The organism is Niabella pedocola, from assembly GCF_021044425.1.
Taxonomy (GTDB): domain Bacteria; phylum Bacteroidota; class Bacteroidia; order Chitinophagales; family Chitinophagaceae; genus Niabella; species Niabella pedocola.
Genome location: NZ_JAJNEC010000004.1, coordinates 576716 through 692058 on the forward strand (window position 1 = coordinate 576716; position 115343 = coordinate 692058).

Below are 115343 nucleotides of genomic sequence, written 5' to 3' on the forward strand. Positions count from 1 at the left end.
CGCCTTTGCGGCGTTTATAGTAGGCATCTGCCTTTTGCTGGCGTCCAGCAATGATTGTTGCAAGCTTTTGATACAGTGCCTGCATCCGCGCATCCTTATGCCCCGCCAGCTTCATGATGCCATCTCCGCCCTCATAGTACGCCATCGCTCCGTTATCAAGAACGTCCTTTTTTTGAAACCCGTCGATATATGCGGTTAACCGTCTTTCAAAAGCAGGACGCTCTACACGCATATCAAATTCCAGCTCCATCCCCATGCCATGCTGTTTTGCAAAATCACAGGCTTCGTCAATACGGCTGTCTGGTACTTTTTCATTAAAGAAATGATTGGGCTGTTGATACGCCGCATCAAAACCCGCCGTCTTCCAGTTGCCATGTCCTTCTGCTTTCCAGTAAGGAATCCAGTAAAATTTCATTTGTTGAGAACGGATGTATCCGGCAATACGGGGCAGTAACGTTTTGCCACCGGTACTCTGCTCTGCTACCCAGTAAAAGCCGGCAAGTTCCAGCTGATCCAGTCCTGCTTTGCGCCAGCGGTTCAGCGCATCATCGATATACCATTTACAGGCCTGGAAGCGGCTTTCCTCGTTATCAAAACTCAGCATTTCCCCGTTCAACATTCCCCAATCCTTTTGATTATGGACCGGCTCCGGCAGTGTGAGCACGACCTTGCGTTTACGAACCGGTTTTATGCCTTTTTTTACCAGGCCGGAAAGCACATCATTGAGTGCATGAATAGCCTTTCCCTGTTCAAAATTCCGGTCCAGCAGCCAGGACCATTCCTCCTTGCCTCCATGTTCTTTTTCATAGCCGATGGAATAGTCTTTTCCCTTCCCGTTCTTAAACTCAATAAAGAGAAACCCGTCAAACAAGAAATCGGTCTTCCTCCCCTGCCGGCGGTACACGTAAGGTGCTATCTGTTCCGCAGACCAGTCCGGCCGATGTACCCCACCCTGGTAAATCAGGGCCAGGTCTGTTATGTAATCCGTTTGCGGAGAAGCCAGAGGCAGGTAGTGCTGCGCCTGCATCACGGATGGCAGTATGGCTATTCCCAGCGCGATTCCAATTTTCTTTATACAGTTAATGTTCATTGCTTATTATTTATAGTTGATTTTGCCGCCCCCCGGCGCCAACGGGCGCTTATCCGTACTATACTGCGCCTGATCCGGAGGAAGCCACTTTTTCAATACACCAGGATAACGGAGCAGGCCAATGGTACCGGCAACCGGCGTTTCTATGTCCCGGCTTTTTGCGGTTTATAAACAGCCGGGCATGCCTTTTATTAACCGGTTCTTATCGCAAGCCCAACCTGATCCGGTGGCACACCACCGTTATTTCAAATAAAAAAATAAATATAGTCTCCATTCATTTATAAAAAAAATTATAAATATGGAGCAGATCTATTGTCACTGAAACCGCTATGATGATTCGTAATGAAAGCAGCACGAGAGCGGGTTACACCCTGTCAGCGCATCCGCCTGCGCCGCATGTATCCCGGTATAATAGCTACTGCATTTTACCTTATAATAACGAAAAGTTTTTAAAATTTTTTATTAATTAATCATATTTGCAGCACGATAACGGGCTTTTATAACGGGGCACAAAACATCCATATGAACCGACATATCCTTTTGATCAGTATTACCGTTGCCCTTGGAGGGCTGCTTTTTGGCTTTGACACGGCTGTGATCTCCGGCACACTTACCGACCTGGAACGGGTCTTTCACCTGGATGAAACCACGCTCGGATGGGTGGTTAGTGCTGCCCTGGTGGGTTGTGTGATCGGCGCACTCTTTGTAGGGAACCTGGCCGACCGGTTTGGCAGAAAGCCGCTGCTGCTCCTCTCCGCTCTTTTATTCCTGATCTGTGCCATCGGTTCGGGCCGGTCCCAAAGCGCCCAAATGCTGGTATTCTTCCGGATCATCGGAGGTGTTGCCGTGGGTATAGCGTCGGTGATCTGTCCTATTTATATTTCAGAGATTGCTCCAGCCAAAGAAAGGGGGCGGCTTACGATGATGCAACAGATCACGATTGTGATGGGTATCCTGCTGGCCTTCGCCTCCAACTGGATCATCGCCAACACCCGTATCGCCGGCGATTGGTTTCATACGGCCGCAGACAATCACTGGCGGCTGATGTTTGAAGCACAGATCATTCCTGCCATTATTTTCTTTATCGGCCTCCTGCCGGTACCCGAAAGCCCCCGCTGGTTGCTCACCCGCAATAACGAAACAAAGGCGATCCGTACCCTCCGGTTATTTTACCGTGCGGAAGAAATCAACGCCGTATTACAACATGTTAAAAACCATATCAGCGGCTCTGGTGCTCAAAAAACAAACTGGAAGGAAGTTGTTGCGCCCCAAAACCGGAAGCGCCTGCTGATCGGGATCACGTTTGCGGGCATTGCCCAGCTTACCGGCATCAATATTATCTTTTACTATGCGCCTAAAATATTTGAACAAACGCAAACCGGAAGCAGCATCCTGTTTCAAACAGTGCTTACCGGCATCATCAACCTGCTATTTACCCTGCTGGCGCTTTTGTTTATCGATAAACTGGGGCGAAAAAAACTCATGCTTTTCGGATCATTGGCAATGGCCGTTTCGATGGCAGTGCTAAGTATCCTCTTTTACAGGAATACCCTCAACAATTATTTTGTGTTGGTGCTTATTCTACTGTATATCGCTTTTTTTGCCGTATCCTGGGGAGCCACTATCTGGGTATATATTGCCGAAATCTTTCCGAACAGCATCCGCGGTACCGCCAGCTCTATTGCTACTTTTGCCAACTGGGGCATGAACTTCCTGGTTTCACTTACCTTTCCCATACTGTTAGCCCGGCTCGGCGGTGCGGGTACGTTTGGACTGTATGCCCTATTTAATTTCATTTCATTCCTATTTGTTTATAAATTTATATTTGAAACAAAGGGCGTTTCACTCGAAGAAATTGAATCCATCCAGGTGTGATCCGATGCTTTTGCGATCCACCGCGTATACTGCAGAAATGTTGAAACGGTGGCTCCGGTGCAGCAGTTAAGAGACAGTGGGGCCTATCGTTCCGGCGTTTATAAATTGCAATTCGCCGGAGCCGAATAAACGATCACGGCGCGTTTTAAAACGCAGGTATAAAATGAAACAGAAACAACCCATGGCGAAGAAGAAAAAGGAATACGATTTTTTTTCTGATGAACGATCCACCGGAGTGGCTTACAAAAACAAGTCGCGGAAAAGAAAGATCATCAATTACCTGGATAAAAATGGGGAAACCATCATCGCTGAGCTGGCGCAGGCCATTAACATCAGCACTCCAAAAACCACCAGTCTTATCAATGAACTGATTGACGAAGGATTGATCAGTGACTATGGCAAGGTAGATTCAACCGGCGGACGGCCGGCCAGTACATATGGTCTTGTTGCAGACTCCTGCTTCTTTATCGGTATCGACGTAAAACAATACTACGTAAACATTGGCCTGCTCGATTTTCAAAAGAACCTCCGGAAAGCAAATATGAAAACCCCATTCCTGCTTGAAAACAACGAGGCATCGCTGAACAGCCTGATCAAACTGGTCAGGGATTTTATAAAAACCGCAAACATCGATAAGCATAAGATCCTGTCGCTTTGTGTAAACCTGGGTGGCCGCATCAATACCAATAGCGGCGTTAGTTACAGCTATTTTCATTTTAATGACCAGCCACTGAGTGCCGTGCTTGAAAAACAACTGGGCATTAAAAGTTTTATTGAGAACGACTCCCGTGCCATGGCCTACGGCGAGTTTCATAAGGGTATTGTAAACAATGAAAAGAACGTGTTATTCATGAACCTCGATTACGGGCTTGGATTGGGCATTATGATCGAAGGTCAGGTATATTACGGAAAATCCGGTTTTAGCGGGGAGATCGGCCATATCCCATTCTTTAATAACGAAATCATGTGCCATTGCGGCAAAAAAGGATGCCTTGAAACAGAAGCCTCGGGCATTGCATTATTGCGACTGTTTAAAGAAAAAATGGTCGAGGGAATCAGATCCAGTATCAGCTCTCAAAAAGATATCCGGTTAAACGATATCATCGACGCTGCCAAAAACGAAGACATGCTGTCTATTGACCTGCTGGCGGCCATCGGGGAAAAAATTGGCAGAGGAATCGCTGTGCTCATCAATATCCTGAACGTTGAAATGGTAATCCTAGGCGGCCCCCTGGCTTCCACCGGCGATTATATTTATCTTCCCGTTAAAGCGGCCCTGAATAAATACTCGTTAAATCTTGTAAGCCAGGATACCCAACTGGTGTTATCCGAACTGGAAGAAAAAGCGGGCCTGGTTGGTGGCTGCCTTATCGCCCGGAACAAGCTGTTGTTATAAAGTACGAGGTTATTTAAAATAACTCATGTGGAATCTAATTGTAACGGTATGCTGCCGTTGCGGCTCCCGGGGCTTTCGCAGCGCAAAATCTACTTTATATGATGCGAACCAGAATACAGGCAGCCATTCTAAACAGGAACCACGTATGTGGCGCCTTGACGGTGACAATGGCCGGACCTGGTCTACCCCAAAACATAAAACGTCATACCTGAACATCCGCCCCGAAGCTTATTAAACCGGTTGTTTCCTGCTTTCTTTTTCTGCGGATTCCATGATCTCCCGGATGCGGATCTGTGCACCATTTTTTTGCTTGCTGATCTCTGCGGCTTCCATAAAAGCGATAGCCCCGATCGTTTGTTCTTTGGCCACTGGAGATCGGCCGGTTTTAAAAAAATCGATAATCGCAGACACCAGTGGCGCATAACCGGTAAAATCGCCAAGTGTTGCACGCTGCCCTCCCGCCCCATATACATAGCCGCCAAAGCTCCAGGAATTATTGCGCAACCCTCTCAGGGTTCCGATCCGCTGATCATCCCAAATGCCCACCACCATATCCGACAGGGGGGTGTAGGTGCGCGCAACCGTTCTGCAATCTGCACCCAGTAAGGTATATAACATTTCCACGCCGTGTACGCCATACCAGAAAAGATCCGGATGCGTAGGTTCAACCGGTGTTGGTGAAAACACATCTGCAGCGATCACCTTTCCGATCTTTCCCTGAACGATTTCCTGCACGGAAGGTATATAACGAAGCGTTGATGAAGAGAACACCGGAACCTTGTATTTTTCCGCAGCCCGGTAAATGGAAAGCGTATCCTTCAAAGAGGCGGCAATCGGTTTGTCGATAAACATGGGCTTTCCGGCCCTGAAAACAGGCAGTGCCTGCTCCAGGTGCAGGCGCCCGTCATTGGTCTCCAGCATAACCAGGTCAACCAACGGTATTAATTCACTGATCGAATTTACGATCGCTACTCCCTGGGCTTTTATCGCTTCCGTATTCCGCGGGATCATGTCGATGCTGGAGCGGATGTCTTTACTGCCTCTCGGGGTGGCCGCTACGATCTTAAATCCGCCCAGCGCTGCCGGTGCATCGGGGGCATTTAATAACCGGGCAAATGCCGGGCCGTGCTCGGTATCCAGCCCTATTACACCAATTCTTTTTCCTGCAGGGGTATCCCCGTGTATCGGTTGCAACGTTAATGTACGGGCCTTTAAACCCAGCGCCATCCCGGCTCCGGCCAATGTAGCATTTTTTATAAAAGTGCGCCGGCTGCCTGTATGATCCATATCGATGTTTTTATTTAAAAAAAATGTATCGTTGCTGCACATGCTGCTGCTAAGCAAACGATTTATCGCCAGGCTTAAACGGTATATCCCCTTCGAATTTACCGGGCACGGGCACATACCGCAATGCTTTTGTAACACCTACTTCTGAAGTAAAATAACCGGTAATGATCAGTCCCTTTATTGTTGCATAATAATGTTTGGGCGGATCTTCCGGCTTAGCGGGCTTATAGGTTCCGATCTGGGCGTCGAGGAATAACATAACGGATCGCTTTTCCTCATCAGTAAGCGCATCAAAACGTTGCCCCGTTTTCTGGCGAACCGCTTCCCGGAACCGGTTCATCCCTTCTAAAAAGAAAACCTGATCCTGTTTACGAAAACAATCGGTTACAATGGTCTGAATATAATCGCCTACCCGAGCGGCCGCTGCTCCGGGCACGCCGGGCGTTGCGGGCAGCAGGGCCTCTCCAACCTGGTCCAGCAGCTTTATGTCTTCCCTGTTTAAAATACCGGTGCCCTGTTCCGGTTTATTGCAGCCGGTGAGTACTCCTGAAAATTCCACGGCAGTGCCTCCTGCCAGCAAACTCAATAACGAAATAGCTTTTCTTCTGCGCATCTTATCGATGATATTAAAGGTTCCCTTTTTTTAGTTCCGCTACCGCATGATCGACAGCCCGCGCGGTAATCGCCATAAACGTTAACGACGGGTTCTGCGTACTGGTAGATACCATGCAGGCGCCATCGGTAACCAGTACATTCGGACAATGATGCAACTGGTTCCATTTATTCAGTAAAGAGGTTGCAGGATCCTTGCCCATCCGCACGCCACCAACTTCATGAATATCCAGGCCGGGAGCCTGTTTTGTATCCGTTGCCGCAATGTTCTTTGCTCCGGCAGTTTCCAGCATTTCCGCTCCTGTATCTAAAAAATCCTTCAGCAGGCGCTCGTCATTTTCATCATACCCCACGGAAGTGATCAGTTGTGGTATACCCCAGGGATCGACCTGATCCTTGCTAAGGCGTACGTGATTGGTTTCTTTAGGTATGGTTTCCCCCTGCATCATCATAAATACGTTCCATCCCCCGGGATCTGCTATGGCCGTTTTAAACGCCGCTCCGGCCTGATCACCGCCAACTGCATGCCCCCACCCGCTTCGTGCGGCACTGAAGAACACCATATAGCCACGCTGAAAATCGGTCTCCTGCCGGTGCACGTTCCGGAAATTCGGCATCATCACCGCGCAGGGTCTTTTGCCGGAATAATAACGGTCTTCCATGCCTTCCAGGGAAGCATACAGATGTCCCCTGTAATTATGAAAGGCAATGTATTTTCCCAGCAGGCCATTATCGTTGCCCAGGCCATTCGGGAACCTTCTTGAAGTAGAGTTTAAAAGGATCAGGTTCGTGCTTAGTGTAGATGCATTGACAAAAATAATTTTCGCAAAATACTCCGTTATCTTTTTTGTGTGCGCATCAATAACGCGAACGCCGGTTGCTTTTCCTTTTGCATCGTCATAAATGATGGAATGCACGATGGAATCTGGCTTCAATGTAAGATTTCCTGTTTTTGCAGCCCATGGAAGCGTGGAAGCATTGGAGCTGAAATAACCACCGAAGGGGCATCCCCGTTGACAGAGATGTCTTGCCTGACATTGCATCCGTCCCTGATCTTTATGTACCTGTTGGGGTGCCGTAAGATGTGCACAGCGGCCAATGATCACATTCCGGTCGCGGTGACGGGCTTCGATCTTCACACGCATCGATTGCTCCGCCCGGTTCATTTCCCAGGGAGGCAGAAACTCCCCGTCCGGAAGCGTATCCAGACCATCCCTGTTGCCGCTGATGCCGGCGAACAATTCCACATGACTGTACCAGGGTGCCAGTTCTTCATAGGTAAAGGGCCATTCGACCGCAAAACCGTCCCTTGCGGGGCCTTCAAAATCATACCGGCTCCATCGCTGCGTTTGCCGTGCCCACATCAGCGACTTACCGCCCACCTGGTCTGGCCGGATCCAGTCAAAAGGCTTTTCCTGGATATACGGCTGATCCTTGTCTTTCAGAAAAAAATGGGCCGCGGTTTCATCATACGCATAGCATCGCGCGGCAATCGGGTTCTCTTCCAGTACTTTCAGCGGGAGCCTTCCCCTGTGTGGAAATTCCCAGGGTGCCTTCATCGCCGTTGGATAATCCTTTATATGTTTTACATCTTTTCCCCGGTCCAGTACCAGGGTCTTTAATCCTTTATCACAAAGTTCTTTTGCGGCCCATCCGCCGCTGATTCCCGAGCCTACAACAATGGTATCAAAAACATGTTCCGGATTCTGCTCATTCATTACAATCGTTTTAACAGTATCATCTGCAGCAACCTGCATCGCGGGTATGCATACCTATTTTTAAACCCGCTCTAAGTTAATCATCATTTTAAAAACACAGCGGTTACCCATTCATTCACCTGCCTGTTGCTGATTTTCTTAAGCGTTTCCTATATCGATACCATCCTCCTTTACGAAAACAACCTTTCCATTTCCGCCCTTCAAGATCAGTAACCCTTCGCCGATACAGCTTCCGTATCCAACCCGTTCCGGGTATTCCGGATTCTTAAAATGACTCCTGGTATAGTTGTGTATTCTCTAAAACCAGTTCGGGCATCTTTCAGAACCAGTGAGCTGGTACCCTTTGGCAGCCATACCAGCGTTTCCATATGCACCCAGCGTAACCGTTGCAGACAAATTTAGCAATATTTTTACTTTCGAATAATTGCTTTTAAAAATAAATTAATAAGTAGAACCGATTCATTTTCTCTGGCGCATGGATATCCAAACTATGCGGTGGCCCGTGCTTTATTGTAACGGCTCCGGTAATCTGCAGGCGAAAGACCGGTTATTTTGCGGAATACATCGCGAAAGGTTTTATCATCGGTATAGCCTACATCCATCATCACTTCGAATATGGTTTTACGGCCGCGTTCCAGCTCTTTTTTGGCGGCTTCGATCTTTACCCGTTGCAGGTAGGCCACGGGGGTATTACCGGTTGCTTTTATAAAACGCCGGTCAAAATTGCGCCGGCTGATCGCCAGCTGCACCGCCAGTTTCTCAAAAGAGATCCGGCTATCCAGGTGTTCCTCGATATAGGTTTGCGCATGCTGGATCAATTCATCGTCGTGCTCCTTTTGTGCCTGGAAGATCGTAAACGGAGATTGAGTGGTCCGCTCTACTTCGATCTGAAAAACCTTTGAGCAACGGATAGCAACGGAACGGTCGAACAGGTTTTCTACAAGGTACAGGATCAGGTTCAGGAACGAATATGCACCGCCGTTGGTATAGATCCCGTTTTCATGGGTAATGATCTTACCGGTGGCTATTTGCACGCCCGGGAACATCCGTTCAAATTCCGCTACCTTATTCCAATGAATGGAACAGGCACGGTTTTGCAAAAGCCCCGTAGCTGCCAGAAGAAACGCGCCGGAGCACATGCTGGCCACTTCTGCCCCGCATTTGTATTGCAGCCGGATCCAGTCGAGGAGCTCCTGGTTTTGCCGTACGGCTTCCTCGTATTCGCCCAGTACGGCTGGGATCAGGACCAGGTCGGTTTGACGGATCTGCCGGATATCCACCGGCCGTATCGCCAGGTACCCGTTATGCGATCGAACCTCTGAAGCAAAGCCGGCAATTTCAATATTCACCAAGGATGGGTGCCCCGCCTGTTTCCAGTATTCGTTTGCCTGACGCAGGATATCATACGCCCCGCCGATGGTATTTACATTGACCCTGCAATCCGGCACTACGATGGTTATATGTTTCATGCTGCTATTTTTATATGTTGGGCGCTACCGCAATACGTTGTGGAACGAGCTGCAGCTGCAATGCACTTCATAAAATTACTGTTACAAAGGTATTAAACCTGCCCTGTCCAAATATCCCCGTATTAAAGTCCATTTCACACACTGAAAATACATCATTAAGCCAATAGCTTTGTACCGGATAGATGCCGGAAACAACAGCAAGTAAAAATTGAAGACAATATTACCCTCCTTAAATAATACAATTCCAATATGAATAACCGTAATTTCTCCGTTTCCATTATAACGGACCAAACACCCGAAGCCGTGTTTAACGCAGTAAACGATGTACGCGGATGGTGGACAGAAAACCTTGAAGGAAAAACCTTTCAAAAAGATGATGTCTTTGAAGTGCGCTTTGGCGATGTACATTATTCACGGCAGCAGTTAACAGAAGTGATCCCTGATACAAAAGTAGTATGGCTGGTTACGGATAGCCGGCTCAATTTCCTGCAGAACCAGTCGGAATGGAATGATACGCAGATCTCCTTTGAAATTTCAGAAGAAAAAGGCCATACCCAGCTTCGCTTTACACATGAGGGCCTGCAGCCGGATGTGGAATGTTATGGTGCCTGCTCAAACGCATGGTCAGACTTTATTCTGAACAGCCTGCGTAACCGGATCGATACCGGTAAAGGAAATCCTGCTCCAAAAGACGCCGTTTAGCAGCCCGGGTACGGTTCGCTAAACGAAGGTTGTACCGGCATCAACCCGCGGCCCGGGCATAAAAGAATTTGGGTTGATAGCTGCTGTTGTAGATGAACAGTACCGAGCCATCTCTGATCGTTTCGATAATTGGACGGCTGAGTTCCACCGGCACAGCGGGGCATCCAAAGCTCCGGCCCAGGTATCCCAGCTCATTGATGCTCGACTGGCTTACATAAGGCGCGCCATGCAGTACGATGGCCCGCTGCAGGGCCCTGTCATTCAGGCCCGGCTCCAGCCCTTTTAGTTTTAATGAATACCCGTTTCCGCCAAAATAAGGTGCATCCGTAAGATAAAATCCCAGGCTGCTTTTATTTGAAGACATGGTATTGCTGAACGAGGTGGCTACCAGGGTGCCGGACTTCCGCCCATGTGCCGCCCAGGTATTAAAGAGCAGCTTATAATTTTTAACGTCGAGAATATACATCCGTTTATTTACGCTGGGCTGATCAAAATCAACGATCGTAATCACCGAATCATTCAGCACTTTTCCTTCTTCCTTTAACTCTTCCAGACCTTCCAGCGCATAGGTAAACGCCTGCTCCGAAAGTCCTTTCAGATCCAGGTGCAGGCTGTCATAAACCAGTTGATGTCTGTTGGCTTTCCAACCAAAAGACATGCGGTACATGGGTACCGAACTGATCTTTTCTGAAACCGGAGCCACAGCAGGTGCGTGCCATGAAATATTTGTCACAGCAACAATTAAAACCACCAGCGCTATTAATTTTTTTGCAATAAAAATCCTCATCATTAAAAAATACTTTTTTTTAATTCCTCAAAAATTCAGATGCAAGGTTTAAAATAGTTCTAATGCGTCATATGGCGACGAAGCATTCAGAGCCGATCATTATCGGGTGTTTCGGGGGAAGCAGTCAACTTTGTTGCACACTACTTTTTCCACAAAACCAGTGCAAAGTTAGGGCAGAAAAATGGGTTTTCTGTTACGAAAAACCTAAATGAAATATTTTATATACTTAAATTTATATATATCTGTTACTCAATACCTAAAACTTCTTTTGCCAGGCGGATCATCCGGGGTTCACCGGTGTGTTTGCCTTTTTCATCGGAAAGTTTTACAGTGGATACCCATCTTTTACCGTCGAACTGAACAGCTGTTAGTTTCATTACAATATTCATGGGTTTTAATCCCACATCATTGGTGAGGTTGGTACCGATACCGAAAGATATACCGATCTTCCCCTTGGTTGCATGCGTGATCTCCGCCACTCTTTCGGTGTTCAGGCCGTCGGAAAAAATGATGAATTTATAGGCCGGGTTGATCCCCAGGCTCCGGTAATGCGCGATCACCTTTTCTGCATAGGCAATGGGGTCCCCGCTATCATGCCGCACCCCGTCGAACAACTTGGCGAACTTTTTGTCGAACTGCTCAAAAAAGACATCGTTGGTATAGGTATCAGACAGGGCCACTCCCAGGTCGCCGCGGTACACATCCGTCCAGTGTTCCAGGCTTAATGCATTGGCCATGGTAAACCCGTATTTGGCTGCATGAAACATAAACCATTCATGCGCATGCGTTCCGATCGGTTTTGTTTTTGAGCGCATCGCCAGGTGCACATTGCTGGTACCTACAAAATTTTTACCGCCATGTTGGGTGAGGGTGTCTACCACCAGCTGCTGCACACTGAAGGAATGCCGGCGCCGTGTGCCAAATTCTGCAACGGGCACATCCAGTTCTTTGTAAATACTCGTCTTCTCGATCGTATTGCGCACCACCTGTCCGTCGTCCTCACGTTGTTGCCCCGTGCGTTCATAATACAATTCGCTGATCAAAAAAAGCAGGGGTACTTCCCAGAGAATGGTCCGGAACCAATGCCCCTCCACTGAAACCTCCAGCTGCTCGCCTTCCTGAACAATATGCACTTCCGAAGGATCGTACCGGTACCCGGCCAGCAGGTCGAGGTAAGCCGCATTCAGGTAGGGGCAATTGAGCGCAAGGTACCGGTGCTCTTCCCTCGTGAGCTGCAGGGATGCCATTGAAGCCACCTGTGCTTTTAACGCTTCTCCAAAGCCTTCGGGAAATGCATGGGCACCTCGGTTGATAAACGTATACCGGGCCTTTACGTCCGGAAACAGCTGCATCACGGCGCATTGCATGGTAAACTTGTAAAAATCATTATCGAGGATCGACGGGGAAGGAAAAAGCGTTTCAGTGTTCATTTTTCAAACGTACATAAAATTTTGTTTAGTTGTCGGTTTTCAGCGATCAGCTATCAGCGATCAGGCATCCGTAATCCAGAAATATCCCTGTGTGGTTGCGCCGTATATGCTTTTTACCGTTCTTTGCAACATGGCAATACAAGTAGGCATCATCATGGGCAGCGATAGCGATTTACCGGTAATGGAGCCGGCTGCTGCAGTTTTAAAAGCAATAGGTATCGACTATGAAGTAACCGTAGTATCTGCACACCGCACGCCTCTGCGTATGATTACATATGCGCAAACGGCAAAAGAGCGTGGATTAAAAGTGATTATTGCCGGTGCCGGCGGAGCAGCGCACCTCCCGGGGATGGTAGCCTCCATCACGGCGCTTCCGGTAATCGGTGTGCCGGTTAAATCGAGCAATTCGATTGACGGATGGGATTCTGTATTGAGTATTTTACAAATGCCGAACGGTGTGCCGGTTGCTACTGTGGCCCTCAACGCCGCTAAAAATGCGGGCATCCTTGCCGCGCAGATCATTGGTGCTTCCGACGATGCCATTTATGAAAAGATGGCGGCTTATAAGCAGGAAATGGAAACCGAAGTACTGCAGAAAGTGGAGCGGCTAAAGGGATCGGGACAGCCGAATGCATTTGATTCCTGAGGCTTCTGCTATAAGCATTCAGCCATCAGCATTCAAAATTCAGTTATCAATAGTACGCTATCTGCGATTTGGAATGCGCTATAACTCCTCCAGTACCACAAACTGCTGCTCTAGGCCCAGCGCATGCTGATACAGCAGATCGATCAATGCAGGACCATGTTGTGCATAAAATGGAATAAAGTTTTCAATACGTTCCTGCAGATTGTTTAGCGGAAACAGTTGCGCTTTTAATTTTGTTACCTGGTTCATCGCATCCTGGTGATTTCTTTTCTCGGCGCGGAGTATTTTCTTTCCGAGTTCACCGATCCGCCGGGTGGTATTTGTTTCCAACGCAGCAATATGCTGCAACAGGGTACCGTCTATGAGGGCTGCCTGCTCCTTCAGCTCAGCATAAAGCTGGCGGATCGTATCCAGGGAGGTTTCGACGCTTAGATTTTGTTCAGAATGTGCCCGTACCCAGTCGTTCTTAAGATCATGAAGCGGCTGAAAAAGCTGTACGGGTTTATACCCCAGTTTTTGAACCAGCGCCGTCTGCCTGCGGTTGATCAGCAGCAACGAGTTCCGTAATACCAGTAATGGATAGGGTACTTTATAGTGTTCAAATATTTTCTTTAACTGGATCCAGTAAGCCAGCTCTCCCCCTCCGCCTATAAATAAAAGGTTGGGCAGGATCATTTCCTGGAATACCGGGCGAAGGATCACATTGGGACTAAACCGCTCGGGATGTTCATCTACCTCTTTTATGATCTCCGCCGCGGAAAAAGAATGGGGTGTGTCTACCACGCTCCATCGATCCCCGGAACGTTCGATCCGGTGACGTCCCTGGTCGGTCAGGTAGAACAGGTTGATCTCCCGGCTATGGGCCTGAACCTTGTAGCCGGCCGCCGTTAACTGCGCGGCGGTTGCTGCTACCATTGCCGCCGAGCGGCCATTTTGCAATTCATCTTTGAACAATCCTGCTGCTATGGACTTTAATTCCGCATTGTCGGGTATCACCACGATCAACCCATACCGGGCGAACAAAAAATGCACAAATGCAAATGTTGCTTCCTGGATGGAACATCCGGGTTTATAGCAAGCGCGCAGTGCCGCGGCTATTTCATTGCCGTAGGGCCATACGCCAGTTTGTGCCTCGATCCGGTCCAGCAACTGGAGCAACGCTTTATCCACTTTCATTCTTCCTACGGCGCCGGTTTGGTCCGTGTTCCACTCCATCTTTTGTCCATCTATAAAAAGATGCCCCAGCTCATCCAGGTCGGCATCCTCGCTTCCCATATAATATACCGGTACAAAATCATATTCGGGGTATGACTTTTTGCTTTGTTCTGCAAGCCGGATCGCATGCAGGATCTTATAAATAAAATAAAAGGGGCCGGTAAAAATATTGGGCTGATGTGCGGTAACCGTAGTAAATGTGGTTTCTTTTTCCAACAGTGCAAGGTTCGCGGTCACCTCATCCGAAGCCGGAACCGAGCTGTATTGCTGTCGTAATGCACGCACCAGCAGTGCCCGGTTAGTGGTTACCGCTTTTCGCCGTTCTATGGCGTTGCCGATGGCCGACACCGAAGGAAATTCTCCATAAAACGGCTTCAGTTGGGCATCTTCATTCAAATAATCTGAAACCAGTTTACTAAAGAAACCGGTTTCCGCGTAAGAAAGATGTTGGGTCTTACAGTCCATACATTGATATTGCAATCCAAAATGAAAATACAATAACATTTTTAAAGTGAAATAGTTTTATTTTTAGCGAATGATCATCTTAATACAATGCACGGACCAGGTAGGCCTGGTGGCTGCTATTTCGAAAGTAATGGCGGATGCGGATCTCAATATCATCTCCATGCGGGAATATGTGAATGTGGAGGCAAACCGTTTTTACCTTCGCCTGGAAATAATGGCCGACATTATTAACGCCGCGCATGTGGAAGCCGCATTGTTAAACGTATTGCCTCCCGGCTGCTCGATCTTTATCCAACCGGCCGTTAAAAAAAAGGTAGCCGTGCTGGTTACAAAAGAGTACCATTGTTTGGGCGACATCCTGCTGCGGAATTATTTCAACACTCTCGGCGCATCTGTGGAGTGTGTGATCGGCAATCATGAAACGCTGCGATCGCTTACCGATAAGTTCGACATTCCTTTTCATTATGTAGATCACCTGGACCGTACGAAGGCGGCTTTTGAGGAAGCGGTGTCGGCCGTATTGGGCAACTACCGGTTCGACTATATTATCCTTGCAAAATTTATGCGCATCCTTTCCCCGGGGTTTGTGGCGGCTTATCCGCACCGGATCATTAATATTCATCACTCATTCCTGCCGGCCTTTGTTGGCGCCAGCCCATACCGGCAGGCGCATGAGCGAGGCGTAAAACTGATCGGCGCAACCGCTCATTTTGTGACGGATGTACTGGATGAAGGGCCCATTATCGCCCAACAGATCATTCCTGTGAACCATGCCCATTCCGTAACGGATATGGTAACGCTGGGCAAGGAAATTGAGGAATCGGTTCTGGCAAAGGCCCTGCAGCTGGTATTGCAGGACCGGGTGATTGTGGACGGAAATAAAACAGTGGTGTTTGAGAACTAATGGATGTGCTTCACGGCCGTTTATTGCTCACGGTTCAACGGTCTTCTCAGGATTTCATTTGCGCACCGATTTCACAGATGTACACAGATTTTTTAGATACGGTATTTAATAATCGCTGTCTGTACGAATCGATATGATCCGTGAGAACACCCGCTGCCGTCTTAACGGTTCTGCCGGTTTTCGCAGGCTATACCTTAAAAAAAAATCCCGCTTTAAAAGCGGGATCCATCTTATTAAAGAGGGCAACTTTATCAAACGCCTTTCTTCCGGGTGATCATCCCGTAGATCCACAATAAAAGCACTGCTCCTAAAATGGCAAAGGCAAATCCCTTGAATGACCAGTTCCCGTTGATCGAAATGCCCAGCACCTGTGTGCCGATCCATCCGCCCAAAAAGGCTCCCGCGATACCAATAATGATGGTTACGATCCAACCGCCGGGGTCCTTACCGGGGTGTAGGGCTTTAGCAATAGCACCTGCTATCAATCCAAAAATGATCCAAGATAAAATACCCATAATTTTTTTGTTTTAACAAGGTGAAATAAAGTTTTCGTCCTTTAAAGTTAATACAAAAAAACATGCCAAAAAAACAATTTACCGTTAACGAAGGACATCGTTATCAACCGGTTATTCACCAATAACCCGGCTAATTTTCCCGGTCTGCATCATTAAATCGACCAGTGCAATGGCTGTAACAGCCTCCACAATTACTGGCGCACGAAGCGCTACACAAAGATCGTGGCGCCCCTTTACGGAAAAATCTTCCATCTGTCCGGTTTCCCAATTCAGGCTATGCTGGGGCTTGGGTGTGGAAGCAGTAGGTTTTATAGCGATGCGAAATACCAGTTCATTACCATTGGTGATGCCGCCTACAATGCCACCGGCATGATTGGTAGTGGTTTTGCCTTCGTTATTTTCAATGGGATCATTGTGTTGCGAACCAAACATTTTTGCAGCCGCAAAACCGGCACCGAACTCTACTCCTTTCACCGCCGGAATCGTAAACAGGAGCTGCGCCAGAACGGACTCCACCGAATTAAAGTAAGGCTCGCCCAAACCGACCGGAAGTCCATTTACACGGCATTCGATCAGCCCGCCTACGGAATCCTTTGCTTCAATAGCCTTCTGCAATCCTCTTTCCGGATCCGGGTCTCCGCCAATTTCCGTGATCCGGGCTACAATGGAAATATCCCGGAGCAATTTTTTAGCGATCACCCCTGCGGCAACCAGTCCTGTGGTCAGCCGCGCACTGAAATGTCCGCCCCCCCGGTAATCTTCAAATCCGCCAAACTTTTTATGCGCTACAAAATCCGCGTGCCCCGGACGGGGAAAGCTTCTCAGTTTTTCATAGTCCCCACTACGGGTGTTTTTATTTTCAAAATAGATCATTACCGGGAAGCCCGTGGTTTTCCCGTTAAATACGCCGCTTTTGAAAATCGGGATATCATCTTCTTTCCGCGGCGTAGCACCCTTTTGGTTTCCTCCCTTCCGGCGTTCCATATCCGGAAGAAAATCCTCCACCGGAACATCGAGTCCGGCCGGTATGCCATCTATTACTACGCCTACACATTCTCCATGTGATTCTCCGAAGATCTGTATCCTGAATAATTGTCCGAATGCGTTCATTGTTATGAGATTTGAGATTCGAGTTTTGAGACTTGAGATTCGAGTTTTGAGCGCACTACTGTTAGCTACTAACAATTAACAGTGCGCCATTTTTCTTCTGCTGCGCTCTATTGGCTATTCACCATTGCCTATGTACCACCGCTTATTCTCCCGAATAAATTTCGTTTAACGCATTTCTATATTCAAGTCCTCCTGTAACCGTTGCTCCCAGGGCTTTTAGGTGATCATAGAAATCCGGATAGGATTTGTTGATGGCTTCTGCATCTTCAATGGTTACCGCACTATCTGCTTTTAAAGCAGCAGTAGCACAGGCCATCGCGATGCGGTGATCATGCCGGGAATGCACCAAGGCGCCTTTCAAAGGACCTCCGTGTACGTGCATAAGGTCGCCATCCAGGTCTACACGGATCCCCATTTTTCCAAATTCTTCCTGCAGCGTTATGCCTCTGTCGCTTTCCTTATGTGCCAACCGGCTTACCCCTTTAATAACGGATACGCCCTTACAATTGGCAGCCAGTGCCACCAGGGGAGGAAACAGGTCCGGACAATCGGTGGCATCAAATTCAAAGGCGGTCATGGGTGCTGCATGCAATGTAATGCCCTTTGCATCCATGGCAATGCCCGCATTGGCCGCCATCAATGCTTCTATGATTTTTTTATCGGCTTGCGTGCTGGTTTGTTGCAAACCCTGAACCCGGATATCACCCGCAATGGCGCCAGCTACCAGCAAAAAGGCGCCACCGCTCCAATCGCCTTCAACGGTGTAGTTGATTTGGGATTCGAGGTTTGAGATTTGAGATTCAGGTTGGGCCGCAGCGAACGTAAACGTTTCATAGTTGTCGTTTTCAGGCACCTGCAAACCAAATTGTTTCATTACGTTCAGTGTAAGATCGATATAGGGCCGGCTCTTCAGGTCGTTTACCCGGATGGTTACCGGTTCTGCAAGCGGGGCTGCAGCAAAGGCCATCAGCAATCCCGTAAGGAACTGCGAACTCAGTGAGCCGTCGATGGTAATGGCCCGGGGCCGTAAAGGTCCGTTCACTTTCAGCGGCAATTTCCCGTTATTGGAGGCAATGGTTACGCCCAGCTGCGGCAATATCTCATCAAAAAAATCCATCGGACGGGTTACCAGGCTCCCTTCCCCATTAATCACCACTTCATTATTACACAACGCTACAATGGGGGTAAACATCCGGATACTTAAACCGCTTTCACCACAGTTCACAGCGTTTTCCTTAGATACAATATGAGCAGGATCATTCAAAAACCGGCTTTCAATGGCGATGGTTTCCTTATCGATCTCTGTAATCTCCGCCCCCAATGCTTTTATAATGCCCATGGCGGCCATATCATCATTGCTATGACCGGGATTTTTTATGATCACTTTCTGTGTAGACAGCAAGGCTGCTGCACAGGCCCGTTGCATAGAGCTCTTGGAAGCTGCGGCATAAATGTTGCCGGATAATGTTGAAGGATGTATGGTTATATTCATTCCGATTTGGGTTTGAGATTTGGATTCGAGATACCAGATGTCAGATTTCAGACTCCAGATATCAGATTTGAGATTTCAGATTTCAGATTTGAGATCCGGGAATTGAGCGTTGGGTCATCGATTTCAGCGTTCAGCTGTCAGCTCTCAGCCTTTAGCTCTCAGCCTTTAGCTTTCAGCATTTAGCGTTCAGGGTTTATAATTTATTGATTATTTTTTCCAGTTGTTGCATGCGGATGGGTGTTACCACGCCTTTTCCGATCTTGTCCAGCAATACGAAGTTCATTTCCTTTTGCTCGCGCTTTTTATCCATCTTGAGGCCGTTAAACACTTTTTGTTTATCAAAGGAGGCATACGTTGGCAACTGGTATTGTTCCAGCAATGCCACCACATCGGCCGTCTGCGAAAAGCCTCTTAGCTGTTCTGAAATATGGCAGGCATAAGTAGTGCCGATCGCAACGGCCTGCCCGTGCATCAGCTCATATTCTTTTTCCAGGGCATGCCCGATGGTATGGCCCAGGTTCAGTAAACGGCGATCGCCTTTTTCAAACTCATCTTTCTGCACCACTTTTGTTTTGATGAGGGCATTACGCTGGATCAGGCTGCTGAGTTTCTTCTTATCTTTTTGATATCCGGCGAGGGATTCCTGCTGCAGCTGCTTAAACATAGCAGCATCCTTGATACAGGCATGTTTAATGATTTCCGCAAAGCCGTTTTCCCATTCATTTTGGGGAAGCGACTGTAAAAATGCCACGTCGTGCAAAATAAAAGAAGGCTGCCGGATGATTCCTACCAGGTTCTTGTAGCGGTCTACATCAATACCGTTCTTTCCGCCAATGGAAGCATCCACCAGCGCCAGTATAGACGTTGGCACAAAGCCAAAACGGATCCCGCGCATGTAAATAGAAGCAATGTAACCGGTCAGATCCGTAATCACACCGCCGCCCACGCCTACCAGCACCGTCTTCCGGTCCGCTTCCATTTTTATCAGCGTATCGATCACCTCATCTACGGTGGCCTGTACCTTATATTCTTCGCCCGGCTTCAGCACGATTACATTCAATCCTTTGAAAACAGCCGGATGCGCTTTAAAAATATGTTCATCCGTGATCACTACAAGGAATTTCTTATCAGCGATCTTCGTTACCTGTTTAAAGGAACTGTCGAAATAAAAATGCGTGGAGACGTTTGAAAATTTTATGCTTTTTTCCATTCCAGATGATGAATAATGAATAGTGAATGGTGAATAGTTCATAGATCATAGTTGAAGGAATGCATCACACTATAATCTATGAACTATATTTTATGATCAATGAACTATTGGGCGTCCATGATATTCTTCTGATGATTGATGCTTTCCAGGTGCACGGCATCCAGGTACTTCATGATGAAGTCTTTGCTCAATCCCAGTTTTTCACCTTTTGCCATCATTTTATCCAGGATCTCCTGCCATCGGTTGGTTTGCAGGATGGTAAGGTTATTTTCTTTTTTATACTGGCCGATCTGATCAGCGATCTTCATGCGCTGGGAAAGGATCTGCAGCATTTCATCATCCAGGTGATTGATCTGCTGACGCAGTTTCTCCAATCCGCCCTGTAAAGCTGAGTTATCGTTATTTTCCTTTCTCCACACAATGGCTTCCAGCATTTCTTTCAGACGCTCCGGTGTTACCTGTTGTTTGGCATCGCTCCAGGCATTATCCGGATCGATATGTGATTCGATCATCACACCATCGTAATCGAGGTCGATGGCTTTCTGCGCCACATCAAACAGACCGTCGCGGTTACCACAGATATGAGAAGGATCATTAATGATCAGCAGTTCGGGGAAACGTAATTTCATTTCGATGGCCAGGTGCCACATCGGGGCGTTGCGGTATTGTGTATTTCCGTAAGAGGAAAATCCGCGATGGATCAGCCCGATATCTTTGATACCCGCGCGGGAAATACGCTCCACGCCGCCGCTCCACAATTCCAGATCCGGGTTAATTGGATTTTTAACCAGTACCGGTACGTCAACACCTCTTAACGCATCGGCTATTTCCTGTACGCTGAACGGGTTTACCGTAGTGCGCGCACCTACCCACAAGATGTCTACATCAAATGTAAGCGCATCTTCAACCTGCTTTGCGGTGGCTACTTCCACTGCTGTTGGGAGGCCGGTGGCTTTTTTTGCGGCCTGCAACCAGGGCAACCCTTTTGCACCAATGCCTTCAAACATACCGGGTTTGGTTCTGGGTTTCCAGATGCCTGCACGCAGTGCATCTACTTTACCGGTAGCAGCAAGGCGTTGAGCGGTAGCTACTACCTGTTCTTCTGTTTCAGCGCTGCAGGGCCCGCTGATGATGATCGGGCGCTTGGCCCATACCTGTTTTGTTTTTTCTTTATCCGTCATTTCAAGAGTTTTCATTTTGCCTGTGAATTTTTAGAGTTTTTATTTTTATATGCGTTATTTAATGATGCGCCGGATCTTATTGGCATCTGCGATCAGTGCCTGTAAGCGGCCGGGATCATTGCCCTGTATGGATTCTTTAAACCGGGTGAGCTGATCGATATGCTCGGTTAATACGTCGATAATATTGTCCTTGTTCTGCATAAAAATGGGCACCCACATATCCGGGTTACTTTTAGCAAGCCGTACCGTGCTTTCAAAACCCGCCGACGCGATCTCAAAAATGGCACTTTCCACTTTTTCCTTTTCCAGTACCGTGTTGGCCAGCGCAAAGGATGTAATATGACTGATATGACTTACATAAGCCACATGCAGATCATGCGCCCTTGCTTCCATTTCTACCACCCGCATGCCGATCTTGGCATACATTTTCTTCACCCAGTCCAGGGCATCTGCGTCGGATTCATCCGGGTTGCAAATGATCACGGCTTTTCCTTCAAAGGCCCCGCGTACGGCCGATTTCGGACCGCTGTATTCGGTTCCCCACATGGGGTGCGTTGCTACAAAGCGTCCCCGTTTCGGATGCTCTTTCAACACATCAATGACCGAAGCCTTGGTAGAGCCCATGTCCATCACGATCTGGTCGGTTACCTTATCCATGATCTGTGGCAGCAAATGTACCATTTTGTTTACCGGTATGGCCAGTACAATCACCTCTGCTTCCGCGATGGCCTCTTCCAGTTCCTGGATCTCATCGACCAGTTCGTATTCCAACGCCTGCTCCGCGTGTTCGCTGCTCGATTCCACACCAATCAGTTTGGAGGAGAGTTTTTTCTCATGTAACTGCAGGGCGATCGATCCCCCGATGAGTCCAACTCCAATTATTGCGATTCTTTTGCGATTGCTCATTGATTCCTTATGCTTGATACGTAATACAGGTACTCAACTTCTGATCTTTGTGATTTGGGTATTTACCCGGGCTATGGCTTCGTCGAACCGCTGCACAGATCCGCATAAACTGATCCGGATATAACGGTCGCCGGCATCGCCAAAGATCCCACCGGGCGTTATAAATACATCCGCATTGTACAATACTGCATCCGCCAGCTCATACCCGTCTTTATAACCTTCCGGAATGGCCGCCCAAACAAACAGGCCTACCTGTTCTTTGGAATAACGGCAACCCAGCAGATCGAGCAGGTCGTAAACCTTTTTTCTTCGTGCGCTATAAACGGCATTTACTTCTTCGTGCCAGTCGTTGCCCAAGCTCAAAGCCGTGGCGGCCGCCAGTTGTACCGGCAGGAACATGCCGCTGTCCATATTGCTTTTAAAGCGCAATACCTCATTTATCCGTACTGCAGCCCCGCACAGCACCCCTACACGCCAGCCGGCCATATTGTGCGACTTACTGAGCGAGTTGAGTTCTACCGTTACCTCTTTGGCACCATCAATGCTCAGGATACTGGCGGGATGTTCATTAAGAATAAAGCTGTATGGATTATCGTGCACCAGCAGGATCCCGTGTTTTTTTGCAAAAGCGATCAGCTTTCTGAATACCTCCATATCCGGCTGCTGCCCCGTTGGCATCTGCGGATAGTTTACAAACATCAGCTTTACCCTTGAAAGATCTTTTGTTTCTATCGCTTCCAGATCCGGCTGGTAACCATTTGCTTCTTTTAATTCATAGTCGATGCATACCCCACCGGCAATGGTTACATTGCTCCGGTAGGTAGGATAGCCGGGATTGGGCACCAGGGCGGCATCGCCCTCGTTGAGATAGGTCATACAAATATGCATGATCCCTTCTTTACTGCCGATTAACGGTAATACCTCCGCTTCGGGGTTCAGCTCCACACCGTACCAGCGGCGGTACCAACCGGCAAACGCCTCCCGCAGTACCGGGCTTCCCTTATAGTTTTGATACCCGTGTACATTCGGTTTCTGGGCCTCTTCCTGAAGGGTCTGGATCACCTCCGGGTGCGGCGGCAGATCGGGGCTCCCGATCCCCAGGTTGATAATATGCTTCCCCTGCTTGTTCAGCTCGTCGATCTCCCGCAGCTTTTTGGAGAAATAGTATTCTCCCACTCCCTGTAATCTTTTTGCTATTTCCATGAACCTCTTTTATAAATGCCGTAAATTTTCAACCCGGTGGTTACTGGTTTTATCTTTTCCATCACCTTTTCGAAATCACTGATCTGCTCAAATTCCATATCTGCATGAAACTGGTACCGGAATTCCGTTCCCGGAATGGGAAAACTCTGGAGTTTGGTCAGGTTTACCTCTTCTTTTGAAATGATGGACAGCACCCGGGCCAGGCTTCCCTTGGAATGATCTGTATGGAAATTGATGGATGCTTTATTGCCTTCCGTGCTTTCTGTAAGCTCTTCTTTCCGGCGCAGTACCAAAAAACGGGTATAGTTATTCTTTAATGTTTGAATTTTTGGGGCGATGATCTTTAACCCATAAAGCTCCGCCGCCAGTTTGCTGGCAATGGCCGCTATATGCCGGGCTTTATGTTGTGCAATATGCCGGGCGCTCAGGGCCGTATCCTCTGCATCCACCAGCTTCCACCGGAACTGATCAAGGTATTCGTAGCATTGCTGCAGGGCCATGGTGTGGGAATGCACTTCTTTAATATCCTCGAGCTCCACATCATGGTTTACTAGCAAATTCTGATTGATCTGCATATATACTTCACCTACGATCCGCAGATCGCTCGCTTGCAATAAGTTATAATTGGGAAGAATGCTACCTGCAATTGAGTTTTCAATCGCCATCAGGCAGCCATCCGTACGGTTAGGGTCCTTAGCCGCCGCAATTACTTCCTTAAAGGTATCGCAGCACTCTACCGTTACTTTTCTCTTGAAAAAGAGGTTTGCCGCTTCCTGGTGAAAGCTTCCTTCATACCCCTGTATAGCCATGTGTACGGTATCTGCCTGCATTGTTCCCTTTGTTATTTTTTCCGTTAATTACAAAAAAATCCCGGCCTCTTCTGCCGGGATTCTTTATGTTGAATATGTTGTTACAAATTTTATTTCAACAAAAATGCACCCGGCTTTCCGCTAAAGAAGAAAAAGCTAAAATAAAACCAGGTAAAAAATTTTGCTGCTCTCATAATTGAGGCCCAAATATAAAACGAAATTCTAAATTTCAAAATAAATATTTCAAAAATATTTTAAAACTAACGCTAGTTGTTAGGCAAAATTCATTCAACTCCTTCCCCTTTTCAAATACCTGCAACCGGTCAGCCATCGCATTCCTTCCCTACGTTTCCCGAAAAAAACGCCGGGAACAGAGGCATTGCACGCACGGGAACCTTCATAAGCGGGCCCACTGCATTGATGACAGACGTCCGCAGCCGTAAAACCATTGTCCGCTGGAAGTAGCAATCTCCGTTGCGTTTAGCAGGTCAAACATCTCCCAATCAATGCCGGAAAAAGGGCCTGCGGAATCCCCGAAATCTGGTCCTGATTCACACCGCGATGCCGGACGCAACCGGCAACCCAAGCCACTCCGAAACAGGCAGTTCCACGTTTTTTTTAGTTGCTTCGGAAGCCTCAAAAATTTTTTATTTTCCCCTTAATTATTTTTTAACAAATGCCCCGCAAATCATATATTTGCACGTCACTATATATTTTCTGCTGTTTCTGTTTCCCTAAAGGAACTGCTGAAATGACACTGCCGAGTATAAGTATATCAAAACCTAAAATATATGAACCATTCCAAAACCGTTCTCCTAGCCTTAGCTATCTGCTCCTTCGGCAGCTCGCGTGCGCAGGTTAGTGAGACCCATCCTTACAAAGCCCCCCATGCGATTTACGGGCCGGCTTCTGTAACTGATTCTCAGTACTATGCGAAGAAAAAGCAGCAGCAATTCCGCGATTTTGTAAATGGCCAGACCGACTTTCCTCCCAAGCCCCGGGATATGTGGGAAATTGGTATCAAAGGAGGTTTGTTCAGTGTAAACGGGGATGTTCGTTCAGAAATGATCAGCCCGGGTTTTGGTGCGCATATCCGTAAGTCGCTGGGACACACGCTGTCTTTGCGTTTAGAGTATATGTATGGTATTGCCAAGGGACAGGACTGGCGTCCTTCCGCAGGGTATAAATTTACAGGCATGGCAAACCCCTGGTACTACCGCTACCAGCGTAACAGCGTACTGCCAGGTGGTAGTGTATGGAACCCGATTAACTTCCCTAAAGTATATTATAATTACAAAACCACGGTTCAGGAGCTGAGCCTGCAGTTGATCGCCAATCTTCATAATATTCGCTTTTACAAGCCTCAAACCGGTGCTACCTTCTATGTTTTGGGAGGTTTGGGTATTACTACCTGGGATGGCCGCGTAAATGCCATGCATGAAGTCAGAGGCGATGAAGAAAGTGCCGCTTATGACTACAGCAAAATTACAGCTACCACCAAAAAAGATGTGCTGAAACAATTAAAAGATCTGCAGGACGATATGTATGATACGCCGATCGAAGCAGATCCAAGTATCCGTTACTCACACCTGTTTGCCGGTTCTATCGCACCGTCGGTTACAGGAGGTATGGGTCTGGCGCTCCGTTTAAGCCCGCGTTTCAACATCGCACTGGAAGACCGCCTCATCTATAACGGTTCCGACCTGATCGATGGTCAGCGCTGGACTGATCAGGGTACACTGACTCCGGATAAGGATTTCATGAACTACCTGACCTTAGGTATTAACTATAATATCGGTGCTAAAAGAAAAAGAGTGGAACCGCTGTACTGGCTGAACCCGCTGAACTACGCTTACGGCGAACTGCGTCGTGTACCGGAAATCGTACTGCCTGATTCTGATGGCGATGGTGTTACGGATCAATTTGACCAGGAGCAAACACCTGCCGGTTGCCCGGTTGATACGCACGGTGTAAGCCGCGATACTGATGGCGACGGTGTTCCTGATTGTAAGGATAAAGAACTGATCACTCCTACTTACTGCCAGCCGGTAGATGCAGACGGAGTTGGTAAATGTCCTTGTCCGGATGATTGTAAAGTAGAAACACCTGAGTGTGCTGCCCTGCTGGGCGCTTTACCAAGCGTAAGCTTCAAAGCAAACTCTAACACGCTTTCTGCGGATGCAGCAGCTTCTCTGGCTGTTGTAGCTTCTAAATTAAGATCTAACCCCAACTGTAAAGTTGTAGTAGTTGGCTATTGCGCTGCTACTAAAAAACAACAGCAGTTAAGCTGGGATCATGTAAATAAAGTGATCACGCACTTACAGGAAAAAGAAGGCATCAGCGGTGACCGCTTTATCTTCTCTTCTGGTCAGGAAGGTGGCGACTGCAACACTGTAGATATCCGTGCAGCAGCTCCAGGTGAAGACGGCCCCAACACGGTGGCTCCTCCACATCCGAACCTTCGCAAAAAATAGTCACTTTTTGCTATAACAAATACGTCCCTGCCCATTCTGGGCGGGGATTTTTTTTGCAAGTAGCGCTGCTGGGTTCGGGTTTATTTTTACTGCCCTGCGTCATCCCCGCAACAATACTGATAACAACTTATTATGAAATAATTTTTTACCTTTCATAATAAATGATCGATGAAAACCAGCGCATCCATGCTGCATTTGCTGACTGCTTTTCCTTTTCTATGGTCTGCAACCACTACCTGTGTACCCGTAAAACCGGAAAAGCAGCATCCCTCCATTGTGCCGGCTTCGATGATGAGCCAACTGGCAGCAATCGATTACGAAGACCAGCGATACCGCCAGGAAATTATGCCGGTTATCAATGCCGCACAGGTAGACTCCGCACAGCTGAAAGCGATCTTTAAAAAAATACACCGGGCTGATTCTATCAATTTAGCAACGATCGCTCAGATCCTGGACCATAAAGGCTGGCCCAACCCGAAGGAAGTGGGGATCGAAGGTTCGGTAACTGTTTGGGCCGTGCTTCAACACGCTGCGCTTCAAACGCAGGAAAAATACCTGGGCATGGTCATTCAGGCTGTTAAAGATCATAAACTGGAGCCGAAATATTTGGGTTATCTGGAAGACCGGATTGCAACGGATAAAGGCCTGAAACAAAAATATGGTACACAACAATTCCTGATCAGCAAGGATAAAACGATACTGGCGCCGCTTCTTGACCCGGATAAAGTAGATTTATGGCGCAAGGAGATTGGTATGGAGCCGTTACGTGATCACTTAAAGGTATCGATAGACACCGGATGGACATGGGCTCGGTACATCCGTGACCTGCCTGAGAGTGAAGGGATATTAAAGAAGAAGAAAGCTTTTTTTGATGCCCAGCAAAAAGAGCATCCGTGATCTGCCTTATTGTTTAAAACCGCCCGGCCTGTACCGGTGGCCTTCGTGAGCGGATATATCCCAACCCTCTGATGGATCTTCGGATACATAATGGATGAACTTCCCATCCCCGTTCGGATACGTGCCCAGAGACCGCAGCGCTGCAGTTGACGACGCTTTATCTTATTTGTTTGCTTAATGCTATAGACCATATGAAATAACCTTCGCGGAACGCCTGCAGGATTGTGCACCTGCCGGTGAACTACCCGGTATTTTATATGCGCCCGGAAACCATTGCTTACCCGTTACTGAGCCGGATCTCAAATACCCCCTCAAAGTGTTTCTTCAACCGCATCTTTACTTCCTCCATATCAAGCTCCGCTCCCAACTCCTTTTGCAGGGAGGTAACCTGCTTGTTCTGGATACCACAGGGGATGATAAAGTTAAAATAATCCAGATTGGTGTTTACATTGAGCGCAAAACCATGCATAGTGATCCAGCGGCTGGTGCGCACCCCGATGGCGCAGATTTTCCGCTCACGCCCTTTTATGAAAGGATCCAGCCATACACCGGTTTCTCCCTGCGATCGCTCGCCCTTCAGGCCATAATCGGAAAGTGTACGGATCACTACCTCTTCAATATTCCGCAGGTAGCGGCCGATATCGGTATAAAAGCGCTCCAGGTCAAAAATCGGATAGCCCACGATCTGTCCCGGACCGTGATAGGTAATATCTCCCCCCCGGTTGATGCGGAAAAAATCGATGCCCCTTTTGGCCAGGTTTTCTTCGCTCAACAGCACATTTTCCATATGCCCGCTTTTACCCAGCGTATATACATGCGGATGCTCTACAAACAGTAAATGGCTGGAGGTTTGAGGTTCCACATTCAACGTTTCTCCCCTATCCTGAGCCTCACGAAAGGCGGTTTTAACAGCCACATTTTCCTGTAACAATTGCTCCTGGTAATCCCATGCATCTTTATACCGGAGGATACCAATATCTTTAAACCAAACTTGTTGTTGACTCATAATTGATCTGCAAAGGTACCAAGAAAAACGGATGTCTTACATTTGCAGGGTTCGGAAGCTATAAACAACATTTTTGTCGATTATTAAAACGCTGTTTATCAATGAAACTAAATGAAACAGAAACGCTGGATGATTTTCCGGCAAGTGCGGATGGTAATGATGAGCTCTACCAGAAGTTTGTATACCGGACCGATAAGGGACAGGAACCTTTCCGGATCGATAAATATTTAATGAACCGGATCGAAGGCGCCACCCGGAACAAGATCCAGCAGGCCATCCGGAACAATATGGTATTGGTAGACGGTAAAGAGGTAAAACCCAACTATAAATTGAAAGGTGCCCAGGAGATTGTGGTGTACACCGATATGGCCCCGGATGAAAACGAGATCGTTCCGGAGAATATCCCGTTAAATATTGCATACGAAGATGCATCCGTTTTAATTATTAACAAGAACCCCGGAATGGTGGTACATCCCGGATCCGGCAATCCCAACGGCACGCTGATCAACGCTGTGGCCTATCATCTGCAACAACAAAACGCAGCGATCACCGAAGAAACCCTTCCACGGTTTGGTATGGTGCACCGGATCGATAAAAATACCAGCGGCCTTTTAGTGCTGGCCAAAACCGAAAAAGCCATGCGATCACTTGCCAAACAGTTTTTTGATCATACCGTAAGCCGGAAATACATTGCCCTTGTTTGGGGTGATGTGGAGGCCGATGAAGGCACCATCGTCGCACATGTAGGCCGCAACCTTCGTTTCCGCAAGCTTTTTGAGGCCTATCCCGAAGGCGATCATGGCAAGGAAGCCATCACGCATTATAAAGTACTGGAACGCTTTGGTTATGTAACCCTGGTACAATGCATCCTGGAAACCGGCCGTACCCACCAGATCCGGGTGCATATGAAATACATCGGGCATCCGTTGTTCAACGATGATTTTTATGGCGGCGATAAGATCGTAAAAGGCACCGTATATGCCAAGTACAAACAATTTGTGGACAATTGTTTTGAGCTTTGCCCAAGGCAGGCCCTGCACGCAAAAACACTGGGCTTTGTACATCCCGACAGCAACGAGGAGATCCTTTTTGACAGCGTCCTGCCGCAGGATATGGAAGCGGTAATTGAAAAATGGCGGCGTTATACCAATCGTTCTTAATGATTTGAAAATTTGAGAATGTGGGCATGTACAGTTATCTGCGTTCAGCATGCTGCACCCTTGAGTTGAGAATTGTTCTATATACGCCTGGTCCTCGCTATCTCCCCATCCCCCAAAGAAGGAAAGAGTGAATGATTAACAGATCATCAGCTATAAAACAGACGAACCTGAAACTTTAAACTTTGAACCGCCGCAGGCGCTATTCCAGTTCAATGCTCTTTTTAAGTTTTATATCTTCTGAAGAGCTGCCGATCATGATATCGAAGGTTCCGGGCTCCACCACAAAATGCATATCTTTATCCAGGATGGAAAGGTCGTCGGGCGTCAGTGTAAAATGAACCGTTTTTATTTCTCCGGGGTTCAGCGATACCCGTTCAAATCCCCGCAGCACCGATTCATAAGTGGTAACGCTGCTTACCCGATCCTTTACATATAATTGCACTACTTCATCGCCTTTTACCGCGCCGGTATTTTTTATATCCACCGCTACCCGGACATCCGATTGGGTGTTGCCTTTCTCTGGTGATACCTGCAAATTGGAATATTCAAAGCGGGTGTAGCTGAGCCCATAACCAAAGGGGTATAACGGCCCTACCACAGCAGTGCGGCCATAGCCGTTGGGACCATCGCCCGGCTGCCCGGCATGAGATGCCGGTTTAAACGGAAAGTTCAGCTCTATTTGCCCGGTGGTTTTGGGGAATGTTATCGTTAGTTTGCCCCCCGGATTATACGCACCAAAAAGCGCCTCTGCTACGGCTGTTCCACCCTGTGGCCCCGGGAACCAGGCTTCCAGGATTGCATCCAGGTAACGGTTTTCCCAATTGATCGTAAGCGGCTGACCGTTGATCAGGACCATTACGATGGGTTTCCCGGTTTGCTTCAACGCCTGCAGCAGTTTCAACTGCCGCCCGGGTAAATTCAATCCCGTACGCGACAAACTTTCGCCAACCCGTTTATCATCTTCTCCCACCACTGCAATCACCACATCGCTTTGGCTCGCCGCTTCCACCGCTTTACCGATCTCCGCCGTTTCGGCCCCGGTAAGGGCTGTTTCAATGATCTCACTCTCCGGCCAGGTAGCATCCGCTACTTCGCAGCCTTTTATATATTGTATGGCAGCCTTATCGCCCACGAAACTGCGGATGCCTTCCAATACAGAGATCACTTCTTTATTAGAGGGTCCGTAACGACTGATGGCATGACTTTTTTCATCGGCCAGCGGCCCGGTTACCAGTATCTTTTTATACTGACCGACGGAGAGTGGCAGCAACGGTTGTGTTTGCCCCTGGGCCGGTGCATTTTTGAGCAACACCAGTGACTCCCGGTTCATTTGTACGGCCACAGCTTCGGATTCCTTTGTAGCAACAATACGATCCGCCAGCTTTGGATCTTTTACATAAGGGTGATCAAATAAGCCCAGTCTGAATTTCACGCGCAATACCTCGGCCACCCGCTGGTTCAGGGTTTCGACAGACAGGCCACCTTCCTTTACCAGTTCGCGCAGTGGCCGTATAAAGGTTCCCGGCGGATCAAATTCGGTACGTACGTTCAGTCCTGCTTCCATTACCTGCCTCACGGCTTCCTTATAATCGGTGGCCACATGATGCTTTTCCGATACGAATTCCACTGCCCTGCTATCCGATACCACATAGCCGTCAAACCCGAATTGCTGGCGCAGCAAGGTTGTTAAAAAATAACGACTGGCGGTTATGGGTACTCCATCCCAATCGTTGTAGCTGCTCATGATGCCCATGGGGTGTGCATTTTCGATTACCTTTCTAAACGGATAGAGGAACAGCTGATGCATTTCGCGGGGAGCCACATGAGGATCGGTGCGGGCATTGCCATCGCGGCCGCCCTTGGGAATGCTGTATACCGCAAAGTGTTTTAAGGTAGACGCCACTCCGTTTTCCTGGATGCCGGCGGCCATCTCCGTTCCCAGCTGTGCAATTAAAAAAGGCTCCTCCCCATAGGTTTCCACTACCCTTCCCCAACGCTGATCCCGGGCTACATCCAGGATGGGCGCATACACGTTGGTATACCCCAGCGCTTTTGCCTCCTGACCCACAATGCGGCCCATTTGGCCGACCAGGCTCCTGTTCCAGGTAGCGCCAATCCCTATCGGGGCAGGGAAAGCCGTGGCATGATCATGGTTCAACCCGTGAATACCTTCGTTGGTAAAATCCACCGGTATGCCCAGGCGGGTTTCTTCTACAAACCAACGCTGCACGTTATTAATGGCCGTTGCATGCGCGCTGAACGGATAAGAATATTTTGTCTGCGCTTTTTTATTCCGCGCCAGCCCGTTCAGCATTTCATCGATATTGGCAATGCCATCCTTCCAGATCTCCTGCTTCCAGCCCGGCGTGGGCTGCTCATCTTTTAATACCCTGCCAAAGCCATACAGGGTGGCCGTTTGACAGGTCTTTTCATCGATGGTCATTTGTGCCAGCAGGTCCTTTACCCGCGCTTCAAGCGGGGCGGCAGGATCTTCATAACGATCTTTTTTCCCGTTTTTATTAAAATCGATCCAATCCTTATGGTATATATTCTTTTGAGCAAACAGCGTGGCTGAAGCCGCCAGCATCGCAAAGGCCGTAACAATATATTTCATTCAATAATATTTGCAGTAGTGCAAGATAAATAATTCAGATCAGCAACAAAACCGTTCATCATTATCGTACAAAAAGCTCCGGGGCACCGTGTGAAGTGCCGGTAATGCAATAGATGGGATACCCCCTATCCCAAAAGGAACAGCCCGTTTGCACGGGCTGTATCAGTTTATTTAATAGATCATAAATGTAATTATTCTGTGCCCTCAGCAGTAGCATCCAGGGCTTTTTTAGCGGCGGCAGCGGCTTCTTTTTCCTTCGCCTTTTTCTTTCCGCTCATCAGCTTCAGAATCACCGGAGCCGTGGTTACCACCACGATGCCCAGTACAATATATTCGAGGTGCTGTTTCAGATCAAACTGAAATGCGCTCATCAGCCATTTCTGCAGGAAATGCCCCGCAAATAACATCGAGAACACCCAGGCGATACAACCCACAACATTATAAAAGGTAAATTTTGCCCGGTTCATTCCCACGATACCGGCAATGATGGGCGCAAAGGTCCGGATGAATGGCAGGAAACGGGCTACAATAATGGCCCCGCCGCCGTGTTTTTCATAAAAATCGTGCGCTTGCTCCAGGTAACGACGTTTAAAAAAGAAGTTTTCCTTCCAGTGATACATCGCCGGTCCTACTTTACGCCCGGTCCAGTACCCCACCATATTACCGATGATCCCGCAAAAGGAAATCAAGGCCCATAGTACGATCAGATCCACCCATTCATTCTGGATATGCCCTAAATTAAACAATTTTAAAAACTGGTAGGTCAGCCCCGGCTCGGCGGTTACGCCTTCCCCGATTTTATGGGCATAGATTCCCGCGATAAACAAAAGCGTATCACCCGGAAGAAAGAATCCGGCAAACAGACCGGTTTCTGCAAACACTACAAAAAGTAAAAGCCATAGGCCGCCGTTCTCAATATACCACTGCGGTTGCAACAAATCCGTCCAGCTAAAGCTGCTTAAAAGTTCGATCATTATTTGGTTTTAATTATCCTCTACAAAATTCAGGGCTTTTTGTTCATCAAATTCGCCTTCCCATCGCGCAATCACACAACTTGCCAGGGTATTTCCGATCACATTCACAGACGTACGGGCCATATCCATCAGCTCATCGATGCCATAAATAGCCATGATGGGCCATAATGGTAAATTAAATGTATGCGCGGTAGCGATCAGGATCACCAGGGAAGCCCTCGGCACCGCCGCCACCCCTTTGCTGCTGAGCATTAACGACAGGCCGATCATCAACTGCTCACCAAACGATAAATGGATGCCCGCCGCCTGCGCTACAAACACAGACGCCAGGGACAAATAAAGGGTGGTACCGTCCAGGTTAAATGTATAGCCGGTGGGAATCACGAATGAAACTATTTTTCGAGGTACCCCAAACTTTTCCATGTTAGCCAACGCTTTAGGTAATGCAGAGTCTGAGCTCGTAGTGGCAAAAGCAATTGAAACGGGTTCTTTAATCGCCTGGATAAACTTCCGCAAAGGGATTCTTGCGGCAAACAGCGCAATAGGTACCAGCACTACCAGTATAAAAGCAAACAGTGCCAGGTAGAGCGTTATCAGCAGCAATCCCAGGTTCTTTAATATATCAATACCCAGGTGCCCCACCGTCACCGAAATGGCGGCCCCCACACCAAAGGGCGCAAAATGCATGATCAGGTTGGTGAACTTGAACATGGTTTCGGAAAGACTTTCCGTAAAATCGATCAGTGGCTTTTTCCGTTGTTCGGAAAGCATGGCCAGCGAGATCCCGAAGATCAAACTAAATACCACAATGGGTAATACATTGCCTTCATATATCGATTTAATGATGTTCTCCGGGAAAATATCCACAATATGATCCTGCCATGTTTTTTCGGAGGGATCGGGCAGCTTATCGATCAAATGCGGCGGCACGGATACGCCGGCACTATCCATAATCGTGATCACCTTTTGCTGCAGTAGTTTTTCCTGCGAACGCGGCAGGTCTTTTAATAAGGCTTCCGGAACCTGGATACCTGTACCGGCCTTGGTGATATTTATAAATACCAATCCTATTATCAGCGCAAAAGTGGTCACTATCTCAAAATAAAGTATAGACTTCCATCCCATGCGGCCTACCTGTTTCAGGTTGCTATGGCTGGCGATTCCTACCACCAGCGTGGAAAACAGCAGGGGCGCCACGATGGTTTTGATCAACCGGAGGAAGATGGTGCTTAAGAATTTAAGATTCTGCGAGAACGCCGGAAAATCAACCCCGATCTCAATCCCGATCGCCATGGCCACAAAGATCCAGGTGGTCAGCGACCGTTTATATCCTGCAAAAAGAATGAGGCTACCGATCACGATCCATCTCAGGCTAAAAAGCAACGCGCCCGGCATCGGAGTCCATTCTTCATGTATCAGGTGAAAAGCAGCAGCAATTGTAAAAAGTATAATAGAAAGAAACCCGGCTTTTCTTTTGTTCATAGTCGAGTAGTTATTTGCCAAATATAAGGTTTAGCCTGAAAAAGGTGATTCCGGTTTTAATAATTTTTTAAAAAAATAGAATAAGTTTTCTCCGGGAACCGTATTATTGCTTACTTTTCACTACAAAATAACATTTATTTAAAAAAACAGACTACTCATTAAAGAAGCAATCTTATGGGATTATTTGTAAAAAAGCCATTAAACGTATTGTTAGCCGAAACCGAAGATCATGATAAAAGTCTGAAAAAAACCCTTGGAGCCTGGGGACTTGTTGCCCTGGGGATTGGTGCCATTATTGGTGCGGGTCTTTTTTCCATTACCGGAGGTGCTGCGGCCAATAATGCGGGTCCGGCTATCACCCTTTCCTTTGTTATTGCAGCATTGGGATGTGCTTTTGCTGGTCTTTGTTATGCCGAATTTGCCAGTATGATCCCGGTTGCCGGCAGTGCCTACACCTATAGTTATGCTACGATGGGTGAATTTATTGCCTGGATCATTGGCTGGGACCTTGTGCTGGAATATGCCGTTGGTGCCGCTACGGTATCCATCAGCTGGAGCCGTTACCTGCATAAATTCCTCGAAGGCTTCAATATACATCTTCCTGAAGCGCTTATGGCCGGGCCCTGGGACGGGGGCATGATCAATCTGCCCGCTGTTTTCGTGGTTATTTTAATGAGTTTGCTGTTAATAAGAGGTACCAAAGAAAGCGCCACCGTAAACGGAGTTATAGTAGCCTTAAAAGTGGCGGTGGTATTGATATTTATCGTGCTGGGCTGGGGCTATATCAATTATGCCAACTACGACCCTTATATTCCTGCCAATGAAGGCAACGGTGTTTTCGGGTTTTCCGGGATCATGCGGGCAGCCGGTATCGTGTTTTTTGCCTATATCGGTTTTGATGCAGTGAGTACCGCGGCCCAGGAGGCCAAAAATCCCGGGAAGGATATGCCCAAGGGTATCCTGGTATCCCTGCTCATCTGTACCTTATTATATATATTGTTTGCGCATGTAATGACGGGCGTAACTTCTTACAAGTCCTTCCAGGGGCAGGATGGTATTGCCCCGGTAGCGGTAGCCATTGAACACATGGGTAAACAGGATGCCAGCGGGGTGTTTCACGCCGATTATCCCTGGCTAAACCGTGCCATTATCGTAGCGATCCTCGCGGGTTATATGTCGGTGATCCTGGTGATGCTGATGGGCCAAAGCCGGGTATTTTACAGTATGAGCCGCGACGGGCTGGTACCTAAGGTATTCAGCTCTGTACATCCCAAATACCGCACACCAGCCAAGAACAACCTGGTATTTATGCTGCTGGTAAGCCTGTTTGCTGCCTTTATCCCGGCCAGGATCGTGGGCGAAATGACCAGTATCGGAACCCTGTTTGCGTTTATCCTGGTATGTATCGGTATTATGGTTATGCGGAAGCAGATGCCCGATGCGCCGAGGGTCTTCCGTACGCCCCTGGTACCGTTGGTACCCATCCTGGGGATCATTACCTGTTTGTATATGATGATTGCCCTTCCCCCTGATACCTGGATCCGGTTGTTTGTGTGGATGATCATCGGCTTTGATATTTACCTTACCTATGGTGCGGCCAAAAGCAAACTCGGCAACGGCACGTTCAAGCGTGAGGGGATGCATATTGCCATCATTTCGGCAATGGTTCTTTGTGTGCTGTTATTTATTTCGGCCTGGTGGCACCACTACGATCTGCAGCAGCAGCTTGCTATTGCAACGGAAAAACTAACCACTGCCCAAACCCAGGCCCTGCCCAATATCGCAGAGCTTGAAAAGAAAGCAGCCGATATCAGCGATACCATTCAGAACGATTACCTGGTAGAGATCGCCAATGTATTAGGCGCCGTTCACCTGGTCTTCTTTGCGGTTCTGTATTTTGTGCGGAGGAAGAAAGCCTGACCAATAGCAATGATATTTTATTGAAGCCGCGTATTGCGGCTTCTTTTTTTGGAACCGGGGCCAGTGTGGTACTAAACCTGATCGTTGTTATTGCCACGATGCACCGGTTTTTATTCAGCGATCAGGATCATACATATACAGACCGGCGTTTAGCCCCGGATCTGCGTATCTGCAGCATTTAAAACAGGACATAAACCCGATGCACCGTGACATTTATATACCTGCCTGCGATTCTCCGGTCTATATTCCTCCAGAAATCTTAAATTTGCGTCCTTAAAATAATCGTATTATCAATTTATATGGGAAGGATATTTGAAGTTCGTAAAGCCAGCATGTTTGCCCGCTACGACCGTATGGCAAAACAATTTACACGTATTGGTAAGGAGATCGCCATCGCGGTGAAGGCCGGTGGCCCCGATCCTGCCACCAACGCTGCGTTGCGCCGTTGTATGCAGAACGCCAAAAGTGTAAACATGCCCAAAGACCGCGTGGAAGCAGCCATTAAGCGGGCGCAGGGCAAGGAAATGGAGAATTATGATGAAATCCTTTATGAAGGATACGGACCGCATGGAGTGGCGGTACTGGTAGAAACGGCAACGGACAACCATGTACGTACCGTAGCAAATGTAAAATCGCATTTTAATAAAGGCGGCGGTACCCTGGGCAACAGCGGCAGTGTGGCCTTCCAGTTTACCAAAATGGGGGTATTTAAGTTAAACCCCGAAGGCCTGAATGCGGAAGACCTTGAGCTGGAGCTGATCGATGCCGGATTGGAAGAGCTGGGTGAAAGCACCGACGAAAACGGCAAAGAAGTGCTGGTGGTACGGGTGGCGTTTACCGATTTCGGGAATATGCAAAAAGCCCTGGAAGAAAGAAATATTATACCCATCAGCGCAGAAGTAGAATGGATCCCCGGCACCACGGTTCCGGTAACGGACGAGCAGGCGGAAGAGGTAAGTAAACTGATCGAACGCCTGGAGCAGGATGATGATGTACAGAAAGTGTTCCACAATATGCAATAGCCCGAACAAAAAAAGAAATGAACTGGATTCCCCTGGAAAATGAAGCACAGCTGGAGGCGATCGACCAGGCTTCTGAAAGCCGGCCTCAGCTGATTTTTAAGCACAGTACCCGTTGCTCCATCAGCAGCGTTATAAAGAGCCGGCTGAATAAAGGAAGCCTCCCGGAAACGGTTGATTTTTACTACCTGGACCTGATCGCCTTCCGGCCCATATCCAATGCCATATCGGAGCGCTACGGGATCCGGCATGAGTCGCCCCAGGTATTACTGATCAAAAACGGGAAATGTGTGTATGATGAAAGCCATAGTGCTGTTTATATGGAAGACATTCTGGATGCGGCCGGCTAAACATTTTTCAGAAAATCCGGAAATTGATTTCCGAATTACAGTAAGAATGACTATTTTTGCGGCCCGGTAAATAAATTATTGATGCGATATCAATTACTTTTTACAAAACGGCGGGGTAGCTCAGGTGGTTAGAGCGTTGGATTCATAACCCAAAGGTCTCGGGTTCAACTCCCGATCCCGCTACAAAAGCTCCTTCATGGGGCTTTTTTTTATGCTATGAACTTTGATATATGGCATACCTCACAATTTAACGCTGCTCCGGATACCTATATGGATATTTACTAACTACAGCGCTAAATCATTTCATCATTTATATAATTTAAAAAGTGACGTACTATCATTCTTGTATGAATGCTGCTAATCAGCGCAACGTGTTTATTGTTATTGAGATTCAAATTTCCACGACGGCCCGGATGCGCCTGTGTTGATCGTGGTAACAGAAATAAGTCGTTATATTTGACAAATAATGCTCAATAAGATATGCAAAAAATAACAGATCTTAATTGAACGAACAGCAGAAATTCAGGCTAAGAGAAAAACCACTATTCATGTACCTGACAACACTTCCTGATCATACACAACCGGGCTTTGACGAGCAGGCGCATTTCAACAACTTCAGCCGGCATAATATTATTTTCAATGCGGCTGCATATAAAAGTCATTGCGAAGAGCATATTGGTTGCCTGTCATTAAAAACGGTGCGGAGCGGGGAAGAATGGTACACGATAAACCGCATTCCCATTGCAGTAAGACCGCCGCATTTTCTTATCCTGAATCATGACCAGCCTTATGGCAGCAGCATCGATACAGCAGAGAAAGTCAAAAGCCTGTCCGTTTTTTTCCAGAAGGATTTTGCAGGAGCTGTTTATTATGATATGCTGCACGGCGAGCAGCAGCTGCTGGAGCACTACCTGGAGGCCGGACCAGTACCGGAATTTTATCAAACCTTACATCTGATGACTCCGGATTTGCAGCTGCAACTCGATCAACTGATCAACGAACTGGACACATATGGATACAGAAAAAACCGTGTAGACGAACACCTGGCGCTGCTGTTACAAACACTGATTACCCATCAGCATATCCATTCCCTGCGTGCGCGTACGGTCAAGGCGGTTAAACACAGTACCCGGAAAGAGATTTACAAGCGCATATGTATCGTACGCGACATTCTGCATTCCTCCTATTCCGAGCACCTGGAGCTGGAACAGCTGGGGCAGATGGCCGCATTGTCTGTGCCACAGTTGATCCGTCAGTTCCGGACGGTGTTTCAATGTACCCCTCATCAATACCTGACCCGCATCCGGTTGCAACAGGCAATGCGCCTGCTTATCAAAACGGATCACCCGGTACAGGACATTACCTGGATGTGTGGTTTTGAAAATGCCAGTGCCTTTGGCCGCATATTCCGGCAATGGCAAAACAAATCCCCCTTCGCCTACAGAAAAGAACATCACCAAAATTGAGCATTTCGGCATAGTACGGCCGCTCCCCTCCCGCTACTTTTACGGCAAACAAAGTAAGTATGGATCGTATCAATCTTGTTCTTGCCATCATTGCACTGCTGTTCACGACAGTTGTCAATGGCCAGTCTGCAACCACCTTTCTTAAAAAAGCGACTACCGCAAATGGCCACTGGGAGCATATCCGGGCTTTTGTTTATGCTACGCAACGTACCAGTTATAACCGCTGGCAGGGATATAGGTTCGATCGCGTCCAACCAGAAACGGATACATATGAAGTATATGTTGACCTGGAACTTCACCGGCACCGGCACCATACACTTGCGCATTATCCTGGCGGATATGTCTTTAATACTGTCCGTATCAGCCGGGATTCCGGTTATTATGTGTATGACCTTTCTTTATGGCGGACGGGAAAGGCGCTTCTTCAGGTACCCGGCGACCTATGGCGGGTGAATGAGCATATTATACAAAACAGCTTTCCCTATTTTATTTTAAAAGAGGTATTGGATAGCGCAGATTCTCTTCAATTCCAAACCGACAAGAATGAGATCAAGATCCGCCGGTTAACGGCAACCGGCACACAGGAATTACGGTTCCAGCCCAAAACACTGCTGTTGACCAGTAATACGATCACCACTGGCAGCGCTGCAAAGGAACAGCACTTCGCTGCATATACAAATATAGCAGGAACGTATCTCCTTCCGGGAGAAATGACCCTCCGGCAGAACGGCCAGGTCGTATTTAAAGATTCGTTAATCCGCTTCCAGCCACTACCCGCCGCAGACACTTCCCAATTCAGTTTTCCCAACGGTTATACGCTGCAAAGGGATACCACTCCGCCGCTCCGCGCCCGTGCCATTGCAAAGGATATATACCTGGTAGAAAAAGTAGACGGCGACCGGAATGTACTTTTTATCAACCTGGATGACCAGGTGTTGCTAACGGAAGCACCGGTATCCGGCCATGTAACGCGTGAAATCATCCGTTTGATACACCAAACCCTGCCCGGGAAAAAGATCGGGTATGTACATTTATCACATTTCCACAATGATCACCTTGCCGGTGTGACGGAGCTGGTAAAGGAAGGCGCGGTGATCCTCTGTGCGCCCTCTATGGAAAAACCGGTCCGGGAAATGATCGCCGCAGCTACCGGTAACCAAACGAATGGTGTTCAACCGGTATTCGGCTTCTTCAATGACCACAAAGTATTGGAGGATCCGCATCACCGGGTTGATCTTTTTGAGGTGCCCAATAGTCATGCGCAGGGACTATCGTTCCTGTATCTTCCCCGGGAAAAACTCATTTATGAAGGCGATCTGTTGTCCATGCCGGAAGACGCCACTATTACACCAGCGTTTCAGGTATCGCTTGAATTTTACCAATTCATACAAAAGCACCGGATCAGCTTCAGACAGATCATAGGGCATCATGGATTGGCAATGATCACACCGGAACTTTTTCGGCGGGTGATGAATGCCGCAAATAGAACCAACCCAAAATAAAAGCGTGAAGCTGAGCGCCGCATAGCTTTGCTTGGAAAGAAACCAGGTGAGGTACGGTTACCATTGCCGCTCGGAATTTTCCCTTCGCAACCCCGAAATAGATATGGCAAAGCGCCAACATGGAGCTTATCGTTTGTTGTTGTTTTGAAGCATAGTACGATTAATTTGTATAAGCGGTTAGGCTACCGCTATGCTATATCTAAGGTTTTCCAATAATTAAACGCAATGCCCCGCAAAGAATAGCCGGCGTGCAGCTATCCGCCCTTTTCATCCCATTCTCCGGCAGCAAGAGCGCGCCGCAGCCTGGCTATCATTTTCTCCTGCTGTTTTTCCGGGATAAATCCCATCCACACAATTCAACGACATCGGGATGGGCCATATCTCACAGCTATTGCCCAAAACCGCACTAAGTTTTCTATAAGCCAGACAGGTATAGCGTCCGCTCCAAAGCAATAAAAAAAGGGCCCGAATTAAAAAAAACAGGCCGGTATATATATCTAATTATAAGACTAAGGTTTCGTCATTTCAAGTGCCCTGGTGTTTCACCATCTGTGAAACTGCAATTACCTCCTTCAGTTAAGCAGGCTGTACATGTCATTCAATGGTCAGTAACATTCACTAAAGATTTATTCGCTTGAGACACGTACGACTTTGGACACAGCCCCTCTTTTACCGTCCTTGTCTATCTGAACGATTCGTACGAATACATTTTCATTTTTCTGTAATGACAACGATTCCTTTTTTTTGCAGGAGGCGCCCAAAAACCCAACGAACATAATAATACCCGCTGCCCATCGGATGCCATTTTTCCGGTTCAATGCAACTAATAACAGACCCAGCAATCCAAAAACAGAAGTGCCCGCAACAAAGAAAAGCGCTACCGTAGCTGGTTTGGAAAAGTTGTAGTCTATTTCTTTTGTTGAATTACCATCCGGTGCTTTAGACGCAACCGTTCCGATACTGTTGAATGTTGAACCATCAGAAGACGCTTCAATTTCAAAATGGTCATTGCCTGTTTCGGTCATGGTTGTCCATTCTATTATAAGACTTCCTCCGGAAAAGCGGGCCGCGACATTTTTATAGACAACGGGAAGATTCCCATCCCAGCTCACCGTAAAAGTTGCAGGAGTTGTACTTTGTTTGCCGGCTGCATCAACAACACTGTATTTGAAAGAAGTGGATGACGTACCATCCTGAAGATTACTAAAAGACAGGAGCCGGGGATCGAAATTGGGTATACGCTGCCCCGCTGCCACAGGATTCCCATCGTAAAGTAATGTTCCGTTTGTTGGCAATTCCGTTATTGCAACGGTATCTCCATTACCCAGTGCACCATCTTCCGGATCAGTTCCTTTCACCGGAGTGGTAATACTACCCTGAGGTATTGTGTGACTGGAGGGTATGGGAATACGCTGGGAAACGTTCTCGGAAACCGGTTGCTGCTCCATTGCCAGATTGGCATCTGAAATATTATCATTGAGGTTAAGGCTAAGCATCCCGTCAGCCCTGCCATCATTCCCAGGTCTAGCTCCGTTGTTCTCCCCCGTTGACGTCCAACCTTCGGGCAAGGAAACTCCGGGAAAATGCGCGCCAATCACCGGTGCGTCCTTCGTTATGGCAAGGGTATAACCGGCCGCCACAATATTTGTAAAGCTGTATGTACCGTCGGCATTTACAGGAACAGTGGCCACAACATTACCGGTAGCAGGATCAACCAACACAGCATTCAGACTACCGGCATTTGTCCCCGTCCCGTTTACCGTATTATCCCCCATCCCGTTTGCATCCTGAAATACCTTCCCGCCGATATTATAAGTCGTCATGGTTACAGCTACCAGTATCGCATCCCCTGATGCCCCAGAGGTATTAGACCAGTTTGGGCCGCCGCCATCACCGCTCAGGAATACCCTGAACGTTAACGATGTGATATTGTCGCCGGCTATTTTAACACTTCCTGAAGCTCCGAATTGTGGACCTGTACCGCTCGAGCTCGATCCATACCTGCTGGCGGAATTATAAATATGCGTCCCTTTTGAAACATCAAAATAGGGACTTCCTGCCAGCTTCAAAACCGTGTATGCATCAACTAATTCAAGACTATTTGTAAAACCTTCATTCCCAAGTACGCCTCCCAATCCCGTAACATGAATAACCGGGTTATTTACTGGACGATTAAACGTTAACTTCAAATCGGCAAAATATATGTCCTTTGTATTTGTTGGTACTTTGTTCGAACCGTCGTTATTGATCAATGCATCTGTACAACCAAATAGCTCCACTGCATAATCGTTTGCTATATTTATCGTGGGATTGGCTCCTCCGGTCGAATAATGGCTGTTCTGCGAACTGCCCAGCTGGTTCATCAGGTTATATAAGGCCAACCCTCCGGGCGTGTTTGTATTTGAAGAAACATTGCCCCCAAATGTGACTCCCGGCGAATTCGCCCCCTGAATACTCGGGTATTGTTGGTTACTCAAGGAGAAAGTGACTGTAGTTGCAGGCGTATATACTCCAGCATCCCCATTATACATCGTAACAACCTGATTCGACGTAGTGGGACCATTTCCGGAAGGACCACCTCCATTTTCAAATTTCAGCGATTTTTGTCCGAAGGAAGGGCTGGTAAAAAAAAGGAACAACAGGCTCCATATACAGGTAATACCTGTATTAATAACAGAGCGATAACTGTTTAACATAAGGATTATTTTTAGGTTTATTAAGAGCTAAAGAGTGAGCCAACACTTCTGGAATTTCAAATCGCCTGATGTTATTACTTGTAGATTGCGAGGTTTATTTGAATGCTGCTGCAAGGTAAAAACTCTCTGAACATCATGTATAATGTGTTATGATAATAGTATAACCTATCCGCATTTCAGTAAGTTTTTTTGGTGAACCCAACTTCATAAAATAATTCAGGCATTTATTAAACTACCGTCATAATCATTCAGGAATGCTTCCCGTTTGATGTTTGTAGAAGCGCAAGCCTATTTCCGCATTGCCGTTACATTTAAAATCATATGTCAACGAGTGTCCGCCTGGCCAGGAATCCTTCTTTATTTTGAGCGAAGCATCTTTACATGCAAGCATTTGAATTCCTCAAACTTAGAAACGGACCTGGTTCTCATACCGGATCTCAGTTTTTATAATCGGGAATCATACTACTTGTTTATATAAAGAAAAAAGGAGCTTTCGCTCCTTTTTAGGTGGTGTTCTAAATAGATTGCCCTCTATTTTTTATTCGACTGCTGCCCGTATGATTTTTGAAGTTACTCTCGTTCCATCTTTATCCACCTGAACGATACGTACAAATATTTTACCCCCATTTTCTTTTGCTGAGATATCTTTCTTGTTACATGAAACACTCAGTATCACCAGACCAATGACCGCCAACCCCATCATCAACACTTTGCTACCCCGGCCCCTGGAATACACAAATCCGACACCTACAAACAGCAATGAAATAAAGGCCAAACTTGTACCATTCATTGTTTTAGAAAAACTATAGTTCAATTCGATATCAGACTTCCCTCCGGGAGCCTTTGTTGCAACGACCCCAACATTTGTAAAATGTACGCCATCCGTAGAAACTTCCACATCAAAATGATCGTTATTCATCTCCGTTTCAGTGCTCCAATGAACCGTTAGCTGCTCGTTGCTATACCTTGCATTTATCGCCCCCCAAATAACTGGTAAGCTCCCATCCCATTTCACGGTAAAGGTTGCAGGGCTATTGCCCTTTTCTCCTGCCGCATCAACAAAACTATACTTAAAGGATGTTTCGGTACTTCCATCTTTTAAATCCGTAAACGATAACAGTGAGGGATCAAAATTTAATATTTCCTGCCCGGCTGTTACTTCATTGCCATTATAGTACAATTTTCCATTTTCGGGCAGACTGTCAATTACAACAGTATTTCCATTTCCCATCTGACCGTCCTCAGCATCTGAACCGCTAACGGCTGTATGAATCGTACCCTGGGCAATCGCATGATTGGCCGGCATTGCAATAGTTTGAGAAACATCGTTACTTACCGGGACACGCTCCATTGCAAAATTCACATCTGAAATATTTCCATTTACTGTCAATCCTGTAAGAATACCATTGGGAGCTCCATCATTTCCGGCGCCGGAACCAACATTTTCGCCTGTACTCACCCATCCATCCGGTAGTTTAACTGCCGGTGGAGCTGTACCGACTGTAGCAGTATTTGTGGTTATTTCCAATGCATAATTTCCTGCCAGCACATTATTGCTAAAGCTATAGGTACCATCAGTGTTTACGGGCACCGTTGCTACAACGGTATTTGTTGAAGGATCTATTAAAACCGCGTTCAACCCACCCGCATTCGTTCCTGTACCATTCACCGTATTATCCTTAAGTCCATTAGCATCATTGAATACGGAACCACTAACACTGTAAGCCGCCAGGGAAACGCTTACTAAAAAACCGTCGGCGCCAACAGAACTGCGGCTGGACCATTGATTGCCACCACCGTCGCCACGGAAGTATACACGGAATGTTATCGAACTTATGCGGGTACCGTTTACTTGCACACTTCCTGCAGCACCTCCTCCAGTACCTGCCGAACTGGTGCCAATAGCTGAAGCCGAATTACGGATGGAGTTGCCATTAACAGAAAAGTACTGACTGCCGGCCAGCCTTGTTAAAGAATAGGCCGTGTTATTGAGATCAAAGCCGGCAGCAAATCCCTGGGTGCCGTTAGTTCCACCCAAACCCGTAAAATGAATCACCGGGTTATTTACAGGGCGATTAAATGTTAAGGTAAGATCTCCATAGTACACCGTTTGGTTCGTGGGCACCTTGTTGCTGCCATCGGCATTGATCAGCGCATCTGAATAGATCGCAATCTCTAAACCATAGTCATTGCTTACATTGATGCCCGGCTGAATGTTATTTGTAGCATACTGCGGATTACTGGAGCCCCCCAGATTACTCAACACCATGTAATGGTTAATACTGGTAGCCGTGTTGCCGTTGTTGTTAAGGTTTCCACCAAAAACGATTCCAGGAATATTCGGATTGCCTTCGATGGATGTGTACTGCTGATTGTTCAATGAAAATGTAACTGTTGTAGAAGGGCTATAGACGCCTGCGTCTCCATAATACATGGTTACCGTTTTATCTGTAGTGGTGGGACCATTGCCAGCCGGCCCACCTCCATTCTCAAACTTCAATGACCTTTGCGCGAAAACAGATTCACAGGTAACAACAGTTATAAAGATGAAAACCAGGAATTTTAATATACGATTTGATTTCATAAGTGAGGTTTGAAATTTATTAAATATCGATCATTAATTAAGGCGCCATAGGTTCATATTGCTTAATAAACAAGATCACGATATCGTATCCTTTGTTGTAAATATTATAAGACTTGGAATCACATGTTTTCCTTCATAGAGAACCAATAGAGGAATCTTTCAAATTCCCCGCTAAGATAAATGGAGAATAAAAGCAAGCAAACACACCCTCATCCTATTTCATCATATTCAACAAATAAATCACTCTATTAAATAAAATTCGTCGTCACCAGCCTGATAAATATTCACTCCGGAACAACTAAACACCTTAATCCCGCATTCTAAAAACCACCGAAATTATTCTGCGGCTCAAAATAATGCCAGTCAAACAATCGAGAAATTTAATACACGCGTATAGTCACCCTAATAAAATAACAGGCTGGCATTTCCAATGATTGAATGTATCTGGTTATTATCCCGCATTATAGTACATAAGGAACAACACCCAGACATACCAGGAGCCATCATCTTTGGCTTTACAGACCAACACCAGCAGTAATGCTAATATAACATCAACAAAAGTCTTTGCTTAAAATCTACGCAACAGTAATGAGCCTGGGCAATATACGGATAGCGGTCAATCGATCGGCAGGAGAAAAGCCCTGGCACATCACAAGATGTCAATTACAATGTGTGTCATTATCAAACCAACAGGCATATGATCTGCCGGCTGTCAGAGAAATTCAACCGTATAGATATTAAAGGTTCTCTCCACAAGAACCGGAAGAAGTGTAGTTCATGGGAAGACCTGCACAGCTCCCCTGACTGCTATTGAACAGAGAATTTCATCCTGTATTCCTTTGGCGTCATACCTGTAAGCCCTTTAAAGAAGAAGGAAAAATAAGACAAATTGGTATAGCCCAAACTATATCCAATCTCCTTTATTGACAGCTCTGAACTATGCAATAATTTTTTTGCTTCCAGCACTATCCGTTCACGTATCATTTCCAGGGGCGATTTATTGTAGTGCTTACGACAGATAATCCCCAGGTAGTTCGCCGTTATTTGCAGCTCTTCCGCATAAAAAGAAACGACTTTTTGTGATCTGAAATTTTTATCTACCAGCGAATGAAACCGATTCGAAAGGTTTGCTCCTTGTGACATTTCGGTATTCCCATGCACATACTCTTTCCACACATGCACGATTAAAGCGATAAGCCGCGCTCTTGCATTGATCAGCTCGGGAAATACAATATTTGAATCAATTTCTTTTTTAATTGCATCAAATTCGGAACTGAATCGCTTATACCCCTCGTCATCAAGATGTAAGGCAATATTCTTATTCAATGATGAGAACGTATGCCTGATGGGCACCGTAAATGTTTCAATCAACGTGCTTTCTATTAAAAGCCTCCGGCCATACGAGCCCGGTGAAATACTCCAGTCAAAAGTCTTATCCGGCAGATGTATAAACAGTTGCTTTGGTTGAAGCTCAAACAGTGTATTATCGGTCCTGCATTCGCCAGAACCGTTATCAAGTAACACAATCGTAAAAGATCGATCCGGAAAACAATTTAGCTGTGCCGAATTATAAAAATCCTGATAGCGAACATACGATGCTTCGTCGGTTATTTCAGGCTGGCCCGGATTACATCCAACAGCATAACCAGTACTTTCTATAGTCATCAGATTTCAATATAGATGTTCCAAAAATTTCTTACAATCAGGCATTTTTATATTTATCAAAACATCACCAATAATCTTAGCTATGTTCCGGCTCAAATATCGAATCACCCATTGTACACAAAATGAATTAGCCATGCAAAATTATCGGATTTACGGGTCAATCTCACTCAACATCAAATCCCCATAAATTACCGTAATCATTCATTTTCTTACATTTTTTATCACACCCCGGACATAACCCATCATCTATTGCAAAAACCACCGGCTACCTGCCCAACAACTGGAATCGCCCGACGACCCGGGTACCAGCACATCCACTTAATGTAAAAAGGAGAGCACGGAAGTAAATATTCCTGCGGATGGATGAGCGGAAATAGAAAATATAACGACCCCAGCCCGAATTGTATTCCATCTGGCCCCGACAAATGCAGCCACTGCAGGATATAGCCAATTCACCTGCCTATCAGTGGCAAATGAACCCGCTTTGGATCCCTTAGGTTTTCAACAGTAGGAGAATGCGTTATCTATAAAGTTTTAATGATACCGCTTATTTAAACCTTTACGATAGCTGTGCATTGACAAAAAAGTCAAGAACAGCTGCCCATTCCGTAATAGTCCCAAATAATACAGCACTGGTGCCCGGTTAACAGCTAATTCCAATCGTGAATACGATCATTCCATTAGCTTCCAGGTGTATCAAAAGCGCTGGGTAATAATGCTATATTGTGCTTCTCTGCTACTTTGATCAGGATCGGCATTAAGATAGAAGCACCGGGTATCAGAACAAAAGGAATGCCTACACCTGCTAATTTGAGAGAGTCGAAGAACTGAGTCTTTAAAATCACCTCTTCATCGCTATCAATTTTTTGTCCGCTCATGTATTTACGGATAATAGCTACAGCCTCCTTATCGCCATTATACTCCGTTATTAACGCCTTAACAAAGTGATGCGCATGTTCCTCAATATATGCCTCAATTTTCATAGTATCCGATTATATTTTGTACCAAATGCAATAAAAGAACCGAGCTATCTTTTCCCGTCCGATACGCTTTTGAGGTTGACTATACGATTCTCCAAATTAAAAATCAGATCCGTACCGGCAATCTGCCATCCGGAAACAGATCGTATTAAATTATAAAAAACAAAGGACGTACAAACTGTTCTTATCAACATTCATATCGGTCCAAGCCAAATTCATACGGGTTGTTCTCTATACTGGCGTGGATAAAACCCGGTATTTGACTTTATATAGAAAGAAAAGTTCGAAATCTCGTTAAAGCCCAACTTAAAAGCGATTTCCTTTATTGATAGTTCCGACCCAAGTAACAATCGTTTAGCTTCCAAAAGCCTGCGTTGGCTAATAAAATGCTTTGCATTAACCCCTGCATATCGCCTGCAGATGATATTCAGATAATTGGGCGTAATTGCCAGTTTGTCCGCATAATAGGAAACGGTGTTTCCCTCACCAAACCCCTCATGTAACAAGACACTGAACCGATTGAGGATTGGATTTGCTTTTTTCTCAACCAGATCCTTTTTCACATGCTCCGTAATATACAAATTAATCAAGGTAAGTATCAGCTTCGTCCGCACCATTGCAAGATCGGCCCTAATACCAGCAACGTTCAGCTCCTCACTGAGCAGCACCACCTCTCTCGTTATTTTTTTAAAAAATCCGGCATCAAGATTCAGTACCGGGCAATAATTGAACTTGGCATTTATAAACGCCGTCTCAAACATATATTTTTCCACAAAGTATTTGCTTACGATTAATTTATGCCCCCTGGTGCCGCTTCCGCTATTCCAGGAGTGAATCTGCTCCGGAAACGAAATATGAACCTGGCAATCGCCCTCTTCATAGCGCTCAAAATCGATAGAATGCCAGCCCTCACTCTTTTCAAAAAAAATAAATACATAGGCATCAGGAGATCGAAAATTTTCTACATGGCTGGCACCTGCCATTTTTATATAGGTCACATGTTCCAATATATTTGCTTCTGCCACCAAGTCCTTTTCATCAGGAACAGAATGCATTTCATGCCCTCCTGCTTTTTGCGCTACATCCATAAATGTTCATCAGTTTAACCTTCAATCATCAACTTAATCCACCTTACGAAAGCAGCCCGCTATCCGCCAGACTACAAAGTATCGCTTATCAATCCTATTTATGAAATTATGAAAATTATCTCCCTGGAAATACGCACAATCAACAAAAAAAATAATATTCGAAATAAAATTGATGAAATCCTATATTTTATTCTCAAAATCAGCCGGGATATGTTGATTGCCGGATGTTACATGACAAATCCCTGACATCGCAATCTCGTTTACAAATAATAAATACACAGCGCCAATTTTGGCCGGCAAACAGCACGCTGCACAGGACATTTATCGATCCAACCGGGTTAGAAAATACATTAGTAAGACCGGGTTACAAAAAAATAAATACAGTGATCAATACAAGCAGCCCAACAAATGCATAAAAATAAACATTGATTATTTTGTGCTTATACCGCCGTTCTTTCTTCACATATAACATAACTATTCTGCGAAAGTAAAAAAACTAAAAGACCATCAGTCCCAAGCAGGCAATCACTGAAGCAACCTGCACAAAACGCATCATCGGTTTTTCATTTTGAAATGTCCGTTCCCTTACGATCTGCACCTACTCTCCTGCCAATGCACGTACCCTCCTGCTAACACCATTGACCGTAACCGTAAGATCTATCGTTCCTTTTATAAAATCATTGCCGGCATTTTCCTTTACGGTTATCACCGGCGCTTTATGACCACTATAGGGGTACAATACCGTTACAAAAGATTGCGGTGCGACCGCTGCCTTTTGTTTTTCAAATACAAAGGCCGGGCGCGGCGTTTCCTTCTGGTATTCGTACGACACGAAGCTTTCTTCTGTATGCATGCTTACCTTATCCTTATTCAAATTCTGGACCAGTAAATTATTGCCGTCTGCATATGTCGTATACACTGTATTATACGCTTTATCCAGCACCGGCTTGCTGTCTTCCTTCAAATTAAAATGGATGCCCAGCTTACCGGCAGCTTCACCTGTTGCTTTATCGATGATAATGAAATAGGTTTTATCTACAAATAAAAACGTACGCTGATGATGTAGCTTTTCATAACTGGGATTGTCATAACTGAGTATATCCAGATCGTCACCCGTTTCCCATTTGATGAGCCGGGCATTGTTGACGATGGTTTTATCGTCCAGCGTCAATGTCTGATGCGCTTTGGTACTCCGGTACCAATCCCGCTTGGCATTTTCCTGCTTGCCCACATTGGCATATACAAAACTGCCTGCGTCTGGGGTAAAATCGCGTCCTTTTACCCAAAGTACAAAATTGCCATTGTCCGGATGCGAATGAAACTCCGCAGGAGGTCCTGCCTTTATCTGCATTACGGTTGCCTTTTGATCCCAGCCATTACGAAATGCATAAAAACCGGCATCGGGCAGGGCCGATGAAAAATAACCCGGGCGCTTACCGGAAGCGCCATCCGTAGCATAATATTCAATGACCTGGTTTCGGGGAAATACGGCGGACCAGCTTTTATAGTTCTGGAGCATGACCGCTTTTGAGGTCAAAAAGGAATTGCCGTACAGGGGGTAGGTATAATCCGGGAACGAATACTTTCCAACCGCCAGCACCATTTTTTCAACCCGGTCCCGGTATGCCTGCGGAAATTCCTGTCCTACACCACCCAGCTGTGCGATCTGCAATGCATCCAGGAAGATTTGGATGGTACCGATATGGTAACCGGGCGACAATTCAAACTGAAGGCCATCCGGCAATACCTGTTTCAGGATCTCGGTGTTCAGCACCCCGATACCGCTTTTACGCCAGGCAGGCGCCGCAGCCAGTTCGGGGAAGGTGCTGCCCGCATACATCAGGTGCAGGGCCTCATACAAACGATGATTGCCCTTGTCTGTATAATTACCCATTACATAGTTGGCCTGTTCATTATAGGAATTCAGAAATTCCATCAAAAAAGCCGGGGTAAAATTGGATGAATGCAGGAACAGGTTAAAGAACCCCGACCAGTGATTGAGCCGGAAAGATACCACAAATGCCTTCCAGGCAAAATCCTTATCATCCGGGTAAGCGCCCTGTTTATTTTTTTTAATCCAGTCGCGCACCTCAAACACCCACTCCTTTGCATATTTTTCATCCCCGGTGGAACGATATACCAGGCCCAATGGCTCCCAAAAGGCGGTACGATGCAAAAAGGTGGTCAGCAACTGGTCCTGCACCGGGCGGTATTGCCAGTTGATATCGCTGCCATAATCATACGCCGGGTATCCCTTATGCGGTTTGAATTTATGTAACAGGATATTATTGGCCAGTTCCAGCGTGGCTTCGCTTACTTTTTTACCAGCAAACTGCGGTGCATCGCCTGCATTAAAATCCAGGTGACGCACCCCGGTGCGATGCCGGTAGTACTCCAGAAGGCCGGCAGCCGCCATCTCATACTGTCCGCTGTTTACAGCCGCCGTCACCTTCTCTAACCCAGGGAAATCCAGATTGATATACCTGAAACTTTCTTTGGTAACGGGCGGCTCCTGTGCCAGAACGGTAGTAAACGATGCCAATGCCATTGCCGTACCGATTGCTGCTTTTTTTAGTAGGATCATATGCCAATAATAACTGTTTTTAATAATAAAGGTCATGAGTTAACCGCAGAGGCGCAGAATACGCTAAGAATACGCAAAGCATTATCTGCTCTTATCGCCGGTTCCTGTTTTCCTCCGCTACCTTGCAAGTGCCTGCTGCATGAGCGGGTCATTGTTTAACCGCCGAGGCGCAGGGAACGCGAGGTGCGCAAGGGATATCTCCTATAACGACGTTCATTGCGACCGTTGCGAATACTTCGCGTCCATCGCGGTTAAATCGCATCTTCGTGGTTCCATTTTACCGCAAGGGGCTTAAGAAAGCGCGAAGCACTATCTGTTTTTATCGCCATCGCCGGCCTTCCGCTGCTTGTTTTGCCGTTGCCACGCGTAACAGGGTGCCTGAAGACCTGCAAACCTTGTTTTAAAATTACACTTGCCTGCACCGCGGGGCTTTCAATTTTTAATCATCCTTTTTCAATTTTGATGAAATACGCGGTTTCCGGGTATAAAAACCTTGTGCATGGGCACATCACTCCCTGGCAGGATTGCAGATGATGCAAAAATACCGGTCCTGTGATCGGTTGCCTGAACGACCTCCAAATCCCCCGGCAGCCTGTAAACAGCCTTCTGACAGCTACCTTTTTTAACAGTTTTCACCAAAATCAAAAATCAATTCTCCCATTTTAAAGGCCTCAATTCCGTTTATGGCTTAGATTAGCTGTATAATTAAGGATTCGATTATGAAAACAAGCATACTGCTACTACTTCTTGTGTTTTCGGTTATATACCGGCCGGTGCTTTCACAAAACACGCCGCAGGTTCCACTTCAGTCCAAAAGCGCGGAAAATTATTTTGAGCAGGCCAAACAGGTACTGGCAACTCGGGTATTACAGCAGGCCGATTCTTTTTTAAACGAGAAACCGGTTACCGTTACCGCACAGCAGTGTGCCCGCAGCGCCGGCGGCAAACACGATTTTTACAGTGAAGCCGACTATGCCTGGCCCAACCCTGCAAGTGTGGACAGTCCTTATATTTTAAAAGACGGCATGACCAACCCCGATAATTTTACCGCCCACCGTCATGCCATGATCCGGCTCAGTATCATTGTGGGCACCCTGGCGTCGGCCTATCGCATTACCGGTGACGAAGTGTATGTATCGGCGGCACTGCGCCATTGCCGGGCATGGTTTGTAGACACGGCCACGCTGATGCAGCCCCACCTATTGTATGCGCAGGCCATCAAGGGGCGCTTTACGGGTTGGGGCATCGGCATCATCGATGCCATCCACCTGATGGAAGTAGCCCAGGGACTCAGCGTAATGCAACAGGCGCGGGCCATGGATCCCCAAACACTTCAGCAAATCAAACAATGGTTTGCCCGTTTTCTTACCTGGCTCACTACACATCCTTATGGCCGGGATGAAATGAATACCGTCAACAACCATGCTACCTGCTGGGTAATGCAGGTGGCCTGCTATGCAAAATTTACCGGCAACAAAAAATGGATGGACTTTTGCGCCACCCGTTACAAACAGGTTTTGCTTCCCAACCAGATGAGCGCAGACGGCCGTTTTCCACAGGAATTACGAAGAACCAAGCCCTATGGCTATTCCCTGTTCAACCTGGATGCCATGGCCACTATTTGTCAGCTGCTTTCCACGAAAAAGGATAATTTATGGAACTACCAGGCGGCCAATGGCGCATCCATACAAAAGGGTATTGCCTTTTTATTCCCCTATATTCACCATAAAGAGCAATGGCCTTACCGGGCCGATGTAATGTACTGGAGCAACTGGCCGGTAGCCCAGCCTGCGCTGCTGTTTGGAGCCGCGGCTTTCCATAACCAGCAATGGCTGGATACCTGGAGCCGGCTGGATCATTTTCCGCAGGTGCCGGAAGTGATCCGTAACCTCCCGGTAAGGAATCCGCTGATATGGATCAGTTCCTCCGGGAACTTAAAATAATCAATGTCAAATATTAAATGTAAAGGGGATGATGCATTGCCGTTCCGGATTTGTGTCGCAGGATCGGGAATGTCAATGGTCAATGGGTAATAGAGATCCGGTACCCTTTGGGAATTTAAAATAGTTACAATACTTTTTACTATCGAAATCAATGGGCTTATATTGAGCACCGGGCACCGGGAACAAAATGCCCACATCAAGCATCAAACGTAACCAAACCTCAAACCAGAAACCTAACAGCAGCGTTAAACCTCGCCTTCCTTGCGCCCGTCTGGCCTGCTTGACAAATATTCGCTTGGCATTACACCGAAGAACTGTTTGAAAGCCGTGGAAAAATATGAGGGTGTATTAAAGCCACACATATAGGCAATCTCCGTCATAGTATATTTTTTTGATTCCATGAGCTCCACCGCTTTCCGGAACCGGATCCGTTTGATAAAGCCGGTTACAGACTCCCCGGTGATCGCTTTTATTTTCAGGTACAGGCTGGACCTGCTCATCCCCAGCTCCCGGCTGAATTTATCTACCGAAAAATCATAGGCATCCAGCTGTTCTTCAACAAGGGCAACCGCCTTTTTTAAAAACGCCTCATCCAGTGGATTGAAGGTCATTTTTTCCGGTTCAATCGCTTTCGATGCCGCATAGTATTCCCGCAGTTTTCGCCGCGTACGCAAAACGCCCTGCACCTTTGCTTCCAGTAATGCAATGGAAAAGGGCTTCACTACATAATCATCCGCACCCATTTCCAACCCTTTGATCTGCTGTGCCGTTTCTGCCCGCGCAGTAAGCAGGATCACCGGTATATGACTGGTCTGTACATTTTGTTTGATCCGCCTGCAAAAATGCAGGCCATCCATTTCCGGCATCATAATATCACTGATGATCAGATCCGGCTGGTAGGTTTCCATTAATTTCAGTGCACCCTTTCCATTTCCCGCGGTTCTGACTTTATACTTCGCTTCAAAATATTCCCGGATGTACTGCACGATCTCCTCATTGTCATCAACGATCAGCAGGCTCTCCTCTGTTTCCGGTGCCGGATCAACGGTATCCTCTTCTTCTGCAACTCCACCAGCCTCGTGTCCGGCTCCGGGCAGTTCCTCAACCTGCAATCCATCCATACGGAGATCGGTTTCATAAGCTGCATCCGCTACCGGTAACCCTACTTTAAAAATACTTCCTGCTCCCGGAACGCTTTCCACTGCTATCGTTCCGTGATGCAACTCCACCAGCCGTTTCGTAAATGCAAGGCCCACGCCGGATCCGAGGTTCATTTCTTCCCGGTTTACCTGGTAAAAGCGGTCAAAGATACGTTCGAGGTGTGGGGCATCAATACCGGGTCCGGTATCCCGCACCTGCAGCCAGGCGATTCCGTTTACAACCGAAAGTTCCAGGGATATCTGCCCTCCGGCCGGTGTATACTTAAATGCGTTGGACAATAAATTGAATAAGATATTCTCCAGGGCTTCTTTATCAAAATAAAATACCAGCATATCTACCTGCGCCGAAAACCGGTAATCAATCGTATTTTTATCCGCCAGCGGCTTGAACGACGTATACACTTCCCGTAAAAATTTCACCAGGTCATTTTGTGCCACCCGCAGTTTCCGGGTGCCCATTTCCGTTTTACGGAATTCGAATAGCTGGTTTACCAGGTTATAAAGCCGCCGGGTGTTTGACAACATCAGCTCCTGGTTGCGCCGCATTTTTTTGTCGGTGGCCGGTTGCCGCATCATTTCCTCCAGCGGCGCCATGATCAGCGTAAGCGGCGTACGCAACTCGTGCGATACGTTGGTAAAAAAATCCGTTTTTACCTGGTTGATGTAATTGACCTTTTCGCGCTGCAGGCGTTCCAGCTTTAACTGGTGCAAGGTGCGCATCCGCTCGGTAAAAATGCGGTACAGGAAAAATGCAACCGCCGCAATCACCAGGCATACCAGCAGGTAAAATCCATTGCTCCGGTACCATACAGGCAGTATCCGTATAGCCAGCGAACGCTCGGGGCTTACTTCGCCCTGGGGACCTATTGCTTTAACCCGGAATATATAATTTCCGGGCTGCAGGTTCGTATAACTGGCCCTGGAAGCACCCGTTGCTTCCTGCCAGTCGTTATCAAACCCTTCCAGCCGGTACCTGTATTTTATACGATTGGCAGAAATATAATTAAACGTATTAAAAAGAATAGAAAACTGTTTGTACTCATGCCCGAAGCGCAGGTGTGCAGACTGGTTGATATGTGTTTTCAGGATGGCCGTTGCATCCCCCGGGATCACCTGCCGGTCGAACACTTCCAGCCCGGTGAAGGTTACCTTCAATGATAAGGGTTCCTGCCGGAACACCGCGGGATGAAAATAAGAGATCCCGTTCGTGCCGCCAAACAACAGCATCCCATCTGCCGCGCGACAGGAAGCATAGGTATTAAACTGGCCGCTTTGTAATCCATCCCTTTCATCAAAATACTGCAGCCGTTTGGTATCCGGCTGATACTTCACCAAACTGGTATTTGTAGTAATCCACAGGCTGCCATCCTCATCCGGAACAATACTGTTGATGGTTCCCTTTAAAAAGTCGTTCCGTTGATTGTAACTGATGAATGCCTTTGTTTTTTCGTCATAAAGATTGAGCCCATCCCGCGTACCTACCCAGATCCGTTTCTGCGGATCCTCAGCAATAAAGTTGATCACATTGCTGCTAAGGGTGGCGCTGGAAAGCGGATCAAACAGCATACTGTCCGGATAAAAGATATTCGCCCCGTTTACGGTTCCGATCCAGATGCGATGCCGGCTATCCTCCATTAAAAACGTGATCTCGTCAGCAGTCAGCCGCTTCCCCGCTCGGTCAGTATAAACCGCAGTAAACGATGCGTCCCCGGTATGAAAGCGGCTTAAACCGGTACGCGTACCTACCCACATACGTGCCGCATGATCTTTTAGCAGCGCATATACCATATTACCCGGTATGCTGCGGGCGTTGCCCGGATCATGCCGGAAGTTTTTACTGGTGCCTGTTGAAGGATCCAGCACATCCAGCCCTGTATTATGCATTCCTAAAAAGACCGTTCCCTTGTCGCCAAAAGCAATGGATTTAATATTATTGGAGCTTAACCCGCTGCCTTTTTCATTATGCACATAATACCGGATGGTATTGGATGCCGGTTGCCAGTAATTCAGTCCCCGGTCATTGGTACCGATCCAGAAACCGCCGTTGTGATCCTGTTTGATCACATTCACCACTTTGTCATTTAAGGCCGGCGTTCCTGTATGTTGACTCAGCAGGTTAAAACTTACCTGCTGCCGGTGGTAATAATTGACCCCGCCGTAAAAAGTACCCAGCCACATTCCCTTCTGGTTATCCTGGAAAATGCAGCGTACCGAATTCTGACTAAGCGTAAAAGGACGATCTGCCTGGTGATAATAATTCCGGATATTGCCCCCGGTATCCATGATCGCCAGCCCGCGAAAGGTACCGATCCAGATATTTCCCGCCGCGTCCTTACGCACGCTGCGCACATCCTCATCCGGTATTCCGGATGCGGCGGCCTGCTGATGATGGTAGTTGACAACCCTCCCGGTATGCAGGTCCATTTTTATAAGCCCGGCACCTTCCGTACCAATCCAACAGATGTTCCCGTCTTCATAAATCGTATTGATGCGTACCTGGCCCACACCTGCGTGCAGTGGTGTTGTTTTGCCGGTGGAAAGATCCAGTAACCACAGACCGCTTTCCGTACCCAGCAACAGCTGTTTTCCTGCAAAAGCGATGCTGTACAGTTCTTTGATACCCCGGGCCACGCGATCGAAGTTTACAGACCTGAAAGCAGTGGCCGCAGCGTCTGACCGGTAAAGCTCTCCGGAATTGGAGCAGGCCCACAGGATGCCCTGTGCATCCTGGATGATGCAGGAGATATACCATTCCCCGGAACGGGGAACAATATTATAATTACGGAAACGGTCGCCGGAATAGTTGTACGTACTGATCCCGCCGTTGCCACCGATCCACAACCGTCCTTCCCGGTCGGTAAACAGGCATTTTATATAATAAGAAGCAATGCTGGCAGGTTCATTTTTTACAGGCCGGTAAATTTTAAACGTTTTACCATCATACCGGTTCAATCCGTCCTGGGTGCCCATCCACATAAACCCAAGGGTATCCTGGGCCACCGTAAAAACCGTGCTTTGCGACAACCCTTTATCTACAGAAATATTCCGGAAAAAGCGGTCGGCAGGCTGGGCTTGAATTGTAAAAGATGCAAGCAGCATTACGAAAATGCCTCCGACAGCCCTGAAAAATCGCATCTTGTTCACCTTGTTATTACAGCTCGCTTTATTAAGTAAAAACAAATGTAATCATATTTCTGCACGTGAAGCGGCCTTTTGCAGCCTTGAAGAAACCCTTCTTCATTAAGAACTTCGGGGAAAATTAAAAGATTGAAAACCTATACAGTGAACCACCTTGCCGATCGGTCCTGATAACCGGTAATTCCTGCCTCCATTTTAACTACTCCCCGGCTGCTTTCCAGTCTAAAATAAAAGGCTATTTCGTTCTGCGCCTACCAGTTGATATAAAAAATCTCAAATAATTCATTTTACTTTCTTGCATTATTGATCAAACCAGCCGTACAGACGATGAAATCGGATGCATACCTTTGGTAAAAGTATCAAAAAGCTTTTTTACCAGACCATCGAACCTCGTGGCATAATCATACTGGCCACTTTCAGTACCACTCAATTCCTGCGGCTGCTCATTACTATCATATAGATCCTTATTCGACGTATTAAAAAGACCTGTGCTCATGCCAACGGCATACAATCCATTCTTTGGCACACCGCTCCGGATCCATTACAAAAAATGATCTACGCAAACTACCGCTTAATTTGTCGTTTTCGCATATGGGTACAGAGGCGCTATTCCAGTACTTTTGAATAAACAAAATCAGGAAATATTATGGCAACACAAATTTTTTTAAACCTGCCGGTTAAAGATCTCAACAGGTCGGTAGCGTTCTTTACCAAACTTGGTTATACGTTCAATCCCCAATTTACCGATGAAAAAGCAACCTGTATGATCATCAGCGATACCATCTTCGTAATGCTGTTAACCGTACCTTTTTTTCAAACCTTTACAAAAAAAGAAATCGCAGACGCCCACAAGGCCATAGAATGCTCTATTGCCCTGTCTGCCGATAGCAAAGAAGCTGTTGACGAAATGGTGGATAAAGCAGTGGCGGCAGGTGCCACGATACCAAACCCGGCAACGGACCATGGCTTTATGTACCAGCACAGCTTTGAAGACCTGGATGGCCACCATTGGGAACTTGTATGGATGAATCCCAACGGCGTTCCGGAACATCAGGGATAAAACGGATGCTATAAAAGTGCGGATCATCCGCTCCCGGATGCCGGTCTTGCCCCGCATTCCTATTGGGGGGCCTTTGGTTCCAGCCGGCGCCATTTCAACTGCCCCCGGGGCCAGGGGCCTGGATACCTGGGATACGTTTGATTCCGCCATCCGCTTTTATTATTTTTGAGCTATAATCTGCAAATATGAAGAAGTACTTTATGGCGTTGCTGATGGCCGCACTTGCTCCGTTTGCCAATGCGCAGCTGGTGATCCGCAAGGATCCTGTTATTGAAAAAATGACGGCTGCGGTTTCGGCCGATTCCTTACGATCCTATATTGATGCCCTGGTTCGCTTTAAGACAAGACATACGCTGAGCACTCAAAACAGCCGGGGCGAGGGCATCGGCGCCGCACAGCAATGGGTACTTCACAAATTCCGGCAATTTGAACCCGGTTCCGGCGGCAGGCTTTCGTCGTTTATAGATACCATTACTTATGCGCCCGATGGCAAAAGAGTAGATAAACCCTTTATCCTGGGCAATGTGGTTGCGGTTTTAAAGGGAACCGATCCGCTCGACCGGCGGGTGCTGATGATCACCGGGCACCTCGACAGCCGGCGCAGCGATGTAATGGATCGTACAGGTATTGCACCCGGCGCCAACGACGACGGCAGCGGTGTAGCCGCTGTGATGGAATGCGCACGGGTGATGCGTCAGCAATCCTTTCCGGTAACGGTTGTTTTTGTGGCTACCTCCGGAGAGGAGCAGGGATTGCTGGGGGCCCGTTTCCTGGCAGACCAGGTAAAAACAAAAAACTGGCAACTGGAAGCCTTACTCAACAACGATATTGTGGGGAGTAATCACAGCAATGAAACCCATATCATCAATAATACCCAGGTACGCATTTTCAGCGAAGGCATCCCATTAAACGCCAACCGGGATGATGTTGCAAAGATCCGCTCCCTGGGTTTGGAAAACGACGGCGCTCCCCGGCAGCTGGCCCGTTATTTTAAGGAAGTAGGCGAACGCTATGTAGATCATATGACCGTAAAGCTGGTTTACCGCAACGATCGTTTCCTGCGCAATGGAGATCATAGTCCCTTTGTTGAAAAAGGATATACCGCCGTACGGGTTACGGAAATGAATGAAAATTTTGAACATCAGCACCAGGACCTCCGTACGGAACACGGTATCCGCTATGGCGATCTTCCCGAATTTATGGACTTTGAATACCTGAGAAAGAATACGGCACTAAACCTTGTAACACTGGCCAACCTCGCCAAGGCGCCGGCGGTACCGCAACATGTAACTTACATTACCAAGGGACTGGAAAATGCTACCACCATTCAATGGACGCCCCCTGCCACCGGAGCCTGTGCCGGTTACTACCTGCTGATGCGGGAAACCAGCAGCCCGCAATGGGAGAAGAAAATCTTCACAGCGGCCACTACCATCACCGTTCCGTATTCAAAAGACAACTACTTTTTCGCGATCCAATCGGTAAGCGCAGCCGGTAATGAAAGTTTGCCGGCATTACCGGGGCTTCCTTCATCCCGGTAAACCAGTTGCAAGCAGATTTGTTTCAACAGCGTCCTATTACCTGGCCTGCTTTATCCGGTTGCCACCTGCATGGCCGATAAAAGCGGCAAGGGTACAAACATAAAAAAGCTGTATCAAAATATACATCCTTCATTACTACCGGAAGGATCATTTTTGATACAGCTTTTTCTGAACTGCGCGGAATATTATTTCACATTCGCGCTTACGATCTTGGCCAGGTCGAACATAGACACCTGGGATTTGCCGCTAAACAAGGTTTTCAATTTATCGTCGGCGTTGATCATCCTTTTATTGGTGCTATCCTGTAATCCCTGCTTTTTAATATATGCCCATATTTTTTTGATGATATCCGGGCGGGAAGCCGCTTTATTACCAATTACGGCTGCTAAAGCCGGACTGGGTGTAAGGGGCTGTAACAGGGCCGGGTTTATTTTTCTTTTTTTCTTTGGAGCGGCTTTCTTTGGAGCAGCTTTTTTTGCTGCTGCTTTTTTGGGTGCCGCTTTCTTAACGGCGGCTTTTTTAGGAGCGGCTTTTTTTACGGGTGCCTTTGTAGCTTTTTTAGGAGCGGCCTTTTTTGCGGCTGCTTTTTTGGGTGCTGCCTTTTTTGCAGTGGTTTTTTTCGCTGTTGCCATGATAATGGGTTAAAGTTTAAAATTGGAATTATCGTATAAAGTTAGCTAAAACATCGATTAAAAAACAAAACATATCCGGCTCGTTTTCATTTTATGCCCTTGTTATATTATGCTCCCGCCTTGTTGGCCATTGACGATCTGTTGCCCTCTTCCGCCAGGGATCAGCTGCGCCCGGAGCATCTGTCGCCAGGGTAGCCCAGGCAGCCAATAACAACGGGTGACTGCCGCGGCCATCAATGCAAACAAGGCAAGCCACTTTATAAACCCGTCGGTATTTCCAGAAAAAGAACATAAAGACATGATAATAAAATAGTTAATGAACTTCAAAACGATAAAGACATGCCCGTAGACCGAAGGAATCGCCCGGTTCCTGCTGCCCTCTACTACTGGAAAAGGGTTTGCTTAAAACGCCGCTTACCCAGTATACATCAAAGCCGGCTAAAGCCGCTTCTCACCGGCCCTGCTCATTTCAGCATCTGAAACAACATCCGATTGTTGATACATACCGGAACATCCCAAAAATTGAGGGCAGAAAAACAGTTATAGAAACCGGCCTTTGATCAGCCCTATCTTAAAAGCCGGATAGTAAGCGATAACGATCACCATTTCGCCAACCTTTTATATCTTTACCGGCATATAAAAAACGATCCGGTTGCCAAATCATCCGCTGTACGCCCCCACGCTATATACGGTTTGCTGTACTCCGGAAAGGGCGGCGCCAGGTAACGTATTATTTCCGGGGCCCGGCTCCATCAACCAATTTTAAAACAACCGCATTGCCGGTTGCGCGGCTTGCACATACTTCGTCATGATTTTTTTTAGCAGCTTCAACATCAGATACGGAAAGATCCGAACCTTATTCAGTACTGCAGCTTTCTGGTTGCTGTCGTTACCTGCCGCCCATGCAGCATGGCCCATTACGCCCAATGATTTTAAAGGAACAGATACCGAACGGATACAAAAAGCGGTTGACAAGGCAAAAACGCATGCAAAAACAGTCACCATTCCTGCGTTCAATTCAAATGGCACGATGATCTGGAAAATCGATAAGGCCATCTTGCTGCCATCTGACATGACTATTCTGCTGGACAATTGTGTACTCCAGTTATCGGATAGCTGTCGCGATAACCTCTTCCGAAGCGATAATGTAGGCGTTGGTATTGCAAATCCCGTATGGAATAAAAATATTGCACTGATTGGTATCGGCAATGTTATCTTAAAAGGAGCCGACAATCCACGGGCCACCGGCGACGGATTGCGAAAACTCGTGTCGGCCTATGATGCCAATCATAGTAAAGGGCGCATCAGCTATGGAAGTGATGCCGGAATGCCCGGAAGAAAACAGTTGTCTGACTGGCGGAATTTCATGATCCTAATGGCTTATGTGGATGGGTTTAAACTCCGGAACGTCCGCTTTGAATATGCGCATTCCTGGGCAGTGACCTTCGAACGGGTGCATCATGCGGCGCTTTCGGACCTGGTATTTTTTACACCGCAGTTCCGGTGGATCAGGGGCGAAAAAGTTGCCACGTATAATAACGATGCCATTAACCTGAGGGAGGGATGCAAATATTTCCAGATCACAAATATAACCGGTATCAATGGCGATGACTGCATCGCGTTATCGGCCCTTGATCTGGGTACCGCGTATCATTCAAACGGCAATATCAATTCGTACCAGGTTACTTCTACCCAACACCAGGGTGCCTCGGACGACATCGAGCAGATCTATATCACGAATATAAAAACGAACTATACGGGGGTAGCCCTGCGGGCCAGTGACAGCGCGGGCATCCATCATATTTTCATCAACGGCGTCACCAGTATTACAGACCCGGAGATTCCGCCCCCCTATAATGGCAGTCCTTATACGATCCTGCTCGGGAATCTGGGATATGGCGTACCCGCCATGGCGCATAAGATCCACCATATTTATGTATCCAATATTACGGGTGACGGGTTGAACCTGATCGAGGTAAAATCACCGGTTGCCGATTGTGTATTTATGAATGGCGTTTATACCGGCTCAAAAGCAGCAGCCGCCATCACCTACCAGGGACAAACCCAGGCGGAAAGCCAGCGTATCAAAGAAGTAAACCTGGTAAAGACCGAAGCGCCGTAACCCTGTTACAAAAAAGCCCCGTACAATATCCAACACGCTTCCTTTATCAGATGACAGCTGCGGGTCCCGCTCCTGCTTTCTGACCCGGGATCTTCTTTAACCGGATGAGCGAAGAAGGAACCGGTAGCCGGTTCCAATGCCGGTGCAACACCAGGGCCGCTCCCAATGCCGTACCCTGGTTCATAGCAGCGGCCAAGACCTCCTGTTGCGGAAAGATCCGCGCCAGCAATGTCATAAAGAGGAGGTTGTTGCTGAATCCTCCGTCTACATAGATACGGCGGACCTGCCCGTCTGTTAATACCTGCCGGGAAGAAGCCCCTTGCTGCAGCGCCATATCCAGCATCAGCCGGTGATAAGCGGTCCCGGGTGTTTTAAAGGCCCCTAACGCCCGCTGCCCGAATATACAGGGTGTGGTAGCACCGGAATAGCCAAGGATTGCTCCACCTCCGGCTTCTTCCTTCCAGCACTGATCCAAGAGTACGGGATCAGCATCGACGGTTTTGTAAAAATCAGCAGGTATCTGAAAATGGTGTGCGATACGCTGTACCTGTTGTTCATGATCATTGCCTGCAAATAACATCGACACCCTTACGGGCTTACCCTGGTAGGTGAGATAGCTAAGCCCCCCGTTTGCCAATGCTTCAGCATCCGGCAGCCGGCTGTTAAAAGGATTCAGACTGATGGACCAGGTACCCGTAGACAGGATCATAAACGGTTCTGTAAAACATTGCAGATAAGGGATCATCGCCGCGGAGCTGTCGTGAAGTCCAGTACCAATTACGATCCATTCACCGGTTAGCTCATTCTGTACCGGCATAGCCGTATCCCCCGGTGTAAGGGTACATAATTTATCCAACAAACCTTCTGCGTTCAACCAGGTATGATATTGTTGCTTATGGAAATCCCACATTGCAGAGTGGCAGCCAACCTGGGTCATTTCAGCCACTTTACGGCCGGTAAGCAAAAAACTCAGGTACTGGGGAAAATGCAGCACTTTTGCTACCTGCGCGTATAAATGAGGCTTCCGGTTTTTAAACCAGAACAACTGCATCCCGGCATTTAAATGCCCCATTAATGGTGAACAGGTGTCCTGTACAAATGCGGCGTTGCCCGTGTACTCCCTGAAGGTCTTTAGCAGGTCATCGGGGTACGATTTCCGGTAATTATACAATGGCGCCACCCGTTTACCTGTTGCATCTATGTATACCAGCGAAGCTCCGTAAGTAGTAAAGTTGACGGCCCTTAACTGGTAAACCGGGGAGGCCTTTAACTGCTGAAAATGCGTCATCATCCAGTGCACAAGCACATCCAGGTCTTCGCAGGGGAATCCATCGTCGTCCGTTATTTCATCAAAAACAACGATCTCTTCCATTACGATATGGTACCGTTCATCAAAGACCAATAATTTTTTATGGGTCTTTCCGATATCAAAAACAGCGGTAACAGGTATTTTTGTTTGCATGGTTATCCATATATCAGCCCTCGTAAAAACCGCGAGGTTTTCACCGCATCATTTTCCCGGATGAGCGCGTCTATTTCGCTATAATGATCCGCTACGATCTGTTCATATTTCTTTACCCACCATATACTTTCTGCAATTGCATCCACCGCATCTTCGCGGTAGGGATACTGGTCCATGGAGATCCAGCCGTCGTAACCTGTTTTCTTTAACCAGAACAACAGTTCAATATATGTGGTAAAATGTACACTGCTTACGATCATATCGTCATCCCAGCTGCCATGGTTATCATTAAAGTGCATATGGTAAAGCAGGTTGCCGGCGCGTTTGGCCAATACCACTGCCTCCGCCACATTCTCCCCGGCATAAAAGCTATGTCCCGTATCGATGGTAATGCCTACATTGGAGCAACCTGTTTCTTTTGCGGCCAATATGGTATCGGCCATACGCGCATGATACGAAAAATTGCGCGGCTCTTTCGGCTTGTATTCCAGGGCATACCTTATTTCCGGAAACTCGCTTGCAAGAGCCCGGGTAGCTTCTGTAAGCCAGCTCCGCTCCTGGTCGTAGTCGGTTGCCAGCAAATAATCATATCCATCCTGGCCCAGCCACAGGTTTACGATGCCACAATCCATGGCCTGTGCCACTTCACTCATTTGCCGCAGATAATCCAGTGCAGCCTGGCGTACGTAGGCATCGATGCTTGTAAGGCTTCCTTTTCCAAAAAGCGGGTTTCCAAACGTATCCGGTATGATACTGGCGCAGGCCACGCCCGCATCATCCAGCCGTTTTTTCATGTCGGATACATTATCCGGCCGGATGTCCCAGCTGCCTACCAATTCAATACCCTGGATCTGCGGCATTCGGTCCAACGCCAACTTTAACATCTCTTCTGAGCTGGGGTTCTGTTTATATCCCTGGCAAAAGCGGTCGCGTGTATTTCCCAGGTTCCCCAGTATAATGGCATATTTATAGCTCATAACAACTCGTTCTATTCGGTGATTGCATATTGCAGTATCTTATATTTTCCATTCATAGTTTTTCCAGCGGCTCATCACTTTACCCAACGCATCAATCTCATGATCTTCTATCGGGATCATGTCTCCCAGCGATGCCGACAATATTAATGATTTTGCACTGAATTCGGCCACTTCCAGATAATCAAATGCCTGCAAAAGTTTGTTGCCGGTAACCACCACGCCTTCGTTTTTAATAATCATTACAGGAGCTTCCTCGGGCATTACCGGTTGCGGTACACCATCTTCGGAAAACAGGCATCCCAGTTCCCCTGTTTGCACATCCTGGAGATAGATCCAGGTTTCCGGTATGGTGCGCACATTGAAATGGGCACCGGTGATGGCAAAGGAGGTCAGGTACGTGGGCTGTGTCATGATGATGGCATTGATATCTGGGTAACGCTCATAAATTGCTTGATGCAGCAATACGGTTTTGTCGGGTGTTTTTCCCTTTTCTTTTTTTCCATCCCGGATCTGTACCAGGTCTCCGGGCATAAGGTCCCATTTGGACAGGCCATCCGGCGTAATAATAAAATCGTTTCCTTCAGACCGGGTAGATATTGACCCGTATGCGCCTAACATCAATCCCTGGCGGCAAGCCCGGTTAATAATTTTATGCAGGGCGGTTCGTTTTTCCCGGCTGTTGGTTGAAAAGGGTTGTACCGGTATTTCTTCCTGTAAGCCGGGTTTAAACCGCAACAAATGTTTTTCAATGCAACCTTCGGTGAGGGAATGTGCGGTTCCGATCCGGCTGCCATAAAGCATCGATTTTGCGGTCACCTCTATCAACTCAAATTTCAGGTAGGCATCGGAAATATCGGCGCCTCCGATAACCGTTCCATGATTTTCCATAATCACCACGGAAACACCCTTCGCAAATTCATCCGCAATATTTTCCCCGAGCGCCTCCGTTCCCGGCATTGCGTAAGCTGCGTACCCGATGGACCCGCAACGTGCGTGCACCTGCGGCAGCACACGGGTATCCGGTACTTTTCGTACGATACTGAACGCCACAATCCCCGGTGGATGCGCGTGTATCACTGATTTTATATCCGGGCGCCTTTTATAAATGGCCCGGTGAAACGGGTACTCTGATGAAGGCTTATGCGCGCCAACGATGGTTCCGTCTTTTTTTACACAAACAATATCAGACGGTTTTAATAATCCCTTATCAACCCCCGCCGGTGTGATCCATATATTTTCTTCCTCATCAATGATGGATATATTTCCCCCCGAGGTAGTGGTGAGCACCCGGTCGTAGATCCGTAACATGATCAAAGCAATCTGGTCTCGAGGGTGCATCGTTGTAGTATTCAGCAAGCTTTTCATAAAAGAATGATTCTAAAAAATCCGAAACACAACAAACTTAAACATACCCGTCAGCATTCCTATCCTGCCTTGACCCGAAACCGGATTTTATTTTAAAGAACGTTTTTTTTGTTTCTTATATTCATTTTTTAGACCTACTTTGGTTGTTGTTAACGCATTCGTTATTGCCAATGAAAAAAGAAACATTATTGGACCTCATCCAGGTAAACCCTTATTCGAGTACCTCAAAATACCTGCAGATCGTAAATGCCGTTTTAAGAGAAATTGAAAAAGGTACGATCAGGGCCGGCGACAATATGCCCTCGATCAATGAGCTCAGCATTGAACTGGATATTGCCCGGGACACCGTGGAACGGGGATATAAACAACTGCGCCAGCTAGGCGTTATTAAAGCCGTTCCGCGGAGGGGTTACTTTATTGAAAACACCGAGTTCCGGCGTCCCCTGAAACTGTTTCTGCTTTTTAACAAGCTGAGTACGCCCAAAAAGCAGGTCTATGATGCATTGGTGCACGCGCTTGACGATAATGCAGCCATCGATTTTTATATTTACAATAATGATTTCCACTTATTCAAAAATCTGCTTTCCGGAAATAAAGATCCCTATACACATTATGTGATCATTCCGCATTTTATTGACAGCGGTGAGCGGGCTTATGAGATCATCGATATGATCCCCAAAGAAAAACTCATCCTGCTGGATAAATTATTGCCTGAGGTAAAGGGACCTTACGGTGCCGTATATATCGATTATGAAAACGATATATACCATGCACTGACGGCGGCCCTGGAACACCTGGTAAAATACCATACCATCAAACTGATCTTCCCGGATAACAGCTACTATCCCAGGGAAATAAAAAAAGGCTTTGCACATTTTTGCCAGGACAATGCTTTTTCATACCGCATTATCAACAATATCGAAAATGAACCGATCAAGCAGGGGGAAGTGTATATTAATATGATTGAGGAAGACCTTGTTACCCTTATTGAAAAAATACAGCCGACCTCCCTGAAGATCGGAACACAGGTGGGCATCATTTCTTATAATGAAACACCGTTTAAGCGGGTGATCCTGGATGGCATTACAACGATCTCTTCTGATTTTTATGAAATGGGTATCCTGACGGCTCAAGCCATTCTTTCGGGTTCTACGGAACGGCAAAAAGTACCGTTCAAACTAACGCTACGGCCTTCGTTATAGCGGGCAATAATATCCCTTTGCAATGCGGAATGACAATGGCGGGATGACCAGCATGTTTATCAACAACCCGTCTTTGCAACCGCAGCAGGAAACCTGCATCGCCGGCCGTTCCTGCAAGATCTGTGGCGAGCGCCATTGCCCGCACAGCGTACCGGCAACCGGCATCCACTCAACGGGAAACAAAGCGGTAATCACCGGATCCCACCTGAACAACGGTATATTCCGGTGTAACCGACAGCACCCGGATTTCTTTTACCAACCGGATATCCTTACCGGATTCTGTAACGGATGCCCCGGCAACAGCAGGGATCCATATTTCCGCGCTGGTATTGGGCGGTATGGTAACGGACAGCTGATAACTGCTACCCTCCTTCTTCCAGCTGCTTTGAATGGCTCCCGCCACAGAGCGGTAGGTACCGCTGGCATAGGTAAGGTTACCTGCCGGCTGAGGTTTGATGCGGATCTTTTCAAAACCCGGTGCGGCCGCATTAATACCCAACAAAGAACGGTAAAACCATTCGCTCACCGAACCGAACATGGGGTGATTTTGAGAATAGGTATTATCCGAATACTTCCAGGTTTCCCAAAGCGTGGTTGCACCTCCTTCAATCATATGGCCCCAGCCCGGAAAATCGCGCTGATCGGCGATGGTATAGGCCAGATCATTCCGATTGTTTACGCGCAGCACATCAAAAAGCATTTTTGTACCGAAGATCCCGGTAGATAAATGATTCCCTTTTTTTGCCACGGCGTTTTGCATTACCTCCACGGCTTTCGCTCTGTCTGCCTCACCCGGTAAGTTATTCCATAAACCAAAGAACTGTGCAGACTGGGTGCCATTGTCAAAAACACCTGTTTGCGGATTGTAGAATTTTTTAACGATCGCTTCCCGGATGGAATTGGCTAACTGCCGGTACTTTTTCACATCTTCCGTTTTACCCAGGATGCCGGCAAATTCGCTCATCAGCTGCACATGGTGTAAATAAAAACAGGATGCGGTGAATGCTACCGGCTTTTCATCAAGCGACTCATGATCGCTTAGCTCAACATCATAGAGATGCTGTTTGGCGCTATCCGTTAAAAACCGGATCTGGCGGGTAAGCGCCGCATAGTGTTTCCGTATTACCCGGTCGTCTCCGTAAAAATCATATACCTGTTTAATCGTATACGGGAAGCCTAACTGAAATCCGAGGGGACCTGATTGATCACCCGGACTGGCATCAGCAATGCCCACATAAGGCGCCGTTTCGGTAATACCACCCAATGGCCGTTGATCGTCTTCATGATCCTGCAACACTTTTTTGTAAAAATTGCCCATATCAAAATTGAAATTAAAGGCGTCCGCCGAACAAAACATATCGCCTCCATAACCATATTTTTCCCTTGCCGGGCAATCGGATTGCACACTAAATACATTACTCAGAAAGGTCCACCGGATATTTTCAGCCAACCGGTTAAACATGGTATTGGAGCACTGAAAGCTCCCCGTTTCTTCCATCGCTGCATTCATTCGCAGCCCTTCTATATCCGATGGCCGGGGCACTCCGGGCCAGCCCTTTATTTCTACATAGCGGAATCCGTGAAACGTAAAACGCGGGGTCCATATTTCCACACCTTTTCCGGCAGCTGTATAACTATCTTCCTGCCATGCCACCTGCGGCGCACCGGCTCCGCCGTTGCCGTTTTTTACCTGCCCCGCAACGGACGTCATCCCGTTCAAACTGCCATCCTTATATACATCTTCACCGTACCTGAACGTTATTTTGGTACCGGCAGCGGCCTTCAATCGCACACGCACCACACCTGCAAAATTTTGTCCCATGTCTGCTATAAACAGCCCCGGCTTAATTTCTGTGATTTTCACCGGCTTTATAACCCGGGTTACTTCAACACCCGGCTGCAGCTGTGCTGTAAGTTTGCCTAACGATCCGCGCACTAAAACCGCCGGTTTGGATTGCGCCCAAACACCGTCATTGCCCTGCCATTCCTTTATTTCCCTTCTTGCATCGTAATGTTCTCCCAAATACACATTATTTCTTATCACCGGGCCTGCAATCACTTCCCAGCTTTTATCTGTACGGATGTTTTCATTGGAGCCGTCGGTATATTCGATCCGCATCATTGCCGTAAAGCAGGGTTCTCCTACCGTTATTCGTTCTCTGAGGTTACGACTGCCCCACATGCGCAGCGGAAGCGGGTTATACCAGCCATTACCCAGCATAACGCCAATGGCATTTGTGCCGGGTTCAACCAGCGATGTAAGGTCGAACGTCCGGTACAAAACGGTTTTGTCAAAACTTGTCCAGCCGGGAGCCAGCATTTCAGTGCCGATCTTCTGTCCGTTCAGATAGGCTTCGTAATATCCCAAACCGGTTATGTACAACCGGGCATTTTTAATTTTCTTTTGCACCCGGAACGCTTTCCGGAATACGGGAGCCGGATGGTCTTTATAGAAATCTTCCTCCTTATCCGGAGCCCTGCCGCCCGCTCCGATCCATTGAGCATCCCACGTGGTACCGGGTAATGCCGCCGTCTCAAACCAGGCGTTCCGGCTCCATGCTGCGGGTTTATGATCCTGATCCCAAACCCGCAGTTTCCAGTAATACCTGGTGAAAGGTTTTAAAGGCCTGCCACTGTAAACGATAGCATTGCTTTTTGATGTGTACACTTTACCCGAACGCCAGCTCGGGTTCCGGTACATACTGTCTGTACTTACGATCAATTCATATGCAGACTGCCGGCGGTTCCTGCCATCAGCAGTAAATACCCAGCTTAATGCAGGCCGGGGTATATCGATCCCCAGCGGGTTTACCATATACTCGCATCTGAGCCCGGCGGGATGCAGCGTTTGAGCAGCGAGCTCATTGCCCGTATATATGCCGGACAGTACGGTTGATAACGTTATAAAGCATATCGTTTTAACGCGATCGTAAAAAGGATAACGGATTGTCTGAACCAGGAATTGTAATAACCAAATCATTTTTTATCTTTTAAAAAGGCGGCCTGCTGAACATAACCCTGCCCGGTATTGCCGTTTTCAGATCAGCATGCAGGTTCATGGGTGAAGTTCGTGGTCATTTACACATCAGCGTTTATTGACCAACGCGTTTAAAACAATATAGGGACAGGACACGGAAGTAAGATATACCGGCCCACGGGTATACGATGGCGGATGAAAGCACTCCAGCGGACCTGCATACCCGCTGCCCTTCCGGAAATCCGTATCCCTCAATGCCGCAATATATTCTTTTACCAGCTTCCGGGCATTTTGAGGATCCACAAGCCAGAGGGCATAGGCAACCCAGCCTACGGGTGTATGCCAATAGGCGCCATTCTGATACTGGTTCAGCGGTGCCGCAGGTATGGCGCCCTCCCAGGCGGTAGCGGAACTGAAATCATCGGTTGTAAGCACATGCCGTATACCCCCTTTATAGGCCAGGGTACCGGCAACATATGCACCGGAAAGCACGGCAGCAGCTTTTTCTGCCGCTTTACCTGAAAGTATGTTTAGGTAGATGGCCAGGGCTGTGCCCCATACATCTTTTTGTGCACTCTTGCCGGTAGACGCCCGCAACATGCCGCCGGCATCGGTAAAGGTTCGGGGTATGGCCAACTTCAGGCTGTCTGCGATCGTTTTATACAATGCGGCTTTTTCCGGGTTGCCCTTTTTTTTAAAGATCGCTGAAAGCTCCAGGGCGGCCTCATATTTCAGCAATGAAGGATAAAGCAGGTCGCCGGTAATATGAATGGCATCCCTGAATCCAAAGTCAACGGCACGGTACGGTTCTATCGAATGTACAATATGGGTTCCGGTACGCGCCGGAGGCACCCTGAAAGCGATCTCCAGCCGGTCGGCCAGCGTTGTACCATTGACTACCTTACTTAAAACAGCCCAATCACCGGTAGCGGCAATATAGTGTTTGGCCATCCTGATAAAATAAAACTGGTCACAATACGGTGGAAAGAAGCCGAATTCATGTGTTCCCTGTTCTTCCACATCATAGGTGCCCGCAAAATAAACCGGCATCCGGTTATCTGCCAGGATATGATCCGCAATAGCTCCAAAAGGGATCATGCCACCGCCGTTGGTGATGCGCGTTTGATTGCACTGTGTGGCTGCCGTAAGCAACAGCATATGCTTTTGCTCAACCGCGGTTACAAACCCTGTTTCCAGGCTCATTACATAATCCCTGATCCAGAAGGCCGGATACGTAGCCCTCCCTCCCGGACGAATGAGCGTACCGCCTGTTCTGTTAAACCCGAACGGTACGGGCAACGGCTCGCCGGCATGCACCCGTGCGCTATCCAGTACCGCCTGGGTAAGCCCTTTTAAAAACTGCAGGTCTTTTACCTCTATAATCGTTTTCTCCTGCGCCCAAACAGGTTGCGTCCACAAGAGTGCGGCCGTAAAAATGAGCAGGCTGAAGCGTTGCATTCCTGACACCTCCGGGAATCCTTTTTTTTTGAATCGCATTGTTGCTGTTTTATTCCGATACATTACCGGTTCTCCTTTAAAGCATACAGTTTCCCCTCACCCGGCAGCAATACATCAGTAAAGACCGATCCCCGCTTATACCGGGTTGTATGCTGCTTCCCATCCCGCGCCGACACGTGGTATATTTTTTTTATACGCTTATCTACATGAAACGAAAAAGGCGCCTCGCTTTTCAGCGATTTATTAACCACCATCACAAAGGATTGTTTCGTGCGCGAATCTTTAAAATGTGTAAGGATCATACGTTGACCGTTATCCACCGGTTTCCAGAAAAAATGATCCGGTATAAGCAGCCCTGCCGTGCCATCCAGGGAATCTGAATGATACACTTCAATGGCGTCCAGCCATCGGACGGTTTTGCCCAGCTGCTTCAGGTCTGCGTTTAATTGCCGGAAGGGTTTATACAGATCCGTCTTGTTACCCATACTGTCAATGATCGCATTCGTAAAGCGCTCCACGGGCTGTCCTACCGGTGTATTGTAGGTAAACCATACGAGGTTTTTGATTCCATAGGCCAATGCGGTATAGGCACTGTATCGCAATTCACTGCTATCGGGCCGCCTGTAGGCATGTACAATCCCCATGGATTGCGGGTACATGGAGGTTGCGATACCATACTGTAAACCCACACGCCGGATCACATCCAGGTTTTTAAAATACGCCGGCCCGAACGATCCGTTTGCCAGCAGCGGGTAATGATCAAAGGAAAGCAGTTTCAGCTGTTCTTTTCCCACCTTGTGCACCCAGGCCTCTACATAGGCCTTTTCATAGTCGGGATACACAAAGCTGGGGAACAGGTTCACGGAAGGGATCCCTGCCGGGTCATATTTCAATATGGTTTTATATGCATTGGCCGGCCAATCCAGGTCATCCTTACCCGGTTCATCCACGATAAAATATCCGCCCAGGCCCGGATGTTTTTTATAAGCCTGCACCATTGCCGCAATAGCTGCTTCGCTGCCCCGCACACGCGGATCCCGCACAAAATAACGCAGCCCGTACCGGGCGGCCAGGTCAAGGATCTGCAGGTTCCTGCGCTCGGCAACCGCTGCATCCTTATTAAAATTAAACAGACTATCTCCTATAAACTGGATAAAATCCACATTTGCCTCTTTGATCCAACGAAACTGTTCATCGTTCATCATTTCCGGCATGGGTCCATAAAAAATACCGATGGAGAACGGACGGGGAAGCGTATCTTTTACAACCGCAGCATGGGTGGCAAAAGTCAGGCTCAACCACATGGCGATCCCTATAATTTTTTTTATCTTCATAACGATGCTGCTATTTTATATATACCGTTTCATATTATCAGGGCTTGTAAAAATTGCCCAGTAACTCTATCTCCATAATGTGGAATGCCCCTACGGTCTTTCCGTCCCAGGGCTCCTGCACCTGTATCCTGATGTACCGGTATGCCGCTGCCCCCGGCGGGATCAGGAAGAGTTCACCCTCCGCCATTACATGCGTACCCGAAGTAAAATCGCCGAGCTTTGTCCAGCTGCCCCACTCCGGAGCCAGGGTATTGCTCCCCCAAAGGGAAAACCGTTTCATATTGCCGATCTGGTACTGATATCCCTGGCGCTGCCATGTTCTGAAAGAATACAGGGAAAAGTCCGATACGCCCAGATCAAAGGTTATATGCTGGGGGAAAGGCGCATCCGCCGTATGAAAGCCCGGCTCCGCGTTGGTTTTGCCATCCCACATGTTTGGCATTACCCACCCCCAGGCCATATTGGCATCACCGGGCAGTTTTATCTCCTTAAATTTAGACTTATCCAGCCGGTATCTTACTGTATTGCCGGGCACAGCAGCCGCCGCCGTTTTTAGCGTATCCACAGAAGTTGTATCAGCGCGGTACCAGGTGGTATAGGACATATCCGTACCTGATTTATAATCAGCAAGCGTGGTAACGGCAGTTTCCGGAGCTACAAATAATTTTTTTTGAGCACCCGCTACATCCGTATAGGTAAGCTCATGCCCGATGCTTCCGTTATACGTATCGGCCCCGCCCCAGGTCAGCAACAGCTTTCCGTTTGCATTGTCTACAAAGCTTTGCGTCAGCGGGCGGTTAAACATATTCGACAAAAATGTTGCACCAATGGAGCGGCCCTGCACCTCTACCGGAACAGACTGCCTGCCCGCATCATCAAAGGTTTTAATAATAAAAGAATACATGCCCTCAGGTATATTCAAAAAATAAGAAACACTGTCCGCATTACCAGGTATCTTAAACTCCGCAGAGTCTGCAAAATTATTCCAGTAAATTCGGGCTTTCGCAACCGAAGGATCCACTGGCGCCGCCCAGGTAAACTTAACCCGGTTGAGCCCGGAGTAGGTTTTTACCGCTTTGGCGCGTTCTACATACGTAATGCCTTCAGGTACCACATATTTTTTGTACGTATCATCCATTTTCTTGCAGCCGGTAATTCCCATCACCAACAGTGCCGCAAAGAACAGGCTTATATTGATTTTCATTTTGCTCAAGTTGACTTTATAATAGAATGATTATTGTCCGTCCTGCCCCCATAAGGTCAGCTCCTGTATCACGATCTGTGTTTGACCGCTGGAAATGCCCCAGGTATTTAATGTTTTAAAACGGAGGTATCTTACAGTAGGAATCCCGGCCTCAAATTCAAACTCCTCTCCTCTGTTGAGGGCATAATCCCTGTCTTCCGGTGTAACCGGTCCTTCACCCGAAGGTTTGAAGGAACTGAAGGTGCCCAGTTTTACCCAATTATTCCGGTAGATCTTATTTTCAAGGTCTACATAATCTCCGTCCGGATTCACACTGTTGGCGCCCCATATTTCAAAATTTTTAGGATGCGATCCCTGGTAAGCACCTTCCGGATGCAGCCAGGTTCGCATACGGCTGATGGCCACCGGCCGGCCCAGGTCAAGGGTAAAGGTTTGCGGCAGTTGATAGCTCCTGGTGGCAAAAAGACAGCAGTAGCCAAAGCCGCCGTCAAATATCTTACGTAACGGATAATTTTCCACATACTCATAATTATCCCCCGGCAGCTCCAGTGCCTTCCAGGCACCCTTATCGATCTGTTTTTCAAACCAGGGTTTTATGAGCGCTTCCTTCTGCACCGTTTTATTGTTCCAGCGGTCTCTTAACAACACTGCAAATTTGCGCGAAGTTGTATCCATTCCCCTTACGGAAAAGTTAACGCGGTCTGCCGATGTATAATAGGTCGTCAGTTCACTGTAATTCCCATTACGGAGGGTATCCTGCAGGATCACCACCGCCAGGTTGGCACGTTCGGGGTTTTGCAGTTTTACATTGATCCCTCCAAAGGTGCCTGCAATACTCAGTGTTTCATATACCGATTGAATGGCCGGTATCAGGGGTTTTACTTTTACAACCAGGGGTTCGGATGCTTTTTCATTTTTACCCACGCTGTAGAGTTTTACATCATATTCCTCGGTACCACCAAAGCCTTCCACCCGCAGGGTATCTGTGTAGTACGAGGACTTTACTTCCCATTTGGAACCAGGCGAGGTTTCATACACGGCTTTTACATACCTGAGGTTGGGATCCTTCGGTATCTTGTAAACGATATAAGCGCCGCCGCTCATGGGAATCACCTTTACATCCTGCACTTGCGCCGGTGCCGGCAGGTTGGCATCGGTATAGTTTATATAGCCTTCCTTCCGGTTACAGCTTAGAACCACCAGCGAAAGAAGCGCCAAAAGCCACAGCTGATATTTTCGTTCCATCATTGATAAATTTTTAAATGTTACAGTTGTTATTGTTACCAGCCGATATTTTGTACCAGGTTGGTATTTACATTCAGGTTGTTTTCGGATATGGGCCAGAAATAATCCTTTACACCAAAACGCTGCTGAAAAATATTGGTAGGCCGGTAATAGGATTCGGCTGTGGAACCGTAAACATTCCAACCGGTAATGGTTTTGTTCATTTCCGTAAGCGACAGCTTCCAGCGGCGCAGGTCCCAGAAACGCTGTTGTTCAAAAGCCAGCTCATTCAACCGCTCGCGCTGAATGATTTCCCGCACACCGTTTTTGGTTGTTACTTTTGCCGGGTTGGAAGAGAAATCGGCCCAGGCCGTAAGCACTCCCGGAATACCGGCCCGCGTCCGTACTTTATCCAGGTACTGGAACACTTCCGCATCCGGGCCTTTTACTTCATTCAGACATTCGCTAAACAAAAGATACAGATCTGCAAGACGCATCAGCGGCCAGGGATAACGGATGGTTGTATAGCTGGAGGGGCTGCGTACATTATCGGGGTGTATCCATTTTTTAATTGGGTAACCTGTAACAGGGCCATTAAAGGCGGAGGTCTTCCCAATCGGATCGCCCAACTTGAACTGCAGCCAATAAAGCTCATTCTCCTTCTTATCGTTAAACTTACCCTGTCCATACCAGATGCCACCGTCAAAACCCAGGTAAGCGTAAAATCTTGGTTCGCGGTTAAAATTAAGGGCGGCCGTTGTAAAGCCGTTCCTTAAATACAGGCGGTGCGCCGCTGTAGCCGGGCGGGTGGTATAACGGTCTGCATACGCCCAGGTCTTATCTTCATTAATCGGCAGGCCGTTGCTGGTATAAAACTGTTCCGCTATTTTTAACGGTGCATTATACCGGTTATCCATCCATACCCTGGCCTGCGGACTGGGATCCCAATCTGGTGACGCAAGGATCTGCATCCGGTCGATCCAGCTTTGGGTATTGGCCCAGATGATTTCGGAGTTCCATTTTTCAGAAAAGGCCATCCGCAGACTCAGTTCGGTTTGCGTGGTATCGCTGATCAAAAATGCGGCCTTTACGTTGGGATGTTTATACAACGCAATCCCTGCGGCTTCGCATACAGTAATGGCCTCCCGGCATGCGTCGGCAGCCCGCTGCCATTTGGCCTCGGAATAGGCGGTGTTAAACAGCTGCGTTCCGTCGGGGTTTTTAAGACTGGCTTCATCGGTATTACCGTTAAAAAGCGGACTGGCTGCAAACGTGAGTACTTTTGCTTTCAGGCTATACGCCACCGGTTGTGTTATTTTTCCATAATACTGCGGATCTACAATAACCTTTGGAAGATCTTCCTTGGCTTCATCAAGTAGTTGTGTTATATAGCTGAAGCAGGAGTCTACCGGTTCCCGAAGCACTTTCACCTCGTTTACACCCGCCGAAATCGGCAGGTTTGCCCGCACCACCGGGATGGGCCCATACATGCGCAGGAGCAGGAAATGGTAAAAAGCCTTAAGCACTTTTACCTCTGCGATCCATTGTCTTTTTTCATGAGGCTCCATATCCGGTACCCGTCCTATATTTTCCAGGAAAATATTGCAATCCCGGATCGCCCGATACATGTTTTCCCAGTAATCACCACCGATGGGACTGATCACATTCTGATCGCCTTCTGCAAGACGCCGGTAGATACTGGTTTCGCTAATATCCGGTAGCTCCCATATTTCATCGCCTCCAAACAAAGCAGGACCACCATTGGGCACCGCATCATCGGGCATATAGGAGTAACAGGTAAAGAGATATTTTTCCGCTTCCCCGCGCATGGCAAAGGCGTTATCGAGTGTTGCCACATTATCAGGAACAATGTCGAGGTATTTTTTGCAGGAAGCCAAACAGCATATGATTCCTATAAAAACGCTAACGGCAATTTTTTTCATTATATGCATTTTAATCAGTTAATTAAAATTGAAGTGAACACCCAGGTTATATACTTTCTGAATGGGATACGCCAGGCCATTGCCTCCCATTTCCACATCCCAGAGTTTGAATTTGCTGAATGTAAGCAGGTTGTTTCCGCTAAAATAAATGCGGACACCTGAAGAACGTATTTTCCGGGTAAGCTTCTGAGGCAGGGTGTATCCGAACTCTACCGTTTTGAGGCGCAGCAACGCGCCGTTCCTCATAAACCAGGTGCTTGTTTGACTATTGTTGGGATGCACAAAATTGCTGAGGCGGGGCCAGAAGGCATAAATATGCTGGTTCTGTTCGCTCCAGAAATCATCCGCAATGACTTTAAGCGCCTGCCGGTCGTCTACAAAAGGCGTGATCTTACTGTAATCGATCCAGAACGATTCGTTGGCCAGTCCCTGGAAGAATAACGACAGATCGAATCCCTTATAAGATGCCGAAGGTCCGAATCCATATACGATTTCCGGTACCGTAGGATACCCGATGGGAACCTGGTCCGCCTCCGTGATGCGCCCATCGCCGTTTACATCCAGGAACTTGATATCACCACCCAGCACCGGGCGGCCAAAGTTCTGTGCGGGGGAATTGAACGCATCCTCGTCATCTACAAAAAGGCGTTCGGCAATATACCCGTAAGCCTGGTTAATATTCTGCCCAACCTTGGAACGCCAGGCTTCTTTATACTGCGGCTCTTCATTTACCAGGTACTTATTGGTTGCATAGGTAAAGTTACCCATCGCCGACAAAAACAGGCCGTTATCGAACGATTTACTTACGGTAAGCGCCGCATCAATTCCCTGTGAAGACGCTTCTCCTACGTTCGCACGGATGGGCGCAGACAATCCCATAGTAGTGGGAATAAATGCCCGCGTCATCAAAATATTGGTGCGGTGCTGTTTGAAAAAATCAACGTTCAGTGTAATGGCATTGAACAATCCCAGCTCCAGCCCCAGGTTCTGCTGGTATGATTTCTCCCAGGTAATATCTTCATTGGCATACCGTTTAATCAATACCCCGGGCAGGTAGCGGCTGGCGCCGGAAAGATCCCTTCCAAAACTGGATCCACGTTCCCCGGCGTTCATATTCACTTCCGATAAATAGAAGAAGCGGTCGTCCGGTGAGCCGATCGCATCATTACCGATGATACCGTAGGTATAGCGCAGCTTAAGTGTATTAACGGTATTCCTTAGCTTTTCAAAGAACGACTCGTTATGAATGGTCCAGGCAACACCTCCTGATGGGAAAAACCCAAAGCGTTTATCTTTATAAAACCGTTCGGAACCATTATAACCGAAATTAAACTCCGCATGATAGCGACTGTCGTACCCATAGGTAAACCGGCCGGAAAGCCCGGTATTTCTCAAAGGCAGGGAGGTAAGCAATGTGCTGGCCGAGGAATTAAGCCGCTGCTGCACAATGCCCACCAGCATCCCGCTGATGGAATGTTTTTCATGGATCCGGTTGTCGTAATTCAATACCCCCTGCGCATAAAAATTGGAATTCACTTCACGATCGCCGGGGGTAAAATTCAGGTACTCCGTTCCGATAGGCCCTACCGGCTGCGGATTGGCCGAAGAGTTGATGACGTTATAGGCATAGTTTTGCGTAACCGGATCATAATTGGATACTTCATAATAGAAGGGGTTATACGAACGGGTAATGCTGTTATAGGCGTAGCGTTCCACATTCAGCATCCCCCTGAAGTTTAATCCTTTGATCCACCCGCCCAGGTTCTGGGCCACTTCCAGCTGGGCCATCATTTTGGAGCGGTTCCAATCGCGGTAGCCTCTTACCATTTCTGCATAGGGGTTCAGGTAAAGCGAGCCGCGGTTGCTCCGCGTAACATTATTACCAAACAGAATATGCTTTACATAAGCGTGCGCCGAGTCCTTTGGAAAGGTGGCCGGAAACTGAACCGGATTGGAGCGCATCACCATCCCGTACATCTCCTCTCCGTTATAAATAGGCCCGCGATAGTCGTCGAAGTTGCCATACAACCGCACCGTAAGCATGGTGGTTTTTGTAAGATCGATATCAATATTCGAACGCAACGAATAGCTTTTAAGATTAATATTACTGTTAAAATTATTTACCGGGTCTACTTTCAGTACGCCGTTATCCTGGTTTAAAGCTCCGGAAACAAAATAACGGGCCACACCACCACCGCCGCTTACATTGAGGGCATAGCGCTGGTTGCTGGTATGATCTTTAAATAATATCTCCCGCCAGTCATTGGCCGGATACAAATAAGGATTGGAGCCCGGCTCCCCGGTGCGGTTAATCTTATCGTCTGAATAGAGAATGGTACCCAGCCGGTCTCTTGTAAGCACGGCCTCATTGGCCATTTTCATATAGGTAACAGGGTCGGCCAGTTCCATATTTTTTGTAGGCATCGAAAATGCCTGATCTACCCGGAGGGATATTTTCGCACTGCCTACCTTTCCTTTTTTGGTATTTACAAGAATCACACCGTTTGCTCCTCTGGCTCCGTATACAGCGGTAGAGGTAGCATCTTTCAAAATGGAAAAGGCCGCGATATCATCCACGGTTAACCGGGCCAGGTCGGTGCTGCTGGATTCAATACCATCAATCAAAATCAGCGGACCGTTCTTATATCCAAAGGTAGTAACCCCTCTTACAAAAAACTCCGCATTATCACGGCCCGGTTCGCCCGTACGCTGATAGCCAATAACACCTGCCACCCTTCCGGCCAGCGCCGTGGTAAGATTACTGGAGGGAATGCGCAGCTCTTCCGGGTTAACGGATGTTACCGCACCTACCACCTGCTCTTTCCTGCGCGATTCAAAGCCTACCTGCACCACTACCTGGTCAAGTGCCTGTACCTTTTCATCCGATTCCAGCACCACTACCAGTTCTTTGCCGGTGCGTACCAGTACCGTCTTCGGCTTATAATCCACCGCAGATACTTCTATAGAATCTTTATCTGAAGCAGCCATAATAAAAAAATTACCGTTCTGATCCGTAGCCATCCCCCTGGAAGTACCTTTAATACTTACAGAAGCGTTCTCTACTGCAGCACCTTCTATATTCATTACTTTACCAAACACCTTAATGGTGTCCTGCGCCTGTACAGCGGTTGTTGCTACACCAACCAGTATACAACTGAGCACCAGGCTAGGCATGAGCCGTTTCAGACCTGAAAAACACAGCAGGGTTTTTATTTTCATGTTTTGATTTATTTTTTATTTATTCGGGATATGGTCTATCAGGAGCATACGCTGTTGCGCGCTCTACAAGTAAACCGCATTAAATGGCATTTTCTATGATCGTTTCCTCAACAATAAATTCTGAAAAAGCCGGCAATTTTTCACACGCAAACAAAACAATCGTTCAGTTATACTGCCTATTGAAAAGTTTTTCAGATGATGGATTAAAAATAAATAAACGCTATAAGCTTACTGTCCTGAACTGTACTGAAATACAAAAAAAATTATAGGATATATATCATTAATTATTTCCGGAGTATGCAGCGGTTGCAGCACCGCATACATATTTTTAACCGGCAGGTATGCTGCCGTGCGATACCAGCCCTTAGGAAAATGCACTATATAGCAGCGGGCTTATACATCACCGTTTATCGGGATACGGTTATCCGCGCAGATTCCAGTCCAAAAAGGTTTACCGTGCTTACAGCAATCGTACTCACATCGTTAGCGGTTTCTGTGAGCACCTGTTCCATCTTGGGCACTGTTAGCGGATATGCATTGTCGCCATTGGTATCAAACTGCTGATATGTTCCTGTTGACGGCAGGCGACCCACCAAACTATGATTGCGGTATATATTAAAGTGACTGATCCCGGACTCCACATCCGCATCAGCCTTCCAGGTAAGCAGCATTGTTCCATCCTGTCTGCCGGTTAATTGCAGGCCATAAGGGGCCGGTGGTGGCGTGCGATCGGTAACGGTACCGGTGGTCACATATTCCTTCCATTTAGCAGCTGTAACCGAATCGGGTAACCAGGCCCCATTTAATGGGTTACCGGTAAATGCTTCGGCAGGAAATAAATGATAGCTTACCGTATCGGCCAGCCATGCTTTGGCCGGGTTAACCGGGCGCATGGCGGTATAACGCCCTCCCGGCCGTTGTGGAAGCCGCTGTTGCAGGATGGCTTCGTAAAAAGGAATGGCCATATAGCGTACGTAGCTGTAATTGTGGGTTTGATGCGGTGTATAAGCGATGCCCGCATATCCGCCTCCCGAACGGAGTTTTCCAAATTCTCTTATGGATGTTTGCCAGCAACAGGCATCGCCTTCAGGACCCGCATGCCGCAACATTACAGGCACCTTGAACGCGGCCGGAGGATATGCAGCCGGATCAAACGCAGGCGAATAGCCAAATACCGCCAGGATTCTTTCAGGATACGTTCTTAGCATCGACAAAGCCCAATAGCCGCCACCGGAATGTCCCCAAAGCAACCAGGGAAGCGTTGACAGCCGGCGATAACCGGTTATTTTCCCCATCGCCTCCAGGGTCCTGATCAGGGCCGCTCCCGATCCGGATTCCCCGTTACGCCAGTTATGGCAATTTCCGTTTGCTGCATACAGATCCGGACCTACTACGGCCAGGTGCCATTTTTTTGCAAAGGCCTGGTATTGCAAATCATATGCAGTAGCAGCGCCCGTTCCTTCCATGGTACAGCCATGCTGATGTATAAAGACGCCGTTAAGGGAGGTCATACTATCCGGGATGAATATCGTATAACGGGCCGAATCAAACGTATACTTCGGATCTGTTTGGGTAATTACATAAATTTTACCATTGGGAACCTGTTGCACCTGGTATGTGGGGCGTACCTTCTTTTGAGCCGGCGCTGCCAGCGACAGCATGAGCCAGCCCGCCAGGATCAACCCGCTTATGTTATTCATAAATTTCAGGTATATCCGTTAATGTTTGCAGGTACATCAGCCTTGAACCCTTCTTATTCGGGTGATGGTAGATCTGGCCGAAGTCGTAGTCTTCATGCCACATCGTGGTTTTATCTACCACGGCGCCATCAAAAGCAAGTGAGGTTGCATGATCAAACCGCGCGCCTTTGATCTTATACCGCTGGCGTACTTTTTCAATAACCGCATTGACCGGTACCTGGCTCCCGCTTTCATTTGCCGGAATATTATTAAGGATGGGTATGGCCCCCTGCGATCGTATGTATTCGACCAGGGCACCCAGGTTTTCCTCGGTATTGCCCCCATTGGTGCCAATGGTTACCATCACATACCGGGCCTTCACAAAGGGCAGCTCATTTTTAATACGCATCAGCAATTCGTTAATGGTGGTTCCGCCCCGGCCGCTGGTGATAACGGTTCCGGGGATCTGCTGCCGGATCAGCTGCGTCCAGGATGCAGAAAAAACGGATGTTGGAAAATACCCTTCCGGCTCGGTAATAGAATCGCCATACAGCAGCAACTTTACATTGCACGCCTTCGAAAGCACCATCAATTGCTGTATCCAGATGCCGGAGCCCTCTGCCAATCCAAAACAATAATAATCATGTTGAAGTCCTACAAAAAAACCAGGACCTGCTGCTCCCGCACGCACCCCTCCTTGTCCATCCATTGTTGCGGTCACACTGTCGGTATCGCCGGTATGCAGATCCACCAGTTTCAGCATCGCCGTCTGGTAATCGCGGTGCACTTCTACCAGGTAATCATGTTTGGGGTTTAAAAAGGCGACCGTTTTGCCGGTTTGGGGCTTTGTATCAATGCCGATGCTTTTATGCGCCATATCCACCTGGGCTTTAAAATCCTGCTGATCACTTTGAAATACAGCAACCGCATCCGCCGAAAACCGCACGCGGTAACGCACCAGCCGCGCGGCAAGCGCATAGTATTTATTTAACCGCGCCAGCGCTCCTTTACCGTTCAGCAGCAACCCGCTTTCGGTAAAGCGGGCGCCCGACGCCGGCAAGATCATATCCGGATCGTTGCCAGCCGTGCTGAACACCTGGTTGTATAAAACGATGGTGCCGCCCGGGTTGTTTTGACCGCTGACTGAGCCCCTCATTATAAATAAAAAGAACCAGCCATACAGGCACAGGCTTCGATACATTCCCATTGGTTAATATTTTCCTTTCTGATGGTTGACAAACCCCTTGTCCGTCCATATTTTCTCTAAAGGCACCAGGCGTTTCCTGAAATCCTGATACGACTTTTTCGCAGGCGGCGTCCAGCCTGTTTCGGCCAGAGCCGCAATGCGTGGGAAGGTTTGATAATAAAGCCGCTCGCTGGTAGGAATAAATTCGCCCCACATCTGGGCACCGATGCCCCGTATTTTCGGCTGATCTTTTTGGGCGATCCCCTCGGGAACAGGGTTAAAAGCATAGGCTTTCTCCAGGGAGGTTGTTTCATACGGATAATCCAGGTACGTAAAATGCCGGTCTGAGTTTACTACGTCGTAGCCCTGTGCAATTGCTTTATTCACCAGTTCTACTTTTCCGTCCCAGAATTGTACCAGTGTGCCCTTTGCCAGTTGTTCCGACTGTCCGGCCTTTACATGCGCCTCCTCCCGTATATTATCGCCTGTAATTTCGTTCCATCCGATCATACGGTATCCCTTTGAGGCAATATATTGCGACATCCGGTTGATGGCCCATACCTGCAGATCGGAATACGTTGGAATGGCGTGCGCCTTCATAAAATCATTAACGGGTTTTGAAGCCTCCCAACGCCGGTAATCCGCTTCATCACCCCCGATATGTATAATTCCATCCGGGAAAAGCGTCATTACTTCATCCAGTACATCGTGCAGGAACTGCTCTACTTTAGGATCTGTGATATCATACAAATCCCCATGCACCGGGTTACCCGTCAACTTACTGCTCGCGCCCAGCCAGGGGTAGGCAAAAATGGAAGCAGAGGCATGTCCGGGCACTTCAATTTCAGGAATGACCACGATGCCCCGGGCATGCGCATACGCCACGATCTCCCGGATATCTTTTTGAAAATAAAATTGTGCCGGAGGATCCAGGAACAGGCTATCCAGGCGGCTTACGGCATTTTGAAAATGAACCATATGACCGAAATTGCCCCTTGATGCGACACGGGTAAGCAGCGGGTACTTCTTTATTTCCAACCGCCAGGCCGGGTCATCAACCAAATGCCAGTGGAAGGTATTGAGTTTTAAACGGGCCATTTCATCCAGCAACCGTTTTACCATTTCTTTGCCGTGAAAATTGCGGCTCTCATCCAGCATAAAGGCTCTCCAGGGAAACGCCGGTTTATCGGAAATCGTACAAGCCGGGAGGAACCGCTCTGCAGCGCCCTGTTGCTGCACCAGCTGGCGCAGGGTTTGCAAGGCGTACAACAAACCATTGCCACTATTGGCCAGCGCACGCACCTCCGGCGTCCGGCCCCGGTTGCGGATCTCAAGGGTATACGATTCGTCCTTCGCCTGCAGCTTACCCGCATGCAACCGGAAACTGATCGTTGCGCTTTCGGGCGCCGCTACCCACTTTAAGCCGATCCCCGTTTCTTTCAGCACGCCTTCCCAATAGGCCGTATCGATCCGGAACCGCTCATCCACATAAACGGTGGTGATTGATGACAGCAACACGCTTCCCTTGTTTAACTGAACGGATGCGGGTTGGGGAATCAGGTTCAATTGTGCATCCTGTGCACGCGCCGGTAACACAGCAGCCCATAAATTCAGGCATAAATAAAGGACCAATCCTCTCATATATCTATTATTTTAAAACAGTCGTTATTTACGTATACAGTATGATGAAACAGACGTTAGCAGCGGATATGTTTTGCAAACCAGTTCCGCTCAATACATACTGCCGGCACTGGCAGGGAAAGCATCCCGTCGAACATAGAAGAAGCTCCGCTTTGCAATCGTTATCACATTCAAATCTGCTTTTCCACCTGTCTGGCGTGAATGTAGCACATTATTTTTTCTTAACTAACCTGCACTGTACTGATCGGTTGAAAATTAATTGCAGAAATTTGGGATCATCAAGAATTTATCTCAGGTTGAATCACAACAATAAGCATGATGGCCGGCAAAATCAAGAAAACGATTTCATAACCTGCCGCTGTGCTTCACGCTTCCGCATCCGGAACATCCGGCGTCTGCCCGCCTTCCTTTTAAAAAAGAGCGATCCTGCAAAACAGGCTATTGACAGCAGTAAAAAATTTGAGATAAAATACCAGATTATATGAAAGGCCTGGGGGATCACAAAGAATAAGCAGTACTTAAAATTGATATAATTTCAGGATCAGGACGATCAAAAAAACAAGGCATTTAGTACAGATCTGCGCAAGAACAGGCTTACCAACCTCAACGCGTATCATATGGATCAGGCTAATAAGATAAGCCGCTAACAAGTAACAACCCAGCACAGGTCAGCTATCACACCTGGCTATGCTACAGACCTGCGCGAGGGAGAGCCAGAATGGCTTGGCCATGCTACAGACCTGCGCACGAGGGGCACTTCCTTTATTTATCGAAGACATTGTAACGACCATGCGTAGGAAATGGATGGCTTCTACAACGTAATTAGTTAATATGTATCAGAATAGCACAGATCCGCTATCACACTCAGCTCCACCATAACCCTGCGCCGATCAGAATTTGCACAGAAAAAAACATTTTATCTAAACATTGCTTTTATTCTCATGTCTATATTGTTTAGGTCGAACTGTTTATTTAATTTTGACAAAATTTTTTGTACTTAAATTATTATTATTGGTAAAACAAATTAATGCAAGTCGAGCAAAGAAATAGATATACTAGCATTAGCACTTGGAGCAATATGAAGCACAGGATGTCTATTATAAGCTATATATTATCTCCACTGAGATAGTTCTAGGATCATGAAGTTTACTTAAAACGTCACTAATCTTTTCGTAATCAAAAAGGTATAAATATATTAGCCTTTCGCAAGACAAATAAAAAGTTTTGTTTTCCTGCTTATTGCCTTCCGCACGCAATTTCTTAAAATATGTATTTAAGTCTTCTAAGTATCCTTCAACTAATAAAATAATAGAGATTTAGTCATGAGCTTTTTGCCTTATATATCATTAATACTTAAAAAATAAAATGATCGAAGCATTTATATTCTTATTGGCCGGCGTTGTTACTTCCATCACAGGAATAACCTATTTAAAAAAATACAAAACTCTTAAAAAAAAAGGATCATCCGCTGAGGGTATTATATTCGAAACCCAAAACGAAGATGCTTTCCTAAACATAAGAACTCCTGTGGTAAGATTCCTGACTCATACTAACCAATGGATAACAGGCACTTCTGATCTTTTTACGCTTCCTGGATTGTATAAATCAGGGCAAAAAGTAACTCTACTGTATAATAATCAAAACCCGAAACAGTTCATAATCCTATCTAAAAGCAATACTTTCTCTCTTTACATATTAATTGCAATCGGCATCGCGAGCTCGCTATGGGGAATATATTTGTTACTAATTATTATAAAATCTTAAAGATTCTTCTAATTCTATATCTATATTATCATCAAAGAGAAATTTATACAATCGCACGGATACTCCATTATTGTAAAACATAAACATAAATCGATAAAACTTCTTCTCATACTTAACCATATATGTATACACGCCAATATCATCGCCTACAAAACGCTCTTTCATTTTCTCATGGCTTAAATATTGTCCAGAATATTCGTTTATACTGTCAAATTTTTTTATTAAATCTGTTGTCGAGGAATCAGACAAACTAATATTGGCATTAGTTCTTAACAGATTTTTTATAGACGTAGAGGACCCAGTTCTGCGCACCTCGTTGAAGAAATTTTCTATAACCAAATTCGCAGATTCATTTATTACTTTAGATATTTTCATTTCTGACGAATTTATACAACCAGTGCTTGTTACAACTAAAAATATGATAAGTAAATTACGCATTTTATTTATTTTTTAGGACTAGAGGTTCTATACCCCCCAAATTTCTCAGGCAAATACTCTTTTGCCTTCTCCGTTGCCTAATTAACCATAGTCTCAAAAAATCCAACTACAGTTTTTCCTGCTTCAACCACATTGGCTTTTATTTCAGCTCCAACAACTCCAAATTGAGCAGTTAGCGAAACCGACTGGTCGGATATATCACTATTCGCACCAACAACCGTATTGCCATCTTTCATTTCTTTATTAGGACCGACCTGTACATCTGCTCCGCTTTGAACAGCATTCGTTTTTATGGCCCAGCCATTCATAGTGAAGGTCCCAACAGCTGCCCCCGCTTGAGCCGATCCAACCTTTGTGTCCGCCTTTACATGGACACCGGCAAGACTGCCCTCACCAGAAATATTTCCACCTGAAGTCACAGTTACAGCAACCTGCGGACCAGTTGCAATTGCTTTAACTTCAGCAGCCCCTACCTTAGCTTTAACTCCTATTCCTGGCCCCAAAGTCACTGTCACCGATCCAGCTTTAGCCGCAGCATCAGAAGTTCTCGTCATTGACTGCTGCACAGAATTTCGCATCAGAGCTCTGACCCATGGGCTATTACTTGGAAGAGTCTCTAACCCTTCTAGTTCTATATGGGCAGTAACTTTATTTTCACTGAACGCATAAGTACTATTATAAACATAATCATTAGCCAATGGATCTATTTCGATAAACCTTCCGATCTGCGGGTCATGATTGCGGTATTTAAACTGCACCCAGTTCAGATCAAGCTCCTCATCGATCTGCTGATTCTGGAAGGTCTTTTCCTTATTGTGTAGGTTTCTGGAAGCACTAGTCGAGATCCCTTTCATCGTCAACCCGAACGGATAATAATGCGTTTCTTCCAACAACGTTTTATCCTCATTGATCATCGACCGCACATTACCTAAATGATCCTTCAGGAAGTAATCCGCCGTAAAGATGCTACCATTCGGACAGAACCGCCCCTCTTCTCCCGATAGCAATCGGGACCACATGTTGCAATACATTGTTTTCAAAGATCATGCTGCCCAGGTAGATTGTCACCTTCTGATCCTGGCCGGTTTCATTGACCGTTCTACTCAGCTTGTTCCCCATTGCATCATATTGATAACTGACCGTACCCTTGCCGGCAACTTCAATTCGCTGTGGTAAATTTAAGATATTAAAGGTGATGTTCTTGTTCAGGTCTTTGCGAGAAATCTCATCAAGCAACAGACCGAACAATGTCTTATGGTATATAAAAGAACCAATAATGCTCCGCAGCAGCCAAACAATAGACTGGCACAGACTAGTTACTACATATCCCGCTCCGCCGCAGACCTACATCAGAAGGGATCAAATAATTTTCAATTCTCGTTTACGTAATATTCCAATCCTGTTTTATTTATCTGTATTAATTGATCCAACTTGGTTCCAAACCAGAGACAAGGTATAATGGTTTTCTGAACTATGATGCATTTATTATCAACGTCAAAATCAACACCTTCACGAAATCATTATTGCAAAGATCAGGTTTGCGTAAGTCTTTGCGCGGACCTGCGCAAGAAGAGCATTTTTCTTCCAGCAGAATGAAAGAATAACTGAGACAATAAAAAGCAACAGTTATTGCAGCAGTCTGCCACCCTAGCTGCGTATCAGGGCTGTGCTAAAAGGAGCTAAATTTTCATTTATCAGAGTCTTTTTTTTCCGCCAAACAATTCTTTCCTATATATAATTAAATATAATCCGAAAAAGAACGCAGAGCGAACATCTATTTTAGGAGTGTCCATTCTATCCAAGCCAGATAAAAAAAACAAACTGAAATTATACTTCCCAAAATAAAGTTTAACAATATTCAGAGTTGACAGAAGGAAAATAATACCAGTCAAAAAAAGTCCATACTTATAACGAATTATATATACAGCTCCATTTAGGATCACCAATAACCAGCCAATATACATCTCATATCCAACATCCGTTATATTAAAAATCACCAATACTATGACAGCGTAGGCAGACACCAACAATAACGTCAGATAGGATAAATATCTTCTAATATAACCAACTTTATTTTCCATATTCAAACAAGCCAAATATACTAATTTTAGTTCCTTTACTAATTTCTCTCTCATATTCCCGGCTCCGGCCCAGTCATCCTAAAAAATATTTTTATGTAACCAAAAAGTTACATAATTTCGTAACCGAAAGGTTACACAATATGAGAAGAGATGTTTTTCAGGCTATTGCCGATTCTACCCGGAGGGAGATCCTCCACCTGCTGGCGCACCAGCAATTGAACCTGAATGCAGTTGCCGCCAACTTCAACATCAGCCGGCCGGCAATCTCCAAGCACATTAAAATACTTTCGGAATGTGGCTTGCTGATGATTCAGCAGCAGGGCCGGGAACGTTTTTGCCAGGCCAACCTTGGCAAGCTGAAAGAAGTTCAGGACTGGGTGGCCCAGTACAGTGTGTTCTGGGATAATAAGCTGCTGGCATTAAACAATTTTCTGGTTAAAGAAAAAAAGAAACGTAAATAATTCACCTAAAATATACACTATGGACTCAGCGCAATCCAGCACAACAACCGTTACAAAAGAAGTATTACTGGACGCCGCCAGCAATCGCGTATGGCAGGCGCTTACCGACAAGGACCAGATGAAAGAATGGTATTTTACGCTTACCGACTTCAGACCCGAGGTCGGATTTGAATTCAGCTTTTCAGGAACGGGGGCCAAGGGCGAAACCTATGTACATCTTTGCCGCGTTACCGAGGTAATTCCCGGGAAAAAGCTGCAATACACATGGACGTACAAGGGGCTCCCCGGAACATCGCTCGTTACGTTTGAACTGACTCCCGAGGGTGCTAAAACCAGGCTCCGGCTTACCCACGAAGGGCTTCAGTCCTTCGCTCAAAACGGACCGGATTTCCTGGCAGACAGCTTCAACCAGGGCTGGACGGCGCTGATCGAAAAAAGTATCGGTGCCTACCTTGAAAAAACGGCCTGATTATTTAAGCGGGATCAAAAGCGGTTGCCGGAATAGCAGGTAGCCGCTTTTCATTTTTTCCCCCGGGAAACACACCAGGTACCATTCCTCATTTATGGCGCGGGTAACAGCACGCCCTTCTTTCGTGTTCAACCCGCTGGGCGCGTTTCTCATCGTTTAAAGGCGCTGTCCAGCACATGAAACGCCGCCGTTGTAATATCCTGCGGAAAATCATGACCGGCATCGGGGAAAAAATCATACAAGGCACCGGGCGCATTATAAAGTTGATATACCTTGCGGATATTTATTAATCCCGCTCTCACACCTTCGATACTAAAATTGGCATCCCGCAGCGGGGAATTCGTAAAGAAGATCCGTGGCGCAATGCAGGCGATGATTTCATCAAAATCAAAAGGGATCAGCTCCGGCTTTAACTGGTACTTTTGCCTTAACAAAGGCATATACCGCTTTTGAGCCCAGGGTCCCAGCTTTCCGCCATATTGCTTTTCCATAGCCGGTCCGAGATCGTAATACGGGAATAAGGTCCACCCGCTGCTGGTAATCACGATCTTTACCCGTTGATCAAAAGCGCCCAGGAATATGGCATTGTGTCCACCCAGCGAATGTCCGATCACCGCAATTTTATCAGGGTCCACAAAGGAAAGCGACTGTAAATAATCCACACACCGGATATGATCAAAGATCCCTTTCATAGTACCCGACTGGTAACGGTCTCCGTCGAAATCATAATTTTCCAGCCCCCCAAAATCCGGGTAGTCCGGGGCCAGTACTACATAGCCCCGCGCTGCCAGTTTCTTTGCATAATCCCTGTTAGCCAATGCACTTTGTCCCGCCACGGATAATTTCCCCAACTTATCCGTTCCATGAAGGGCTATAACAGCCGGTATCCGTTCGCCATTGGCATGTACCTTTGGTACATATAACAATGCCGGCAGCTGCTCCCCTTTTGCCACGGTAAAAATAATCGTGTACCGGATATACGTATCTTCAACAACGCTGTCTAACTTATGGGCATCAAATGGCGGATGTCCTTTCAAACGGGGTAATGGGCCCATAGCCTCCTGCATATGCGCCAGTACCGCCGTTCGCTTTTTATCCCATTGTCCTGGCGTTGTTACCGGCTTGCCCTGATATACCATCAGCGCCTCGTGTTTACTGCTTTTTTTACCTGCCGCACAGGCATATGCCAATAACAGGATCCCCAATCCGCAAATAAGCCGGCCGTAAATCGTCGATCGCATTTCGTTTTATTTTAAAATTTCGATTACCCTTTACCTTCATCTTCTCATTATCTTTTTTATAAGGCTACCCTATGGTATCCGGAACCGGATCAGGTCCGAAACCGTTTTACCGTTCCTGGTAACACGGGCAATGGTATAAATATATCCGTCGGCACTTACAGCAATGGCGTTTACATAAGCGGGCCTGCCGCCGTCGGCATAGAACACCGGACCATGGTCCTGGTAATATTCCGTTGGAATATGATAGGTAACGAGGTGCAGGTTTTCGGGTCCCCGTGCCGCTCCTTTGGCAATGGAGCGAACCCCTTTCACCAGTTTCCCTTTTTCATAAATCGGACCGCCCGTAAGGTAATAAATGGTTTCATTGTCCGGCCCTAATGTAAACCCGAGGTAGCCATAACTAAACTGGTCGTACATCCCGCTGCGTTTTGATGGTCCGGATGTTAATCTTGGGCCGAGCGCCAGGTCCTGGGTTACCGGATCAAATGCAAACAGGTATCCCGAATTTCCATGCACCCCATATACCAATGCCGATTGCGGATACCAGAGTACCTTTCTCCAGTTATAAGCCATACTACCGGGCTGTGTAATATTATAGGTTCCGAAATAGTCTCTTTTTAAATCCATATGCTCCAGTACAAACAACCGGTCCGCCAGCGGATCATAACACCAAACCGCGCCGTCGGCCGTGGATGCATATACCTTGCCATTGCCGGGGTCCACTACCAATGAACGGCATAAAGAACGGAAGTCTTTTCCCGGAGTTCCGCCTTCCCCTTCCCCGCTCAGCCTTCCTTTATTTCTTAGCCGGCCGGTTTTTACGTCATAAAAAATGAAGTTACCGGTAGGCCAGCTGATACAAAAAATATGACCGCGGGTGGTATCCATAACCATCGTAACAACGCCTTCCCCACCCTGCATCAATACCAGTGATTCTGTACCACCGGTGCGCGGGTCATAAGCAAGAAGATGGCCACCCCGGTACAACTCATATCCCGGAGGTGGATTACGCGGCAACCGGTCCATTCCGTCAATCAGTTCATAGTATCCTACATGCGTGGCAAAAAAGATTTTCCCGCCATATTCATAAAAGGAAACATGGCTTTTTCCCTGGGCAATGCATTGTGTTTCGTCCTCACCGCACAATGCAGAAAGATTGCCAATGAGCCGGGTAGTTGCTGTAGCCGGATCAAAAACAAAAAAGCGTCCTGCTACATTGTATTTCTCAGACGAAAGCACATAATATACCTTCCCGTCTGCGGCAACCGTAACGGCATTATAGGTATCATGTGCATCGGCAAAACCGGAGTCAAATGCTTCGGCGGTTATTATTTGCTCCACAGATGGAAGCTCCAGGGTACTTACGGATATCATGCTCTTTTTTTTACGCTGTGTTTTCCGTGATTCGGATCAGCGATGGTTATCAAACATTCTGGTTATTATAATTATCTCCTTCCTTCTCCAGCGACGGCGGCAATATCTTTCAGCCGGTGCAAACGTCCGGGCGGCTGCTTCATCGACAGATACCACAACCGTTATCTTCATAAAAACTGCGGTATTCCCATCCTGCGCTGCTGTCTATTTTATCTTCAAAAATCATCTGTCAGCTGCTTTAAATTGCTTTTTTCAACTTACTTTCGTTTACGTACACGAAAATACTCCATATGAAGAAATTATTCCTGCTTACACTACTGATTTTCTTAGCGATTCCGGGCAACGGCCAAAACCGCCGGTCCTTAACGATTGTTACTTTCGGAAATTCGACCACCGCGCGGAGAGCCGGCGTACAAAAGGTATACGCGCAGCGGCTGCATGAGCAACTGGATAGCCTCGGCATTGCCAATACGGTCATTAATTCGGGCGTACCCAGCAGCCATAGCGGATCTATTAAAGACAACAGCTTTGCCAAAGTCATTCATGCCATGGACCGTTTTGATACGGCTGTTTTAAAGCATCATCCCGACTGGGTAACGATCAACTTCGGTCTTAATGATGCCTACCAGGACAAGGGAGTTGGTACGCCTTCCCGTATTCCGCTGAAGCAATTCAAAAAAAACATCCGGTACTTTATACGTCAGATCGAAAAGCAAGGCGGAAAGGTTATACTGCTAACGCCCAATCCGCTGGGCAGCAGGTTTGAACAGTTCCGGTACGATCGCGTAAAAGCATATGCAGATGCCATCCGGAAAATTGCACGGAAAAAGCACCTGCCCCTGGTAGACTCCTGGCTGCTGTTTTACAATTATAGCAACGCCCTTCAGCAACCACTGGATGCACTGTTTACAGACAGTATTCATCCTAATGACAACGGGCATCAGCTTATAGCAACGGCTTTAGCGCAAATCATCAGCGGGCAGCAATATCCATAAAGAAAGAACTCCATCTGTTTTTTATACGCGTGGGGCCTGAACCGCACGCGTATTTGCATTTATATATGCATACGGCGTATCATACAACCCTTTCAAAACCGACGTCTTCAACGGACCTGTTCCAATAACTATTACAAAATAATGCCCCCACTGTGCTTCTTTGGTCTCGCATTACTGTAAGGCAAGGCGCTCTTTTTCGATTGTTACATTACGGATGACCAGACGTCCCAAACCCGCATTGGGTGCGTGATAGGAAATTTTTAACTGCCCGGCTTTATCATAAAACAACATGCCATGCCCGCCGTCATCATTGTTGAGGGTAGCATCCGATTGTAGCCAGGGGCCGGTCACTTTGCCGGATGATGCATAGGCTGCACCCATCGCATATTTGCCGTTCTTATCAAAGCTCGACCAAAGCATTACGAGCCTGCCGTTGTTCATCCGGTGTATAAAGGGCGCATCCGTAATGATCCCTTTCTTATTTAGTTCTTTCGAATAAATCGCTTTCACCCAGGAGGCAGCGCTGGCTTTGAACAATAAAACCGGTGCGCCCACCGTATTTCTTAAGTTGCGGCTCATGCGCTGCGCATAAATTTCACCATCGGTAACCTCCAGCCATTCCCTGCTGAACAGGATCCAGGGTGTAGCATCCTTATCAATATACAACGCCGCATCCAGGCACATCCAGTTGCGGGGTGTAACCGGCCCGTTTGCCAGCGGGCGAAACGGTCCATCCGGTGCGTCAGCAACCAATATCGATGTACCACGCATCCGGTCGCTCCCGGAAAAAGTTACAAACAGGTAATATTTTCCTTTATAGTAGTAACAATCCGGCGCCCAAAAATCCTGTTTCCCCCAGAAGTTTGAATCGGCCGTAAATACATTCCCCATCGGCTCCCAATGCTCCAGATCACTGCTGCGGTACGCTTTTATTGATGGCCGGTTATTGACATAGGTATAATAGTTTCCCGAATGCCGGTCATGCAATATAAAAGGATCACGCAGTCGCATAGCGCTGGTGGCCACCGGTGGCTGCTGCACAGCAACGGGAGCTGAACCCCGGCCTTTGCCTGCCCCCGAGCAGGCCCAGCCATTGAATAAAAGTGATAAAAGGAACATCCCCCAGCCCAACCACTGAAATCCGCTTTTTGTTATATTGCTCTCGTGCACCGGCTAAACAATCAATATTGAACAACGTTATTTTTTTGCGATCTCCGCAGCATACTTCTGGATCTTACGCATAGCCTCTGCAATCTGCTCCATATCACTTTTCGTTCCGAGCAGCATATTCTGAAATAACCATGCCGACTGCTGAGAGGTTAACAGGTCGTTCTGAGGACATTGATTTCGCTCCAGCCATTGCTGCATCGTCTTTTCGCCATAGATCTTCAGGTAATGTTTGTTGGTGGCCAATGCGGTTACGTAGCTGCTTTTGTTCATCTGCCCGTACCCTGCCGAATTGGGTACACCTTCTGCACTCAATGCCTGCAGGAATTTTTCGCGGCTCAAGCCTGCAAAGTGATTTTTATCATACCGGAACATATACAAATGATAGGCACTCCTGGTAGTACCCGGGTATAATTTTGCGGGAGTTATACCTGGTATTTCCTTTAACAACCGGGAAAGATATTGTGCATTTTCCCAGCGGCGATTACTTTGTTCGGCTACCCGGGTCATTTGCGCCAACAGCAAACTTCCCTGGAATTCGGTTAGCCGGAGGTTGGTACCACGGGTACCCACACCCGTAGAAAAAGAAGTAGATCTTCCTCCCTGTCCCTGGTTATGGAAGGTGTAACAGTTGGTAATAAAATCATCGTTATTGGTGATAACGGCTCCGCCCTCGGCACAATTCAGATTCTTGGATGACTGGAAGCTGAATGCGCCGGCCAGCCCGTGGTTACCCACCTTAACCCCTTTCCACTCTGCAAGATGTGCCTGGCAGGCATCTTCAATTACCGGTATATTGTGTTGCTTTCCCATCGCCACAAACGCGTCAATGTCTACGGGTGAACCGCCAATATGAACCGGCATGATGACCCTGGTTTGTGCAGTAAGCGCCGCTTTTGCCTTAACAGGGTCCATCTGGAAGGATTCGATATCTGTATCTACTAATATCGGCAGGGCATAGTTCAATACCACTACATTGTACGTAGCTACAAAAGTATATACCGGTATGACTACCTCATCGCCCGGGCCTATATCCAATGCACCCAATATAGTAGTAAGGGCACTGGTACCGCTGGAAACACCCAGACTGTGCTTTACGCCAAACAGTTTACTGTATTCCGTTTCAAATTTCGCCATCTGACTTCCGTCCAACCGGCCCCATTTTTTGCTCCTCAATACTTCTGTTAATCCTTTTTCTTCAATGGCATCCTGCACAGGCCACGAAGGGAATGAACCGTTATGCGCTCTGGGACCACCCAGTATCGCGGGTTTGGTGTTACTGGTACCGGCAGATACAATATGTGGAGCGCCGATGGCCAGCCCGGTGCCAACGATTGCCACATTGCTGATAAATTTTCTGCGGTTGAAAGCACTACTCATGATAGATATTTTATAGATTCTATTGAAATGATTACAATTAAACAACAACTGCGATCCCTGGCAAAGCACACAACTCAATACGCAAATATATGAACCGTGTGGGACAACGCTGCGACCGGATCCGGTATTCCTCCCCTGCAGACGACAAATGCATCCTACGAAACTGCTTCATTACCGGCTTTAAAATTTACAACCGGTAACTAAATAAATGAGAGCCGCAGATAAAATAGAGTCTGTCTTTAAGGAAGCTTCCGCCGGCTCTTATGGCCTGGGGCGTTTTTGCTACCAACCGGATCTCTCCTGACGGGTGATCTACTTTTGTGATGGCGTGTTCAAAAAGGATATAAAGATCATCCTGCTTTCCGTTTATGAATACCCTGGGCGACTGCTCCCCTACTGCATATCCATAGTCCTTAAACATATCTTTCTGATAAACGACCTTCTTTGTTGCCGGATCAAACAGGAAGAATATCCTTCTGTCGGCAATTCCATAAACCTTTCCATCTTTCCGGGTAGTGAGATCTGTGTAAGAACGTACTCCCGGAATAACCGGTTCTTTCCATTCTACCTTCTTAGATACGGGATCGATAATATACAGGAGTGCCAGACGGGCCTTCTGCTCCCCGCCGGTACCGGGCGTTACCGTAGTACCTCCCAATACCTTACCTCCGGCTATATTTGCGAGGCTCATGGTGGACTGATCCTTTTCAACATCTTCATCTGTCAGCAGCACGTGCTTGTTGGTTGTAATATCGTAAAACAACAAACCTCCGCCTGTATACCCATATTGCGGGGTTCCACCTAAAACAACGGTTTTCCCGTCCGGACGTACCAGCACCCGATGCGGGCGGTGTATTACGGGACTGCACTTCAGCAGTACGCGTGGGTTATCGTCGTTTGGATCGGTGCTCTGGGTTTTAAACGGTTTTTTGGTATCCCACATAACCAAATCGCCGCTGGGATAAGATCCGAAGAACACGTTCTGACCACTTGTCGTTAATGCATTGTACTGGCCCAATGCAGCCCGGGTACTCCATTTATCTTCGGAAACGGTGTAATTGAACTGCCGCATCGGAAAAGAGCCCCCACCGATCAGCGATCGTTGATCGGGCGATGTGCCCACTCCCATTACCCATGAACCTTCAGAGGGATAATCAAAATGCACCGTATTCTTTTTCCCGCTGCGGGTGTCTTCTGTGGTCATCACCTTTTCAATCAGGTCCAATTGAGTAATTTTTGTTCCATCCGGAAACGACATATGCCGCAACGCCTGAGAACCGGTAATCATCGGTTTTTCATCTGGCTGGTGCCCGGTACCAATGGATTTTGCCGCACCGTTATACAACTCATACCAGGTGCCGTCTTTATCAGCAAGGCCCTGCCCGTATACCTTCCCGTTTTTGTTGCGATACAGATAGGCCGTGCCTCTTTTTCTTTCGGAGGGTTGTAAGAGCTGGTTCACCTGCTTCGACACGGGGTTAAAGGCAATCAGCTGGCTGTTGGTATTGCCCAGTGCAAAATACACCCAACCCTGGTCATCCACCGCCAGGTACCGCTGATATTGCGCCCAGTTCTCTTTATGTACATAGCCATAATCCGTAAACGTGCCCGTTGCCGGATCATAACAAATAATGCCGCTGTTGGGATAGGTTACCGCCCATATCCGGCCCTTATCATCTTCCGTCATTCCCATCGCCATTTGCGGAGCCGTTTTATGATGGAATGTAAATGCCCTTTTCCTGGGGTCGAACTCCGCAAAATTCCCATTAAAAAGGGTGTAGAATCTTCCTTTGGAGGAAAAGATCGAAGAAAAGGGACAGTCGCCTCCCGGATTAAACGGCATGGGAAAAACTTCGCTCTTACCGGTTGCTGCATCCACCATCAACAATGCGTACCCGCCCCGTACATCGAAGAGCCAGGACAGCACAACGTTCCGGCCATTCCCGTCAATAGCAGTAACGGTTCCGCGGGTAGTGCTGTAAGGCGAGGCCGGACCGTGGTCAATGAACGAAGTATTCGCCTCCGGCTGCAGTTTTTTTTCCCGCTGTGGTTGCGCCCTTAAAAAAACAGGTGCCAGAAAGACCGTAGCAATCAGAAGATATTTTTTTATGTCCATTCCGGTTTCAGGATATTAATAGTTAAAAATAAACGGACGATTTTCCTATAGTAATTGTCTTAGCTTTTGCTATTTAATTTACGATCCAGTATTTACCGGTTGCGTCAAAATTATTATACACGTAAAGATCCCCGTTTGACTGCATACCATACAACGATGTTCCTACGGGGATAATTTTCGTAAACCGGTTCCAGCCCAGTCCCATCCGGCTTTTAGAGCCAATTGCAGCTGTAGCAGATACGGGAACCGTCCACAAATATCCTGTTGCATCAATGCCCATCAGGCTCTGGAAATTAAACAGGGCATACGGCACATAGTTGAACCCGGTTCCTACCACAGCCGATTGTGGTGTAAGCCAGGTTCCGTTGGGCAGCGCAAACCACGCTTTTACTTCCCCGCTTGTTTCCGCAATTGAGTAAAAGAAGCCTCTTCCCGGAACATATTTCAGGAAGGTAAAACCGGTTCCCAAAGTTGTAGTGAGAATGTTTGTCAAAACCCCGTTTGTAATCGTATACATGTACAGGTTATTATTGGTTTGAACACCAATAAACCGGTCGCCCTCATAAAAGAAAAGGTCACGGAAAGTAGCCCTGGGGGCCAGCGCAGGATAGCGCATTTTTTCTGTCAATTCTCCACCAGCTCCTACTGCATATACGATCAAATCACCGGCAGCATTCCACTCGCCCAGGTCGTCATTCATTTGGAAGTATCTGCTGGTAGCATTTCCCTTCAAGGCGATCTTCGTTCCCCGATCCGTTACTACATCAGGCGCTTTAAAAGTTTGGTACTCATTCCGAACCGTATCAATCCCCTGTGGCGGGAAAAACACCGTACGGAACTGAAACGACCCACCAACGGGAAAATCGGTCAACACAACTGCCGTATCATTCACACTTCGCACTGTATTGATCACCCGCGGTTGATTGTTGCTGGTCGTATAGCTGATCTGAGAATAAGCTACGCTGTCGCCCGGAGTTGTTTTTGACAAGGTGAGGTTGTAACTTGTTTGCAGATAGTCATAATCAAACGCAGTTACGCTGCGGGCTCTTAAGCCATCTGCGAAATTAGCTCCCCATACTGTTATGGTTGCTGAAGAAAACAAAGAGGTTTCACCTTTATCATTTACATTCCGGAACTCCACCAACATCGATCCTTCAGGCAGATTTTGCAGCACAACCGAGTCCCGCTGTCCGCCCAGGGCTGTCCGGTTAAATGTTCTCACAATCGAATCCTTGCGCAGGTTCCAGTAGATGATCGTCTTTGATATTTTGGGATCGGCATTCATATACCAGACCAGCTTCACCTTTCCGAAACCGGGGTAAGATTTTACGGAATCTACCTTCCCCAGGTAAACCGCTTCTTCCTTATCGGCAAAATCACGTTGTATGTCATTCATTTTATCACATGAAGACAGCAGCAACACCAAAAAAAACGTAAGGCTGAGTGCTGTGTAGAATAATGTATGTATCTTTTTCATTCGTAATGTTTTTATGCTACATTTTCCGCATCCTTAATTTTGCGGCACCGTATTATCTCCATAAAAAGTAATTTCTCCCATTGAAAAATAATTATTCGATGGCGGGGGCATCAGGTTCGACACCTGGCGTACAAATATCCGCACAAACCGAACGGGCTTTGCATCGATCGGCATCTCGTATTCTGTTCCATTGGCTGCAAGATTGAGTGCAGCCTGGTTATCGGGCGGTACCATAAGGTCGTAACGGGGAATGGCATGCCATCCCAGGTACTGCCAGTCGTCTTTAAAAGTTTTTACCGGGATCACGGTAGTCGGATCAACGAACCAGGGCGTTGTACTAAGTGCTGCCCAACGAACGCTTAATGAATCCAGCCAATAGGGACGGTCCGTTAATCTGGCAAAATCAATTTTATCCGTCCCCCATGCTTCAAACTGCTGGATATTCACCTGGCCATAAACGGCGTCTTTATGATATCCATGAATGACGATCCGGCTTAGCTTTACTACCTGTTTCAGATCAATGGTAATAGACAGGCCACTACTGCCATTGGCAGTCAGCCATCCATGGCTCTGTGTATTCACGATATTATCCCACAGAGTGCTCGTCGTGCGTCCGGAGAGGTTTGACGTATTATCGTACGGGATATTAGCCCGGTAATCGGCATAAGGCTTGGGTACTATTGTTTCAAAAAACGGCGTTGTTGAATAAAAGACAGTATCGGATATATTGCCCCATTTATCTTCAAACGTAACTGCAACGTTGGTAGGTTTGGGTTCAAACCCCCTGAAAGCACGCTTATCATCCGGAGCGGTGGTAAAATACATTTCTTTTGTATTCAGCATCTTTGTGATCTCGTCTGGCACCATCATACGTACTCCAAGTTGTGTGCTCGCCAGGTTTTTCCAATTGGCAACAATGCCGCCAAATCCGGGCTGTAGCTGCAATGATTCTTTTGCAAGCGATACCAGTCCTTCAAGCGGTTCAAACTCTATTTCCAATGGCTCCGACCGCTGTTCTTCCTTATTTACCTTATAAATTTTTGCTTTTACTTTTGCCTTTTCCGGCAAATTGAATCCTTCGATCGTGAGCGAGTTTTTATACACCGAGGATTTTTCAACAAATATTTTCCCATTGCGCTCGTATTCTGCCATTACATATAAAAGGTTTCCATCATCAGGCACACTGTATTCAATGATAGCACCTCCGTTTATAGGCGTGATCTTTTTCACTGCGACGGTACCCGCATTCCAGGGGCCTGGAGCTTTCTCTTTTTCTTTTCTGCAAGAAAGGAAAAGACTGAAAACCATCATTACAATTATGAAACTATATTTTTTCATTAGAAATTTATTATGATTCATTAATGAAACATTTTCTTATTACCATCCATAGGTTTGAACCAGATTGGTATTGGCCCGAATATCGACCTGCGAAATCGGATACAAATAATCCCTGAAACTAACGGTGCGTGGCGCTCCGTATACAAACGGCACATAATAGGCATCCGGGGTCGCTCCCGTGGTTGTCCACAAGGTAGGCGGCAGACTCCAGTACTGCAGTGCCGTCTTCCAGCGGCGGATGTCCCAGAAGCGCTGTCCTTCAAATGCCAGTTCGATCAGGCGCTCTCTCTGGATAATCTTCCGCATTTCATTTTTGTTAGTTGGTGCAGCAGGGTTATATGCTGCAGCCTGCCAGGATTGAACCACACCGTTTAAACCGGCGTTGGCTCTTACCTTATCGATCCACTGGTATACTTCAGCATCCGGTGCTCCTTTTACCTCATTCAGCGCCTCGCTATACAGCAGATACAGGTCGGCCAGACGCAGCAATGGGAACTGGTACGGATAGGGCGCATAAGGATTACCGGTAACTCCTTTACTGCTGGAACTTTCAAATGCAATGATCTTTTTAGGCACATAGCCATTGAGGCCTGTTTCTCCCGATCGCTGCCGAAGGTAAACGGCAAATGTAGCACCGCCGTTGTCGGTAGTTGTTTCATTCTCGAAGTAGCCTCTGTCAAAACCGAGATCAGCATAAAAACGCGGTTCCCGGAAAAAGTGCATAGAGGCCGTAATTTCGCCGGTGGGTATATAGGTAGTATGATGATCGCTGGCAATGGCCCGGCGTGGTTTATACCGGTTGGCATAATCAAAGAATTTATCATCTTCGATCGGTACACCGTTATTGGAATAAAACAGTTCTGCCATATGCCAGGAGGCCGCGTAGTATTGCGCCTGGTACGATTGATCCTGTGAATACATTTGCGGGTAAAGCAATTTCAACATATTCCCAAGGGAATTTAAGCCCAGGCCTGCAGAGTTTCCTTTTCCGTCAGCAAACTGTTCCTGGGTGGCCCAGATGACTCCCGGATTCCGTTCAAGGCTCTCTGTAATCGATTTCCGGATCGTCATGAGTTGTACCATGCTATCGTTCATCGCGAAGGTTTTGGCACCACCCGAGAACTTATTGAACTCATATAAGCGAAACCCATTATTTTCTGCGGCATCAATGGCTTCCTTAATAGCTGTAGCTGCTCTTTGCCATTTGGCAGGATCATAGGTTGCGGGAATCAGCTGCTTTCCTCTTTTATCTGTCCAGCCGGCATAATCCGGGTTTCCGTTGAAAAGCGGGCTGGCAGCAGTTGCCAGCAGCTTTGCTTTCACTCCCAGGGCAATCACCTGTGAAATCCTTCCCTGCTCGGTTGTTGGATCCGGCAGCACCGGCGGCAGCCCCGGCATGGCTTCATCAATCAGCCCGGCGATATAATCTACACATTCATCTACCGGCTCCCGGTATACCCAGGTTTCCTCCGGTGTGGCGGAAACAGGAATATTTTCCTTGGCCAGCACGATAGGACCATATAACTCCAACAGGAAGAAATGATAGTAGGCCTTTAAAAATTTCACTTCTGATATCCACCGGGTGCGCTCTTCCTCAGTAATGTCCCGGGGCTTATTTGCATTTTCCAGGAAAATATTACAATCCCGAAGGGCTTTATACATGCTTTTAACGGCACTGTTCCTGCTGTCTGCGTAGCCCGACCAGTAATCCTGGTAGGGTGTATTGGTATTTTGCAGTCCACGGGAAATCTGACCGGCCAGTGAATTCCCGGCCCTCGATTCTCCCTTGTAGTCAAATTCATCACGGCTGGTGAAATAAGCGGGGTAATAGAGCGGATCCGTAGGATCGGGCAACCAGGAATAACAGGTCCGCAGAAATTTTTCCGTCACCGACCGGTTTGAAAACGCATGTTCCAATGTAGGTGTATCATTGGGTACAACGTCCAGGAATTTGCCACACCCTGTTCCCAGGAATGTTAAAAATAACACCAGGACGGCCGACCATCTTTTGGTAGAAAAACAAACGCTTTTACAATCGTGAAATCCCAATTGTTCCTTTTCGACCTTAGCAGTACCGCTATTCGTCAAAAATAATTCATATATAACTGATATCATTTTAGTTGATTTTAAATTAGCAGTAATTAAAAAGTAACATTCAGACCAAAATTGACAACCCGCTGTACAGGATATCCCAAACCATTTCCAGCCATCTCCGGATCCCACATCTTGAATTTAGACCACACCCAAAGATTGGTTCCATTCAGGTATAAACGCAGCCGTTGGATATGGGCTTTTCGAGTAAGCCTTTCGGGCAGGGTATACCCAAACTCTCCGGACTTCAATCGCACGAACGATCCGTCGCGAAGCCAGTAGGTACTGATAATATTCTTACTTGGCTGGCCGTTATTTGCAATCAGATACTCGGACAACCGCGGCCAGAAGGCATGCAGATCCCGGTTATTTTCAGACCAATGATCATCGGCGATATACTGCAGTAAGGCTCTTTGACCGTTACTTACAAATGGTGTGATCTTTTCCGGATCGATGAAGAAGGAAGAACGGCCCGATCCCTGAAAGAACAGCGAAAGATCAAATGATTTGTACACAGCGGTAAATCCTCCGCCGAAAATGATCTCAGGAACGGTTGGATAACCAATGGGAACCATATCATTTGCATCAATCTGACCATCTCCGTTGATATCCTTGTATTTGATATCACCGGCGCCATACTCACCAAAGAGCTGCCGTGGTGCATTTTTTACATCATCATCGTCGATAAACAAACGCTCCGCAATTAACCCGATCGGCTGAGCCAGCTTTAATCCAACTCGGGATCTCCAGGGAACATCGCTATAATCCGGCTCTTCATACTTTTTAAACTTGCTGGATGCATAGGTGAAGGTTCCGTTTACCTGCAAGGAGAAATCGGTTCCGAAGGTTTTATCATACTTGATCTCTGTTTCAAAGCCCTTACCCTGTGCCACCCCTACATTTGCCCAGGGAATCACACGCAATCCCATGGTAGTAGGGATATCCGCCCGCTTCTGCAAAATGTTTTCACGGGTTTCGGCAAAGAAATCGGTGATCATTGTAAAATTCCTAAACAGTCCCAGTTCCAGTCTGACATTGGTTTTTTTGGCAATTTCCCATGTGATCAGATCATTTCCATACCGGCCGATGGCAATCCCCTCCCGGTATGCCCGGTTATATCCGAACCAATAGCCGGTACCATTCATTTCCACCTGCGGCAGGTAGAAGAAGCGATCTACCACATTATTGATCAGATCATCGCCGCTGGTGTTGGTTCCGCCGATCTGGTCATTACCAACTTTTCCATAAGTTGCACTGATCTTCAACGTACTGATTACGTCCTTCGCATTTTGCATGAAAGATTCGTTACTCACCACCCATCCGGCACCTATAGAAGGAAAGAATCCCCAGCGATTCTTCTTAGCGAAGCGTTCACTTCCGTTATACCCAAAATTGAATTCTGCAAAATAGCGGGAGTCATACCCATAAGCCAGCCGTCCGGCGGAAGAAATATTCCGCTGCGGCAGCGAGGCCTGGAGCTGTTGCCCGTCAGTAAGTACGGTTCCATTGCTAAGCACCCGGGGAGCAACCTGGCTGGCAGACCGAAGGGTTTCTACGAGGGTCACATTCAGGTCGTGCACATCATTAAACGTTCTGTTATATCCCAGGCGCACTTCACCATACTGGATCGCACCTACAGTCCGGTTGCCTGGGCTGTACCCCAGGTATTCCGTACCCTTATCAGGATTCAGTGCTACCAGCTGATACGATCCGTCAAGGGTTGTGGCCGGCATGTAATAAAACGGATTATAACCGCGCGATTGTTGATAGAGTGCTTTCCGGGTCACATTATAAATTCCCCGGGCTGTTAATCCTTTTAAAGACCCACTGAACTTATGTTCCATTTCCAGCTGCAACAGCATCATGGAAGATTTCTGTTCCATAAAGTTACTGGCAAGATCTGCGGCGGGGTTCAGTAAATTCAGCTCCATATTATTCCCAAAGAGAACATGTTTGGAAAATTCGTTGGCCGAGTCCGCCGGATAGTAAGGCAAAAACTTCACAGGCGAAGCATTACGAGCCGACTGAAATACAGCAGCACCGCCAGATGTGGGCCCACTCAGATCGTCAAACGAACCGTAGGCCCTGATTACAGCTGTAGTGGTTGGCGTGAATTTGATCGTTACATTGGAGCGCAATTGAAACCGATCAATATTAATATTATTTTTTATCAGGTTTTCAGGACTTTCTTTTATGATTCCCTGATCATTCTGGTAGTTGGCGGCCAGGTAGTAGAGCACCGTTTGTCCGCCACCGGTTATATTCAGGTTGGCGCGCCTGTTTACAGCCTTATTTTTTATCAGGTAGTCATACCAGTTTACCGAAGGATATAAAACAGGATTAGATCCCAGTTCTGTTTCCCTGATCTTTGACAAACTGTACGGCAATGGCACCATCGCATCCCGGGTTCTTACCGCTTCGTTATGCAATTTCATATAGGTGATTGGATCAGCTAGTTTCACCAGTTCCGAATTATAAGAATTGGATTGTTCTGCCCGCAGGCTGATACCCAACTTATCTACCTTCCCTTCCTTGGTGGTTACAAGGATCACCCCGTTCGCCCCACGGGCACCATAGAGCGCGGCGGCATTGGCATCTTTCATAATAGAGAACGAAGCGATATCGTCCACGTTGATCCGGGCCAGATCGTTCGGTTCCATTTCAATACCATCGATCAGGATCAGCGGATTCTTTTTACCGGAAGAACTAAAACTGGTAATACCACGGATAAAGAATTCCGCGTTATCCAGTCCCGGCTCACCCGAACGCTGATAAGCGATCACCCCCGCCAGCCTTCCGGCAAAAGCCGTTGTAAGGTTACTCGACGGCACTCTTAAGCTAGATGGATTTACTGTGGTAATCGCACTTACCACGCTCTCCTTCTTCTGTTTTCCATAGGCCACCACCACTACATCGTCCTCGCTTTTGGAAACCGCCTTTAAGGCAATTTCCATATTCTTTTGTGTGGAAAACGATACGGGCACTTCCCGTTCTTCATAGCCCACATAGGTAACCACCAGCACGGCTTTGTCTGCGGGAAGCTTAAGCGAGAACTTACCGGCCATGTCCGTGTTCGTACCCGTAGTTGTTCCTTTTATAACCACACTGGCGCCGATAATACCTACGCCTATTTCATCAACGATGCGACCTGTAAGCACTTTATCTTCCTGTGCAGCCCCTGTGGCCGGCTTTAATATCAATAAAAAAAGCAGGGAACACAATAAAGTTCTGGTGTTAAAAAAATTGAAGCAACAAATCCTCATGAGGTCATTTTGGTATTTGGCGTAATTTTTACGTTCTTTCATTTTACTTTGATTATTTGTCCTCTATCCATTATTACCGAGGCCGGAGATGCCTTACCTCATCAAATACATAAAGGCCGGTTTATAAAAAAATACCTGCGTAAAAAAGTGTTTAGGTTATATACGCGTGACTTTCATAAAACCCAGCCATTAATAAAATGAAAAGAATCATTTTTAATGAGCACGAAAAAGGCTCCGAAAATTTCAGCAAGCAATTGGCAATCGTCATTTCTGCAGTTTTTTAGCGGTTTTACAACCAGTACTACACGCAAGATAACAGCAAAAACTATCAAAAACAACTTTTTTGCGGATTTTTTGCGGATTTATATTTTATTTTACGCAAACAAACCGACTCGCCTATTTCTACCTGCACCTGAATAGCCGCTAACAGGGAAACTATTTCATTTAAAATCATTGGATTAGATACTGAATGTAAGGCCGCTTTTCCGGCTTACAGGATAATGTGTACGTTACCGGATCCGGATCAATTAGGGTCGCAGATGGGCAAATCTGGTACGGGTTAAATAATACGCAACAATATCGCAGCGAACATCCTGCAGGCGCAATCAGCGGATCTGCGGCAATTAAAAAAAGCGCTTAAGGAAATGACACCGGATCCGGAATACCCATCGGGAATAATGACAATACATCTAATGATGCATCTTGTATACATGCTACCGGGTCGTGTCTGGCTGCTGCTACAACTAATCGTCCCGGACTTTTCTGCTATACGTTCTTTAACGAACCCTCTAAAGAAAGGTTACCAACAGCAAACTCCTGGTATGCAACGCTGTGATGACCGGGCTGCTTTATCAGGGCGTTACATTGACCACCACTTTTTTCACCACCGACGCTTCCGCTTCAATGGTATTGTTGGCAGCCACAAAAACCGCTTCATACCGGCCGGGCGTTGTATAGGTATAACTGTAAGCCGTTGGCATGGCCCCATAGACAGACGTCCGAACCGGAATGGACCAGTCTTTTCCAAGCTCAACCGTACCCAGGGTAATGGGTGCCGAAACCGCCCAGTTCTCACTGTAAGGATCATTAAACGGACTATTGGGATCATAAGGTACATATACCGGTAATACGGCTCCCGGGTTGTACTGCGGACTTTTGGGATCATAGATCGGGTTCTTCGGATCAAACAGCGGATTATTGGGGTCATAAATAGGATCCGCTGGATTCTTGTATACCGGCCCGTACAGGGTTACCCTGGTATTGGTGATCGTAGACCGGGCTTTTGCATTTACAGGGTTTTCATCCACGATCCGGAAACCGGCAAGCGCCTGGTCTGCCAGGGTAATAACCGCACCGTTTACTGTTGCGTTGATGCTTTTCAATAAAAAATTTTCCACGATCCATTGCCGGGCATACCCATTGGCCACCTGGGGCCGGTTGATATACCGCAGTGCAAAATAAACCGGCTTTCCGGCAACCACGTATTTAGAAAGATCAACCGTGCGCGTTGCCACCATCGTTGCTGAATTAGCCAGGGTAAAACTATCCGTGATATTGATCCAGGTGGCAGCTTTCACGCCAGCCAGATCTGCATAATTTCCGTTGAAGTCTGTAGAAAGCAACACCGAGAACTGGTTGGCCTGGGTTCCTGCCGGGTTGCCGGCAGCCACTCCACTGGAAAAACTCAGCGTAAGGCCCTTGCCGGCCGCATCAATCATTCTGCCATCCTTATACGCATAGTCCTTGTAAACTTCTCCCGGGTAAAATGAAACCATGGTTGCCGTACCCGAAAATTTAAAAACGGCAGGAGCGCCGGCCTTAACCGATAACTCGGTGGTCGTTACATCAAAATCGGGAGTGGCCACTTCCGCGAGTTTTTTTTGACAAGACACCAAAAGTACGCCGGCCATCAATATCCAATTGCTAATTTTCATAATGCTTATTTTTAAACCAGGCCTGCATTACCAACCCGGGTTTTGAGTCATTTTTAAATTATTGATCATCTCCTTCTCCGGTATGGGCATCAGTACGTCCCTGGCAGAAGCCCGTGTAAAGGAAAGCACAAAGCCTGCACCGGGTGCATCCTGCTGCGCCTGGTTGCCCATATCCTGGTTTACGTTCAGGAAGATGCCCCAGCGAAGCAGGTCGGCCTTCCGGCATCCTTCCATATTAAATTCCCGCATACGTTCATCCTGGATGAAAGCGCGGAAGGCTGTTTTGGAAGCCCGTGCAGCAGCAGGCACTTCTCCATCCGCCGCCTTGTAAATGGTGGCTACAGCGGCAGCACCGGAACCTCCACCACCGGAGATGGTAACCAACGGTGTGCTGGTATAACTGCCTTCTTTAAAGAACCGGGTGCCGGTTGGGTCCCTGTTTAAATTGATCTCCACCACGGCGCCGCCCTGAACTACCGCCGTAGCCTCCGCACTGCTTCCGTCGCCCGCAGCAATGGTTACCGAAGGGGCACTTGTGTAGCCGCTTCCCCCATTGGTAACGGCAATGGATTTAACACCCGTAGACCAGGCGCGTCTTCTTACCAGGTTCACTGCCTCAATGGCATCAGCTGTAGGAGTACCGTTTATTTCATTATCCGCTTCTGCAAACATCAGGAGGATATCGGAATACCTGATGATGGGCATATTGGTGGCAGACACTACGGAGGTCCCTCTTGGTATGGCCTCATATTCGCGCCGCCATTTCGCGGGAAACAAATACCATTTATCTCTTTCGGTAGCCGGCGGGGAACTCATTAACTTCTCCCCGTTCACCGCTGAATTCACGTAGGTAAAATGGGCCACACTCCACCATTTTCTCAGGTCGCCGCTTTCAAAGGCGTTATAAAACTTTGCCGTAATGTTCATGTAAGCTGCACCGTTGCCGGTAGCAGAACCCGCCGCTGATTGCGGTCCGTTAATATACCCGATATTGGTCCACTCCGCAAAAGCCATGGTAGCCGGATCAACATTATTGCCATAAAATTCTGCTTCCCATAAATTCTCCTTCGTGTCATACTTATCCTGCGCCAGTGTAATAAAAATATTGGCATAACTGGGATTGAGACTATGCCCGGCCTGCGTGTCGTCCATTACTTTTTTAGCCCACATTTTTGCATCCTGGTACTTCGTTACATCCTTCAGGGGTTCACCGGCCATGGTCAGGCAAACCCTTGCCAGCATTCCACGCACTGCAGATTTATTGACGGCACCGGAAAAGCCGAGGCTTTTGATATCCCGCACCAATGGCTCGGCGGCCGTCATATCCGACAGAACCTGGTCATACACTTCTTTTGCGGATACCCGGGCTACCGATACTTCTGACGGCGATTTGGTAGATGCCAGCTTCAACGGCACCCCACCCCAATATTGCACCAATGTAAAATAATAATAGCCTCTTAAAAACAGGGTTTCTCCTCTTACCCGGTCTCTTGCGGCCTGCGGGATATCCGGGTTCTTATCCAAATTTTCAAGCAGCACATTTGCCCGGTTAATACCATCCCATAACGTGGTCCAAAGCCCCGTCATATAGGGATCAGACGCCGAATAATTAAAGTTAAAAGGACCGTTTAATGTAAGCCGGTTCATATAAGCGATATCGGCCTCCCAATCCAGGAGATAATTGGCATAGCTGCCCCAGAAACCGCCATTGCCTACTGTATTGTATACACCCGACAGTGCAAAATTCAGCTGCTGCTCTGTTTTATAATAGGTGGTGGTACTTAAAAAATCCGTAGGGCCGGGCTGCAGGAATTTCTTACAGCCTCCCAGGCCTGCAACGGAAAGGAATAAGATCAGTATATAATATTTCCGGTTCATTGTTAAAAAATAAGGTGATTAAAAAGTTGCTTTCAAACCAAATACAATGGTGCGCACATTGGGGTACGCAGAAAAATCGTAGCCGGGCATCAATACATTATCGGCAGTAGACACCTCCGGATCAAGCCCGGAATAGTTGGTCCAGGTAATCAGGTTCTGTGCAGAAAGATCCACTGAAAGGTTTTTCAGATAGGCCTTCCGGATCAGCTTGGCGGGAAGTGAATACGACAGGGATACTGTTTTCAACCGTAAATAGGAACCGTCCTCCACATTCTTGGAAGAAAAATAACCGATAAACCCCTGCCCCCTGGTGCGGTAATTTTCATTCGTGGGATTGTCCGGAGTCCACCGGTTTGCGTAACTGGCGTATTGATTGATATTGGCAAAGCCGTTGCTATTGCCTTCCAGCAACAGCCGGTTGGCATTGTACACATCATTGCCATAGGACCATTGAAAAAAGACGTTCAGGGAAAAGCCCTTGTACATTAAATTATTTGAAAAACCACCGATATGCGCCGGCTGCCCTCTCCCGATAATCGTCATATCGGCAGCATTAACGGTGCCATCCCCATTTAAATCGCGGAGTTTGATATCGCCCGGCTGCACCACATTGCGTGCGGTACCATTTGTGGAAACGGTCTTCTTAAGGACGTATACACCCGGAGCCGGATTATCAAAATCTTCGTACTGATAATTTCCGTCCCAGATATAACCGATCATCATTCCAACCGGTTTGCCTACTTCGGAAAGATACAGCGGTTGTCCAAACTGGGAAAGATAGGTTGGTACCCGGCTTAATGATGGCTGGCCGTTGGCAAGCGACAAAATTTTATTCTTATTAAAACTGATATTGAAACTGCTCGTCCAGTTAAAATCGGTCGCTTTTATATTGGTCGTATTCAGGGTAAACTCCCAGCCGGTATTCCGGAGACTACCGATATTAACCTGTGCCGAACCAAAGCCGGAACTCTGCGGCAGATCTGTATTCAGCAGCAGGTTGGATGCCGTGCGGCGGTACCAGTCTATTTCCAGTCCGATCCGGTTATCCAGTATGCCGATTTCATAGCCGATGTCGATCTGTTCGGTTTTTTCCCACTGCAGCAGAAGGTTTCCCAGCGTGGATAAATAGGCCGCCGGGATGGGTGCCTGGTTGTTGAAAGCATATCCCTGGCCGGTATTGTTGAGCGACAGCTTTGCATAGGCATCATAATCCCCTACGCGGTTATTTCCGTTCTGCCCGTAGCTGGCCCGCAGTTTGGAGTTGGTAATGAAGGGCAGACCTTTCCGGAAAAAATCTTCCTGGCCCATATTCCAGGCGATGGCACCACCCGGAAAATAACCCCAGGGTTGAAAAAACTTCGAAGATCCGTCGGCTCTGAAGTTTACGGTAAGCATGTATTTTGACCGGAAATTGTAATCGATCCTTGCCGCGTAAGAAACCATCGTATTGATGGTATTATAAATACTCGGCGACGTGAAAGTGCCGCCCGACGACTCATCCAGGCCATCCATGCGCTTCACTTCATTAGGAAGCTGGATACCTGTGAAAGAGGAGTACATCGTTTTATACTGGTTAACCCCAAACAGTGCCATCGCGTTAATGGAATGATCCTGCCCGATAAGCGTTTTATAGTTGAGTGTGTTTTCATTAAAGAAACTATTGGAGTTATTGTTGCTCATACTCCCCCACACGCCATTTTTGTTGGAAGGGTTCAACGGACTTCCCTGCGCTGTTTTGGAATTATAAAATTGTTCATTGCGTACATTGGATTGCATGAGTCCTGCTGCCGATTTCAAAATCAGTTTTGGAGTAATGGCATAACTCACATACGCATCCGCCTGCAGCTGGTTGCGAATGGTATGCTGGTACTGGTTTTGCAGATCGGTAACCGGGTTGATCCGGAAGTCGCTGCTGTTAACTGCTTGCTGATCGGCGTCTTCGCTCAGCAGGTCTTGTCCTTCGATAGCCGACACCGGCCGGTACATCCAGGCACGGATGAGTGCAGGTGACGTGGCATTGCCACCGCCGTAGATGGAACGGATCTGTTGCCCGTATACGTCGGTTTGTGTAAGTGCCACATTGGTACCCACTTTAAATTTTTCTGAAATGACCTGGTCCAATGCAAGTCGCCCGGTATACCGGTCCATTCCTGTATTAATGATCACGCCTTTCTGGTTGAATACCGATCCGGACACCGAGTATTTGGTTTGTTCCGATCCGCCACGGATCCCGAGGTTATAATTCCGGTACACACCCGTCTGTAATACCTGGTCCTGCCAGTTTATACCCGGAACATTTTTATAATCATCCAGCGTTTTTCCCAGTGCCGTATAAGCGGGTGTATTAAAAGAATTAGGATTCAGCTCCATCTGGTATTTCACAAATTCATAAGGACTCATTACCGGAATCAACGGTGGCTTTAGCTGATAGCCCATGGTACCGCCGAGCGTTACCTCGGGTTTTCCCTGCCTTCCCCTGCGCGTTTGAATAAGCACGACTCCGTTTGCGCCCCTCGAACCATAAATTGAAGTGGAAGAAGCATCTTTCAGGATCGAAACCGATGCGATGTCATCCATATTCAGGGTATTGGGGTCGAGATTCTCAATGGGGAAACCATCCACTACATATAACGGGGTGGTGCTTTGGGTTAATGAGCCCGCTCCGCGGATCATGATATTCATTCCGCCCCCCGGTTGTCCGTCCGTACTATTTACCTGTACCCCTGCCACCCTGCCCGCCAGTGCCTGCGCAAAAGAAGGAACCGGAGCTTTCTTCATATCTTCCACATTAACGGTACCCACCGAACCTGTAAGATCCAGTTTGCGCACAGATCCGTAGCCGATCACCACCACCTGGTCCAGGGAAGCATTCACGGGTACCAGCTGCATGTCGATGGTTGACTGGCCGGCTATTGCAATGGTAACG

The 115343-nt window shown here is 47.3% G+C and carries 82 protein-coding genes and 1 tRNA gene (2 of these 83 running past the window's edge); 24 read left to right on the forward strand and 59 right to left on the reverse strand.

Going from position 1 to position 115343, the window contains the following annotated elements; genetic code table 11:
• A protein-coding gene (locus LQ567_RS06365; protein ID WP_231003320.1) for a DUF4855 domain-containing protein crosses the window boundary here: on the reverse strand, positions 1-1090 show its 5' portion. The gene continues 14 nt to the left of window position 1, outside the view; 1090 of the gene's 1104 nt are visible here — the first part of the coding sequence; the start codon lies at positions 1088-1090; the stop codon falls past the left edge of the window.
• A gap of 522 nt (positions 1091-1612) precedes the next feature.
• On the opposite strand from LQ567_RS06365, the gene LQ567_RS06370 reads away from it, so the two are divergent.
• Positions 1613-2965 (forward strand): sugar porter family MFS transporter, encoded by a 1353-nt coding sequence (locus LQ567_RS06370; protein ID WP_231003322.1) that lies wholly within the window; start codon positions 1613-1615, stop codon positions 2963-2965.
• Between the two features lie 163 nt (positions 2966-3128).
• A complete protein-coding gene (locus LQ567_RS06375; protein ID WP_231003324.1) occupies positions 3129-4361 on the forward strand; it encodes an ROK family transcriptional regulator in 1233 nt (410 codons plus the stop codon).
• 231 nt (positions 4362-4592) lie between these two features.
• Here LQ567_RS06375 and LQ567_RS06380 read toward each other — a convergent pair whose 3' ends face one another.
• The 4 genes from LQ567_RS06380 to LQ567_RS06395 form a co-directional block, all read right to left on the reverse strand.
• Positions 4593-5648, reverse strand: a complete 1056-nt coding sequence (locus tag LQ567_RS06380) for a Gfo/Idh/MocA family protein (protein ID WP_231003326.1) — start codon at positions 5646-5648, stop codon at positions 4593-4595.
• A gap of 49 nt (positions 5649-5697) precedes the next feature.
• Positions 5698-6261: a gluconate 2-dehydrogenase subunit 3 family protein gene (locus tag LQ567_RS06385; RefSeq protein WP_231003328.1), complete on the reverse strand. Its 564-nt coding sequence runs from the start codon at positions 6259-6261 to the stop codon at positions 5698-5700.
• 13 nt (positions 6262-6274) lie between these two features.
• A complete protein-coding gene (locus tag LQ567_RS06390) occupies positions 6275-7978 on the reverse strand; it encodes a GMC family oxidoreductase (protein WP_231003330.1) in 1704 nt (567 codons plus the stop codon).
• Positions 7979-8466: 488 nt separating this feature from the next.
• On the reverse strand, positions 8467-9447 hold the full coding sequence (locus LQ567_RS06395; RefSeq protein ID WP_231003332.1) for a GlxA family transcriptional regulator: 981 nt from the start codon (positions 9445-9447) through the stop codon (positions 8467-8469).
• Between the two features lie 249 nt (positions 9448-9696).
• On the opposite strand from LQ567_RS06395, the gene LQ567_RS06400 reads away from it, so the two are divergent.
• Positions 9697-10149: an SRPBCC family protein gene (locus LQ567_RS06400; protein WP_231003334.1), complete on the forward strand. Its 453-nt coding sequence runs from the start codon at positions 9697-9699 to the stop codon at positions 10147-10149.
• 40 nt (positions 10150-10189) lie between these two features.
• Here the strand turns inward: LQ567_RS06400 and LQ567_RS06405 are convergent, their stop codons facing one another.
• A complete protein-coding gene (locus LQ567_RS06405; RefSeq protein ID WP_231003336.1) occupies positions 10190-10939 on the reverse strand; it encodes a murein L,D-transpeptidase catalytic domain family protein in 750 nt (249 codons plus the stop codon).
• Between the two features lie 242 nt (positions 10940-11181).
• On the reverse strand, positions 11182-12366 hold the full coding sequence (gene pncB / locus LQ567_RS06410; RefSeq protein WP_231003338.1) for a nicotinate phosphoribosyltransferase: 1185 nt from the start codon (positions 12364-12366) through the stop codon (positions 11182-11184).
• A gap of 130 nt (positions 12367-12496) precedes the next feature.
• Here pncB and purE point away from each other — a divergent pair, with 130 nt between their 5' ends.
• Complete coding sequence (gene purE / locus LQ567_RS06415) at positions 12497-13012, forward strand: 5-(carboxyamino)imidazole ribonucleotide mutase (protein WP_231003340.1); 516 nt, start codon at positions 12497-12499, stop codon at positions 13010-13012.
• 78 nt (positions 13013-13090) lie between these two features.
• On the opposite strand, the gene bshC is transcribed toward purE, so the two are convergent.
• Positions 13091-14692, reverse strand: coding sequence for a bacillithiol biosynthesis cysteine-adding enzyme BshC (bshC, locus tag LQ567_RS06420; protein ID WP_231003342.1), 1602 nt, complete (start codon positions 14690-14692; stop codon positions 13091-13093).
• Positions 14693-14762: 70 nt separating this feature from the next.
• On the opposite strand from bshC, the gene purU reads away from it, so the two are divergent.
• The gene (gene purU, locus LQ567_RS06425; RefSeq protein WP_231003343.1) at positions 14763-15596 is read left to right on the forward strand and encodes a formyltetrahydrofolate deformylase; all 834 of its coding nucleotides are present in this window, start codon (positions 14763-14765) and stop codon (positions 15594-15596) included.
• Between the two features lie 251 nt (positions 15597-15847).
• Here the strand turns inward: purU and LQ567_RS06430 are convergent, their stop codons facing one another.
• The 8 genes from LQ567_RS06430 to LQ567_RS06465 all read right to left on the reverse strand — a co-directional run bounded on the left by LQ567_RS06430 (position 15848) and on the right by LQ567_RS06465 (position 24043).
• The gene (locus LQ567_RS06430) at positions 15848-16111 is read right to left on the reverse strand and encodes a GlsB/YeaQ/YmgE family stress response membrane protein (RefSeq protein ID WP_231003345.1); all 264 of its coding nucleotides are present in this window, start codon (positions 16109-16111) and stop codon (positions 15848-15850) included.
• Positions 16112-16222: 111 nt separating this feature from the next.
• Positions 16223-17221, reverse strand: coding sequence for a chorismate synthase (locus tag LQ567_RS06435; RefSeq protein ID WP_231003347.1), 999 nt, complete (start codon positions 17219-17221; stop codon positions 16223-16225).
• A gap of 142 nt (positions 17222-17363) precedes the next feature.
• The gene (gene aroA / locus LQ567_RS06440) at positions 17364-18713 is read right to left on the reverse strand and encodes a 3-phosphoshikimate 1-carboxyvinyltransferase (RefSeq protein ID WP_231003348.1); all 1350 of its coding nucleotides are present in this window, start codon (positions 18711-18713) and stop codon (positions 17364-17366) included.
• A gap of 193 nt (positions 18714-18906) precedes the next feature.
• A complete protein-coding gene (gene aroB / locus LQ567_RS06445; protein ID WP_231003351.1) occupies positions 18907-19923 on the reverse strand; it encodes a 3-dehydroquinate synthase in 1017 nt (338 codons plus the stop codon).
• 104 nt (positions 19924-20027) lie between these two features.
• Positions 20028-21119: a chorismate mutase gene (locus LQ567_RS06450; RefSeq protein ID WP_231003353.1), complete on the reverse strand. Its 1092-nt coding sequence runs from the start codon at positions 21117-21119 to the stop codon at positions 20028-20030.
• Between the two features lie 39 nt (positions 21120-21158).
• The gene (locus LQ567_RS06455; RefSeq protein ID WP_231003354.1) at positions 21159-22010 is read right to left on the reverse strand and encodes a prephenate dehydrogenase; all 852 of its coding nucleotides are present in this window, start codon (positions 22008-22010) and stop codon (positions 21159-21161) included.
• A gap of 33 nt (positions 22011-22043) precedes the next feature.
• Positions 22044-23213, reverse strand: a complete 1170-nt coding sequence (locus tag LQ567_RS06460; RefSeq protein ID WP_231003356.1) for a pyridoxal phosphate-dependent aminotransferase — start codon at positions 23211-23213, stop codon at positions 22044-22046.
• Positions 23204-24043, reverse strand: coding sequence for a prephenate dehydratase (locus LQ567_RS06465; protein ID WP_231003358.1), 840 nt, complete (start codon positions 24041-24043; stop codon positions 23204-23206). Before LQ567_RS06465 ends, LQ567_RS06460 begins: the two co-directional genes overlap by 10 nt.
• 770 nt (positions 24044-24813) lie before the next feature.
• Between LQ567_RS06465 and LQ567_RS06470 the strand changes: the two genes are divergently transcribed.
• The gene (locus LQ567_RS06470; protein WP_231003360.1) at positions 24814-26496 is read left to right on the forward strand and encodes a hypothetical protein; all 1683 of its coding nucleotides are present in this window, start codon (positions 24814-24816) and stop codon (positions 26494-26496) included.
• 168 nt (positions 26497-26664) lie between these two features.
• A complete protein-coding gene (locus tag LQ567_RS06475; protein ID WP_231003361.1) occupies positions 26665-27393 on the forward strand; it encodes a DUF6624 domain-containing protein in 729 nt (242 codons plus the stop codon).
• Positions 27394-27670: 277 nt separating this feature from the next.
• Here the strand turns inward: LQ567_RS06475 and lipB are convergent, their stop codons facing one another.
• Positions 27671-28399: a lipoyl(octanoyl) transferase LipB gene (gene lipB / locus LQ567_RS06480; protein ID WP_231003364.1), complete on the reverse strand. Its 729-nt coding sequence runs from the start codon at positions 28397-28399 to the stop codon at positions 27671-27673.
• A 101-nt stretch (positions 28400-28500) separates the two neighbouring features.
• On the opposite strand from lipB, the gene LQ567_RS06485 reads away from it, so the two are divergent.
• The gene (locus LQ567_RS06485; protein WP_231003366.1) at positions 28501-29559 is read left to right on the forward strand and encodes an RluA family pseudouridine synthase; all 1059 of its coding nucleotides are present in this window, start codon (positions 28501-28503) and stop codon (positions 29557-29559) included.
• 199 nt (positions 29560-29758) lie between these two features.
• Here the strand turns inward: LQ567_RS06485 and LQ567_RS06490 are convergent, their stop codons facing one another.
• The 3 genes from LQ567_RS06490 to LQ567_RS06500 all read right to left on the reverse strand — a co-directional run bounded on the left by LQ567_RS06490 (position 29759) and on the right by LQ567_RS06500 (position 34629).
• Complete coding sequence (locus tag LQ567_RS06490; protein WP_231003367.1) at positions 29759-32173, reverse strand: glycoside hydrolase family 3 N-terminal domain-containing protein; 2415 nt, start codon at positions 32171-32173, stop codon at positions 29759-29761.
• 191 nt (positions 32174-32364) lie between these two features.
• On the reverse strand, positions 32365-33147 hold the full coding sequence (locus LQ567_RS06495; RefSeq protein ID WP_231003369.1) for a DedA family protein: 783 nt from the start codon (positions 33145-33147) through the stop codon (positions 32365-32367).
• Positions 33148-33156: 9 nt separating this feature from the next.
• Positions 33157-34629, reverse strand: coding sequence for a dicarboxylate/amino acid:cation symporter (locus tag LQ567_RS06500; RefSeq protein WP_231003371.1), 1473 nt, complete (start codon positions 34627-34629; stop codon positions 33157-33159).
• Positions 34630-34803: 174 nt separating this feature from the next.
• Between LQ567_RS06500 and LQ567_RS06505 the strand changes: the two genes are divergently transcribed.
• The 7 genes from LQ567_RS06505 (at position 34804) to LQ567_RS06535 (ending at position 40886) form a co-directional block, all read left to right on the forward strand.
• Positions 34804-36549, forward strand: coding sequence for an amino acid permease (locus LQ567_RS06505; protein WP_231003373.1), 1746 nt, complete (start codon positions 34804-34806; stop codon positions 36547-36549).
• Between the two features lie 20 nt (positions 36550-36569).
• A complete protein-coding gene (locus LQ567_RS06510; RefSeq protein ID WP_231003375.1) occupies positions 36570-36731 on the forward strand; it encodes a hypothetical protein in 162 nt (53 codons plus the stop codon).
• Between the two features lie 117 nt (positions 36732-36848).
• The gene (locus tag LQ567_RS06515) at positions 36849-37571 is read left to right on the forward strand and encodes a YebC/PmpR family DNA-binding transcriptional regulator (protein ID WP_231003377.1); all 723 of its coding nucleotides are present in this window, start codon (positions 36849-36851) and stop codon (positions 37569-37571) included.
• Between the two features lie 17 nt (positions 37572-37588).
• Positions 37589-37918, forward strand: coding sequence for a bacillithiol system redox-active protein YtxJ (gene ytxJ, locus LQ567_RS06520; RefSeq protein WP_231003379.1), 330 nt, complete (start codon positions 37589-37591; stop codon positions 37916-37918).
• 109 nt (positions 37919-38027) lie between these two features.
• Positions 38028-38101, forward strand: a tRNA-Met gene (locus LQ567_RS06525).
• Between the two features lie 365 nt (positions 38102-38466).
• Entirely contained in the window at positions 38467-39384 is a 918-nt protein-coding gene (locus LQ567_RS06530; RefSeq protein WP_231003381.1) for an AraC family transcriptional regulator, read from the forward strand.
• A gap of 59 nt (positions 39385-39443) precedes the next feature.
• Entirely contained in the window at positions 39444-40886 is a 1443-nt protein-coding gene (locus tag LQ567_RS06535; RefSeq protein ID WP_231003382.1) for an MBL fold metallo-hydrolase, read from the forward strand.
• A 626-nt stretch (positions 40887-41512) separates the two neighbouring features.
• On the opposite strand, the gene LQ567_RS06540 is transcribed toward LQ567_RS06535, so the two are convergent.
• The 6 genes from LQ567_RS06540 to hepC all read right to left on the reverse strand — a co-directional run bounded on the left by LQ567_RS06540 (position 41513) and on the right by hepC (position 52483).
• On the reverse strand, positions 41513-43582 hold the full coding sequence (locus tag LQ567_RS06540; protein WP_231003384.1) for a hypothetical protein: 2070 nt from the start codon (positions 43580-43582) through the stop codon (positions 41513-41515).
• Positions 43583-44120: 538 nt separating this feature from the next.
• Positions 44121-46166 (reverse strand): hypothetical protein, encoded by a 2046-nt coding sequence (locus LQ567_RS06545; protein ID WP_231003386.1) that lies wholly within the window; start codon positions 46164-46166, stop codon positions 44121-44123.
• Positions 46167-46973: 807 nt separating this feature from the next.
• Positions 46974-47537 (reverse strand): helix-turn-helix domain-containing protein, encoded by a 564-nt coding sequence (locus LQ567_RS06550; RefSeq protein ID WP_231003388.1) that lies wholly within the window; start codon positions 47535-47537, stop codon positions 46974-46976.
• A 974-nt stretch (positions 47538-48511) separates the two neighbouring features.
• Entirely contained in the window at positions 48512-48814 is a 303-nt protein-coding gene (locus LQ567_RS06555; protein WP_231003390.1) for an LETM1 domain-containing protein, read from the reverse strand.
• A gap of 212 nt (positions 48815-49026) precedes the next feature.
• A complete protein-coding gene (locus tag LQ567_RS06560) occupies positions 49027-49899 on the reverse strand; it encodes a helix-turn-helix domain-containing protein (RefSeq protein ID WP_231003392.1) in 873 nt (290 codons plus the stop codon).
• 598 nt (positions 49900-50497) lie between these two features.
• Positions 50498-52483 (reverse strand): heparin-sulfate lyase HepC, encoded by a 1986-nt coding sequence (gene hepC / locus LQ567_RS06565; protein WP_231003394.1) that lies wholly within the window; start codon positions 52481-52483, stop codon positions 50498-50500.
• 719 nt (positions 52484-53202) lie between these two features.
• On the opposite strand from hepC, the gene LQ567_RS06570 reads away from it, so the two are divergent.
• The gene (locus LQ567_RS06570; protein WP_231003396.1) at positions 53203-54426 is read left to right on the forward strand and encodes an alginate lyase family protein; all 1224 of its coding nucleotides are present in this window, start codon (positions 53203-53205) and stop codon (positions 54424-54426) included.
• Between the two features lie 245 nt (positions 54427-54671).
• Here LQ567_RS06570 and LQ567_RS06575 read toward each other — a convergent pair whose 3' ends face one another.
• Positions 54672-58721 carry a hybrid sensor histidine kinase/response regulator transcription factor gene (locus LQ567_RS06575; RefSeq protein WP_231003398.1) on the reverse strand — a complete coding sequence of 1350 codons (4050 nt, stop codon included), beginning with the start codon at positions 58719-58721 and terminating at the stop codon, positions 54672-54674.
• Positions 58722-59031: 310 nt separating this feature from the next.
• On the reverse strand, positions 59032-59220 hold the full coding sequence (locus tag LQ567_RS06580) for a hypothetical protein (RefSeq protein ID WP_231003400.1): 189 nt from the start codon (positions 59218-59220) through the stop codon (positions 59032-59034).
• Positions 59221-59370: 150 nt separating this feature from the next.
• Between LQ567_RS06580 and LQ567_RS06585 the strand changes: the two genes are divergently transcribed.
• Entirely contained in the window at positions 59371-59784 is a 414-nt protein-coding gene (locus LQ567_RS06585) for a VOC family protein (protein WP_231003402.1), read from the forward strand.
• Between the two features lie 185 nt (positions 59785-59969).
• Positions 59970-61325, forward strand: coding sequence for a M20/M25/M40 family metallo-hydrolase (locus LQ567_RS06590; protein WP_231003403.1), 1356 nt, complete (start codon positions 59970-59972; stop codon positions 61323-61325).
• A 185-nt stretch (positions 61326-61510) separates the two neighbouring features.
• On the opposite strand, the gene LQ567_RS06595 is transcribed toward LQ567_RS06590, so the two are convergent.
• Complete coding sequence (locus tag LQ567_RS06595) at positions 61511-61957, reverse strand: SWIB/MDM2 domain-containing protein (protein WP_231003405.1); 447 nt, start codon at positions 61955-61957, stop codon at positions 61511-61513.
• Positions 61958-62765: 808 nt separating this feature from the next.
• Between LQ567_RS06595 and LQ567_RS06600 the strand changes: the two genes are divergently transcribed.
• Positions 62766-64079: a glycoside hydrolase family protein gene (locus tag LQ567_RS06600; RefSeq protein WP_231003407.1), complete on the forward strand. Its 1314-nt coding sequence runs from the start codon at positions 62766-62768 to the stop codon at positions 64077-64079.
• Between the two features lie 46 nt (positions 64080-64125).
• Here the strand turns inward: LQ567_RS06600 and LQ567_RS06605 are convergent, their stop codons facing one another.
• The 3 genes from LQ567_RS06605 to LQ567_RS06615 are packed head-to-tail and all read right to left on the reverse strand — an operon-like array spanning position 64126 to position 67883.
• Positions 64126-65541, reverse strand: a complete 1416-nt coding sequence (locus LQ567_RS06605; RefSeq protein WP_231003409.1) for an FGGY-family carbohydrate kinase — start codon at positions 65539-65541, stop codon at positions 64126-64128.
• A gap of 2 nt (positions 65542-65543) precedes the next feature.
• A complete protein-coding gene (locus LQ567_RS06610) occupies positions 65544-66518 on the reverse strand; it encodes a sugar phosphate isomerase/epimerase family protein (RefSeq protein ID WP_231003411.1) in 975 nt (324 codons plus the stop codon).
• Between the two features lie 39 nt (positions 66519-66557).
• Complete coding sequence (locus LQ567_RS06615; protein ID WP_231003413.1) at positions 66558-67883, reverse strand: class II aldolase/adducin family protein; 1326 nt, start codon at positions 67881-67883, stop codon at positions 66558-66560.
• 170 nt (positions 67884-68053) lie between these two features.
• On the opposite strand from LQ567_RS06615, the gene LQ567_RS06620 reads away from it, so the two are divergent.
• Positions 68054-69085, forward strand: coding sequence for a GntR family transcriptional regulator (locus LQ567_RS06620; RefSeq protein WP_231003415.1), 1032 nt, complete (start codon positions 68054-68056; stop codon positions 69083-69085).
• Positions 69086-69254: 169 nt separating this feature from the next.
• On the opposite strand, the gene LQ567_RS06625 is transcribed toward LQ567_RS06620, so the two are convergent.
• The 10 genes from LQ567_RS06625 to LQ567_RS06670 all read right to left on the reverse strand — a co-directional run bounded on the left by LQ567_RS06625 (position 69255) and on the right by LQ567_RS06670 (position 86950).
• Positions 69255-72065, reverse strand: coding sequence for a family 78 glycoside hydrolase catalytic domain (locus tag LQ567_RS06625; protein ID WP_231003418.1), 2811 nt, complete (start codon positions 72063-72065; stop codon positions 69255-69257).
• Between the two features lie 105 nt (positions 72066-72170).
• Entirely contained in the window at positions 72171-73559 is a 1389-nt protein-coding gene (locus tag LQ567_RS06630) for a hypothetical protein (protein WP_231003420.1), read from the reverse strand.
• 23 nt (positions 73560-73582) lie between these two features.
• Positions 73583-74854 carry a hypothetical protein gene (locus tag LQ567_RS06635; protein WP_231003421.1) on the reverse strand — a complete coding sequence of 424 codons (1272 nt, stop codon included), beginning with the start codon at positions 74852-74854 and terminating at the stop codon, positions 73583-73585.
• 37 nt (positions 74855-74891) lie between these two features.
• Positions 74892-76058, reverse strand: a complete 1167-nt coding sequence (locus LQ567_RS06640) for a DUF4998 domain-containing protein (protein ID WP_231003423.1) — start codon at positions 76056-76058, stop codon at positions 74892-74894.
• 30 nt (positions 76059-76088) lie between these two features.
• Positions 76089-77306: a DUF4959 domain-containing protein gene (locus tag LQ567_RS06645; protein WP_231003426.1), complete on the reverse strand. Its 1218-nt coding sequence runs from the start codon at positions 77304-77306 to the stop codon at positions 76089-76091.
• Positions 77307-77338: 32 nt separating this feature from the next.
• Positions 77339-79225, reverse strand: coding sequence for a RagB/SusD family nutrient uptake outer membrane protein (locus LQ567_RS06650; protein ID WP_231003428.1), 1887 nt, complete (start codon positions 79223-79225; stop codon positions 77339-77341).
• A gap of 18 nt (positions 79226-79243) precedes the next feature.
• Complete coding sequence (locus LQ567_RS06655; RefSeq protein ID WP_231003429.1) at positions 79244-82444, reverse strand: SusC/RagA family TonB-linked outer membrane protein; 3201 nt, start codon at positions 82442-82444, stop codon at positions 79244-79246.
• Positions 82445-82851: 407 nt separating this feature from the next.
• Positions 82852-84144: a hypothetical protein gene (locus tag LQ567_RS06660; protein WP_231003431.1), complete on the reverse strand. Its 1293-nt coding sequence runs from the start codon at positions 84142-84144 to the stop codon at positions 82852-82854.
• On the reverse strand, positions 84137-85330 hold the full coding sequence (locus LQ567_RS06665; protein ID WP_231003433.1) for an SGNH/GDSL hydrolase family protein: 1194 nt from the start codon (positions 85328-85330) through the stop codon (positions 84137-84139). Before LQ567_RS06665 ends, LQ567_RS06660 begins: the two co-directional genes overlap by 8 nt.
• A 3-nt stretch (positions 85331-85333) precedes the next feature.
• Positions 85334-86950: a beta-N-acetylhexosaminidase gene (locus LQ567_RS06670; RefSeq protein WP_231003435.1), complete on the reverse strand. Its 1617-nt coding sequence runs from the start codon at positions 86948-86950 to the stop codon at positions 85334-85336.
• A gap of 1365 nt (positions 86951-88315) precedes the next feature.
• Between LQ567_RS06670 and LQ567_RS06675 the strand changes: the two genes are divergently transcribed.
• Positions 88316-88714: a DUF3592 domain-containing protein gene (locus LQ567_RS06675; RefSeq protein ID WP_231003437.1), complete on the forward strand. Its 399-nt coding sequence runs from the start codon at positions 88316-88318 to the stop codon at positions 88712-88714.
• On the opposite strand, the gene LQ567_RS06680 is transcribed toward LQ567_RS06675, so the two are convergent.
• The 4 genes from LQ567_RS06680 to LQ567_RS06695 all read right to left on the reverse strand — a co-directional run bounded on the left by LQ567_RS06680 (position 88694) and on the right by LQ567_RS06695 (position 91233).
• Positions 88694-89152 (reverse strand): hypothetical protein, encoded by a 459-nt coding sequence (locus LQ567_RS06680; RefSeq protein WP_231003439.1) that lies wholly within the window; start codon positions 89150-89152, stop codon positions 88694-88696. The genes LQ567_RS06675 and LQ567_RS06680 overlap by 21 nt on opposite strands.
• A gap of 77 nt (positions 89153-89229) precedes the next feature.
• Positions 89230-90066: an RHS repeat domain-containing protein gene (locus LQ567_RS06685; RefSeq protein ID WP_231003441.1), complete on the reverse strand. Its 837-nt coding sequence runs from the start codon at positions 90064-90066 to the stop codon at positions 89230-89232.
• 52 nt (positions 90067-90118) lie between these two features.
• Positions 90119-90400 (reverse strand): hypothetical protein, encoded by a 282-nt coding sequence (locus LQ567_RS06690; RefSeq protein ID WP_231003443.1) that lies wholly within the window; start codon positions 90398-90400, stop codon positions 90119-90121.
• 446 nt (positions 90401-90846) lie between these two features.
• Positions 90847-91233: a hypothetical protein gene (locus LQ567_RS06695; protein WP_231003445.1), complete on the reverse strand. Its 387-nt coding sequence runs from the start codon at positions 91231-91233 to the stop codon at positions 90847-90849.
• A 140-nt stretch (positions 91234-91373) separates the two neighbouring features.
• On the opposite strand from LQ567_RS06695, the gene LQ567_RS06700 reads away from it, so the two are divergent.
• A complete protein-coding gene (locus tag LQ567_RS06700; RefSeq protein ID WP_231003447.1) occupies positions 91374-91694 on the forward strand; it encodes an ArsR/SmtB family transcription factor in 321 nt (106 codons plus the stop codon).
• A 19-nt stretch (positions 91695-91713) separates the two neighbouring features.
• A complete protein-coding gene (locus LQ567_RS06705; protein ID WP_231003449.1) occupies positions 91714-92163 on the forward strand; it encodes an SRPBCC family protein in 450 nt (149 codons plus the stop codon).
• Here LQ567_RS06705 and LQ567_RS06710 read toward each other — a convergent pair whose 3' ends face one another.
• The 3 genes from LQ567_RS06710 to LQ567_RS06720 all read right to left on the reverse strand — a co-directional run bounded on the left by LQ567_RS06710 (position 92164) and on the right by LQ567_RS06720 (position 94778).
• Positions 92164-92316, reverse strand: coding sequence for a hypothetical protein (locus LQ567_RS06710; protein ID WP_231003451.1), 153 nt, complete (start codon positions 92314-92316; stop codon positions 92164-92166).
• The gene (locus tag LQ567_RS06715; RefSeq protein WP_231003452.1) at positions 92313-93404 is read right to left on the reverse strand and encodes an alpha/beta hydrolase; all 1092 of its coding nucleotides are present in this window, start codon (positions 93402-93404) and stop codon (positions 92313-92315) included. The genes LQ567_RS06710 and LQ567_RS06715 overlap by 4 nt, the downstream gene beginning before the upstream one ends.
• Before the next feature lie 69 nt (positions 93405-93473).
• The gene (locus tag LQ567_RS06720) at positions 93474-94778 is read right to left on the reverse strand and encodes a PQQ-like beta-propeller repeat protein (protein ID WP_231003455.1); all 1305 of its coding nucleotides are present in this window, start codon (positions 94776-94778) and stop codon (positions 93474-93476) included.
• A 290-nt stretch (positions 94779-95068) separates the two neighbouring features.
• Here LQ567_RS06720 and LQ567_RS06725 point away from each other — a divergent pair, with 290 nt between their 5' ends.
• The gene (locus tag LQ567_RS06725; RefSeq protein ID WP_231003456.1) at positions 95069-95773 is read left to right on the forward strand and encodes an SGNH/GDSL hydrolase family protein; all 705 of its coding nucleotides are present in this window, start codon (positions 95069-95071) and stop codon (positions 95771-95773) included.
• 171 nt (positions 95774-95944) lie between these two features.
• Here the strand turns inward: LQ567_RS06725 and LQ567_RS06730 are convergent, their stop codons facing one another.
• From LQ567_RS06730 to LQ567_RS06775, 10 genes are all read right to left on the reverse strand, one after another.
• The gene (locus tag LQ567_RS06730; RefSeq protein WP_231003458.1) at positions 95945-96943 is read right to left on the reverse strand and encodes a glycoside hydrolase family 43 protein; all 999 of its coding nucleotides are present in this window, start codon (positions 96941-96943) and stop codon (positions 95945-95947) included.
• Positions 96944-96970: 27 nt separating this feature from the next.
• On the reverse strand, positions 96971-98320 hold the full coding sequence (locus tag LQ567_RS06735; RefSeq protein WP_231003461.1) for a DegT/DnrJ/EryC1/StrS family aminotransferase: 1350 nt from the start codon (positions 98318-98320) through the stop codon (positions 96971-96973).
• A gap of 187 nt (positions 98321-98507) precedes the next feature.
• Positions 98508-100436, reverse strand: coding sequence for a Vgb family protein (locus LQ567_RS06740; protein ID WP_231003463.1), 1929 nt, complete (start codon positions 100434-100436; stop codon positions 98508-98510).
• Positions 100437-100509: 73 nt separating this feature from the next.
• The gene (locus LQ567_RS06745) at positions 100510-101913 is read right to left on the reverse strand and encodes a DUF4998 domain-containing protein (RefSeq protein ID WP_231003465.1); all 1404 of its coding nucleotides are present in this window, start codon (positions 101911-101913) and stop codon (positions 100510-100512) included.
• Between the two features lie 33 nt (positions 101914-101946).
• Positions 101947-103251: a DUF4959 domain-containing protein gene (locus LQ567_RS06750; protein ID WP_231003467.1), complete on the reverse strand. Its 1305-nt coding sequence runs from the start codon at positions 103249-103251 to the stop codon at positions 101947-101949.
• A gap of 39 nt (positions 103252-103290) precedes the next feature.
• Positions 103291-105366, reverse strand: a complete 2076-nt coding sequence (locus tag LQ567_RS06755) for a RagB/SusD family nutrient uptake outer membrane protein (protein WP_231003468.1) — start codon at positions 105364-105366, stop codon at positions 103291-103293.
• 26 nt (positions 105367-105392) lie between these two features.
• On the reverse strand, positions 105393-108647 hold the full coding sequence (locus tag LQ567_RS06760) for a SusC/RagA family TonB-linked outer membrane protein (RefSeq protein ID WP_231003470.1): 3255 nt from the start codon (positions 108645-108647) through the stop codon (positions 105393-105395).
• Between the two features lie 809 nt (positions 108648-109456).
• Positions 109457-110539 (reverse strand): DUF5017 domain-containing protein, encoded by a 1083-nt coding sequence (locus tag LQ567_RS06765; RefSeq protein ID WP_231003472.1) that lies wholly within the window; start codon positions 110537-110539, stop codon positions 109457-109459.
• A 27-nt stretch (positions 110540-110566) separates the two neighbouring features.
• Positions 110567-112417 (reverse strand): RagB/SusD family nutrient uptake outer membrane protein, encoded by a 1851-nt coding sequence (locus tag LQ567_RS06770; RefSeq protein ID WP_231003474.1) that lies wholly within the window; start codon positions 112415-112417, stop codon positions 110567-110569.
• 18 nt (positions 112418-112435) lie between these two features.
• Positions 112436-115343, reverse strand: partial view of a SusC/RagA family TonB-linked outer membrane protein gene (locus LQ567_RS06775; RefSeq protein WP_231003476.1) — the 3' portion only. 248 nt of this gene lie beyond the right edge of the window; only the last 2908 of its 3156 coding nucleotides appear in the window; its start codon lies beyond the right edge, outside the window; its stop codon occupies positions 112436-112438.

Coding starts and splice junctions, on each gene's coding strand:
- LQ567_RS06370 (WP_231003322.1), top strand. CDS start 1,613: ATGAACCGACATATCCTTTTGATCAGTATTACCGTTGCCCTTGGAGGG.
- LQ567_RS06375 (WP_231003324.1), top strand. CDS start 3,129: ATGAAACAGAAACAACCCATGGCGAAGAAGAAAAAGGAATACGATTTT.
- LQ567_RS06380 (WP_231003326.1), bottom strand. CDS start 5,648: ATGGATCATACAGGCAGCCGGCGCACTTTTATAAAAAATGCTACATTG.
- LQ567_RS06385 (WP_231003328.1), bottom strand. CDS start 6,261: ATGCGCAGAAGAAAAGCTATTTCGTTATTGAGTTTGCTGGCAGGAGGC.
- LQ567_RS06390 (WP_231003330.1), bottom strand. CDS start 7,978: ATGAATGAGCAGAATCCGGAACATGTTTTTGATACCATTGTTGTAGGC.
- LQ567_RS06395 (WP_231003332.1), bottom strand. CDS start 9,447: ATGAAACATATAACCATCGTAGTGCCGGATTGCAGGGTCAATGTAAAT.
- LQ567_RS06400 (WP_231003334.1), top strand. CDS start 9,697: ATGAATAACCGTAATTTCTCCGTTTCCATTATAACGGACCAAACACCC.
- LQ567_RS06405 (WP_231003336.1), bottom strand. CDS start 10,939: ATGATGAGGATTTTTATTGCAAAAAAATTAATAGCGCTGGTGGTTTTA.
- pncB (WP_231003338.1), bottom strand. CDS start 12,366: ATGAACACTGAAACGCTTTTTCCTTCCCCGTCGATCCTCGATAATGAT.
- purE (WP_231003340.1), top strand. CDS start 12,497: ATGGCAATACAAGTAGGCATCATCATGGGCAGCGATAGCGATTTACCG.
- bshC (WP_231003342.1), bottom strand. CDS start 14,692: ATGGACTGTAAGACCCAACATCTTTCTTACGCGGAAACCGGTTTCTTT.
- purU (WP_231003343.1), top strand. CDS start 14,763: ATGATCATCTTAATACAATGCACGGACCAGGTAGGCCTGGTGGCTGCT.
- LQ567_RS06430 (WP_231003345.1), bottom strand. CDS start 16,111: ATGGGTATTTTATCTTGGATCATTTTTGGATTGATAGCAGGTGCTATT.
- LQ567_RS06435 (WP_231003347.1), bottom strand. CDS start 17,221: ATGAACGCATTCGGACAATTATTCAGGATACAGATCTTCGGAGAATCA.
- aroA (WP_231003348.1), bottom strand. CDS start 18,713: ATGAATATAACCATACATCCTTCAACATTATCCGGCAACATTTATGCC.
- aroB (WP_231003351.1), bottom strand. CDS start 19,923: ATGGAAAAAAGCATAAAATTTTCAAACGTCTCCACGCATTTTTATTTC.
- LQ567_RS06450 (WP_231003353.1), bottom strand. CDS start 21,119: ATGAAAACTCTTGAAATGACGGATAAAGAAAAAACAAAACAGGTATGG.
- LQ567_RS06455 (WP_231003354.1), bottom strand. CDS start 22,010: ATGAGCAATCGCAAAAGAATCGCAATAATTGGAGTTGGACTCATCGGG.
- LQ567_RS06460 (WP_231003356.1), bottom strand. CDS start 23,213: ATGGAAATAGCAAAAAGATTACAGGGAGTGGGAGAATACTATTTCTCC.
- LQ567_RS06465 (WP_231003358.1), bottom strand. CDS start 24,043: ATGCAGGCAGATACCGTACACATGGCTATACAGGGGTATGAAGGAAGC.
- LQ567_RS06470 (WP_231003360.1), top strand. CDS start 24,814: ATGAACCATTCCAAAACCGTTCTCCTAGCCTTAGCTATCTGCTCCTTC.
- LQ567_RS06475 (WP_231003361.1), top strand. CDS start 26,665: ATGAAAACCAGCGCATCCATGCTGCATTTGCTGACTGCTTTTCCTTTT.
- lipB (WP_231003364.1), bottom strand. CDS start 28,399: ATGAGTCAACAACAAGTTTGGTTTAAAGATATTGGTATCCTCCGGTAT.
- LQ567_RS06485 (WP_231003366.1), top strand. CDS start 28,501: ATGAAACTAAATGAAACAGAAACGCTGGATGATTTTCCGGCAAGTGCG.
- LQ567_RS06490 (WP_231003367.1), bottom strand. CDS start 32,173: ATGAAATATATTGTTACGGCCTTTGCGATGCTGGCGGCTTCAGCCACG.
- LQ567_RS06495 (WP_231003369.1), bottom strand. CDS start 33,147: ATGATCGAACTTTTAAGCAGCTTTAGCTGGACGGATTTGTTGCAACCG.
- LQ567_RS06500 (WP_231003371.1), bottom strand. CDS start 34,629: ATGAACAAAAGAAAAGCCGGGTTTCTTTCTATTATACTTTTTACAATT.
- LQ567_RS06505 (WP_231003373.1), top strand. CDS start 34,804: ATGGGATTATTTGTAAAAAAGCCATTAAACGTATTGTTAGCCGAAACC.
- LQ567_RS06515 (WP_231003377.1), top strand. CDS start 36,849: ATGGGAAGGATATTTGAAGTTCGTAAAGCCAGCATGTTTGCCCGCTAC.
- ytxJ (WP_231003379.1), top strand. CDS start 37,589: ATGAACTGGATTCCCCTGGAAAATGAAGCACAGCTGGAGGCGATCGAC.
- LQ567_RS06530 (WP_231003381.1), top strand. CDS start 38,467: ATGTACCTGACAACACTTCCTGATCATACACAACCGGGCTTTGACGAG.
- LQ567_RS06535 (WP_231003382.1), top strand. CDS start 39,444: ATGGATCGTATCAATCTTGTTCTTGCCATCATTGCACTGCTGTTCACG.
- LQ567_RS06540 (WP_231003384.1), bottom strand. CDS start 43,582: ATGTTAAACAGTTATCGCTCTGTTATTAATACAGGTATTACCTGTATA.
- LQ567_RS06545 (WP_231003386.1), bottom strand. CDS start 46,166: ATGAAATCAAATCGTATATTAAAATTCCTGGTTTTCATCTTTATAACT.
- LQ567_RS06555 (WP_231003390.1), bottom strand. CDS start 48,814: ATGAAAATTGAGGCATATATTGAGGAACATGCGCATCACTTTGTTAAG.
- LQ567_RS06560 (WP_231003392.1), bottom strand. CDS start 49,899: ATGGATGTAGCGCAAAAAGCAGGAGGGCATGAAATGCATTCTGTTCCT.
- hepC (WP_231003394.1), bottom strand. CDS start 52,483: ATGATCCTACTAAAAAAAGCAGCAATCGGTACGGCAATGGCATTGGCA.
- LQ567_RS06570 (WP_231003396.1), top strand. CDS start 53,203: ATGAAAACAAGCATACTGCTACTACTTCTTGTGTTTTCGGTTATATAC.
- LQ567_RS06575 (WP_231003398.1), bottom strand. CDS start 58,721: ATGCGATTTTTCAGGGCTGTCGGAGGCATTTTCGTAATGCTGCTTGCA.
- LQ567_RS06580 (WP_231003400.1), bottom strand. CDS start 59,220: ATGAGCACAGGTCTTTTTAATACGTCGAATAAGGATCTATATGATAGT.
- LQ567_RS06585 (WP_231003402.1), top strand. CDS start 59,371: ATGGCAACACAAATTTTTTTAAACCTGCCGGTTAAAGATCTCAACAGG.
- LQ567_RS06590 (WP_231003403.1), top strand. CDS start 59,970: ATGAAGAAGTACTTTATGGCGTTGCTGATGGCCGCACTTGCTCCGTTT.
- LQ567_RS06595 (WP_231003405.1), bottom strand. CDS start 61,957: ATGGCAACAGCGAAAAAAACCACTGCAAAAAAGGCAGCACCCAAAAAA.
- LQ567_RS06600 (WP_231003407.1), top strand. CDS start 62,766: ATGATTTTTTTTAGCAGCTTCAACATCAGATACGGAAAGATCCGAACC.
- LQ567_RS06605 (WP_231003409.1), bottom strand. CDS start 65,541: ATGCAAACAAAAATACCTGTTACCGCTGTTTTTGATATCGGAAAGACC.
- LQ567_RS06610 (WP_231003411.1), bottom strand. CDS start 66,518: ATGAGCTATAAATATGCCATTATACTGGGGAACCTGGGAAATACACGC.
- LQ567_RS06615 (WP_231003413.1), bottom strand. CDS start 67,883: ATGAAAAGCTTGCTGAATACTACAACGATGCACCCTCGAGACCAGATT.
- LQ567_RS06620 (WP_231003415.1), top strand. CDS start 68,054: ATGAAAAAAGAAACATTATTGGACCTCATCCAGGTAAACCCTTATTCG.
- LQ567_RS06625 (WP_231003418.1), bottom strand. CDS start 72,065: ATGATTTGGTTATTACAATTCCTGGTTCAGACAATCCGTTATCCTTTT.
- LQ567_RS06630 (WP_231003420.1), bottom strand. CDS start 73,559: ATGCGATTCAAAAAAAAAGGATTCCCGGAGGTGTCAGGAATGCAACGC.
- LQ567_RS06635 (WP_231003421.1), bottom strand. CDS start 74,854: ATGAAGATAAAAAAAATTATAGGGATCGCCATGTGGTTGAGCCTGACT.
- LQ567_RS06640 (WP_231003423.1), bottom strand. CDS start 76,058: ATGAAAATCAATATAAGCCTGTTCTTTGCGGCACTGTTGGTGATGGGA.
- LQ567_RS06645 (WP_231003426.1), bottom strand. CDS start 77,306: ATGATGGAACGAAAATATCAGCTGTGGCTTTTGGCGCTTCTTTCGCTG.
- LQ567_RS06650 (WP_231003428.1), bottom strand. CDS start 79,225: ATGAAAAAAATTGCCGTTAGCGTTTTTATAGGAATCATATGCTGTTTG.
- LQ567_RS06655 (WP_231003429.1), bottom strand. CDS start 82,444: ATGAAAATAAAAACCCTGCTGTGTTTTTCAGGTCTGAAACGGCTCATG.
- LQ567_RS06660 (WP_231003431.1), bottom strand. CDS start 84,144: ATGAATAACATAAGCGGGTTGATCCTGGCGGGCTGGCTCATGCTGTCG.
- LQ567_RS06665 (WP_231003433.1), bottom strand. CDS start 85,330: ATGGGAATGTATCGAAGCCTGTGCCTGTATGGCTGGTTCTTTTTATTT.
- LQ567_RS06670 (WP_231003435.1), bottom strand. CDS start 86,950: ATGAGAGGATTGGTCCTTTATTTATGCCTGAATTTATGGGCTGCTGTG.
- LQ567_RS06675 (WP_231003437.1), top strand. CDS start 88,316: ATGATCGAAGCATTTATATTCTTATTGGCCGGCGTTGTTACTTCCATC.
- LQ567_RS06680 (WP_231003439.1), bottom strand. CDS start 89,152: ATGCGTAATTTACTTATCATATTTTTAGTTGTAACAAGCACTGGTTGT.
- LQ567_RS06685 (WP_231003441.1), bottom strand. CDS start 90,066: ATGATCAATGAGGATAAAACGTTGTTGGAAGAAACGCATTATTATCCG.
- LQ567_RS06695 (WP_231003445.1), bottom strand. CDS start 91,233: ATGGAAAATAAAGTTGGTTATATTAGAAGATATTTATCCTATCTGACG.
- LQ567_RS06700 (WP_231003447.1), top strand. CDS start 91,374: ATGAGAAGAGATGTTTTTCAGGCTATTGCCGATTCTACCCGGAGGGAG.
- LQ567_RS06705 (WP_231003449.1), top strand. CDS start 91,714: ATGGACTCAGCGCAATCCAGCACAACAACCGTTACAAAAGAAGTATTA.
- LQ567_RS06710 (WP_231003451.1), bottom strand. CDS start 92,316: ATGAGAAACGCGCCCAGCGGGTTGAACACGAAAGAAGGGCGTGCTGTT.
- LQ567_RS06715 (WP_231003452.1), bottom strand. CDS start 93,404: ATGCGATCGACGATTTACGGCCGGCTTATTTGCGGATTGGGGATCCTG.
- LQ567_RS06720 (WP_231003455.1), bottom strand. CDS start 94,778: ATGATATCCGTAAGTACCCTGGAGCTTCCATCTGTGGAGCAAATAATA.
- LQ567_RS06725 (WP_231003456.1), top strand. CDS start 95,069: ATGAAGAAATTATTCCTGCTTACACTACTGATTTTCTTAGCGATTCCG.
- LQ567_RS06735 (WP_231003461.1), bottom strand. CDS start 98,320: ATGAGTAGTGCTTTCAACCGCAGAAAATTTATCAGCAATGTGGCAATC.
- LQ567_RS06740 (WP_231003463.1), bottom strand. CDS start 100,436: ATGGACATAAAAAAATATCTTCTGATTGCTACGGTCTTTCTGGCACCT.
- LQ567_RS06745 (WP_231003465.1), bottom strand. CDS start 101,913: ATGAAAAAGATACATACATTATTCTACACAGCACTCAGCCTTACGTTT.
- LQ567_RS06750 (WP_231003467.1), bottom strand. CDS start 103,251: ATGAAAAAATATAGTTTCATAATTGTAATGATGGTTTTCAGTCTTTTC.
- LQ567_RS06755 (WP_231003468.1), bottom strand. CDS start 105,366: ATGATATCAGTTATATATGAATTATTTTTGACGAATAGCGGTACTGCT.
- LQ567_RS06760 (WP_231003470.1), bottom strand. CDS start 108,647: ATGAAAGAACGTAAAAATTACGCCAAATACCAAAATGACCTCATGAGG.
- LQ567_RS06765 (WP_231003472.1), bottom strand. CDS start 110,539: ATGAAAATTAGCAATTGGATATTGATGGCCGGCGTACTTTTGGTGTCT.
- LQ567_RS06770 (WP_231003474.1), bottom strand. CDS start 112,417: ATGAACCGGAAATATTATATACTGATCTTATTCCTTTCCGTTGCAGGC.